Below are 90,865 nucleotides of genomic sequence, written 5' to 3'. Positions count from 1 at the left end.
ACCCGACGATCTTCCGATCTGCTTGAACGCCTCGAAGATCACCAGCATCTTGCTGGCCGCGATGCCGATCCCGGTGTCGGTCACCGGGAGCTGTGCGAGCTCCCGGGGCACGGTCACGCCCGGCCGCGGCCGGCGCCGGCCCGCCGGTCCCGGTGGGCCGGTGGGCCGGTGGGCCGGTGGCTGACGCTCAGAACGCTCCGGCTAGCGGAAGACGCCGGTGTGGCCCAGCGAGTAGCGGCCGGGCTGCGGGTAGACGGCGAGACCGTGGGGACCGCCTCCCACCGGGATCCGGGCGAGCTGCTTGCCGCTGGCGGTGTCGATCGCGTAGACCTCGGAGTCGTAGCGCCCCGACAGCCACAGCACCCGGCCGTCGGCGGAGACGCCGCCCATGTCGGGGCTGCCACCGTCGGGCAGCACCCACTTCTTCGTGAGCCTGTTCTCCTTGAAGTCGAAGACGGAGATGGTCCCCTCGCCCCGGTTGGGGACGTACATCTCCTTGGAGTCACGGCTGATGTACAAGCCGTGGCAGCCCTTTCCGGTGAGCAGCAGCTTCGGCGTGTCGAACTTGTCGCCGCTGAGCACCCACATGCCGTGCGCCATCATGTCCGCGACGTAGAAGGTCTTTCCGTCCGGCGAGACCTTGACGTCCTGCGGCATGGCCCCCTCGAACGGCAGTTTCTGCTGACCGACGACCTCCATCCGCTCCGTGTCGACCTTGAGGAGTTCGCCGGAGAACTCGCAGCTGACGATGAAGTAGCGGCCGTCGGCGGAGAAGTCGGCGTGATTGACGCCGTAACAGGTCACGGGGACGGTTTTCACGCGTTCCATCGTGTGCGGATCGCGGAAGACCAGCTCCCTGTCCATCGACGCCATGACGATCGCGTACTTGCCGTTGGGCGTGAAGTACAGGTTGTACGGGTCGTGCACCTCGACGGGCTTTCCGGCCTCGCCGGTGGCCGGATTGATCGGGGTGAGGGTGTGGCCGCGGTTGTTGTTGACCCACAGGGTCTTCAGGTCCCAGGAGGGCACGACGTGCTGGGGCTGGACGCCGACCGGGATGGTGTCGATGACCTGGTACGTCGCCGGATCGATGACCGACACCGTGTTGGAGTTGGTGTTCGGCACGTAGATGCGCGGCGGGAAGTCCTTGACCACCGGGGAGAGGTTGCCGGGCCGGTTGGCCGCGTAGATGTCGTTGGGGTCGAGGACCGGCGGCATGCCGGGCAGGCCCGGCGGGACGGCGGGGATCGCCTTGGCGGGCTCGGCCGGGCCCTTGGAGCCGCGTGCCTCGGCGGATCCCTCGTCGGCTGATCCGCAGCCGGCCAGGGCGGCGAGGACCAGACCGGCCAGCAGCACGGCGGCCTTCCGGGGAAGGCGGGTGGTCGTCATGGGGTCAGCAGCTCCGTGGTGGTCACCGCGCTCAGCTTGCGGCGCGCGAGTTCTTCGAGGAGGGGCGGCATCGCGGCGACCGTGTCCGCGTAGCCGAAGTGCAGGCTCACCACCGATCCGCTGCGGATCGTCCCGGTGACGGTGCGGATGACGGCCGCGGCGCCGGGCGAGGTGAAGTCGAGGGAGTCCACGTCGTACGAGAGGACGTGCGGGTAGCCGGCCCGGCCGGCCAGTCTCTGGACGAGCGGGGTGGCGTACTGGGTCTGGGAGGGCCGGAACCAGGTGCCGATGGAACCGGTGAGGCGCTTGATCCGCTGCGCGCAGCCGGTGATCTCGGCGTAGGCCTCCTCGGCGGGCAGGGAGTTGATCGCCAGGTGGCGCTGGGTGTGGTTGCCCAGCTCGTGGCCGCCGTCCAGGATCCGGCGGGCCATGGCCGGGTACGCGTCGAGCCAGCCGCCGATCGCCAGTACGGTGACCCGCGCGCCCGCTCTTTCGGCCTCGGCCAGCACCGCCCGGGCGATGGCCGGGTCCCCGTTGCCGTGGAAGGTCAGGGCGACCCGGGGACGGTCGCGCGGACCGTGGCCGATCTCCACGGGCTGTCCGGGGAACCGGCGCGGCGCGGCCGGGGCGGCCTGCGCCCGCCGGGCCGCTCCGGTCGGGCCCGGGGGCGCGGCGGAGGGAGGGGCCGCGGGACGCCCCTCCCCACAGGCGGCGGTGAGGCCGACCACGGCGGCGGCGCCGGCGAGCAGGGCGGCGCGGCGACCTGGAAGTGAGAGCACCTGCCCATTTAAGGGGTGTATGGCCTGGAAGATGATGATTGACCCAATTAGGGATATTCGCCGAGGCGGCCTCCGGGGCGGTCCGTCCGCTATGTGATCAACGATTCACGCAGAGCGGTCGATGGTTATTCATTGATTGCTAGGTGGGTGCGCCATCTCACCTAGGATTTAGGGAGAAACTCTTAGTATTTGCACACTTATGTCCGAGTATGGACTTTTGGCGTTCGAGCCCTCGTCTGCCATAGTCGGAATCACGGCTTCCCATTGACCCGAGCGAAGTCGCCACGCCGAGGATCACACCCCCATCGATCCTCGGCGCACCCATGAAGCCCCCGCCCCGCCCACCACGGCGAACAGGGGGCTTCAGGCGTTCTGGCGGTCGGCGACCCGCATCTCGAACCAGGTGATCTTCCCGCGCGGCAGCAGATCGGCGCCCCAGCGGTCGGAGAGCTTGTCGACGAGGAACAGGCCCCGGCCGGTGGTGTCCAGCTCGTGAACCGGCATCAGGCAGGGCAGCCCGCGCGAGGGGTCGCGCACCTCCACCCGGATCCAGCCGCGCCGTCGCAGTATCCGTAAACCGAAGGAGCGGGCTCCGGTGTGCCGCACCGCGTTGCCGACGAGCTCCGAGACCAGCAGCACCGCGTGTTCGGCGATCTGCGGCGACAGGCCCCAGAGGCGGACCACCACGCACTGGGTGAGCCGGCGAGCGGTGCTCGCCGACTCGGGCGTGGACGGCAGCGTCACTTCCGCGTCGGCCGGGCTCCCGTACAACTCCACGGCCTTGACACCCTGTTCGTCCTCAAGCGCCGCCGTGAGCCGTACGGCCGAAGCACTCCCGCGCTGCCGCGGCTGTTCCACACCCTCCAGGCCCGCCATGGACCCATCATGGACGGCCGACCCGCCCCTCCGGGCCGTTCCGCGGGAAAACACCCGCCGGGGCGGGCGGTCCGATGCGACGCCAAGCCCTCCGCCGAGGACGACGGGTTCTCACCCGGGCCGACTTGACCTGCGGTCACATACGGCAGGGAGTCGATCACGGTGAGTGCGTCACCCGCTGCGCTTAAGGCTCTCTTAAGGCCTGGCTAATCCACTCCTAAGGGCTGTCCCGTCATCCCCGGTGGACAGCGCGCGGCGTCAGGTGCGGTGCATCGCAAGGCGGAGGAGCGTCCTCATACTGGGCGCATTCGGGCGCTGGCGACAACGCGGCGAAGTGCCGTAGCTGTCGTCGTGCGCCCGCCGGGGATGACGGGACAGCCCTTGGGAAGGACCTCCCGGCGGTCAGACGAACTTCGCCTTGCCGGGGCCCTCTTCGACGAAGCTGCGCATGCCGCGCTCGCGGTCCTCGGTCGCGAACAGCCCCACGAACCAGTTGCGTTCGATGGTCAGTCCCGTGTCGATGTCGGCCTCCAGGCCGGCGTCCACGCACTCCTTGGCGGCGCGCAGCGCGATCGCGGGGCCCTGGGCCAGCCGGGCGGCCCAGGCGTGCGCCTGCTCGTACACCTCGGCGGCGGGCACGACCCGGTCGACCAGCCCCAGGGCCAGCGCCTCGTCGGCCTTCACCATGCGGCCGGTGAAGATGAGGTCCTTGGCCCTGGACGGACCGATCAGCCGGGACAGCCGCTGCGTTCCGCCCGCGCCCGGGATCAGGCCGAGCAGGATCTCGGGCTGGCCGAGCTTGGCGTTGTCGGCGGCGATCCGGTAGTCGGCGCACAGCGTGAGCTCGCAGCCGCCGCCCAGGGCGTAGCCGGTGACGGCGGCGACGACGGGCTTGGGGATCCGGGCCACGGCGGTGAAGGCGTCCTGGAGCGCGCGGGACCGGGCGATCATCGCCGCGTGGTCCATCGCCTGCATCTCCTTGATGTCCGCGCCGGCCGCGAACACCTTCTCACCGCCGTAGAGGATGACCGCGCGGACGTCGGCGCGGTCGGTGGCCTCCACCGCCAGCTCGCGCAGCCGGTCCTGGGTGGCGATGTCCAGGGCGTTCATGGGCGGCCGGTCCAGGCGGATGGTGCCGACGCCTTCGGAGACTTCGAGAGAGATGGTCATACAGCGGAGGTTAGTGGCCGGGGGGGACCGGGGTCTGCCCCGCACGGGCACGGAACGCGCGGTGGCCCGGTGCTGTGGGTCACAGCACCGGGCCACCGGGTCCCCGTACGGACGGGGCTACTTGATCCACTCCGCCCACGGCATGTTCCAGCCGTTGAGGCCGTTGTCCGGGGCGATCTGCTTGTCCTTCGAGTTCTTCACGATGACCACGTCGCCGATCAGGGATTCGTTGAAGAACCAGGCCGCGGGCTGGTTCCCGTCACCCGCGCCGCGCACGTCGCGCAGGCCGATGCAGCCGTGGCTGACGTTCTCCGAGCCGAAGGTGCCGGCGGAGGCCCAGTAGTTGCCGTGGACGAAGGTGCCCGAGTTCGACAGCCGCATGGCGTGCGGGACGTCGGAGATGTCGTACTCGCCGCCGAAGCCGACGGTCGCGCCGTTCATCCGCGTCACCTTGTACTTCTCGCTGATGACCATCTGACCGTTGTAGGTGGTCGTCGCCGGGGCGCCCGCGGTGATCGGGATGTTCTTCAGGAGCTGCCCGTCGCGGACGACCTCCATCTGCTTGGTGCTCGCGTCGACCGTGGAGATCTGGGAGCGGCCGATGGTGAAGGTGACCGTCCGGGTCTGCTTGCCGTACACGCCGGGGCGGCCTTCGACTCCGTCGAGGGCGAGCTTCACGGTGACCTTGGTGCCCGCGGCCCAGTAGTTCTCGGGGCGGAAGTCGAGGCGGTCGTTGCCGAACCAGTGGCCCTCGATCGGCACGGACGGCTCGGCCGTCACGGTGATGGCCTTCTCGACGGCCTCGGGGTTGGTGATCCCGCGGGTGAAGTTGATGGAGACCGGCATGCCCACGCCGACGGTGGAGCCGTCCTCGGGGGTGTAGTGGCCGATGAAGGTGTTCGTCGGGGTCAGCGTGGTGAAGCTGGTGTCCTTGGCCGACTCCCGGCCCGCTTCGTCCTTGGCGACCGCGTGCACCTTGTACTCGGTGGCGGAGGCGAGGTGCCGGGCGGGCTCCCAGCTCGTGCCGTCGTCGGCGAGCTTGCCCTCGACCGCGTTGCCCTTGGTGTCGGCGACGGTCACCGTGGTGAGCTTGCCGCCGGTGCTCGTTATCTTCAGGACGCCGCTGGTGGCGACCTCCTTGGCGCCGTCGTCCGGCTTGACGCTCACCACGGCCTTGGACGCCTCGGTACCGGTCTTGCCGCTGCCGCCGCCCTCCCCCTTGTCGCCGCCGCCCCCGGCGGCTGCGCCGCCGCCGCAAGCGGTGGTGAACAGCAGGGCCGCCCCCAGCAGGAGGGCCGGCAGGCCGGTGCGGGCGCGGCCGCGTATCGGCTGCAGGTTCACTCGTGTTCTCCCCATGTCCCCCGCGCGCGGACAGTCGCGCGCTTGCCGACAGGTAATCACACGGCGGGATCACGAAGAGCCACGGTCTTGTCACCGTTCCGTCCCAAGTGCCGGGGCCGGCGCCGGGGCCGGCCCGGTCACGGGGGGGCCGACACCCTCACACGAGGGCGGAGCCGGCGACCCAGTCGGCCCAGGACATGTTCCAGCCGCCGAGCCCGTTGTCCGGGGCCACCGTCTTGTCCTGCGAGTTCACCACCTCCACCACGTCTCCGATGAGCGTCCGGTCGAAGAACCAGCCGGCCGGGGTGTCGGAGCCACCGCCCTTGTCGTCGCGCAGGCCCACGCACCCGTGGCTCATGTTGCTGTTGCCGAAGGTGTCGGGACTGAGCCAGTAGTTGCCGTGCAGGAAGGTGCCGGAGCTGGTGAGCCGCATGGCGTGCGGGACGTCGGGGATGTCGTACTCGCCGCCGAATCCGACGGTCTGGCCGTTCATCCGGGTGACGTCGAAGAGCTCCATCACCACCATCTTCCCGTTGTACGTCTTCGTCTTGGGGGCGCCGGCGCTGATCGGCACGGTCGAGAGCAGCTGCCCGTCCCGGCGGACCTCCATGGTGTGCGCGGCCGCGTCCACGGTGGAGATCTGGGAGCGGCCGATCGTGAAGCCGATGGTCTTGTCCTGGATACCGTACGAACCGTTGGCGCCCTGGACGTCGCGCAGCTTCATCTTCACGGTGACCCGGGTGCCCGGCTTCCAGTACTCCTTGGGCCGGAAGTCGAGCCGGTCGTCGCCAAACCAGTGGCCGACGACCTCGACGGCCGGGTCGGAGGTGACGGTGATGGCCCGCTCGACCTCCGCCCGGTGCTCGATCGACCGGTTGAAGTTGAAGGAGATGATCATGCCGGTGCCGACGGTGGAGCGGTTCTCGGGCTTGAAGTAGCCGATGAACCGTTCCTCGGGCACGTAGGTGGTGAAGCTGGTGTGCCGGGCCTGGCGGCGGTTGTGCCCGTCGCGGGCGACCGCGTCCACGGTGTACTTGGCTGCCAGCGCGAGCCGGCCGGCCTCCGGATCGGGGCTCCAGCTGAGCCCGTCCGCCGCGATGGAGCCGGGGACCCGCTCCTCCTGGGCGTCCTCCACCTTGGTGACCACGACCCGCTCCAGGCGGCCCTCGGGCACGGTGACCATGAGCCGGCCGTCGGCCGCGACCCCCTTGGCGTTGTCCTCGGGGGTGATCCGGATGGCCTCGTCCGGCGACCGGGGTTTGCCGGGGAGCTGGATCTCGATCGGGGATCCGCCGTCCTCGGTGCATCCGGCCAGGCCGCCCAGGAGGCCCACCCATGCCGCCACGGCCGCCAAGCCCGCCCCTGCCCGCCTCGTCAGAAATGTCACGCCCCCTCAACGATCGCGCCCCTCCGGGGGAAACGTGAGTGCGGCGCACGTTCCGGGGAGAACCATGGGGGCAGAACAGTGTGAAGGACCAGACGGGGGCGGGCCCGGGCCGGGACGCCGGGGCGCACTCCCCAGGTCCTGTCCGGGCGGTCCTCGCGGACCGGCCCCCGTGCGGGGGCCCGCGAGGACCGCCCGGACAGGACCTGACCCCCGACGGTACCCAGAGCCGTGGAGGCGGGCAGTGTCGAGCGCAGCCGAGCAAGAGGCGGTGGAAGCCGTCGGGAACGCCGGGGACGCCACGAGCGCGGTGCGGAGCAGCGGCGAGGCCGCGCCCGTACCGCGTACCGATGGCCGGACGGACGGTCAGGAGGACGCAGAAGGGCCCGGCGGGCCAAGCGGGCCGGACCGGCCGGACGGCCGCAGGAACGGCCAGTCGAACGGCTCGCCGAACGGCCTGACGAACGGCCAGGTCAAGGGGCAGGTCAACGGGCAGGCGCCCAAGGCCTCCGCCCGCCCGGGACCACCGGTGTGGCCGGGATCCGCCCATCCCCTGGGCGCCCGTTTCCACATCGGTCCGGGCGGCACGGCGGGCACCAACTTCGCCGTGTGGGCGCAGGGCGCGGAGGCGGTGGAGCTCTGCCTCTTCGACCCGCCGGGGCCCGGTGGCACCGAGGCCGCGGAGACCCGGTGCGCGCTGACCGAGCTGACGCACGAGATCTGGCACGGCTTCGTGCCGGGCGTGCGCCCCGGGCAGCGGTACGGATTCCGTGTGCACGGCCGCTGGGACCCCTGGACGGGCATGCGGCACAATCCGGCGAAGCTGCTGCTGGATCCGTACGCCCGGGCCGTGGACGGGGACTTCACGCTGCCGCCGGAGGTGTACGGGCACGTCCGCGACTGGCCGCAGCAGTACATCGCCGACACGGTGCGCGACGACCGGGACTCGGCGCCGTACGTCCCCAAGGGGGTCGTGGTCCACGATGACGACGACTGGGCGGACGACATCCGGCCGAAGACCCCCTGGGCCGATTCGGTGATCTACGAGCTGCACGTGCGCGGCTTCACGATGCGCCATCCGGGTATTCCCGAGCAGCTGCGGGGCACGTACGCGGGCCTCGCCCACCCGGCGGCGATCGAGCACCTGGTCCAGCTCGGCGTGACGGCGGTCGAGCTGCTGCCGGTGCACCAGTTCGCGCACGAGGACCACCTGCTGCGCCGCGGGATGCGCAACTACTGGGGCTACAACTCGGTCGGCTACTTCGCCCCGCACGCCGGATACTCCGCCTCCGGTACGGCCGGGCAGCAGGTCGGGGAGTTCAAGCGGATGGTCCGGGCCCTGCACGCGGCCGGCATCGAGGTCATCCTCGACGTGGTCTACAACCACACGGCGGAGGCGGGCGAGCTCGGTCCGACGCTGTCGCTGCGCGGCATCGACAACCGGGGCTACTACCGGCTCCAGAACGACCAGCGCCGGTACGCGGACTACACGGGCTGCGGGAACACCCTCCACGCAGGGCGCCCGCACGTACTGCGCCTCATCACCGACTCCCTGCGGTACTGGGTGACGGAGATGGGGGTGGACGGATTCCGCTTCGACCTGGCGGCGGCGCTGGCCCGCTCGATGCACGACGTGGACATGCTCTCGCCGTTCCTGGCGGTCATCGCCCAGGACCCCGTGCTGCGGCGGGTCAAGCTGATCGCCGAGCCGTGGGACGTGGGCTCCGGGGGCTACCAGGTGGGGGCGTTCCCGCCCCTGTGGACGGAGTGGAACGACCGCTACCGGGACGCCGTACGGGACTTCTGGCGGGGCGCGCTGCCCGACGTGCGGGACCTGGGCTACCGGCTGTCCGGGTCGAGCGACCTGTACGCCTGGGGCGGGCGGCGCCCGTACGCCTCGGTGAACTTCGTGACCGCGCACGACGGTTTCACCTTGCGCGACCTCGTGAGCTACGAGCGCAAGCACAACGAGGCCAACGGGGAGGAGAACCGGGACGGGACCAACGACAACCGGTCGTGGAACTGCGGCGCCGAGGGCGAGACGGACGACGCGGGGATCGCGGCACTGCGGCGGCGGCAGCTGCGCAACCTGCTGACGACGCTGCTGCTGTCGACGGGCGTGCCGATGCTGGTGGCGGGGGATGAGTTCGGGCGCACGCAGGACGGCAACAACAACGGCTACTGCCAGGACAACGAGCTGGGGTGGGTGGACTGGTCGCTGCTGGAGGATCCGGCCTGGCAGGAGCTGTTCGCCCTGACCCGGCGGCTGATCTCGCTGCGCTTCACGCATCCGGTGCTGCGGCGGCGGGCGTTCTTCTCCGGTCGGCCGCAGGCGGCGGACGGGCTGCGGGACCTGGCCTGGTTCACCTCGCAGGGCGCGGAGATGACCGAGCGGGACTGGTACGCGCCCGCCGCCTCGCTCGGGATGTACCTGTCCGGGCGGGACATTCCGGGCCGCGACGAACGGGGCCGCCAGGTGACGGACGACAGCTTCCTGGCGCTGCTGCACGCCGGGGACGGGCCGGTGGACTGGGTGCTGCCGGGAGCGCCGTGGGCGACGGCCTACGAACTGGTGCTGGACACCTCCCGCGAGGACCAGGCGGCCCCGCCGGACAGCCGCCACCGGGCGGGGCAGCCGCTGACGGTCCCGGCCAGGTCGGTGATGCTGCTGAGGGTGGTGAGCTGACCCCGGGATCCCCGGGACCTCGGCTGCGCCGCTGGTGGCGGCGGCGCTCGTGGCCGTCGCGCGTCCGTCCGGACCGCTGCTTCCGGACGTACGGGTACATCCCGAGCGGCCACCGCCGTCCGCCCTGCGATGATGTGCCCGTCGTACACGCGTGCGCCTGGACGCGCGTGCCGTCGAGGGGGTCAGGGGTGCGCATGGGGAGAGTCGGAACCGCGCTGCGGGAGCTGCGCGGGGCGCAGAAGCCGGCGAAGGGCGTATCGCTCTATTCGCGGTACGCCAATCGGCCCGCCGGGCGGTACCTGGCCGCCGGCTCCTACGCGCTGGGGCTCAGCCCGAATCAGGTGACGCTGGTCAGCGCCGCCTTCAGCTTCGCCGCCGCGGCGGCGCTCGCCCTGGCCGCGCCCTCGTGGGGGCTGGGGATCGCGGTGTGGGCGTTGCTCGCGGCCGGCTTCGCCTTCGACTCGGCGGACGGCCAACTGGCCCGGCTGCGCGGGGGCGGCAGCGCCGCGGGCGAATGGCTGGACCACGTCGTCGACTGCGCCAAGCTGACGGCGCTGCACACCTGCGTGCTGATCGCCTTCTACCGCTTCCCCGAGGCGTACGGGACCGGCGCCGACGGGTGGCTGCTGGTGCCGCTGGGCTTCCAGTTCGCCGCGGTCGTCACCTTCTTCGGCGGGCTGCTGACCGAGAAGCTCAAGCCCCGGCCGGCGCCGGGAAGTCCCGCCGCCGCCCCCTCGACCCTGCGCGCGGTGGCGTTGCTGCCGGTGGACTACGGGGTGTTCTGCCTGGTCTTCCTGCTGCTCGGCGGCGGGGAGCTGTTCCGCTGGGCGTACGCGGGCTTCGGCGCGGTGGCCGGGCTCTTCCTGCTCGCCTTCCTCGCGAAGTGGTTCCGGGAGCTCAGCGCAGTTCGGCGGTGAGCGGTCCTTGCTGCTGGTGCGGTCCGGCGAGCGCGTCCAGTGCCCGGCGCAGCTGGGTGCTGGAGGTGTGCACGGTGTAGGGGAAGTAGACGACCTCGACGCCGTGCGCGGCGAAGTCCCGCTCCAGCCGGTCGCCCTTGGGGGTGCCGCGCCAGTCGTCGCCCTTGAAGATGACGTCGAAGCGGACCTGCTTCCAGGTCTCCACCTTGTCCGGGACGGTCTCGACGAAGGCGGCGTCCACGTACTTCACACTGCGGACGATCTCCAGCCGCTCGACGAGCGGGATCATCGGGCGGCGCCCCTTGGCCAGTTCGGCCATTTCGTCGGACACCACTCCGGCCACCAGGTAGTCGCACTGACTGCGCGCGTGGCGGAGGATGTTGAGATGTCCGATATGGAACAGGTCGTAGGCACCCGGGGCATAGCCGACCCGGTACGCCCCGGGGAGGCTCCGCCGCGCGGGCACGCCAAGGTCCGACATGTCCTGCTCCATCATTCGTTACCCCCCAGAAGCCACACCCCCCGGTGTGGCGGATTAGCAGACAATAGCGTGCACGTTCCCCACCATGCGGGTGAACGAATAGGGTGACGTGCGCACCATCCAGGGGAGAAGGGGACGCTCAGTGTCCATATCCGGTCACCGGCGCCTGCTGCTGGTCTCCACCAATTACGCTCCGGAACACGCGGGGATCGGGCCCTACGCCACCCAGATAGCGGAGCACTGGGCGGATCTCGGCCACGAGACGCATGTCCTCGCCGGAATGCCGCACTATCCGGCCTGGTCGCTGGAGCCGCAGTACAAGGGGGCGCTGCGGCGCACGGAACAGCGCGCGGGGGTCACCGTACACCGGCGCGCGCACACCGTACCGCCGCGCCAGACCGCCGTGAAGCGGGCCCTGTTCGAAGGATCGATCCTGCTGCACGGCTCCGTGGCCCCGCCCCGGATGCCGAGGCCGGACGCGGTCCTGGCGCAGATGCCGAGCCTGGCCGGCGGGGTCCTCGCCGCCCGGCTGGCGGCGAGGTGGAAGGTCCCGTACGTCCCGGTCGTCCAGGACCTCATGGGCGCCGCCGCCGCGCAGAGCGGGATCAGCGGCGGCGACAAGGCCGCCGCGATCGCCGGCCGCGCCGAGGCGTACGCCCTCAAGCGGGCCACGCTCGTCGGCGTCATCCACGAGACCTTCGTGGACCGGGTCGTCGGCATGGGCGTGGACCCGCGGAAGATCCGCCTCGTCCCCAACTGGTCGCACGTCGCCGTGCCCACCAAGCCGCGCGGCGAGACCCGGCGCCACCTCGGCTGGGCGCCCGGCCAGACGGTCGTCCTGCACTCCGGCAACATGGGCCTCAAACAAGGCCTCGAAGTCCTCGTCGGCGCCGCCCGGCTGGACCCGAGCGTCCGTTTCGTCCTCATGGGAGACGGCAGCCGGCGCGCGGCGCTGGCGGAACTCGCGGCAGACGTACCGAATCTGGACATCATGCCCCCTGCCGCTGACGGCGAGTTCCCGGATATCCTCGCGGCGGCGGACGTCCTCGCGGTCACGCAGCGCGCGGCCGTACTGGACATGAGCGTGCCGTCGAAGCTCACCTCCTACTTCCAGACGGGCCGGCCCGTCGTCGCGTCCGTCGCGGCGCAGGGCGGCACCGCCCAGGAGGTGGAACGTTCGGGCGCGGGGGTGCTCGTGGCGCCGGAAGACCCCCAGGCCCTGCTGAAGGCCGTACGGTCCCTGGCCGAGGACCCGGCGGCGGCGGACGCGCTGGGAGCGGCCGGGCCCCGCCACGTGGCGGCCCACCTGAGCCGTGAGGCGGGCCTGGCCCGCATCGACGCACTGATGGACGAAGCACTTGGGGGTCGCCAGCCGTGATCGAGACCAACCGGTCGGCAGCGGCCCCCGCCGAAGACGAGCCCGACCTCCTGCGGGACCAGTTCCGCCAGCTCCTGCGCTACCGGCGGCTCATCGGCGCGGGCATCGGCATCGGGCTGCTGGGCGGCGTCTACCTGGGCATCTCCACCGCCGACACCTACGTCGCGACCGCGGACATCGTCCTGCGCGCGCCCACCGACGACCCGTTCAACCCGAGCCTCGCCCCCGACAAGGCGATCAACATCGGCTCGGAGCGCCAGGTCGCGCTCAGCTCGTCCATAGCCAACGAGGCCGCCAAGAAACTCGGCGTGTCTGCGGCCGATTTCGCCGCCCTGCGCAGCGGCCTGCAGGTGACCAACCCGCCGCAGAGCATGGTGCTCCGCTTCACCTACACCGCGGCCTCCCCCAAGGAGGCCGCCAAGCGCGCCAACGCGATGACCGACGCCTACCTGCTCAAGCGGCAGGAAGCCCTCGACCTCACCCGCGACCAGATGGTCAAGGGCTACAAGGCCCAGCGCGACCCCGTCGCCAAGCAGCTCGACGAGCTGTCCAAGGAGATCGCCCGGATGCCGGCCGGCGCCGCGCGCGACGCCGCCACCTCCACCCGGACCGACCTGCAGAGCGAGGTCGGCCGCTACAACGGCAGCATCACCAAGCTCGAAGCCCTCGACATGACCCCGGGCCGGGTCACCAGCCAGGCCGTCCCGCCCTCGGCGCCCGACGGTCCGGGCATCCCCATGTCGCTCGCGCTCGGCGCGGCCGTGGGGCTCGCGCTGGGTCTGCTCGCCGCCTGGGTGCGGCTCGTCTTCGACCCCGCGCCGCGCTCCGAGGGCGATGTGGCGCGGGCCCTGCGAGCGCCCGTACTGGGCTCCCTGCCGCGGGACAAGACCGGTGGGGGCCCGCTGCTCGCCGCCGGTGAGGCCGATCCGCGGCTCGCCGAGGAGTACCGCTCGGTGGCCTTCCGCCTCGCCTACGACTCCCGCTTCGCCGACCGGCGCCGGCTGCTCGTCGTCGCCCCGCGCGGCAGCAGCGAGACCGCCGCCGCGGTGGCGGTGAACCTCGCCGCCTCCTTCGCGGAGACCGGCAAGAACGTCCTGCTCATCGAGGCCGACCTGCGCACCCCGGTTCTGGCCAGCCAGCTGCCGACCGAAGCGGACGGCCGGCCGCGCCGGAACCAGCCACCCGGCGGGCCGGCCGCCGAGGGGCGCCCCGGCCAGGCCGCGGACTCCGAATGGCCGGCCGGACGCCAGCTCGTCGTGGACGCCGGTGAGTCGGGGGCCTTCGACCTGATCCCGGGCGAGCGGGCCCGCAACGTGGCCCGCGCCCTGACCTCCCCGCGCGCCACCCGGCTGATCTCCGAGGCCGACTCCCCCAACTCCACCGTCGTCGTACTGGCGCCGCCCGTGCTCTCGTACGCCGACGCCCTCGCCCTCGTCGACCGCGTCGACGGCGTCCTGGTGGTCTGCGACCCGCGCGCCGTCCACCGCACCGACCTGTCCCGGATCCGCGAACTGATCAGCGGCGCCGGCGGTACCGTGCTCGGCGCGGTGCTGCACGCGCCGCTGCCCGGCGAGAAGCGCGGCCGCGGCAAGGGCTCTGACGGCGCGCCCGGCCCGGCCGGCGCCGCCCCGTGGCCTTCCGAGCCGCAGCCGATCCCGTACGAGGTGGCCCGGGCCGAGCAGCACATCCCGGGCGACGGCACCGACACGGTGGCGCTGCGCACGGTCCGCACGGGCCGGCGGTGAGCCGGCGCGGCCTCGCGGCGGTCGCGTCGGTTCTGGACCAGGCCGCCTCCAGCGCCACGAACATCCTGGTGCTGGTGCTGGCCGCCCGGCTGTCCTCGGCGTCCGGCTTCGCGGACTTCTCGATGGTGTACGTGACCTTCAGCGTGCTCCTCGGACTGAACATGGCCTACGTCGGCCAGAGCCTCGTACTGGAGAAGGGCCCGGGCCTCGGGGCGGCCTGCCGCTCCTCCGTCGCCTTCACCGCGGCGGCGTCGGCCGCGGCCGGGGCGGCGCTGGCCCTCGTCGGCCTGCTGGTGCCCGGAGCTGCGGGCCGGGCCTTCCTCGCCCTGGGCTTCGTCCTGCCGCTGGTCCTGCTCCAGGACGGCCTGCGGTACTGCTTCTCCGCGCTGCGGACGCCCGAGCGGGCGCTCGCCGCCGACGCGCTGCGGCTGGTGTGCGTGGTCGCGGCGCTCGCCCTTCAGCCCGAAGGGGCCTCGGCGGGACGGCTGGTGCTGGTGTGGGGCCTGTCCGCGCTGCCTGCGCTGACGCTCGGACTGTGGCTGCTGCGGCCGTACGTGCGCGGTGCGCGTGTCTCCTTGCGCCCGTACCTGCTCCGGGGCCACCTCGGGCGGCGGTTCGCGGTCGAGTTCGCGGTGGGCAACGGCTCCAGCCAGCTCGCGGTGCTGGGCCTCGGCGTCTTCGCCACACCGCTGGCGGTCGGCGCGCTGCGGGGGGCGACCACCGTCTTCGGGCCGCTGAACGTGCTGTTCAACTCCGCGAACGCCTTCGCCCCTCCGGTGCTGGGGGGCCTCAACGGCAAGCGAGCCACGGTCCGGGCGACGGCTCTGCTGGGCCTCGTGCTGGCGGCGGTCGGCGCGGGCTGGGCGACCGTCCTGTGCCTGCTGCCCGACCGGCCGGGCCGCGAACTCCTGGGCGACACCTGGGGGGCGGCGGCCGCACTGCTGCCCGCGACGGGTGTCCAGTACGCCGTGATGGGGCTGGGGACCTGCGGGCTGCTCACGCTGCGGGTGCTCGCGCCGAAGGCCACGCTCTCCTTGCAGGTGGTCTTCTCGCTGCTGTCGGTGGTGTTCCTGGTGGGCGGCTACGCGCTGGGCGGGGCGGTCGGCGCCGCGTGGGGGCTGGCGGCGGGCTCGGCCCTGAAGGCGGCGGCCGCGTGGTGGCGGGTCGCCCGCTTGCGGGTGGCCGCGCCGGCGGTCGGGGCGCTGGCGGCGTAGGCGCGGTGGGCGAGGCGCGGTGGGCGAGGCGCGGTGGGCGAGGCGCGGTGGGCGAGGCGCGGTGGGCGAGGCGCGGTGGGCGAGGCGCGGTGGGCGAGGCGCCGCGGGCGGTAGGCCGTGGGCGGTAGGCGGTGGGCGGTAGGCGCTGGGCAGGACCTCGGCCTCAGCGCAGGGTGGTGGACCGGTCCTGGCGGTACGTCGCCACCAGAGCCAGGCACAGCGCGGCGATCGCTACGCGCCCCGAGGCCTGGAGCAGCGGCCCGCGCAGCAGGATGAAGGAGTAGCCGGCGACAAGGGGGACCACCACCGAGATCAGGCTCCCCGGCGGAGCCCGGCGGGTGGCCCGCTTCGCGTACCGCCGGTCGACGCGGGCGGACGCGTACCCCATGGCCAGCAGTCCCCCGCCCATGCCCAGCGGCCCGAAGTCGATCCACAGCTCCGCCCAGATGGGGGAGGACAGGTTCGTGTTGACGGTGCCCATCCACTGGCCCACCATCACGCCCGTGTCGCGCGGCTTGCCGGGCCAGACGGCGCGGGGCACCGCGAAGAAGACCGATCCGGCGAGCTGGCGCCCGTAGAAATGACCGGGGCCGGAGTGCGAGTAGGTGATGGTGTTCGCGAACATGCCGATCTGGTCGTAGTCCTTGAGCGCCATCGGCTCCAGGAAAGAGGTCGTCTCGACCGGCTTGTAGTTCTTCTCGTCGTAGCGGAAGCGGTCCGCGAAGGGGAAGACGAGCAGCGCCACGACCACAGCCATCGACAGGGCCACCCGGTACATCGCGGCGCTCACCGGGAAGACGGTGAAGAGCAGGGCGAACATGACGGTCAGGAACCAGTAGCGCGGGTTCGAGATCGGATTGTTGACCACCAGGTTCAGTGCGGCGAGCGCCGCCCAGGTGACGATGACGGAGACCTTGCGGCGGGCGAACTCCGAGGTGACCAGCCAGCGCGTGTAGAGCAGCAGCGCGAGCAGCGCCGGCACCGTGCCGAAGCCGCGCAGGAGGGCCTGGCCGGCCTGTCCGTCGCCGTTGGAGACGCCCGCTTCCTCGATCCCCGCGATGATCTCCTGGCGGCTGGAGAAGAAGACGGCCGGACCGCCGAGCTTCATGACGAAGGCCGCGCTGCATCCGAAGGCCAGGACCGTGAGCAGCTGGAGCCGCCGCTTGTGGGCCATGACCGGGCGCTGTTCCTTCTGGGAGCCGCCGGCGCGGCCGGCCGGCCGGTGCCGGGCGAGCAGGACGCCGACGTCGAAGGCGGTGCAGCCCAGCAGGACCAGGCCGATGGCGAGGGTGAGGTCGGAACGGGGGCCGACGACGGGTGTCGGGACCTGGCCGAGGACGGCCTGCGCGAGCGGGGCCACGCCCATGGCCATGTAGACGAAGAGCCAGAAGGAGCCCTGGAGCAGCTTGCGCCGGCTGGTGAGCACCATCGCGGAGAGGCGGGCGCCCGCGTACATGGTGAGGAGCAGCTGGAGCCAGAAGGCCGCGTCCCGGGCGCCGGCGCCGGACTGGACGGCGACGAACAGCGGCAGGAAGACGGTGAATCCCAGCGCGAGCGGTACGGACAGCGCCCGGGAGAGCAAGGTCCGCGGCGTGGTGCCCCTCCCCCACCGCGTCTCGTCCTCGTACGCCGCCTCCACGGCCGGCAGGGAGGCCTTGCGCATGTCCGTTGCCACTGCCGCCCCCACCCCATGTGCCTGGTCCGCGCGCAGTCTAGTCTGAGCGGTCGGTGCCCGGGGAGGCGCCGGTGGGGGTGGAGCTGGGCATGACCGAGGGGGGCTTCCGTTGCGTGATCTACCTGCCTTCACGCTGGCCGGATACGACAAGGGGCGCGGGCTGCTGACGCAGGCGCTCTGGTTCGCCGTGATGAACACGCTGTTCATGGCGTGGTTCTGCCCGGCGCGGCTGCGGGTCGCGCTGCTGCGGGCGTTCGGGGCGAAGATCGGCGAAGGGGTGCTGATCCGGCACAAGGTGCGCGTGCTGTGGCCCTGGAAGCTGACGGTCGGGGACCACACCTGGATCGGCGAGGGTGCCTGGCTGCTGAACCTGGAGCCGGTGACGATCGGTTCGCACGTGTGCGTCTCGCAGGAGGCGATGCTGTGCACCGGCTCGCACGACCACCGCGCCGCCGGCTTCGGTTACCGCAACGCGCCGATCGTGGTGGAGGACGGCGCGTGGGTGGCGGTACGGGCCACCGTGCTGGCCGGGGTCACCGTGGGCCGCTGCGCGGTCGCGGGCGCCGGGGCCGTCGTACACCGGGACCTGCCCGAGCTGACCCTGCAGACGATGGACGGGCGGCGCCGCCCGGTCGAGGAGCCCAAGTGAGAGTCCTGCACGCCGTTACGCTGCACTCGCCCTCCCATGCCTTCGGCGGCCCGGTACGGGTGGCGCTGAATCTCGCCAAGGGGCTGCGGGCCCGGGGCCACGAGGCGCGGCTGCTGGCGCTCGGCGAGGGCTTCGACCCCTGGCCGTCCCGCGTGGAGGGCGTCCCCGCCAAGCTCTTCCCGGCGCGGCGCCTGCTGCCCCTGGGCTTCAGCGGGATGACCTCGCCGGCGCTGCTGGCCTCGGCGGGGCGCCTGGTGCGGGAGGCGGATCTCGTGCACGTACACCTCGCGCGGGACCTGGTGACCCTGCCCGTGGCGCTGGCGGCGCTGCGGGCCGGCAAGCCGCTGGTGCTGCAGACCCACGGGATGGTGGACCCGAGCGAGAAGCTGCTGGCCAAGGTCCTGGACGCGGTGGCGGTACGGCGGCTGCTGCGCGGCGCGGACGCGGTGCTGTATCTGACCGCGCACGAGCGCGACGCCCTGGACGCGGTGGCCGGCGCGCCGCTGGCCGGGGCGCTCCGCCTGGTCAACGGCACCCCGGCGCAGGAGGAGCGCCCCGCCCCGGCCGGGCCGCCCCGCATCCTGTACTCGGCGCGCCTGCAGGCCCGTAAGCGGCCGGTCGACTTCGTGGACGCGGCTCCGGCGGTGCTCGCCGCGCACCCGGACGCGCGGTTCGTGGTGGCCGGCCCGGACGAGGGCGAGCTCGGGGCCGTACGGGCCCGCGTCGCCGCCCTGGGCCTGTCGGACCGTTTCGCGGTCCCGGGGGCCCTTTCCAGTGCGGAGGTCCTGGCGGAACTGCGCCGGGCGCACGTCTACGTACTGCCCTCCGTGGAGGAGCCGTTCCCGATGTCGGTCCTGGAGGCGCTCTCCGTGGGCGTCCCCTCGGTGGTGACCCACTCCAACGGCCTGGCCCGCGACATCGCGGCGGCGGGGGCCGGCCTGGCGGTCGACCCCGGCCCCGCCGGAGTCGCCGCGGCCGTCCTGGCGCTGCTGGACCCGGCCGCCAATGCCACCGCCTCCCGGTCGGCGCGCGAACTGGCCGCCGGCTCCTTCTCGATGGACGCCGTCCTGGACACCCTGATCCCGGTGTACGAATCGGCGTACGGATCGGCGCGGCACGCCGGGCCCCACAGAACCTAGATCACGTCGCGGCGGTGTTCCTCGACCACCGGGATCGCGCCCGCGGTGCGGCGGCGTTTGAGGACGCTCGTGTAGACGGCGAGGCCGATGGCTCCCACCGCCATCATGATCAGGCCGACCAGATCGAGGTCGACGCTGCGCATCTCCCAGTCGGTGGCGAAGGTGAGGATGGCCCCCACCACGATCAGGCCGATGCAGCCACCCAGGCCTCCCATAGGACTCGCCTCTCCAGTTGACGACGTGGTCACGCTCTGGATACGCGGTTACCCGCAGGCGGGATGCGAAAACGCCCCCGAGGACCGGCAGTTCGGTCTCGGGGGCGCTGACGTACGCGGGCGGACGGGGCAATACGCCCAGGGTGCCGCCTTCGGATCTCGCGGGCCGGGCCCGCGCGGCCCGGTGCCGGGCCCTTACGCCGGCACCCACGCGTAGCAGCCCGCGGAGGTGAACTCCGCGGTGCCCGCCGGGATGGTCGCGGTGATCTTGTCGCCCGCCTTGAGGGGGGCTTCGGGGCCCGAGGCCAGGACCGAACCGTCCTTGCCCTTCGCCTCCCAGGTGCAGTTGACGGCCTGCGTCAGCGCCCGGTAGGTGCCCGCCGCCGGCGACGGGCGCGGACCCTCGGCGAAGCCCTTCTCGGCCGCCGCCAGGATCGGCTTCTGCTCCGGGCACAGGTGCGTGATCGAGTCCTTGGCATCCGGGATCTCGCCGGTGATGACCGCTCCGGTCGCGGCGTCCTTGTCCCGCTTCGCGGTGCGCTCCACCCGCTGGCAGGCCTCGTGGCCGGTCTGGAGGACGGCCGCCGGGTCGGTCTTCTCCGGTACGCGCCCGCTCAGGTACTTCCGCTCCTGCTCCGTGAAGCTGCCCGTCTTCGGCTTGAGTGCGGAGTCCGGCAGGACGGGTCCCGTGGGCTTCGCGTCGGGCGCCGGGGCCGACGGTGGCGGGGCGTCGGCCGGATCCGGCACGGGGGCCGTGGCCGGCGGCTTGGCCTTCACCGGCCCGTCGGAGTCGGCCTTGTCCCCGCCCGAACCGCAGGCGGTCAGCGTCAGGGCGGCGGTCAGCAGAACGGCGGCCGCCGCGGAGCGTCGGTACATCAGTGGGCTCCCGTACTTACTGGGTGGGACAGGTGTGCGGGGCCCGGCCGGCTAGCCGGGCCCCGCACACCGTCAGGCGGTTTCTACTTTCCGAAGGTGAGGACCAACTGCGGAGTCCCCTGCGCTGCCGTCGCCTCCGCGGACCAGATCCACAGCGGGTCGGTGCCGGTGCTCTTCAGCCCCAGGCTGTACCCGCTGCCCAGCACCGCGGACAGGGCGGTGGTGTCCAGCGGGACGGAGTGGACCGCCGAACCGTCCGGCACGCCCGCGAGGGTGCCCAGCACGGTGGTGCCGAGGGTGGGCTTGGTGTTGAAGGTGGTGCTCGCGCCGCTCCAGGTGCCGGTGACCGGGACCACGGACACGGTGTCGGCGGTGCCGGCGCCCGTCTGCGTCGTGGTCTTGATCTGCAGCGTGGCGGACTTCAGGACCTGACCGGCCGGGGCGGCCGGGAGGTTGAAGCGCAGGTACGTCTCGTACGCCGAGGTGCCGCGCACCGCGAGCGAGGTGGACGTGCCGTAGGCGGTGCCCGGTGCGCCCTGGTTGATGTAGGTGTCCTCGGTCGCGCTGATCTGGGAGACCGTGTCGGAGGGGGCCTTGGCCAGGTCGAAGTGGTTCTTGACCTGGGCCTGGGTGAGCACCTTGGGGTAGACGGCCGTCTCGTCGATCTGGCCGGCGAAGAAGTTGCTCACGGGGCGGTTCGGCCAGCCGGCGAGGTTGTCGCCGCCGACGTGCCAGAAGCCCGCGTACTGGGCGGAGTCCTTGACGTCCAGCGTGCCCTTGCTCTGGCCGTCGACGTAGAGGGCCATGCCGCCGGGGCCCTGGGTCGCGACCACGTGGTGCCACTTGTTGTCGTTGTAGGTGTCGAACAGACCGGTGGAGATGGTCCGGGCGGAGCCGTTGTGGACGCCGAAGACCAGTCGGCCGGCGCTGGTCATGTAGATGTGCTTGTCGTACGTGCCGCTGTTGCGGGTGGTGTTGTTGCCGAAGCCGACCAGCTTGCCGCCGCGCGTGGTGCCGGTCTTGAACCAGGTCTCGATGGTGTAGGCGCTGCCGACCGTCTGGCGGTGGTCGCTGTGCACCTGCTGGCTGGTGCCGTTGAAGCCCATCGCTGTGCTGGGACCGGTGACGGCGCCGGGGGTCTGGCGCAGGGCCGGGGCGTTGACCTGGATGCCGCTGGTGTTGCCGCCGTTCGAGGAGTCGGCGACGTAGGGGCTGGAGGTGTCGTCGTAGCGCCAGTACAGCTGGGCGCCGTCCGCGCGGACCTGGTTCGGGTACGCCTGCACCGAGGCCGGGACCGTGACGGAGGAGGTGGCCGACAGGGCGCTGGTGTTGCCCGCCCCGTCGGTCGCGGTCACGCGGTAGGTGTAGGACTGGCCGGCCTTGACGGTGGTGTCGGTCCAGGAGGCCTGCGGCCGTTCCCACTCCAGGGAGCTCGCGGTGACGGAGGCGATCGGGGTGGCCGAACCGTCGCGGTAGATCCGGTAGGTCAGCTTGCTGTCGTCGGCGTCGTAGCTGGTGCGCCAGCGCACCTGGGCCTCGCCGGGCTTGACGCTGGCGGCGCTGGCGACCGGCGTGGTGGGGGCGCCGACGTCGCCGGTGGAGGCGAAGCGGGTGAGGGCCTGCTGCGGCTTGCCGTTGATGAGGGTGAACTCGCCGCCCACCCACATGTACTCGACGTCGTTCTTCTGCGCGACGGCCATGACGCGCGGGCCGATGCCCTCGCCGAGGCCGTCGTTGGCGGTGGGGTGCCAGCCCAGCTTGCCCGGCCCGCGCACGAATCCGTTCACGGGCGCGGGGGCGGCGCCTTCGTGGTCGGTCGGCTGGGCGAGCAGGAAGTGCCGCTTGCCGTCGGGGAACTCGTTCTCGGTGGAGCAGTCGTGCGCGTGGGAGGAGCTGTAGAGCACTCCGTCGTACGGCAGGACGAACTGCGTCGCGCCCAGGCAGCGGTCGCGCCACTTCTCGCCGAAGTCGCTGAGCCGCAGGCCGATGCGGCCGTCGAAGACGCCGCCGCCCGATCCCTCGTTGCCCGTGTAGAAGCCGGTGGCGTCGGTGGAGATGTCCTTGACGACCGAGTTCGACGGGATGTTCGTGTAGGTCTTGGTCACCGCACCGGTGGTGGCGTTGACCACGGCGAGGGCGTGCGTGTTGGCGCCGTTGACGCTGAAGAAATCGCCCCCGAGCAGCACGTTCTTGCCGTCCGGGGTGACCTCGATCGCACGGCCCGGCTCGTCGGCGTTGGCGGTGAAGGGCTTGAGCGCACCGGAGGTGGCGTCGACCGCGGCGAACCGCTCGCGGGTCTGGCCCTCGACGGTGCCGAAGTCGCCTGCCGCGTAGAGCGTGTTGTCGTCGGAGACCGCGAGCGACCGCACGGTGGCGGGGAAGCTCGGGTGGAAGGACGGCTTGGGCGTGCAGGTCGCGATGTCGATCGCGGCGACGCTGGAGACGGGGGTGCCGTTGACGGCGCCGAAGGAGCCGCCCGCGTACAGGGTCTTGCCGTCCTTGGAGACGACCAGCGTACGCACGGTGGCACTGCCTTCGCTGATGGTGAAGGCGAGCTTGCAGGAGGTGGGGACGCCCGTCGCGGCGTCGAGCGCGACGAAGTTCACGGCCTCCCGCTCCGTGCCGCTGCCGGCCCCGTCCGGCGGGCGGACCGCCGAGAAGGTGCCGCCGGCGAAGACGGTGCCGTTCGCCTGGGCCATGGCCCAGACGATGCCGTTCGGCTGCCAGGTGGGCAGCGCGTCGGCGGTGAATGCCACCGGCGGCGTGATGGCGGACGCCTGAGGCATCAGCACCAGGCCTATACCGGTGCCGGCGCCGGCCAGTGACAGGACGAGGGCAGCAGTCAGCCCTCTGGATCTACGCATGAGCCCCCCAGGGCAATGGCCCGGTTTGATGGCTGGAACTATCCGAACAGCCATATGTACTGGCGCAGACTAAGGCTCATGCTGGGCCCGGTCACCCCACTTGCCCCCATTGCGTACCAACTTGGAATGAACGGGTTCAGCTGGAGGGCGCACTTCGGACATACGGCGGGCGTGCCCCGGTCCGGGTCACGCCCGCACACACCGCACGAACGTGACGCAGACACGGCAAACCTAGGGGCAATATAAGGCCTCAGCGGTCGACGCGAACGCTCGCGCCCGCCAGTTGGTCCTCGACCTGGCGGATGTCTGCGTCCACCATGATCTTCGCCAGTTCCGCGACCAGGACCGTCGGCTTCCAGCCGAGCAGGTCATGAGCCTTGGAGGCGTCGCCGATGAGCGCGTCCACCTCGCTGGGGCGCTCGTACTTGGGGTCGTAGCGCACGTGCTCGTTCCAGTCGAGACCCGCGTGGGCGAAGGAGGCCTCGACGAACTCGCGGACGGTCGCGGCCACGCCGGTGGCGACGACGTAGTCCGTCGCCTCGTCCTGCTGGAGCATGCGCCACATGGCGTCCACGTACTCCGGGGCGTAACCCCAGTCGCGGACGGCGTCGAGGTTGCCGAGGTAGAGCTTCTCCTGCAGACCGGCCTTGATACGGGCGACCGCGCGGGTGATCTTGCGGGTCACGAAGGTCTCGCCACGGCGCGGGGACTCGTGGTTGAAGAGGATCCCGTTGACGGCGAACATGCCGTACGCCTCGCGGTAGTTCACCGTGGTCCAGTACGCGAAGACCTTCGCGGCGCCGTACGGGCTGCGCGGGTGGAAGGGGGTCCCCTCGTTCTGCGGCGGCGGAGTCGCGCCGAACATCTCCGAGGACGAGGCCTGGTAGATGCGGGTGTCGATGCCGCTGGCGCGGATCGCCTCCAGCAGGCGCAGCGCGCCGAGGCCGGTCACGTCACCGGTGTACAGGGGCGCGTCGAAGGAGACCCGCACATGCGACTGGGCGCCGAGGTTGTAGACCTCGTCGGGGCATATCTCGCGCAGCAGGTTCACCAGGGCGACGCCGTCGGAGAGGTCGGCGTGGTGCAGGACGAAGGACCGGTTGGGGGCCTGCGGATCCTGGTAGATGTGATCGATCCGCTCCGTGTTGAAGCTGGAGGACCGCCGCACCAGACCGTGCACCGTGTAGCCCTTGGAGAGCAGGAGCTCGGCGAGGTACGAGCCGTCCTGGCCGGTGACGCCGGTGATCAGTGCGGTCTTGGCCATGTGTGGTCCCCCTGGGTGTCGTTGCGGTTCGCCGGATGCGGTACGGATGAGCGTGTGCGGGTGGTCGGCCGAGGGCCTCGGCAGGACGCCCCCGCTGCGGGCCGGGCGCCCGGCGCCGGATGCGTACCGTACACGCCGGCCCGGGCCGCCTCGGCGCCGGTCGGCCGTCCGGCCACAGCCCGCGGATGCGGTGCGCGGAGCGGGGCGCCGCCCGGCCCAGGAGGGCCGGCGGCCGAAGCCCGGGCGCGGGCCGGGAGCGCGGGACGGCCCGGAGCCCGGGACGGGCCGAACGGGCGGCCTGCCCGCGACGGCGGCGGGCCGAGATCGGCGCCGAGCCGCGGATACCGCGCGCCGGAGCCCCGGACCGGCCGCATGCGCGCAGCGCCGAATCCGTGGGCGCACCCGCCCCGTCCGCCCCGGCGGCACGCCGAAGCCCGCGGCCGGACCGGACCGGCCGTGCCGGCGCGGCACGCCGGGCGCCGCACGCCGGGCGCGGCCGTGCCGGGCCGGCGGTAGCCGGACCACTGCCACCCCCGCGGGAGCGGACTGGCATCATCGGCGGTATGACAAGTTCGCTGCCGCTCCTGCCCCCGCACGCCCGCGTCTTCGTCGCGGGCCACCGCGGCCTCGTGGGGTCCGCGGTCGTCCGGCGGCTCACCGCCGACGGTCACGAGGTGCTCAGCCGGGGACGCGCGGAGCTCGACCTGCGCGACGCCGCCGCGACGGAGGCGTACCTCAAGGACGTCCGCCCGGACGCCGTCGTGCTGGCCGCCGCCAAGGTCGGCGGGATCATGGCCAACAGCACGTACCCGGTGCAGTTCTTGGAGGACAACCTCAAGATCCAGCTGAGCGTCATCGCCGGGTCGCACGCGGCCGGGGTCGGGCGCCTGCTCTTCCTCGGCTCCTCCTGCATCTACCCGAAGCTGGCTCCGCAGCCGATCCGCGAGGAGGCCCTGCTGACCGGCCCGCTGGAGCCGACCAACGAGGCCTACGCCCTCGCGAAGATCGCCGGCATCGTCCAGGTCCAGTCGTACCGCAAGCAGTACGGGGCCTCGTACATCTCGGCCATGCCGACCAATCTCTACGGCCCGGGCGACAACTTCGACCTGGAGTCCTCGCACGTGCTGCCCGCCCTCATCCGGCGTTTCCACGAGGCCGCCGCCGAGGGCCGCGAGGAGGTGACCCTGTGGGGTTCGGGCACTCCGCGCCGGGAGTTCCTGCACGTCGACGACCTGGCGGCGGCCTGTGCGGTGCTGCTCGGCGGCTACGACGGTGACGAGCCCGTCAACATCGGCTGCGGCGAGGACCTGACCATCCGGGAGCTGGCCGAGACGGTCGCCGAGGTGACGGGCTTCCGGGGCCGCCTGGCCTGGGACACCTCCAAGCCGGACGGGACCCCGCGCAAGCTCCTCGACGTCAGCCGTCTGACGGCGCTCGGCTGGAAGCCGGCCGTCCCGCTGCGGGACGGCATCGCGGCCACGTACCGGTGGTGGCGCGAGCAGGGCTGACCTCATCCGGCGCCCTCAGTACGCTCCGCGACCGTCGACGACGGCGCGGAGCGTGCGGCCCATGACGTCGACGTCGCTGGTGAAGGACCAGTTGTCGACGTACTGCAGGTCCAGCTGAATCGTTTCGTCCCAGGACAGGTCCGACCGCCCGCTGATCTGCCACAGGCCTGTCATCCCGGGGCGCACGGTGAGCCGGCGCAGCTCGACCTCGTCGTACTTCGCCACCTCATCCGGCAGCGGCGGGCGCGGGCCGACCAGCGACATGTCGCCGGCCAGCACATTGAGCAGCTGCGGCAGTTCGTCCAGCGAGGTGCGGCGCAGGAGCCGGCCGACGCGGGTCACCCGGGGGTCGCGGCGCATCTTGAACATCAGGCCGTCGTGTTCGTTGGCCCCGGACAGCTCGGCCTTGCGGGCATCGGCGTCGGCGACCATCGTGCGGAACTTCCACATGACGAACGGGGCGCCGTCGCGGCCGATGCGCCGCTGCCGGTAGAAGGCCGGGCCGCGTGAGCCGAGGCGTATCGCCAGCACGATCGCGAGGAACAGCGGCGACAGGAGCAGCAGCCCGAGCGCGGCTCCGGCGCGGTCCAGGGCCGACTTGAGCAGGGTCTGGACCCCGGCGCTCACCGGCGGCGCGACCCGCAGCACCGCGAGCCCCCCGGCGGACAGGGTCTCCAGCCGCTTGACGGACACCTCCACGAGCCCGGGGAAGACGGCGAGTTCGAGCCCGGCGTCGTGCAGCGCCCAGGCGACCCGGCGCAGCCGCTCCCCCGAGATCCGCGCCCCGGGGGCGACCAGCACCAGGTCGGCGTCGAGGCGGCCGACGGCGTCGAGCACGGCCGCGGAGTCGCCGCTCAGCGGCTGCGGCATGTCGGCGTCGAGCCGGGCCGCGACGGGCACGCCGCTGACGAGGGAGCCGACGCCGACCGGGACGACGCCGACGACGACGTACGGATGGTCGGTGCGGGCGGCGAGGCGTGCGATGAGGTCCTCGGCGGCATCGGGCTCGCCGACGACCAGGACCCGGCTGACGGCCTGGGCCTCGCGGCGGGCCGCCGAGAGGTGGCGGTACGTCAGCTTGTGGCAGGCGACGGTGATGAGGAGGGCCGGCAGCAGGGCTCCGAGCGCGGCCAGCCGGGGCGTGCTCTCGCCGGTGACGACGCGGGCCACCGCGAGGACGCCGATCAGAATCAGCCAGTCGTGCAGTACGGGCAGCACCCCGCGGGATTCCCCGAGCAGCCGGGCGGTGTACCGGCGCCGCAGCGCCTGCACGCCGGTCCACGCGAGGGCGGCGACGAGGGCGCAGTACGCCGGCCTGACCTGCTGCGCGGCGTCGAAGACGAGCCCTACGGGCAGGGCTGCGCCGACGAAGTCCGTGGCGACCGCGGCCGGCAGGTACCAGCGGGCCTTGTCACCGAGCCGACGCGCGGGCGCCGATGGCTTCCGGGCCGATCCGGCCACTCTTTGCGCAGGAAAATGGACATGCCTCATGGGCCCCCCTGGCACGTGGTCTATGACAGCGGCGCCGGCCCTTGGCTTCCCCAGGCCTCGGACATCCGGCGCACCGGGAAACAGTACGACAAACGCCAGTACGGCAGATGCCGTTCGACTGAACGCGGCCTGTTGTTGCCCAAGCGTTAGCAACCGGTACCAATCGTTCCGAATTCCGGCCGCTCCTTTCGCACACACAGGTGGATGTTCCGGATACCGGACGCGTCACTACGGACAACGGACTGTTTCCGGCCAACCTTTTGACGCGGTCCTGACATCCCGCCCCGCAACTGCCAGTCTTCGACCGTTCATCGCACTGCCCCCTGATCTGCCCGGAGACCTCACCCAGTCGTCCGGAACCCCCTTGCAGAAGGAGTCTGCGTTGAGTCCCACCCCCCACAGACGTGCCACTGCGGCCGGCGCGCTCATAGCCGCGGCAGCCATGCTGGCCGTCGGCATACAGACCGGCACCGCGACCGCCGACGCCACCGCGTCGCAGGCCCGCACGGCCGCCCAGCCCAACCCGGGCGCGGCCAACGTGAACCTCAGCGCATCGGAGCGTGCGACGCTCCTCGCCGAGGCCGACTCGACCACCGCACAGGCGGCCAAGGCGCTCGGTCTCGGCAGCGGTGAGAAGCTCGTCGTCCGCGATGTGGTCAAGGACGCGGACGGCACCACGCACACCTCGTACGAGCGGACCTACGACGGTCTGCCCGTCCTCGGCGGCGACCTCACGGTCCACGCCAAGGACGGTGTGACCAAGAGCGTCACCAAGGCGACGCACCACGAGATCAAGGTGGCGGACACCACCCCCTCGGTCGCCCCGTCGGCCGCCGAGAGCCAGGCCGTCTCCGCCGCCAACGCCGAGGGATCCAAGGAGGCCAAGGCCTCCAAGTCCGCCCGCAAGGTGATCTGGGCGGCGGAAGGCGCTCCCGTCCTCGCGTACGAGACCGTCGTCGGCGGCCTCCAGCACGACGGGACGCCCAACGAGCTGCACGTGGTGACCGACGCCAAGACCGGCGCCAAGATCACCGAGTGGCAGGCCGTCGAGACCGGCACCGGCAACACCCAGTACAGCGGCCAGGTGACCCTCGGCACCACCCAGTCGGGCAGCACCTGGAACCTGACCGACGCCGCCCGCGGCGCGCACAAGACCTACAACCTCAACCGGGGTACCTCCGGTACCGGCACGCTGTTCTCCGGCCCGGACGACACCTGGGGCAACGGCCTGCCGGCCAACCTGGAGACGGCCGGCGCCGACGCCCACTACGGCGCGGCCCTCACCTGGGACTACTACAAGAACGTGCACGGCCGCAACGGCCTGCGCAACGACGGCGTGGCCCCGTACACCCGGGTCCACTACGGCAACAACTACGTGAACGCCTTCTGGCAGGACTCCTGCTTCTGCATGACCTACGGCGACGGTGACGGCAACGCGAAGCCGCTGACCTCCATCGACGTGGCCGCGCACGAGATGACCCACGGCCTGACCTCGGTCACCGGCAACATGACCTACTCCGGCGAGCCCGGCGGCCTGAACGAGGCGACCTCCGACATCTTCGCGGCGGCCGTGGAGTTCCACGCCAACAACGCGCAGGACGTCGGCGACTACCTGGTCGGCGAGAAGATCGACATCCGGGGCAACGGCACCCCGCTGCGCTACATGGACAAGCCGAGCAGGGACGGCTCCTCCAAGGACGCGTGGTACTCCGGCATCGGCTCCATCGACGTCCACTACTCCTCGGGCCCGGCCAACCACTGGTACTACCTGGCCTCCGAGGGCTCGGGCGCCAAGGTCGTCAACGGGGTGAGCTACGACTCGCCGACCTCGGACGGCCAGCCGGTCACCGCGATCGGCCGCGACGCCGCCTCGAAGATCTGGTTCCGCGCGCTGACGGCGGGCTACTTCAAGTCGAACACCAACTACGCGGCCGCCCGTACGGCCACCCTGCAGGCCGCCGCCGACCTGTACGGCGCGGGCTCGACCACCTACAACAACACGGCGAACGCCTGGGCCGCCGTCAACGTCGGCCCCCGTGTCGTGAGCGGTGTCACGGTCACCAACCCCGGTAACCAGACCACCGTCACGGGCAGCGCGGTCAGCCTGCAGATCCAGGCCAGCAGCACCAACGCCGGTGCGCTGAGCTACGCGGCGACCGGCCTGCCGGCCGGGCTGTCGATCAACGCCTCCACCGGCCTGATCTCCGGCACCGCCACCACCGCCGGCACGTCCAACGTGACCGTCACGGTGACGGACTCCGCGAGCAAGACCGCCACGGCGTCGTTCACCTGGACCGTCGGCACCTCGCAGCCGAGCGTCTTCGAGAACACCACGGACTACCAGATCGCGGACAACTCCACCGTGGAGTCCCCGATCTCCGTATCGCGCACCGGCAACGCGTCGAGCGCCCTGAAGGTGGACGTGAACATCGTCCACACCTACGTCGGTGACCTCAAGGTCGACCTGGTCGCCCCCGACGGCAGCGTCTACAACCTGCGCAACCGCACCGGCGGAAGCGCGGACAACATCGTCCAGTCCTTCACCGTGAACGCTTCGTCCGAGGTGGCCCAGGGCGTCTGGAAGCTCCGGGTCGCCGACCTCGCCAGTGCCGACACGGGCTACATCAACAGCTGGAAGCTCACCTTCTGACCGCGGGTGAGTGACCACTGACCAACCACGGGGCCGCCCGGGAGGAGATCTCCCCGGGCGGCCCTGTTCCATGGGCGCCCTCCCGGACCGGGCCGGCCGGTCGGGTCGGTCGGGTCGCGGCGGTCGGGTCGCGGCGGTTCAGCCGGCGGGGACGAAGACCACGGAGTAGGTGCGGACGACCGTGGCCCGACCGGGTGCCACCGCGTCCATCGGGTGCCCGACGCAGCCCTCCGTCGCGTACAGCAGGGCGACGCCGCTGGTCTCGTTGACGAGCTCGGTGGCCGGAGTGCCGTCGAGACCGGGAAGGTCGATGCAGACGTGGTCGTTCGGGCCTTCGCCCGAGGGCTCCGCCGCGCCGGTGCGGGCCCGGCCGCGGAGCACGGTCACGGGGCGGCCGCGGGGGCGCGGGCACGGGATCAGCGCACGGCCGGCCCCAGCGTCGAGGCGAACCGGGCGAGCTCGGCCACGGCCTGGTCGATCCGGGCGGTGAGCACTTCCCGCGCGGCGGGGTCGGCGAAGTCGCCGCGCTGCGCCACCAGGTGGGTGGGCACGGCCCAACCGCCGAGCGCGCGGACCACCGTCCGCAGGTGGTCGCAGGCGCCCGAGGCGTTGTGCAGGCTGGTCGCGGTGGCCGCGACCAGGACCGGACGATCGGCGAACGCGGTGTCCGGCAGGTGGTCCAGGAGGTTCTTGAGCACCCCGGAGAGGCTGCCGTGCTGGACCGGAGTGGCCAGCACCACCGCGTCGGCGGCGGCCACCTCCTTGCGCAGCCGGGCCACCGCCGGGTCCCGCAGCAGTTCGCCGGTGCGGTAGCGGTCCGGGTCGAGGGCGGGCAGGGCCAGCAGCGAGCCGTCGAGTTCGCCGGCCGTCAGCGTCCCGGTCAGTGCGGACCGTTCGGCGATCAGGCCGGTGAGCGTGTGGCAGCTGGACGTGCCGGCGATGCTGCCGGTGACCAGCAGGAGGTTCACGAATCCGCCCCGCGGGCCGCCCAGGCCTCCTTGAGGAGGTTCAGGTGCTCCAGGGCGGCCAGTACCTGGTCGGGGTCGACTCCGAAGTCGATCAGACAGGCCACCTCGTCGATGCCGAGCGCGTCGAGGCGCTCCAGCGTGCGCAGGCCGTCCTCGACCGTGCCGAACAGGCCGCCGGTGTCGAAGTAGCGGTCAAAGGAGCGCTCCACCAGGAAGGCGAGGTCGTCCTCGTCGAGTTCCTCCGGGTTGACCCCGGGCAGGATGTCCCCGGCGGCCTTCATGATCAGGCCGATCGAGCTGCGGATGTAGTCGCTGAACGGCCGGCGGACGGTCTCACGGACGGCGTCCCGGTCGGTGCCGAGGAAGGTGTGCAGCATCAGTGCCACCTGTCCGGCGGCTCCCCCCGCCTCCGGGGGCAGGGCGGCCCGGTAGGCGGCGATCTTCTTGCCGAGGTCTTCCACGTCCTGGCCGAGCAAGTGGGTGAGCAGGCCGAGGCCCAGCTCGCCGGCCTGCCGGAAGGTGTCGGGGCTGCCCGCGCTGGTGAGCCAGACCGGCAGTTCAGACTGGACGGGCGCGGGGTAGCTGCGGACGGCCACCGGGGTGCCGTCGCCGTTCGGCAGGGTGACCTCCTCCTGGCGCCACAGACGCCGCACCGTGTCGATGGTCTCGGTCAGCACCTCCTTGCGCCCGGCGTAGTTCTCCGGGCGCAGCACGAAGTCATCGGCGTGCCAGCCGGAGGCGAAGGAGAGGCCCACCCGGCCCTCGGACAGGTTGTCGACCACCGACCACTCCTCGGCGACCCGAACGGGGTGGTGCAGCGGGCCGACCACGCTGCCGGCCCGGATGCCGACTCGCTCGGTGACGGCGGCGAGCGCCGCACCGGTGACCGCCGGGTTGGGGTACTGGCCGCCGAACTCGTGGAAGTGCCGCTCGGGCGTCCAGACGGCGCTGAAGCCGTGGGTGTCGGCGAACCGCGCGCCCTCAAGCAGCAGCCGGTACTGCTCGCGCCCCCGGCCCTGGCCGTCCGCGAAGTAGAAAAGACTGAAGTGCACTGCCTTGCCCCCCTGTGGCGAAGGTGGATCCGGACCGGGCGAGAGCCGGCGGCCCGACGGAGCCCAGGCTCCGGTGAGACGGGATTAGATGTGACGCTCGGTCAGGCCTTGCCGCTGGCGGCCGGCTCCGGCGCCGCGTCGTCGGTACTGTCGGCTCCCTCGCCGGCCGTGGGCCGCGAGCGCCGCACCAGCAGGGTGGCCACCGCCGCGGCCACCAGGACGGCGGCCGGCAGCAGGAAGGTGGTGCGAATGGCACTGGTGGTGTCGTCTTGGACGAGCCGGACCTGCAGGAGTGCACCGACCATGGCGCTGCCGAGCAGGCTGCCGCACAGGCGGGTGGTGTTGAACAGGCCGGACGCGGCCCCGGACATGGCCGGCTCGATCTTCTCGAAGGCGACCACGCCCGCCGGGGCGAAGGCCACACCCATGCCGAGGCCGACGAAGACCAGGCCGGGCAGCAGCGCCGTCCAGCTGGAGTCGGCGCGGGTCAGCGCCGCCAGCAGCCCGAGCCCGGCGGCGAACAGGGACAGCCCCACGACCATCACGTACTTGCCCCCGAATCGGTCGCAGAGCGAGCCGGAGTACGGTGCGATGAAGATCGATACGAGCGGAGCGACGGCGATGAGCAGGCCGGCCTGGAAGGCGCTGAAGTCCTGCACCTCTTGGAGGTAGAGAGGGGTGAGCAGGAGCATGCCGCCGAGGCCGCACGGGAGCGCGCCGACGACCACGGCCATCACGGTGAAGTTGCGGTCGCGCAGGATGGCGAACGGCACCAGCGGGTCGCGGTCCTGCCGGCCCCGCTCGACCAGCAGGAACACCGCGAGTACGGCCACGCCGATGAGCATCAGCAGCGGCACGCTCAGCGGGCCCCACAGGCTGCCCCAATGGTGGGACTCGCCCTCCATCAAGCCGTACACCACGCAGAACATGGCGAGGGTGAGCAGGACGGAGCCGAGGACGTCGATCCGGGGCTTGCTGTTCGGCGCCAGGGCCGGGATGAAGGCCAGCACCAGGATCACGCTGATCACCCCGACCGGGATGTTGATGTAGAAGATGCCCCGCCAGCCGATCCAGGAGACGAGGAAGCCGCCGAGGGTGGGACCGGCGGCGGCGATGATGCCCGCGAAGGAACCCCAGACGCCCATCGCGGCGCCACGCTGGCCGGCCGGGAAGATCATGGTGATGATGGCCATCGCCTGCGGGGTCTGCAGCGCGGCGCCGACGCCCTGCAGGACGCGTGCGGCGATCAGCTGGCCGGGCGTCTGGGCCATGCCGCAGGCCGCCGACGCGACGACGAACACGGCCAGGCCGATGAGGAACAACTTGCGCGTGCCGTACAGGTCGCCCAGCCGACCGCCGGTGACCAGCAGCACCGCGTAGGAGAGCAGGTAGGCGTTGATCACCCAGAGCACCTGGTCGACCCCGGCGCCCAGCCCCTCGCCCAGCGCGGGCACCGCGACGTTCACCGCAGTGGTGTCCAGCAGGACGACCGACTGGGTGAAGCAGATGGCGAACATCGCCAGCCACGGGTTCCGCTGGCGGTCCGGTACGCCGGGACGGCCCGTGTCCGCGTCGGTGGTGCTCATCGGCCCGCCTGGCTTCGCTCGCTCATGGTTTTCTCCGAAGGGTGTAAGACGGCCCGGGAGGGCCGGGTGTGGCTGATGGACTCTTGCCGTGCGCGGCTTCCGAGGAGTGGCCGCCCGGCTCTCCCGGGTGGTCCTTGGGCCGACGGCGGGTCGGGCCGAACGGGGAGGGGAACGTGGCACGGCGACAACGCTCGATCGTGCCCGGCGCGGGGCCGTTCCCGCGTGCGGAGTTCGTCTTGGCCGCCGGCGGCCTGCGGGCGCGCGCCGGCGGCGGCCCTCTCGCCTCCGCCCAACTGGTCGCGCGGACGGTATGGCTTCGTCATGGGACCTCCTCGGTGCCCTGGCCCTTCGGTGGCCGTGCCGTTCAGCCGGCGGGCGGGCCCGTCCGGTGGCGCACCCTGCCCGTCGTGCGCTGGTCAGGCGTGGTCGGCCAGGCTGCGCGGGCGCAGGTCCGTCCAGTTGGCTTCGATGTGGTCGAGGGCGGCCTGGCGGCTGTCGGGGCCGAACGCGGTGTCCCAGCCGGCCGGGACCGCCACGGTGGTCGGCCAGAGGGAGTGCTGGCCCTCTTCGTTGACCAGGACCAGGTAGCTGCCATCGGGGTTCTCGAACGGATTGATGCTCATGGAGCGTTCCTTTCGGTGGAGCGGGGCGGAGCCGGGCCGGCCCCGGTCGGCCGGCCCGGCGGTTTGCGGGGTCAGTCGGTCGCGGGGCGGCGGAGCTCGGCGGCGAGCACCGAGCCGATCTGACCGATCGGCTGCGGACGGGTCATCGCGCCGTGCTCGCAGTCCACCGGGTGGTCACGGACCGTCCCGGTAACGTGCGCCGCCCAGTCACCGGCGGTCGGGTCGTCAGGCGTCTTGTCCGCCGTCGCGGTGAAGAACAGCAGGTCGCCGTCGAATCGGCGGGGCGTGAACTCCCCGACCAGTCGGACGTTCCGCTCGAACCCGCGGGCCAGGTCCGTCAGCTGTTCCGAGGTCGCCCCGGCGAGCGGGCTCTGCTGCTTCCTGAGCAGGTCCAGCGCAAGCTCTGACGTGAGCGCCTCAACTTCGCCAGTCTGCACCGGGTGGCCGAGCGAGTCAAGAAGATCCGCGAGCGCCTGCTGATCACCTGTCAGGCGGTCTTCGGACCGCTCGGCGGGGTAGCTGTCGAGCAGTGCGAGCAGCGCGACCTCCTCACCCCGCTCGCGCAGCCGGACCGCGATCTCGTGCGCCACCATGCCGCCGAACGACCAGCCGAGCAGGTGGTACGGGCCCTCGGGCTGCACCTCGCGGATCAACGTGAGGTAGTCCTCAGCCATCTCCGCGAGCGTCGCGGGCGAGGCCTCGGGTTCGGTCAGCGTGCGGGCCTGGAGGCCGTACAGCGGGCGCTGAGGCTCCAGTTCACGCAGCAGACCGGAATACACCCAGGCGATGCCGGCCGCCGGGTGGACGGCGAACAGTGGCGGCAGGGTCCCCTCGGCGCGCAGCGGCAGCAGGGTGGCGAAGTCGTCCGACCAGACCGGCGCCGCCCCCTCGGCGCCGGCCAGCCGCTCCGCCAGCCGGGCCACCGTCGGCGCCTCGAACAGGGCACGGATACCCAGCTCGACCCCGGTGGTTTCGCGCAGCCGAGCGGTCAGGCGGGCGGCGAGCAGCGAGTGGCCGCCGAGGTCGAAGAAGCCGTCGTCGATCCCGACCTCGGGGAGGCCGAGCACGTCCGAGAAGGCGGCGCACAGCTCCTTCTCCAGCGCGGTGCGCGGGGCCCGGCCGGCCACGGCGGTGGCGAAGTCGGGCTCGGGCAGCGCCTTGCGGTCCGTCTTGCCGCTGGGCGTCAGCGGCAGCGCGTCGAGGACCACGACGACGGTCGGCACCATGTAGTCGGGCAGCGCGCCGGCCAGGAAGGCGCGCACCTCGGCCGGGTCGAGCCCGGCGTCAGCGGCCGGGACGGCGTAACCGACCAGCCGCTTCACTCCGCCGGCGCCCTCGCTGACCACCACGGCGCCCGCGGCCACGCCGGGGTGGCGGGCCAGCACGGTCTCGATCTCGCCCAGTTCGATCCGGAAGCCGCGCACCTTGACCTGGTGGTCGACCCGGCCGAGGAACTCCAGGTTGCCGTCCGGCCGGCGGCGCACCAGGTCGCCCGTGCGGTACATCCGGCTGCCGGGCGGGCCGTACGGGTCGGCGACGAAGCATTCGGCGGTCATGGCGGGCCGCTGCCAGTACCCGCGTGCCAGGCCGGAGCCGGCTATGTAGAGCTCGCCGGGCACGCCGGCCGGGACGGGCCGAAGGCCGGCGTCCAGGACGTGGGTGCGGGCGTTCCAGACGGGCCGGCCGATCGGCGGGGCCTGCGGGGCGGGGCTGAGCGGGTCGCTCATGGTCGCGACCACGGTGGTCTCGGTGGGGCCGTACACCTGCATCACGGTGCGGCCCGGAGACCAACGCTCGACCATGTCGGCGGGCAGGGCCTCGCCACCGACCACGAAGCCGCGCAGGGTGGGCAGATCGCCGTCCGGGAGCGACGCGAGCATCGGGGCGACCAGGTCCGTGTGGGTGACGCCGTACCGGATGATCAGGTCGTACAGCTCCTGGCCGACGGCCTGCTGGTCCGGTCCCGGCACCACCAGGGCGGCGCCGGAGGAGAGGGTCATCACGATGTCGGCCATCGACACGTCGAAGCTGATCGATACGACCAGCAGGAAGCGGCTGCCGGGGCCGAGGCCGAGCCGGTCGACGTGGGTGCCGGCCACCGAGGCGATACCCCGGTGGGAGACCACCACACCCTTGGGGCGGCCGGTGGAGCCGGAGGTGTAGATGACGTAGGCGGGCCGGTCGAGGGTGAGCGCCGCGGTGCGGTCCGCGTCGGTCGGGTCGGTGGCCGGGTACGTCCCGTCCTCGTCCCGGTCGAGCACGATCACCGGACGGTCGCCGGCGGGCAGCCGGCCGGCGACGGCTTGCGTGGTGAGCACCAGGGCGGGGTCGCCGTCGGCCAGCATGTACTCGATGCGGTCGGCCGGGTAGCCGGGGTCTATCGGCAGGTATGCGGCGCCGGCCTTGGACACGCCGAGCAGCGCCACGACCATCTCGACCGACCGGGGCACGGCGAGCGCGACGAACTGCTCGGGCCCGATGCCGAGGGCGACCAGGCGGTGCGCGAGCCGGTTGGCCCGCTCGTTGAGCTCGCGGTAGGAGACCGTGGCGTCGCCGAACACCACCGCGTCCCCGTCGGGTGTGCGGGCCGCCTGGGCCTCGAACAGCTCCGGCAGGGTCGCCGCCGGGACCTCGCGGGCGGTGTCGTTCCAGCCGTGCAGCAGCTCGCGCTCCTCCGCGCCGAGGATCTCCAGCTCGCCGATGCGGCGGCCGGGGTCGGCCACCACGCTTTCGAGCAGCCGCAGCAGGTGACCGGCGAAGCGTTCGACGGTGCTGTGGTCGAACAGGTCGGCGCTGTACTCGACGACGCCCTCGATGCCGGCGGGCAGACCGTCCGCGCCCCGCCGCTCGACCAGGTCGAGCGCCAGGTCGAACTTGGCCAACCCGAGCGGGACGATCTCGGCGCGGCCGGTCAGCCCCGGCAGGTCGAGCTCGGCGTTCAGGCTCTCCTGGAAGGCCAGCATCACCTGGAACAACGGGTGGCGCGCCAGCGACCGGGCCGGGTTGACCAGCTCGACCAGCCGCTCGAACGGCAGGTCCGGGTGGGCGTACGCGGCGAGGTCGTGGGTGCGGACCCGGTCCAGCAGCTCGGTGAAGGCCGGGTTGCCGGAGGTGTCGGTGCGCAGCACCAAGGTGTTGACGAAGAAGCCGACCAGCTCGTCCAGCGCATCGTCGGTGCGGGCGGCGATCGGGCTGCCGATCGGGATGTCCTCGCCTGCGCCGAGCCGGGTGAGCAAGGTGGCCAGCGCGGTCTGCAGCAGCATGAACACGGTGGAGCCGTTCGCCCGCGCCACCTCCTGGACCCGGCGGTGGAGTTCGGCGTCGATGCGCAGCGGGACGGTCCCGCCACGGTAGTTGGCGACGGCCGGGCGCGGCCGGTCGGTGGGCAGGTCCAGCTGGTCGGGCAGTCCGGCCAGCGCGGTGCGCCAGAAACCGAGCTGCTGGGAGAGCTGGCTCCGCTCGTCCGCCTCCTCGCCGAGCACCTCGCGCTGCCACAGCGTGTAGTCGCCGTACTGGACCGGCAGTTCCTCCCACTGCGGGGACGAGCCCGCGGTGCGGGCGGTGTAGGCGCGGGACAGGTCGCGGGTGAGCGGGGTGGTGGACGGGCCGTCGGCGGCGATGTGGTGCAGCACCAGCAGCAGCACGTGCTGCTGCTCACCCAGTTCGAACAGGTGGGCGCGGAGCGGGATCTCGGTGGTCAGGTCGAAGCCGCCGCAGGCCGCGGTGTGCAGCTCCTCGGCCAGGGTCTCGCGGTTCGCCGCCTGCTCGTGCAGCCGCAGGCGGGCCTGTTCCGGGGTGAGGAGCAGTTGGTACGGCTCGCCGTCGAAGTCCGGGAACAGGGTGCGCAGTGCCTGGTGGCGCTCGGTCACATCGTTCAGCGCCTCGGTGAGCGCGGTGCGGTCGAGCGGGCCGTCGAGGTGCAGCGCCAGGGGGATGTTGTACAGCGGCGAGCCGCCCTCGAAGCGGTTGAGGAACCAGAGCCGGCCCTGCTGGTAGGAGAGCGGCAGCCCCTCCGGACGCTCGTGGCGGCGCAGCGGGGGGCGGGCCCCGGAGGCGCCCGCCAGCCGCTCGGTGAGGCCGGCCACGGTGGGCGACTCGAACAGGTGGCGGATCTTCAGTTCGGCGTCGAACAGCGCACGGATGCGGCTGATCAGCCGGATGGCGAGCAGGGAGTGGCCGCCCAGGGCGAAGAAGCTCTCCTCCAGCGGCACCGACGGCAGGCCGAGCACCTCGGCGAACAGGCCGGCGACCAGCTCCTCCTGGGCGGTGCGCGCGGCGCGCCCGGTCTGTGCGCCCGGCTGCTCCTCGTGGGCGGGGACGGGCAGTGCCTTGCGGTCGAGCTTGCCGTTGGGCGTGAGCGGCAGCCGGTCGAGCACCACCACCGCGCCGGGGACCATGTAGTCGGGCAGTTCGGTGGCGGCGTACCGGCGCAGCTCGGCCGGGTCGGGGCCGGCTGCGTCCGGGGAGCCGTCCGTGACGGGCACCACGTACCCGACGAGCCGCTTGTCGCCCGGCCGGTCCTCACGGACGAGTACGGCTGCCTGCGCCACCCCCGGGTGGGCGGCGAGCACTGACTCGATCTCGCCGAGCTCGATCCGGAAGCCGCGCAGCTTGACCTGGTGGTCGACTCGGCCGAGGTATTCGAGGTTGCCGTCGGCGGCCCAGCGGGCCAGATCGCCGGTGCGGTACATCCGGCTGCCGGGCGGCCCGTACGGGTCGGCGGTGAACCGCTCGGCGGTCAGGCCGGGGCGGCCGAGGTAGCCGCGGGCCAGGCCCTCGCCGGCGATGTACAGCTCGCCGGGGACGCCGGGGGCGGTGAGGGCGAGGTTGCGGTCCAGGATGCGGATCTGGGTGTTGTCGATGGGCCGGCCGATGACGGGCGCGCCGGGGCGGTCGTCCAGCAGCGCCGAGGTGGACCAGATGGTCGTCTCGGTGGGACCGTACATGTTGCGGACACCGGCGGACAGTTCGCGCAGCCGGGCGGCCAGGGCGGGCGGCAGGGCCTCACCGCCGACCAGGACCCGCACCCCGGCGAGCGCCTGCGGGTGGGAGGCGGTCAGCGCCTGCCAGAGCGAGGGGGTGGCCTGGACGACGCGGACGTGCTCGGCCTCGATGAGGGCGGCGAGGGCGGCCGGGTCCTGGACGGTCTCCTTGGCGGCGACCACCAGGGCGGCTCCGGAGAGCAGCGGCAGGTACATCTCCAGCGCGGCGATGTCGAAGGCGATGGTGGTGACGCCGAGCAGCCGGTCGTCGGCGGTCATCGGGACCTGCTCGCCCATGGCGGCGAGGAAGTTGACGAGCGCGGAGCGAGGCACCACGACGCCCTTGGGGCGGCCGGTGGAACCGGAGGTGTAGATGACGTACGCCGGGGTGGCCGCGTCCACGGTGATGCCGGGGCTGGTCGCGGGCTGGCCGGCGAGCCGGTCCTCCTGGTCGAGCAGCAGCCGGGGTACGGCGCCGTCGGTGGGGGTGTCGGCGGTGGTGACCAGCAGGGCGGGGGCCGCGTCCTGGAGCATGTAGGCGATCCGCTCGGCCGGGTAGTCCGGGTCCAGAGGCAGGTAGCCGGCGCCGGTCTTGAGGACCGCCAGCAGAGCGGTCACCAGGTCGGCGGTGCGCGGCAGGGCGAGGGCGACGTACTGCTCGGGCCGCACGCCCTCGGCGATCAGCAGGTGGGCGAGCCGGTTGGCGCGCTCGTCGAGTTCACGGTAGCTGAGCCGCTCGGTGCCGGCGACGACCGCGAGGGCGTCCGGAGTGGCCCGGACGACGGCCTCGAACCGCTCCACCAGGCCCTGCGCCGGCAGGGCGCGGGCGGTGTCGTTCCAGCCGTACAGCAGCTGCTGCCGCTCGTCGTCGGCGAGGACGTCGAGCCCGCCGAGCCGCCGGCCGGGGTCGGCGACGACGGCCCGCAGCAGCCGGCGCAGCCGGCTGAGCAGCAGTTCGACGCTCGGCCGGTCGTAAAGGTCACGGCTGTACTCGGCGACGCCGGTGATACCGCCGCCGGGCCGCTCCTGGCAGTACAGCGAGAGGTCGAACTTGGCCGCGTCCAGCGCGACCTCGACCGGCTCGGCGGTGAGGCCTGCCAGTTCGTGGTCGGCCGCGGGCGTGTTCTGCAGGGCCAGGAACACCTGGAACAGCGGGTGGCGGGCCAGCGAACGGGCCGGGTTCAGCGCCTCGACCAGCCGCTCGAACGGCACGTCCTGGTTGCCGTAGGCGGCGAGGTCGGTGTCGCGGACCCGCCGGATCAGCTCGGTGAAGGCCGGGTCGCCGGAGGTGTCGGTGCGGAGCACCAGGTTGTTGATGAAGAGGCCGACCAGGTCGTCCAGGGCCTCGTCGGTGCGGCCGGCGACGGGGCTGCCGATGGGGAGGTCGGTGCCGGCGCCGAGCCGGGTGAGCAGGGTGGCCAGGGCGGCCTGCAGCACCATGAAGAGGGTGGCCTGCTGGGAGCGGGCGAGCGCCAGCAGCTCGCGGTGCAGCTCCGCGTCCAGCTCGAACGGGACGCTCTCGCCGCGGTAGCTCGCCCGGGCCGGCCGGGGCCGGTCGGTGGGCAGTTCGAGCTGGTCCGGCAGCCCGTCCAAGGCCTGGCGCCAGTAGTCGAGCTGGCGGGCGTACGGGCTGTCCTCGTGGTCCTCGGAGCCGAGCGCATCGCGCTGCCAGAGCGCGAAGTCGGCGTACTGGACCGGCAGTTCGTCCCACAGCGGGGCACTGCCGCCAGCCCGGGCGGCGTACGCGCGGGCCAGGTCGCGGCGCAGCGGCGCGATCGACCAGCCGTCGGAGGCGATGTGGTGCAGCACCAGCAGCAGCACGTGCTCCTGCTCACCCAGTTCGAACAGGTGGGCGCGGAGGGGAGTTTCGTCGGCGAGGTCGAACGGGCGGGCTGACTCGCCGGCCAGCGCGGCGGCGAGGCCGGCCGCGGCTACAGGGGTGACCGGCAGTTGGGGCGCGGCATGGGCCAGCACCAACTGGTACGGCTCACCGGCTTCGGCCGGGAAGAGGGTGCGCAGCGCCTCGTGCCGCGCGGTGAGGTCGGCCAGCGCCGCGGTGAGCGCCGCCCGGTCCAGCGGGCCGCGCAGGCGCAGCGCGAGCGGGATGTGGCTCGCCGCCGGGTTCTCGTCCATCCGGCTGAGGAACCAGAGCCGCTGCTGCCCGTACGACAGCGGCGGGCGCTCCGGCCGCGGGCGCGGGGTGAGCGCGGCGCGGGCCGTGGCGGCGCCGTCGAGCCGCGGCGCCAGGGCCTCGGGAGTGGGCGCGTCGAACAGCGCGCGGACGCCGAGCTCCACGCCGAAGGTGGTGCGGATCCGGCTGACCAGCCGGGTGGCGAGCAGCGAGTGGCCGCCGAGCGCGAAGAAGTCGTCCTCGACGCCGACCCGGTCGACGCCGAGCACCTCGGCGAACAGGTCGCAGAGCAGTTCCTCGGGCAGGCCGCGGGCGGCGCGGCCGGTACCGGCGCCGGCCTCGGCGGCGGGCACGGGCAGCGCCTTGCGGTCGAGCTTGCCGTTCGGGTTGAGCGGGAATGCCTCCAGCGCCACGACGGCGGACGGCACCATGTGCGCGGGCAGCCGCTCCGCCAGGGCGTGCCGGACCTCGGAGGGTTCGGCGTCGCCGATCACGTAGCCGACCAGGCGGCGGTCGCCGGGGCGGTCCTCGCGGACCACCGCGACGGCCTGGTCGACCCCGTCGACTCCCGTCAACGCGGCTTCGACCTCGCCGAGTTCGATCCGGAAGCCGCGGATCTTCACCTGGTGGTCGAGCCGGCCGAGGTACTCGATCCGGCCGTCGGCCGACCAGCGGGTGAGGTCGCCGGTGCGGTACATGCGGGTGCCGGGCGGCCCGTACGGGTCGGCGACGAAGCGCTCGGCGGTCAGCCCGGGGCGGCCGAGGTAGCCGCGGGCAACGCCGTCACCGGCGATGTACAGCTCGCCGGCGACCCCGGCCGGTACCGGTCGCAGCGCGGCGTCCAGCACGTACACCCGGGTACGGCGCAGCGGCCGGCCGATGGGCGGGGCACTGTCCATCCGGCCGCTGGTGTACCAGGCGGTGGCGTAGACGGTGGCCTCGGTGGGGCCGTAGATGTTGGCCAGCCGGTCGGCGCCGAGGGCTGCCTTGATGTCGTTGCCGGCCTGGGCGGGCAGGCCCTCACCGGCGAGGACGACGGTGCCGGCGGTGGCGTCCAGGTCGCCCTGGGCCACCAGCTGGGCGAGCGCCGAGGGCACGCCGCTGACCAGGGTGGCGGAGCGGCCCCCGCGGTCGGCGAGCGCCAGCAGGTCGTCCAGCACCTCGACCGTGCCGCCGCAGAGCAGCGGCCCGAACAGCTCGAACACCGAGACGTCGAAGTTGAGCGACGTGGTGAGCAGCACGTGCGCCAGAGGCTCCTGGCCGAACTCCTCGTGGGCCCAGGCGGCCAGGTTGGCCACCGAGGCGTGCTGGACCACCACGCCCTTGGGACGGCCGGTGGAACCGGAGGTGTAGATGGCGTACGCCGGGTGCTCGGGCCGCAGCTCCACCACCGGGTCGTGGGCGGGACGGTCGGCGGCGAGGGCGGAGTCGTCGAGCAGCAGGCGGGGCACGCCGGAGTCGGGCAGGTCGATCCCGTCCGTGGTGAGCACGAGGGCGGGCCCGGCGTCACGGAGCAGGTAGTCGATGCGGTCGGCCGGGTACTTGGGGTCGACGGGCAGGTAGCCGGCGCCGGCCTTGAGGACGGCCAGCAGCGCCACCACGGCCCGCTCGTCGCGCGGCAGGGCGAGTGCCACGAACTGCTCGGGTCCGACGCCGCGGCCGATCAGCTCGTGGGCGAGCCGGTTGGCCCGCGCGTTGAGCTCGGCGTAGGTCAGCTCCCGGCCTGCGGCCAGCACGGCGACGTGGTCGGGGGTGGCTGCCACCTGGGCCTGGAAGAGCGCGGGCAGTGTCTGGTGGACCACTGGCGCGTCGGTGTCGTTCCAGGTCTCCAGCATCTGGTGGCGCTCGGCCGCGGAGAGCACCGAGACCTCGCCGGCCGACTGCTCGGGGTCCTCGGCCAGGGCGGTCAGCAGGCGCACCAGACGCTCGCCGAGCCGGACCGTCTCCATCTGGCTGAAGGCATGGGTCTGGTGGCTCAGCCGCAGCCGCAGCCGCTCGCCGGGATGGATGAGCAGCGCCAGCGGGTAGTGGACGGCGTAGCGGCTGTCCACCGCGGCGCCGGTGCGGTCGCCGGGGAAGCTCTCGAAGACCGTCAGGGTGTCGAACAGCTCACCGAGCCCGGCCGACTGCTGGATCTCGCCCAGCCCGGTGTACTGGTGCGCGGCCATTGCGGCCTGCTGCTCCTGGATGCCGGCCAGCAGGCTGGACAGCGTCCGGTCGGGTGCGATGCGGACCCGGACCGGCACGGTGTTGATGAACAGTCCCACCATGCTTTCGATGCCCGGCAGTTCGGGTGCCCGGCCCGAGACCGTGGCGCCGAACACCACGTCGTCGCGGCCGGTGAGCCTGGCCAGCAGCAGCGCCCAGGCGCCCTGCACGGCGGTGTTGAGGGTCAGTGCGCGTGCGCGCAGCACACCGTCGAGCCGGGCGGTGAGCTCGGCGGACAGCTCAACCCAGTGGTCGCGGGGCAGTTCGTCGGCGACGCGCGCGCCACCGCCGGCCGCCGCCGGGGCGAGCAGGGTGGGCTCTTCCAGCCCGTCGAGCAGGCCGCGCCAGGCCTCCCGCGAGGCCGCATGGTCCTGACCGGAAAGCAGGGCGAGGTAGTCACGGTACGGAGTGACCGGGCTCGGCTCGACTCCGGCCAGCAGCGCGGACAGCTCGTCCATCAGCAGCGGCAGCGACCAGCCGTCGACCAGGATGTGGTGGAAGGTCAGGGCGGCCCGCCGGCCGCGCGGGCCGAGGTCGGCCACGGCGAGGCGCACCAGCGGCGGCGCGGAGAGGTCGAAGCCGCGCTTGCGCTCGGCGTCGAACAGCTCGGCGGCCTTCTGCGACGCGTTCGTGCCGACGTACTGGACGACGGTGAACTCCGGTTCGCCTCCGGCCGGGACGAACTGGACGGGCTGCGCCTGGTCGTCGTGGGCGAATCCGGCCCGGAGGTTCGGGTGGCGGTCGAGCAGCCGGCCGACCGCGGTCCGCAGCTCTTCGGGCTCGGCGTCCAGCTCGAACACCAGCTGTACCGAGTAGACGTCCAGCCCGCCTTCGGAGTACTCGGCGTGGAACAGCAGGCCCTGCTGGAGCGGGGCGAGCGGCCAGAACTCCTCGGCGTCGGGGTGGACGGCTCGCAGTCGGGCGAGCCGGGTGGCGGTCGGCTCGGGCAGGGCGGGCAGCGCGAGGGCGGCCTCCTCGGCCGGCTCCCCGGCGATCTCGGCGAGGGCGGCGACGGTGCGGTGGGTGAAGACGTCGTGCTGGGTGAGCGTCAGCCCCGCCCGGCGGGCCCGGCTGACCAGCTGGATGGAGCGGATGGAGTCGCCGCCGAGGTCGAAGAAGCTGTCCTCGACGGAGATCTCCGGCAGGTCGAGCAGCTCGGCGACCAGGTCGTGCAGCACCCCCTCGGTGGGCGTCCGCGGGGCGGTCCGCTCGCCGGCCGGAGCGGGGCCGGGCGCCGGCAGCGCCTTGCGGTCGAGCTTGCCGTTGGGGGTCAGCGGGAAGGCGTCGAGCAGCACGAACGCGGTCGGGACCATGTACTCGGGCAGCTCCGCGGCCGCGGCCTCGCGCACCGCCGGCACGTCGATCCCGCCGCCCGGCGCCGGCACCAGGTAGGCCACCAGTCGCTTGCTGCCGGGCCGGTCCTCCCTGGCCAGGACGGCGCAGGCGCCGACGCCGGGCTGGGCGTCCAGCACGGCCTCGATCTCACCCAGTTCGATCCGCAGGCCGCGGATCTTCACCTGGTGGTCGGCGCGGCCCGCGTAGACCACCACGCCGTCCTCACGCCACCGGGCGAGGTCGCCCGTGCGGTACATGCGCGCGCCGGGCGGCCCGTACGGGTCGGCGACGAACCGCTCGGCGGTCAAGCCGGGGCGTCCCAGGTATCCGCGGGCCAACTGGACGCCCGACAGGTACAGCTCGGCCGTCTCGCCGACCGCGGCCGGCCGCAGCTCGGCATCGAGCACGCGCACCTGGGTGTTCCAGACCGGACGGCCGATCGGAACGGACGGCTCGCCCGGCTCGGGAACGCACTCCCAGGAGGTGACGTCGACGGACGCCTCGGTCGGCCCGTACAGGTTGTGGAGCGGCACGCCGGGCAGCACCGCCCGGAAGCGGGCGGCGAGTTCGACCGGCAGGGCCTCGCCGCTGGCGATCACCCGGCGCAGGCCGGCGCAGCCGGCGGCGGCCGGCTCGTCGACGAACGCCTGGAGCATCGACGGCACGAAGTGCACGGTGGTGATGCGCTGGTCACGGATCAGCTCCGCCAGGTACGCGGGGTCGCGGTGCCCCTCGGGGCGGGCGACCACCAGCACGGCGCCGGTGATCAGCGGCCAGAAGAACTCCCAGACCGAGACGTCGAAGCCGGACGGGGTCTTCTGCAGCACGCGGTCGCCGTCGGTCAGGCCGTACTGCGCCTGCATCCAGTGCAGGCGGTTGACGATGCCCTCGTGCGGGACGACGACGCCCTTGGGGCGGCCCGTCGAGCCGGATGTGTAGATGACGTATGCGGCGTCGGCCGGCCGCGGGGCGAGCACGGCGGCCGGCTCGTGGCCCGCGGCGTCGGCATCGGCATCGGCATCGGCATCGGGGAGGCGGTCGAGGACCAGGGTGGGGACGGCCTCCCCCGCCGGGTGGCCGACCGTGCTGTGGCTGAGCAGCAGCACGGGCGCGGCGTCTTCGAGCAGGTAGGCGATCCGGTCGGCGGGGTAGTCCGGGTCGACGGGCAGGTACGCGGCGCCGGTCCGGAGCACCGCCAGCAGGCCGACCACCAGCTCGACCGAGCGCGGCACGGTGAGCGCGACGAGCCGGTCCGGGCCGGCCCCGTACCGCCGCAGCCGCTGCGCCAGCTGCTCCGCTCTGGCGTCCAGTTCCGCGTAGCTGAGCTCGACGTCCTCGAAGACCAGCGCGGTCCGGTCCGGGGTGCGGGCCGCCTGAGCGGCTAGCAGTCCGGTCAGGGTCTGCGACGTGCCCGGCAGCTCGTGCGCGGTGTCGTTCCAGTCTGCCGGGACGTTCCGGCGCCCGTCCGTGTGCTGCCCAGTCATGTCTTCCCCTCGAAAGTGGCATCGTGCTCGGTGACGCGTCGTGCTCGGTGACGCGTCGGCGTGTGCGACGCGTCGGTGCTCGGTGGCGTGCTTCGGGTGCGGGGCGCGCGCCGGCCCGGCGGTCAGGTCAGCGGCGGCTGGAAGCTGCGCTCGGTGTGGGCGCGGAGTCGGTGTGGCGTGGTGGCGTCGATGTACGTGCGGGCCGGCACGTGTGGCGAACCGAAGCGCGCTCGCGCCCAGTCGGGCGTCTGCGACGGGTCCATCGGGACCGGCGGGTGTCCGGGCAGTTCGACGCAGTCCGCGCCGAGGTTCGCCCGGGTGGTCATCGCCCACAGCAGTTCCTCGGCACCGCGGACCTGGACGTCGTCGTCGGTGAACAGCACCGTCTTGACGAACGGATGCCGGCGGACGACCTCGTCGGCGATCGCGAGCAGGGCCCGGTCCGCCGCGTCGGAGTCTTTGCGCACGGCGACGGCCAGCAGCAGCATGCCGCCGCCGGCGGGCGAGAAGTGCAGGTCGTGCACGTGCAGCCCGGGAGCGGACGGCAGCGACAGGGCCACCGAGAGGGCTCCGGCGACACCCAGGATGTGCGATTGCTCGCGGCCGGGCCCGATGACGGCCTGGTAGAGCGGGTCGCGCCGGGTGGTGACGGCGGTGACGGTGAGCACCGGCAGTCCGCGCTTGGCCCGACCGTCGTACCCCAGGAACTCCGGCAGCGACCCGTCGGGTGCGGTGCCCGGCAGGGCCTCGTCGGCCAGCGTGCCGTCCAGGTACCCCTCCAGGACGATCTCGCTCTCGGCGATGGCGGCCGCGCCGGGCTGGGTGAGCGCCGCGACCAGCGAGAGCGGCGCCCCGGCGAGACCACCGGCCACCGCCGGCTTGTCCGACCCGTGCGGCAGGAAACGGGAGTTGACCGCCGAGGCGATCATCGCGGCAGGCGGCACTCCGAGGTTGACGGTGACCGGCAGGCGCTCACCGCGCGCCACCGCCCGCTCGTACAGCTGTCCGAGCCGACGGCCGGGGACCATCCAGATGGTCAGCCGGTCGCGGCCGATCACCAGCATCCGGTGCGCGGAGAGCGCGCTCTGACCGGTGAAGGCGTCCCCGGCGTGCACCAGGGCGGCCGTCAGGTAGGGCCCGGCGTCCCTGGGAGTGGTGGTGAGCACGGGCAGCTCGCGCAGGTCGACCTCGCCGACGACCACCTGCTGGCAGGGCGCCGTGGCCACCTTGACCGGCGCGATCCCCGCGGCCACCAAGGCGGCGGCACTCTGCGGCGTGGTGTGCCGGGGCAGGCCGGGCAGCCAGCCGCGCAGCCGGTCCTCGTCTCCGTACATCCCGAGCAGCACCGGCGGGGCGAGCCGGCCGGCGGCGCCGGAGCGCACCCCGGTGTACAGCACGGCCGGTTCGGGCCGGGAGACGCCGACCGCGGGCACACCGGCGTACCGCTCGGCGAAGTCGGCGGCCACCGCCTCCCGGGCGACCGGCTCGTCCCGGGTGAGCACCGGCATCCCGGCCAGCGCGGTACGCAGGGACAGGCCGGCAGCGGCGGTGCGCTCCGTGGTGCCCGATTCGGTGGTCACCATGCCGCCGCCACGCCCTCGCCGAGTTCGCCGAACCAGCCGTTCAGGTCCGGGTGGCGCAGCAGGCCCGTGCCGATGAGCAGGCCCCGGTACCCGGCGGCGAGCAGCCCGGTGGCGTCCTGCGGCATCTCGATGCCGCTCGCACTGACCGGCACCCGGGTGCCGGTGGCGAGGACGTCGGGCAGCAGGCGCAGGCTTCGTCCCAGGTCGGGCGCGTCCTGCTCCTTCTGCCGGATGTCCTTGTTGTTGACGGCCACCACGCAGGACTCGCCGTGCACCAAGGACGCCAGCTCCTGTTCATTGGTGACCTCGACGAACGGGGTCAGCCCGTGCTCCAGGGCGGACTCGATCAGCCCGGGCAGCACGCCGCGCGGCAGTACCGTGGCGGTGAGCAGCACCGCGGAGGCGCCGGCCGCGCGCGCCTCGGCGAGCTGCCGCTCCTTGGTGAAGAAATCCTTCACCAGGACGGGCAGGTCGGTGGCCGACGCCACCTCGTCCAGCAGTGCGGCAGTGCCGCCGAACCACGAGCCGGTGACCACCGAGAGGGCGGGCGCGCCCAGCCGGGTGTACTCGTCCACGATGGACCGCACCGGCCGGCCTCGGAACAGGTCCTCGCCGTGCGCGCTGCGGGCCTTGAGCTCCATGATCACCGGCAGCCGGGCGGCCAGCAACGCCGCAGGGAAGTCGTCGGCGGTGGAGCGCCAGGCCGCCCGGATGGCCTCGATCCGGGGCGTCTGGAAGCCGCCGCCCGCGCCGCGCGCGGCGCTGTCCACGTCGATGCCGGCGAAGCCGGAGTGGCTCCGGGCCGCCCGGTGCGCGCCGGCGTTGACGGCGCTGATCCCGCCCGCGAGCATGAACGGCCTGGTCAGCCGAGCGAGTACCGACTCGACGGCCCCGGCCGCCAGCGGCACGCCGGTGCTGCCGATCTTGCCGTCGGCGCCCACCGAGTCGAAGAGGAAGACGTCCACGCCCGCCCGCTCGTACGCCCCGATCAGCGGCGCCTCCAGCACCCGCCCGTCCAGGACGTGCAGCACCTTCAGCAGTTCGACGGCGGGCAGCTCCGCGCGGATCGCCGCCACCTGGGCCGGCGTGGCGTAGCCGTGCAGCTGCACCCGGGACACTCCGGAGGCGGTGACCGCCTCGCGCAGCGCCGCCGGGTCGGCGAGCAGGGTCACCAGGACCGGGGCCGGCCCGCCGGCCGCCCGAGCGAGGCCGGCCAGTCGGATCAGCTCCGCCAGGGCGAGGTCGGCGGGCCCGTCCGGCACGCCGTACCAGAGTCCGATCAGATCGACCGGGGCCCCGGCGAGCAGCCGCAGCTGGTCCTCGCCGGTCACCCCGCACACCTTCAGCCGCACCGTCCGCTCAGCTCCCCACGACCGGAGACCCGGCGGACCGCGACCCGAACTGCTCCGGCAGCCTGGCCAGCGACCGGGCCACCAGCTCCTGGTCGAAGCCCTCGTCCACGAGCTCGCCGCCCAGGTACTTCTCGTACGCCGTCAGGTCGAAGTGGCCGTGGCCGGAGAGGCCGAACAGGATCGCTTCCGAGCGGCCCTCCTCCTTGAGCCGCAGCGCCTCGTCGATGGCCACCCTGATGGCGTGCGTGGACTCCGGGGCGGGCACGATGCCCTCGGTACGGGCGAAGCTCACGCCGGCCTCGAAGCAGCGGGTCTGCGGTACGGCGCGCGCCTCCATCAGCCCGTCCTCCAGGGCCTGGCTGACCAGCGGCGCGATGCCGTGGTAGCGCAGGCCGCCGGCGTGGATCGCGGGCGGCACGAAGGAGTGGCCGAGGGTGTGCATCTTCAGCAGCGGGGTCAGGCCGGTGGTGTCGCCGAAGTCGTAGGCGACACGGCCTTGAGTGAGGCTGGGGCACGCGGCCGGCTCGGCGGCGATCACCCGCACCCTGCGGCCGCCGCGCAGCTGCTCGCCGAGGAAGGGGAAGGCCAGGCCGGCCAGGTTGCTGCCGCCACCGGCCGCGCCGATGATGATGTCCGGGTAGTCGTCGGCCATCTCCAGCTGGAGCAGCGCCTCCTTGCCGATCACCGTCTGGTGCAGCGCGACGTGGTTGAGCACGCTGCCGCCCGCGTAGTTGGTGAACGGGTCGTTCATCGCCACTTCGATCGCCTCGGAGGTGGCGATGCCGAGGCTGCCGGGGCAGTCCGGGTCCTCGGCGAGGATGCCGCGCCCGGCGGCGGTCTCGGTGGACGGGCTGGGCACGCAGGTGGCGCCGTAGGAGTGCATGAGGGCGCGGCGGTAGGGCTTCTGGTGGTAGCTGACCTTCACCATGAAGACTTTGACCTCAAGGCCGAAGAAGGCCCCGGCGAGGGAGAGCGAGGAGCCCCACTGGCCGGCCCCGGTCTCGGTGGCGAGCCGGTGGATGCCGGCCTCCTTGTTGTAGAAGGCCTGCGCGATGCCGGTGTTGGGCTTGTGGCTGCCGGCCGGGCTGCCGCCCTCGTACTTGTAGTAGATCCGCGCGGGGGTGTCGAGCAGCTTCTCCAGCCGGCGGGCCCGGAACAGCGGCGCCGGCCGCCACTGGGCGTAGATCTGCCGGACCACGGAGGGGATCTCGATGTCCCGCTCCAGGGAAAGCTCCTGCTCCGCCAGCTCCTTCGGCATGATCGGGAGCAGGTCTGCGACGGCAGCGGGCTGACCGGTACCCGGGTGGAGCGGGGGCGACAGCACGGGCAGGTCGGCGGCGAAGTTATACCAGGTCGTCGGGATCTGTGCATCGGCGAGTTGGTACTTGATGGTGTCCACGGTGGCGGCCTCCGGGCCTGGTTGTGGGGAGTGGGATGGGAGTCAGGTGGTGCTGGCGACGGCCGCGTCGGCCACCAGCGAACCGGCGGTGAACCGGCGGCTGTCCGGTCCGGCGAACAGCCCGGGGTGCTCACGGGTCATCCCGGTCAGCACCATGTCGTACGGAAGGTCGTCGAACTCGCCGTGTTCGTGCAGGAACTCCATCTGCCGGGCGCCGTGCTCGTCGAAGGGGTGGTGCACGCTGTCGGCCGTCCCGTCGAACGCCAGCGGCTTCATCCCGTACAGACGGCAGAGCAGCTTGTTGAACACCGGCGTGGCCCGCACCCAGCGCCCGTTCAGGTGGACGGAGGTGAGCGCGTGGTAGTGGAAGACGTCGCCACCGACGTACTCCTTGATCCGCTCGGACGCCAGGTGGTTGCGCACGTCGGTGAGCACCAGGCGGCCGGGGATGCCGACCGAGCGCAGCGCGGCCAGGTACACCAGTGACTTGTGGATGCACATGCCGCGCTTCGCCTTGATGGTCTGGCTGGCCGTCAGCATCCGGCGCGAGAAGTCCGCTCCGTAGATTTCGTAGCCGATCTGGTCCCGCACGGCGTAGTAGAGCCGCACCGCACGGTCCCGGTCATCCTCTCCACCGTCCGGCAGCGCCTGCGCGACGAAGGCGCTCACCTCCGGCGAGGCGTGGTCGATGAATTCGGTGGCCGCCAGCGTGCTGGCGAACGCGTCGCTCGACATGGGAAAGGTCTCCGTACTCTCGGAAGGGGCCGGTCACAGGCCGAGCATGGTGGCGATGCGGACCCGCTGGACCTCGGAGGTGCCGGAGTAGATCGTCCCGGCGACGGCGTTGCGCAGCTCCTGCTCGACGCCGTACTCCGCCATGTAGCCGTTGCCGCCGAAGATCTGCACGGCGTGGAGGGCAGAGGCCAGGTTCGCCTCGCTGACCACCAGTTTGGTGGAGGCCAGGTCGACGGTGATGTCCGAGCCGGCGGCGAGGGCCACGGCGGTGTCGTAGAGCCAGCGCCGGGAGGTCTCCACGCCGATCCGCATGTCCACGATCCGACTCGCCACCAGCTGGAACGACCCGATCGGCTGCCCGAACGCGGTGCGCTCCCCCGCGTAGGCGATGCACTCCTCAAGCCGGCGCTGCATTTCACCGAGGGTGACGGCGAAGGAGCACAGGATCTCCCACTTCATCACGTGGTCGAGCACCATGAATCCGGTGCCGACCCGGCCGATCACATGGGACTTCGGCACCCGGCAGTCGTCGAAGAAGAGCTCTGACATCGGGGAGGACTTGAGGCCCATCTTCTCGATCGGATTGCCGACTGTCAGCCCGGGGGCGTCCCGGTCCACCAGGAACGCGGTCACCCCGAGCGGGCCGGCCGTCGGATCGGTCTTGGCATAGACCGCGATCACGTCGGCTATCGGTCCGTTGCTGACGAAGGTCTTGCTCCCGTTCAGCACGAACACGTCGCCGTCCGGCACCGCGGAGGTGCGCATCGCCAACGCGTCCGAGCCACCGCCGGGTTCGCTGATCGCGTGGGCGCCGATCAGACTGCCCGTGGCGATCCCGGTCAGGTACCGCTCCTTCTGGGCGGCCGTACCGAAAGCCTGCAGCGGGACTCCGACACTCACCATGCTGGTGGTGACGGAGAAGTTCAAACCGCCGTTGCGGCAGCCGTGGCCGAGGCCTTCCAGGACGTACATGGTGGTCAGCAGGTCCTGGCCGAGCCCGCCCAGCTCGGATGCGAAGGGCAGCCCGAGCAGGCCCGAGTCCACGACCGCTTGCCACGGCCCGCGCGGGAACCGGGCGGCCTTGTCGTGAGCCAGGTGGTCGTCACCGAACTTCTCGAACCACGGTGTCAGGCCGTCGCGCAGAGTGCGCTGGTCGGCGGACCATTGGATCATCGCAGCTTCATCCCCCGTCGGTGGTCGGTGGCGCGGGTGCGCTCAGTAGTGGGAGGACGAGGCGCCGCTGAGGTCGTGCACCTCGTCGCCGCGCAGCGCCGGGGTGAAGACGCACACCAGGCGCAGGTCCTCCTCCGGCCAGGCGATCAGCCAGTGCGCGTCGTGCTGGTCGAGCGCGTAGAGCGTGCCGGGCTCGATGACGTGGCTGTTGCCGGCCATGTCGACGACCTCGCCCCGGCCCGAGATGCAGTAGCAGGCCTCCAGGTGCCGCTTGTACTCCAGCAGCGACTTGGTGCCGGCGGAGACGACCGTGTCGGTGACCGAGTAGCCCATCTGGTCGGCCTCCACCAGGAAGCGGCGGCTGAGGCCGTTGCCCCACTCGACCGTCTTCGCGTTCTCAAGCTTGCGAATCAGCATGGTGATCTCCGTTCTTGATGGAATGGGTGTTCTTCACGTGCGGACTCGTGGCGCAGCCCGCCGACGAAAGAGCCGAGTTCGGCGAGCAGGTCGCCGCCGGTCCCCAGGACCCGTTCGACCTCCGCCACCAGGGCGCTTCCGACGATCGCGGCGTCCGCGCCCAACTCGCCCATGGCCGCCGCATCCTCGGCGGTCCGGACCCCGAAGCCCACGGCCACCGGGGCGGAGGTGAGCTTCTTGAGGGTGGCGATCACCGGCGCCAGGGCAGCGCGGTCGGGAGCCGGAGCTGTGCCCGACCGGCCGAAGTGGGCCACCAGGTAGAGGTACGCCGAGGCGAACTCGGCACTTTCGGCCAGGACCTCCCGGGGCGAATTCGGGTAGCAGGTGGTCACCACCGGCTGCCCGATCCGCTGCGCTGCCTCCAGGTACCGTCGGCGGGCCAGCGGCGGAAGGCCGTGCAGCAGCGTCGCATCGGCCCCCGCGCTCCTGGCCCGGCGCAGGAACTCCTCAAGGCCCACCGGCTTCACCGAATGGCCCCAGTCGGCCAGCAGCGCGATCCGGGTGTGCCGCAGGTCCGGCCGCACCCGCTCGACGAAGCCGAGCACGGCGTCCAGGTCCACACCCCCGTGCAGCGCGCGCCGGGCGGAGCGCCGGATGACCGGGCCGTCGGTCACCGAGTCCGGAAACGGCACGGCCAGTTCCAGGCAGTCCACTCGCTCGGCGTCCAGCAGCCGCACCAGCTCGTCCAGCCGGTCCAGCCCCGGGTCGCCGGCGTTGAGGAACAGCGCCAGGCCCGGGGCGGCGGGACCGCGGCCGGGGAAGAACCCGGCCCCGGCGTCCGTGTGCCCGACCGGGTCCGTACGGTCCGTACGGTCAGACACCGGCCCGCACCTCCCGGCGCAGCCGCTCCACCAGCTCGACCGCGGCCCCGTCGGACACCGCCGCCCGGGCCGTCGCGTACGCCTGCGCCCAGTCGGTGGTCCGGCCGGACGCGATGGACGCGGCGGCCGCGTTGAGGCAGATGCTCTCCACCGCCGCCGCCGGGCCGTGGCCCCGGAGCAGTCCGAGCAGGTGCCCGGCCGCGTCGGCGCCTTCCCCGGCCGGGCGGAGGTCGCCCAGGGTGCCGTCCACCGCCGTGCCGACCGTCTCGGGCCCCACGCCCGTCTCCTTGCCGTTGGCCAGCACGGTGTTCCCGGTAAAGCTGATCAGCTCGTCCACGCCGAGGCGGTTGCGCACCAGCCAGATCCGCCGGCTGGCTGCCAACTCGACGAAGCTGTCCCATAGTTCCGGCGAAGAGACGCCGGTCAGCTGCGCCTCGACGGGCACTGCCGCCAGGAACGGACCGAGCACGTTGACGAACCGGCCGATCTGGTGCATGCCGTACGGCAGTACGGCACGGGCCAGCTCGGTCAGCTCCGCCGGGTAGACGAACCCCCCGGCGAAAGCCACGTTGAACCGGCCGAGCAGGTCCTCGCACTGCGCGTAGGAGCGCGCGGTGGGAATGCCGAGCCGGTCCAGGATGTCGATCGAGCCGTACCGGCTGCTGTAGCCGCGCGACCCGGTCTTGACGATCGGAACCCCGGTGGCCGCGGCCACCAGGACCGCGGCGGTGGTCAGGTTGAAGGTGGCGGGGCCGCCTCCGGTACCGACCATGTTGACGACGCCGGGCCAGCGGGCCGGCAGCGGTTGCGAGCGGTCGGCCAGCGAGCCGAGGAACGACTCCAGGGTCGGCGTGGCCGGCGTGCGGGTGGAGAGCGAGGCAAGCACCGCGAGGGCCTCACCGTCCTTCAGCCGGCGGGCGTGCAGCCGCTCCCAGAAGTCGGCCCACAGGGGGCGCTCCACCGGTTCGGTCCGCCGGACGAGGCTGTGCAGCAGATCGGGCACGGTTACTTCGCCCCGGAGGCCACCGCGTCGGCCTGTGCGAGGAAGGCGTCGATGGCGGCGACCGACCGGAAGTTCTCCGGCAGGATGTCGAGCGAGTCGATGTCCAGCTTGTAGGTGTTCTCCAGCCAGCCCACCAGGGTCAGCAGGCCGAGGCTGTCGACCACGCCGTTGGCCAGCAGGTCGAAGTCGTCGTCGATCTCCTCGACGGTGACCTCCAGCAGGAACTGCTCGATCAGATAGTGCTTGATGTCGTCCATGCGCGTCATGTCAGCCTCCGGAGGCAGTGAGCGGTCGGTCGGTTTGCGCCTGCCGGGAACGGCTTCGTACGGCCTTGCGGTCGAGCTTCCCGGTACTGGTGCGGGGCAGCGGGGTGTCGACCAGCCCGACGGTGGTCGGAATGGCGACCCTGGGAAGCAGCCCGGCGACGTGTTGGCGGATGATCAAGGAATTGAGCTCGGCGCCCTCGGCGCGTTGCACGACGGCGTGCAGCCGCATGCCCGCGAGCTCGTCGGGCTCGGCGAGCACCACCGCCTCGGCGACCGCCGGGTGGCTGCGCAGGGCGGCCTCGACCTCGGTGGTGTTGATGCGCACGCCGCGGACCTTCACCATGTGGTCCCGCCGGCCCTCAAGGGTCAGCACACCGTCGGCGTGGCGGCGGACCAGGTCGCCCGTGCGGTAGTAGCGCCCGTCAGGGTGCTGCGAGAAGACGCCCCGGTCGAGCTCGGGATCCAGGTAGCCGGCGGTCTGGAACGGTGTGGAGACCACGAGTTCACCGCGGCCGGGCCCGTCCAGCTCGGTGCCGTCCTCGTCCAGGACCAGCGCGCTGACCCCGTCGATCGGCCGGCCGATCGGCACCGTACCGTACGGCATCGGGTCCATCGGGTCCATCGTGTGGATGAAGCTGTCGTTGGTCTCGGTGCAGCCGTAGACGTTGTGGAACGTCGCCTTGGGCAGCAGCGCCGGCAGCGGTTCGAAGCCCCGGGCGCTGACGGCGTCACCGGTGAGCAGCGCGTGCTCGATGCCGTCCAGCAGCAGTCCGTGCTCCGCCTCGGCGGCCTGGGTGAGCAGTTGGTACAGCATCGGGACGCCCTGGACCACCTGAACCGGGCGGGCCTGGAACTGGGCCCGCAGGTGGGCCGGATTGGCGGCGAGATCCTGGTCGATCACGGTGACGCAGCCGCCACGGCTCAGCGTGGTCCAGATGTCGAGCAGGCAGAGGTCGAAGTTGAGCGGCGCGTAGTTGAGCACTCCGCTCTCCGGACCGATGCCGAAGTAGCCGGCCGCCCAGTCGGTGAACCGCTGCACCGCACCGCCGGTCAGCGGCACGACCTTGGGCAGCCCGGTGGAGCCCGAGGTGGTCAGGAGCAGCACGACGTCGTCCGGGCCGGATTCCGCGTGTGTAGTGAACTCTCCTTCAGTGGACATCAGTTGGTCTGGCTCGGGCAGTCGACGGGCACCACAGCGGTCCAGCAGGGCGGACAGCGTCTCGGCACCGAGCTCCGCCGAGGGCAGCAGGACCGGCTGGCGGAGCATCAGACAGGCCAGCACCACGGCGATGGCCTGCGGCGACTTCTTCGCCACCATGGCCACCGGCTCGGCGGAAGGCAGGCCCAGCCCGGCCAGCCCCACGGCGGCCGCACCGGCCATCCGATGCAGTTCCGCGTAGCTCACCTCCTCCGCGTGCCACAGCAGCGCCGGCGCCTGCGGACGGACCTTTGCCTGTTCGGCGATCCGGCCGGGGAGGGATCTCCATGGCATCGAGCAGTCCTCCGTCTCACGTAGAAATGTCTGCGCGAACAGCCGAAGATCAGCACGGCTGTGGCAGGAATGCGCGCACCGCGGAAAAGCCCACGGCGAAGAGCGGTCGCGACGATGAGCACGCCGGAGCCGTCAAGGATTGAATAGCTGAATACACGCCCAGAAGTTGATTACTAAACTTCCCGATGCGCATGGAGAAAGCTCCTGATACCGGTCATCCGATGCCAGAAAACTCCCTCATGCGATCTTGCACCGCCAGATCAGTCCGCTTGCCGCCCCGAGGGCTGCGCGAAGGCGGCGAAGACGCCGAGCAAAAGGTAGGTGCAGCCGGTGATGTACTTCTGTGCGCGGGCGAACCGCACATTGCGGGCGAGCCAGGCGCCCACCCCGACCGAAGCCATCGCGTACAACAGGTCCATGGCCAGCGCGATCGCGAAGAACACCAGGCCGAGAGCCAGCGTCTGGCTCGCCACGGAGCCCCGGTCGGGGTCGACGTACTGCGGCAGCAGCGCCAGGAAGAAGAGCGCGACCTTGGGATTGAGCACGTTCACCAGGACGCCCTGCCGCAACAGCGCACCAACGGGCTGGTGGCCGTCCGTACCCGATGGCCGCTCACCCACCGTGTCGCTTTTGGACAACAGGGTGCGAACGCCCAGGTAGACGAGGTAGGCGGCGCCGGCGTACTTCACCACGTTGAACGCCAGGGTGGAGGTGGCGACCAGCGCCGACACCCCGACCACCGTGCCCAGGACGTGTACCAGCGTGCCGAGTTCCACCCCGACCGCCGAGGCGAAGGCCGCCCGCCCGCCCTGGCCGATGCCGCGACTGAGGATCAGCAGCATGTTGGGCCCGGGCACGGCGACCACCGCGACCACCGTCGGCAGGAACAGCATCAGCGCCGCCGTCGACGGAAGCGTCAGCTCCACGGGACCGATCCCCCTCCGCGGTCCGCGGCCTGACCGTGGCTCAACCCCACTCCAGATCCTTGTCCTGGCAGCCTGCGATGTCGGCGGCGGAAACGGAATCCACCCAACCTGGCTGAAATGCTGTTCGATTGTGCGCCATACTGCCCATCCCCCGTTATTTCACCGTGCTTTGATCTGCTCCGCCCATAAGCTGGGCCTCGATTCCCCATACGCTAGGTGTCGAGCGGAGATACCTCGATCTTGCTCGCCGAACCGCGGTAAGTCCAGGGACGAGCGGTGTCCGAAAGGTGCCGTGACTGGTGGCGGCCAGGTTGTTCGCAGCGGACTGCCGCAGCACCACCAAGCAGTACCACCATCACGGAGTGGCAATGGATCTCGAAAAGGACCGGAAAGCCCTGACCTCCCTGTACCGGCAGTTGAGAAATGAGCCGAATCTGGGTACGCCGGAGATCTGTGCTCGGGCGGGCCTGGATCCCTCCTCGCTGCACGAGGCCGTGGCACTGCTCACCGAGCTCGGACTGCTGACCGAATCCGGCCACAGCGGCGGACGGCCCGCCGTCACCGCCACCGAGACCGCTCTCAACCGCCTCGCGCAGCAGGCGGAACAGACTGCCGCGCGCTCACTGGAGGAGACCATCCGGATGCGCAAGGCGATCCGGCTGCTCACCACCGAACTCGCCGATCAGTACCAGCAGCAGGAGAGCATGGCGCCCGCCGAGCTCATCGTCGGCCTCGATCGCATCTCGGAGGTCTTGGAGGACTGCACCGAACTCGCCCAGGACGAGGTCCTGAGCATGCACCCGGGCCCGGTCGTGGAAAGCCGCTCCAAGGCCCGTCTGCAGCGCAATCAGAAGGTGCTCGACCGCGGCGTCGGGATGCGCACCATCCACCTCACCTCCACCGCGCGGCTGCCGCAGGGCCTGGCCCTGCTGGAGGAGATGCAGCGCGCCGGGGTCAGCATCCGACTGGTCCCCACCATCCCGTTCCGGCTGATCATCATCGACGAGGTGATGGCCTTCACGCCGGCCTTCGGCACGGAGGCGCAGCCCACCGCCATGGTCACCCGCGGGCCGGTGATCACCCGTCTCCTCAAGCGGGTGTTCGAGCACTGCTGGCAGTCCGCGGTCGAACTCGGGACCGACACGCGTCCGCCTCAGGACCTTGAAGACACCCCGATAACCGGCCAGCAGGCAGGCATCCTGCGGCTGATGAACGCCGGCTTCAAGGACGAGGCGATCGCCCGCGAGCTCGGAGTGTCCACGCGTACGCTGCGCCGTCTGATGAGCGACCTGATGGAGAAGCTCGGCGCGGACAACCGCTTCCGGGCCGGCGTCCGGGCCGAGCAGCTGGGCTGGCTCAAGTAGGCCGGGGGCGCCTGTCCGGGTTGCGAAGCCCGGACAGGCGCCCTGTCTCAGCCGATGACGGCGAAGCCGAGTCGAGCGGGCCGAGCTGCCCGTGGCGGACGACCGGCCGGGCGGCCGGACCGCCTGCCGACCCGCGCCGGCGCCCGCCGCCCCGGCCGCGCCCTCAGCGCAGGGGTACGCCGTCCGCCGCGGCCGCCTCGGTGTCCACCGGACCCGCGACCAGTCCCAGTTCGGCCGGGGTCGCCAGCAGCGGGTGCGAGGGCAGCAGGCGTACGGTGTAGCCGAAGGGCCCCGTACGGTCGAGGGCGAGCGGGCCCTCGTACACCCAGCGTCCCTCCAGGTCGGGCCCCGCGGCCGGCTTCAGCGGGAAGGCCCGCCCGTCCCGGATCACGTCCTGGGCGTCCACCCGGCCGGCCACGGCCTGTACTTCCACGTCCTCGGGGGTCAGCGCGTCCAGGGACACCCGCACCCGCAGCGTGAGGGTGGCGCCGAGCTCGGCCGTCCCGTTCACGGGAGCCGCGGCCAGCGCCTCCACGTGCTCGACGCCGACCCGCGGCCAGGCCGCCCGGACCCGCCCCTTCCACCAGGCCAGGTCCCGCGCCGCCTCGGCGGTCAGGGCGCGGTGGGCGTGCGCGGCCGGCGCGTAGAGCCGCTCCACGTACTCCCGCACCATCCGCCCCGCCAGCACCTTGGGACCCAGGGAGACCAGGGTGCGCCGGACCATCTCGATCCACCGCACCGGAAGCCCGCCGCGGCCGGCCCGGTCGTAGAACCGGGGTGCGACCCGGCCCTCGATCAGCTCGTAGAGGGCGTTGGCCTCCAGGTGGTCGCGCCGGTCCTCGTCCGCTCCCAGCCCGTCGGCGGTCGGAATGGCCCAGCCGAAATCGGGCTCGAACCACTCGTCCCACCAGCCGTCCAGTACGGACAGGTTGAGGCAGCCGTTCAGCGCGGCCTTCATCCCGCTCGTCCCGCACGCCTCCAGCGGCCGCAGGGGGTTGTTCAGCCAGACGTCGCAGCCGGGGTAGAGCTTCTGGGCCATCGCCATGCCGTAATCGGGCAGGAAGACGATCCGGTGCCGCACCCGCGGGTCGTCCGCGAACTGCACCAGCTCTTGAACGAGCCGCTTCCCGCCGTCGTCGGCCGGGTGCGCCTTGCCCGCGACCACGATCTGCACCGGCCGTTCCGGATCCAGCAGCAGCCGGCGCAGCCGCTCCGGGTCACGCAGCATCAGGGTCAGCCGCTTGTACGAGGGCACGCGCCGGGCGAAGCCGATGGTGAGCACGTCCGGGTCCAGTACGGAATCCACCCAACCCAGCTCGGCGTCCGCGGCCCCGCGCTGACGCCATGAGGCCCGCAGCCGGTCGCGTACCTCCTGCACCAGCTGCTCGCGCAGCCCCCGCCGCAGATCCCAGACGTCCTGGTCGGCGATGTCCGCGACCGCGTCCCAGCGCCCGGAGCCGCCGACCGAGAGGGCGTCCTCGGTGCGGCCGGCGCCGATCTGCCGGATGCCGAGCCGGACGACCTCGGGGGCCACCCAGGTGGGGGCGTGCACCCCGTTGGTCACGGAGGTGATGGGCACGTCCGCCGGGTCGAAGCCCGGCCACAGCCCGGCGAACATCTCCCGGCTGACCGCACCGTGCAGGGTGGACACCCCGTTGGCGCGCTGGGCCAGGCGCAGCCCCATGACGGCCATGTTGAACACTCCGGGGTCGCCGCCGGGATAGGACTCGGCGCCCAGTTCCAGGATCCGGTCGACGGGTACGCCGGCCAGTTCGCCGCCGTCACCGAAGTGCCGGGCGACCAGGGCCCGCTCGAAGCGGTCGATGCCCGCCGGGACGGGGGTGTGGGTGGTGAAGACGGTCCCGGCCCGTACCGCCTCGACCGCGGCGTCGAAGCCGAGGCCGCGCTCCCGCTCCAGTTCCCTTATGCGCTCCAGCCCGAGGAAGCCGGCGTGGCCCTCGTTGGTGTGGAAGACCTCGGGGTCGGGGTGGCCGGTCAGCGCGCAGTACAGCCTCACGGCCCGGACGCCGCCGATGCCGAGGAGCATCTCCTGCAGCAGCCGGTGGTCGCTGCCGCCGCCGTAGAGCCGGTCGGTCACCTCGCGGGCCGCCGCGTCGTTGTCCTCCACGTCGGAGTCCAGGAGCAGCAGCGGCACCCGCCCGACGCGGGCCTGCCAGATGTGGGCGTGCAGGGCCCGGCCGCCGGGCAGGGTCAGCGAGACCCGGGCGGGGGTCCCGTCGGCCTGGCGCACCAGGCTGACGGGCAGTTCGTTGGGATCGAGTACGGGATAGTGCTCCTGCTGCCAGCCGTCCCGGGAGAGCGACTGCCTGAAGTACCCGTGCCGGTACAGCAGTCCCACACCGATGAGCGGAACGCCGAGGTCGCTGGCGGCCTTGAGGTGGTCCCCGGCGAGGATCCCGAGCCCGCCGGAGTACTGCGGCAGGGCGGCGGTGATACCGAACTCGGGGGAGAAGTAGGCGATGGCGGCGGGCAGAGCGCCTTCGGGCTGCTGCCCCTGGTACCACCTCCCGCCGTTCACATAGTCGTCTAGGTCGGCGGAGACGGCGGCGAGCCGCCGCAGGAACCGGCGGTCGCCGGCGAGTTCCGAGAGCCGGGCGGCGGAGACGGTGCCGAGCAGGCGGACGGGGTCGCGGCCGGCGGCCTGCCAGCCCTCTGGGTCGACGGATTGGAAGAGTTCGCGGGTTTCGGCATGCCACGACCAGCGCAGATTGCGCGCGAGGTCGGCGAGCGGCAGCAGGGAGTCTGGTAGGACGGGGCGCACGGTGAACCGACGGATAGCCTTCACGTGTTCCACCTTCGCAGGGGATTACGGATGGGAGCGGTCACACCACGCTGTGCACCCGCGCTTCACCCCCGGAAGGCTAGCGATGCCCGCGGCGCCGTGCCCGGGCTTTGCCAAGAGCGCGGACAAAAGGGGGCCGGCTCCCGTACCGCCCGCACCAGGTCACGCCCCCGCTGGACGGGTCAGCCGGTGCCATCGGGCCCACCCCCTTCCAACAGGTCGTCAAGGTAGGGCCGCAGTGGCCGCGGCAGCGCCCCGGCGTCCAGCGTGCGCAGCACCGCCAGCGCGGGTTCCTCCAGGAAGCGGCGCAGCTCCAGCAGCGCGTGCAGCCCGGCTTCCAGCGCGGCCGGGTCTCGCTCCCGTACGACGGCCCGGGCCAGCGCGGCGCACAGGTACCGGCCCACCTCCGGCTCCCGGGCGTCCGGCCGGTCCGAGGCCTCGTCGGCGGCGAGCTCCCGGACCCGGGGGTCGGCCGCCCGCAGCCGGCGTACGAGCTCCCGTGGCCGGGGGTCGGCGTCCAGCCGGTCCCACTCGCCGAGGGCCCGCGCCCCCGCTCCGGAGAGCAGTACCCGGGCGGTGGAGGCGGGGTCGAGCCGGTTCACGGCCCGCCCGTGGAACTCCATGCGCTCCAGTACCACCCACTGCCCGTGCGGGGTGCGCAGGGTGAGCCCGGGGTGCGGGACGCCCCGCAGGCAGCGCACCACCATCAGGGTTCCGGCGCCGGCGGGCTCCACCGGCCCGGAGACCTGGAGCCGCGCCGCCCGCGCGAGCAGTCGGCTCAGCAGCGGCGACTCGGAGCGGAGCCCGGCGAGCCGCAGCAGCGCCACGTCGTCCAGGGAGGCTTCCACGGTCACCAGCGCGTCGAGCTGTGCCTCCAGGGCGGCCCGGTCGTACTCCCGTACGACGGCCTCGGCCAGCGCCGACGCCACGCGTGTCTCCTCCTCCGGGGACCGCACGGCGGCCGCCGCCTCCCGCGCCGCGCTCTCCCGCGCCTGGGGGTCGGGCGCGCGCAGGCGGCGTATGCGGTCCGGAACGGTGAGGTCGCCGTCGCCGTCGCCGAGATGTCCCTGCCATGTCCCCATGCCCATGGGACATTGTCGCCCGTTCGGCGGATGCCTTCCTCCTGCCGTCCGCCGCACCAGCCGCCGTACCGTCGCCCGCTCGGTAGCACCGCACCGGATCCGCCACGGGGGCACACGAATCGGCCAGATTCGCGACCCGCGCGTCCGGAACGCCTGGGTGCATACGGCCGTGACGGGGCCCGCGTCAGGGTGCGAGCCTCCTCGTTCGGGTGGTCCGAGGGACCCGAACAACCGCACGGGAGGGGCGAGTGAGACGGGTGGGACAGGAGGCGTGTGCCCGCGCCTCGTGAACTCCCCGCCGCCGCCGCGGAGCCCCGCCGAGCCCTCCGTCCTGCCCGTGCCACTACGTACGAGTAGTTGACCGGAGCCCCGGATTGGGCCGAGCGAGAGTGGGAAGGGCTCCCCGGGTACGCGTGCCAAGCGACGGCGCACCCGTCCCCAACCCTCCCCCGCCACCCGAGTGAACGCGGACAGGAGCGGCCATGCCCGCAGCCCAGCCGTCCACTGAGCGGCTAGAAACAGAGCGAACAGAGCGTGCACGACCAGCCGGGCATCCGGCTGAACTGTTGTCACCGAGCCCTGCGAACTGCCCCCAGGTGAGCCCATCATGATCGGTCGCATTCCCGTGCTGGACGTCCGCCCCGCCGTCGACTGCGGCGCCAGACCCGCCAAGGCGGTCGTGGACGAGGTATTCGAGATCTCCGCCACCGTGTTCCGCGAAGGGCACGACGCCGTCGCCGCCCATGTCGTGCTCCGTGACCCGAGCGGGCGGCTGCGGCCCCCCGTGCCCCTGCGCGAGCTCGCCCCCGGTACCGACCGGTGGGGAGCGCGGGTGTCGGCCGAGACCGAGGGGAGGTGGACCTACACCGTCGAGGCGTGGAGCGATCCGGTCGCCACCTGGCGGGCGCACGCGGCGATCAAGATCCCGGCGGGTATGGACACCGACCTCATGCTCGTCGAGGGCGCGGAGCTCTACGAGCGGGCCGGCGCCAGGATCCCCAAGCGGGACGGTCGCGAGGCCGTGCTGAGCGCCGCCGACGTGATGCGGGACGAGGAGCGGCCCGTCGCCGAACGGTACGCGGCCGCCCTCGCCCCCGAGGTGGACGCCGCGCTCACCCGGCGTCCGTACCGCGAGCTGGTCACCGCTTCCAAGGCCCTGCCCCTGCTGGTCGAGCGCAAGCGGGCGCTCTTCGGCTCCTGGTACGAGATGTTCCCCCGCTCCGAAGGCGCCGTGCTGGAGCCCGGCGAGGCGCCCGTCAGCGGGACCTTCCGGACCGCCGCCGAGCGGTTGCCCGCGATCGCCGCCATGGGCTTCGACGTGGTCTACCTGCCGCCCATTCACCCGATCGGGAGCACCTACCGCAAAGGTCCGAACAACACCCTTTCGGCTGGGAGTTGGGACCCCGGTGTGCCGTGGGCCATCGGTTCGCCGGAGGGCGGCCACGACGCCGTCCACCCCGACCTCGGCACCATCGAGGACTTCGACGCTTTCGTCGCGCGGGCCCGGGACCTGGGGATGGAGGTCGCGCTCGATTTCGCACTCCAGTGCTCCCCCGACCACCCCTGGGTGGAGAAGCACCCCGAGTGGTTCCGGCACCGGGCCGACGGGACGATCGCGTACGCCGAGAACCCGCCGAAGAAGTACCAGGACATCTACCCGGTCCACTTCGACACCGACATGCCCGGCATCATCGAGGAGACCGTGCGCATCCTGCGGCACTGGATGGACCACGGCGTCCGGATCTTCCGGGTCGACAATCCGCACACCAAGCCTGTCGTCTTCTGGCAGAAGGTGATCGCGAACATCAACAAGACCGACCCGGACGTGATCTTCCTCGCCGAGGCCTTCACCCGCCCGGCGATGATGCGGGCGCTCGCGGCCGTCGGCTTCCAGCAGTCGTACACGTACTTCACCTGGCGCAACACCAAGAGCGAGCTGACCGAGTACCTGACCGAGCTGTCGAGCACCCGGTCCGCCTGCGTCATGCGGCCGAATTTCTTCGTCAACACGCCCGACATCCTGCACGCGTACCTCCAGCACGGCGGCCGCACCGCTTTCGAGGTCCGCGCGGTCCTCGCCGCCACCCTCTCCCCCACCTGGGGCGTCTACGCCGGATACGAGCTCTGCGAGAACACCCCGGTCAGAGAGGGCAGCGAGGAGTACCTGAACTCCGAGAAGTACGAATTCCGGCCACGGGACTGGGCCGCCGCCGAGCGCGAGGGCCGCACCATCGCCCCCCTCATCACCGCCCTGAACGAGATCCGCCGCCGCAATCCCGCTCTGCAGCAGCTGCGCGACATCCACTTCCACACGACCGACAACGAACAGGTGATCGCCTATTCGAAGCACGCCGGAGCCAACTCCGTACTGGTGGTCGTCAACCTCGATCCGCACCACACCCAGGAGGCGACGGTCTCGTTGGACATGCCGGTACTCGGCCTCGACTGGCACGGGTCCCTCCCGGTGCGCGACGAGCTCACCGGCGAGACCTATCACTGGGGCAGGGCGAATTACGTGCGTCTAGAGCCGGGGCGTACGCCCGCGCACGTACTGGCAGCTCTGCGACCGTCCCCGCCCACCGGAGGGTCACCCACCTCATGATGATCAATGATCCCGTCCACGACACCTTCGAGGACACCCCCGCCAAGGACCGCGATCCCGACTGGTTCAAGCGGGCGGTCTTCTACGAAGTGCTCGTCCGCTCCTTCCACGACAGCAACGGCGACGGCGTGGGGGACCTCCAGGGGCTCACCGCCAAGCTGGACTACCTCCAGTGGCTCGGCGTCGACTGCCTGTGGCTGCCCCCCTTCTTCGCCTCCCCCCTCCGCGACGGGGGCTACGACGTCTCCGACTACACCTCCGTGCTGCCGGAATTCGGGGACCTCGCCGACTTCGTCGAATTCGTGGACGCCGCGCACCAGCGCGGCATGCGGGTGATCATCGACTTCGTCATGAACCACACGAGCGATCAGCACGAGTGGTTCCAGCAGTCCCGCAAGGACCCCGACGGTCCGTACGGCGACTACTACATGTGGGCCGACAACGATAAGCAGTACCAGGACGCCCGCATCATCTTCGTCGACACCGAGACCTCGAACTGGACGTACGACCCGCTACGCAAGCAGTACTACTGGCACCGCTTCTTCTCGCACCAGCCGGACCTGAACTTCGAGAACCCGGCCGTGCAGGAGGAGATCATCTCCGCCCTCCGCTTCTGGCTCGACCTCGGCATCGACGGGTTCCGGCTCGACGCCGTCCCCTACCTGTACGCCGAGGAGGGCACCAACTGCGAGAACCTGCCGCGCACGCACGCGCTGCTCAAGCGGGTGCGGGCCGAGATCGACGCGCACTACCCGGACACCGTCCTGCTCGCCGAGGCCAACCAGTGGCCGGAGGACGTCGTCGACTACTTCGGGGACTACGCGAAGGGCGGGGACGAATGCCACATGGCGTTCCACTTCCCCGTCATGCCGCGCATCTTCATGGCCGTACGAAGAGAGTCCCGCTACCCCGTGTCGGAGATCCTGGCCAAGACCCCGGCGATCCCGGAGCGCTGCCAGTGGGGCATCTTCCTGCGCAACCACGACGAGCTGACCCTCGAAATGGTCACCGACGAAGAGCGCGACTACATGTACGCGGAATACGCCAAGGACCCCCGGATGCGGGCCAACATCGGCATCCGCCGCCGGCTCGCCCCGCTGCTGGACAACGACCGCAACCAGACCGAGCTGTTCACCGCCCTGCTGCTGTCCCTGCCCGGTTCGCCGATCCTCTACTACGGCGACGAGATCGGCATGGGCGACAACATCTGGCTGGGCGACCGGGACGGGGTGCGCACCCCCATGCAGTGGACGCCGGACCGCAACGCCGGTTTCTCCTCCTGCGATCCGGGCAGGCTGAACCTGCCGGTCATCATGGACCCGGTCTACGGGTACCAGGTCACCAACGTCGAGGCGTCGATGGCATCGCCCTCGTCGCTGCTGCACTGGACCCGGCGGCTGATCGAGATCCGCAAGGCGAACCCGGCCTTCGGACTCGGCTCGTACACCGAACTGCCGTCGTCGAACCCGGCGGTGCTCGCGTTCCTGCGCGAGTACGGGGACGACCTGGTGCTGTGCGTGCACAACTTCTCGCGCTTCGCGCAGCCCACCGAGCTGGATCTGCGGTCGTTCAACGGGCGGGTCCCGGTGGAGCTCACGGGTGATGTGCGCTTCCCCCCGATCGGCGAGTGGCCGTACCTGCTGACCCTGGCGGGACACGGCTTCCTCTGGTTCCGGCTGCGGACCGAACAACGGACCGAGCCTCGGCCGGAGTAGCGAGCCGAGTACGGGGCGGGCCGCGCGAATGGGTCAACCGCCCGCCCCTGTACGGATCATCCTGACCCGACACTCGCACATACCGGAGAAGCAACTGCCGCACATCCGGGACACTCTGCGCATTCTGTGACGGCCCGGGGAAAGGACGCGACGCCATGTCGGAGGGATCCGCCCGGAGCCGGCTGACGGCCGACCGGGCCGCAGGAATCGGCCCGCTGGAGCCGATGCTGCGGGCCTGGCTGCCCGCACAACGCTGGTTCGCGGGCAAGGGCCGCACCATCAGCAGGCTGAGAACGGTCTCGGCGGCGGAACTGCTGCCACCGGGCTCCACACCCGGGCTGCTCCACCTGCTCCTCGATGTGGACGGGGACTGCTACCAACTCCTGCTGGGCATCCGCCCGTCCCTGCCGCCCGGACTCGCGCCCGCGCTGATCGGGTACGCGCAGGAGGGCCCGTACGCGGGCAAGGCGGTCTACGAAGGACTCGGCGATCCCAAGCTGGCGGCCATGCTGCTGGAGCGCCTGCGCTCCCCGGGCACGCTCGGCCCGCTGCGCTTCGACCGGGATTCCGAGGCGCCCGTGCCGGCAGGGCTCGCGCCCCGGCCGCTGTCCGGGGAGCAGACGAACACCTCGCTGATCTATGGAGATTCGTTCATCCTGAAGGTGTTCCGCCGGGTCGGTCCCGGCGTCAACCCGGACCTGGAGCTGCCCAGGGCGCTGGCCGCGGCGGGCTGCGCCCGCGTCCCGGCGCCCGTCGCCTGGTACGAGGCCGAACTGCCCGGCACCGAGCCGCTGACCCTGGGCGTGCTCCAGCCGTACCTGCGCGGCTCCGACGACGGCTGGCAGCTGGCCCTGCGCAAGCTCGGCTCCGGAAGCGATTTCACCGCCGAGGCGCACGCGCTCGGCCGGGCCACCGCCGAGGTGCACAGCGCCCTGGCCCGCGTCCTGCCCACCCTCGCGCTCGGGCCGGAGCAGACCGCCCGGCTCGCGGCCGGGATGACCGCGCGCCTGGCCGCCACCGCCCGGGAGGTGCCCGCGCTGCGGCCCTACGAGGCGGGGCTGCGGGGCGCCTTCGACGCGCTGGCCGCCTCGCGCGGCGCCGGGGTGGCGGCCCAGCGGATCCACGGGGACCTGCATCTGGGCCAGACCCTGCGCACCCTCGACGGAAGCTGGTCGCTGATCGACTTCGAGGGTGAGCCGGCCCGGCCGCTGGCCGACCGCCGCCGGCCCGAACCGGCGGTGCGCGACATCGCCGGGATACTGCGCTCCTTCGACTACGCCGCCCGCTCGCACCGGCCCTTCGCCCCGGCCTGGGCCGATGCCTGCCGGGCGGCCTTCTGCGAGGGCTACGCGCGCACCACGGGCCGTGATCCGCGGGAGGAACCGGTCCTGCTGCGCGCGTACGAGACCGACAAGGCGGTGTACGAGGCGCGGTACGAGTTCCGCCACCGTCCCGACTGGCTGCACGTGCCGATGGCCGCGATCCGGCGGCTCGCCTCGGGCCCGGAGAGCCCCCTGTGGCGAGCCTCAGCGCAACGCGCCGACGGCGACCTGTCCCCGGCGCCGCACAGCCACGGCCACGGCCAACCCCACACCCCCCACCACTCCCAGCCGACCCACGCACAGCCGAAGCCCCAGACGAAACCGCAGACCAAGCCCCCGAGGAGGCCGCTCGCGTGAGCGCCGCACGACAGCCGTCACCGACCGTCCGCGACGAAGCCGCCACCGCCCCGGAGGCCGCGCCCAAGACCCGTCCGCCCCGGGCCCGCCGGGCCGACTCCGACTCCGGGGTCCGGCCCGCACCGCCCATCGAGGCGTGGGAGCGGGCCCGGCTGCTGGAGGGCCGCCACCACGATCCGCACGGCCTGCTGGGCGCCCACCCAGAGCGGGGCGGCGTGGTTTTCCGCGTCCTGCGCCCGTTCGCCCAGGCGGTCACCGTCGTCGCCAAGGGGCTGCGGGCCGAGCTCGCCGACGAGGGTGACGGGCTGTTCTCCGGCCTGCTGCCGCTCACCGGGGTGCCGGACTACCGGCTGCTGGTGACGTACGACGGCGACGAGGTGGAGATCGAGGACCCGTACCGCTTCCTGCCCGCGCTCGGCGAGCTGGACCTGTACCTGATCGGCGAAGGCCGCCACGAGCAGTTGTGGAAGGCGCTCGGTGCCGAGCCGATGGAGCACCAGGCAGTGGCCGGCACCCGTTTCACGGTGTGGGCGCCGAACGCTCAGGGCGTCCGGCTGGCCGGGGACTTCTCGTACTGGGACTCCACCGCCTATCCGATGCGCTCGCTCGGCGCGACGGGCGTGTGGGAGCTGTTCCTGCCGGGGATCGGGCCGGGGACGCTGTACAAGTACGACATCACGCGCCCGGACGGCAGCCACACCCTGCGCGCCGACCCGATGGCCCGCTCCGCGGAGGTCCCCCCGGCCACCGCCTCCGTGGTCACGTCCTCCGGATACGCGTGGCAGGACGAGGCGTGGATGGCGAACCGCGGCGCCCGGCCCGCACACGAGGCCCCCTTCTCGGTATACGAGCTGCACCTGGCGTCCTGGCGGCCGGGGCTCTCCTACCGGGAGCTCGCCGAGCAGCTCCCCGCGTACGTGAAGGAGCTCGGCTTCACGCACGTGGAGATGATGCCGGTCGCCGAACACCCCTTCGGCGGTTCGTGGGGCTACCAGGTCACGGGCTTCTACGCCCCGACCTCGCGGTTGGGCTCGCCGGACGACTTCCGCTTCCTCGTGGACGCGCTGCACCGGGCGGGCATCGGCGTGATCGTCGACTGGGTGCCCGCGCACTTCCCGCGCGACGACTGGGCACTCGCCGAGTTCGACGGGCGCCCGCTGTACGAGCACGAGGACCCGCGGCGGGCCGCGCACCCGGACTGGGGAACGCTGGAGTTCGACTACGGCCGCAAGGAGGTCCGCAACTTCCTCGTCGCCAACGCCGTGTACTGGTGCGAGGAGTTCCACGTGGACGGACTGCGCGTGGACGCCGTGGCCTCGATGCTGTATCTGGACTACTCGCGCGAGGAGGGCCAGTGGTCGCCCAACGAGCACGGCGGGCGGGAGAACTGGGACGCGGTCGCCATGCTCCAGGAGATGAACGCCACCGTGTACCGGCGCTGCCCGGGCGTGGTGACCATCGCGGAGGAGTCCACCGCCTGGAACGGGGTCACCCGGCCGACGGACGCCGGCGGGCTCGGCTTCGGCATGAAGTGGAACATGGGCTGGATGCACGACACCTTGCGGTACATGTCGAAGGACTCGGTCCACCGCAAGTACCACCACCACGACATGACCTTCGGGATGATCTACGCCTTCAGCGAGAACTACGTCCTGCCCATCTCGCACGACGAGGTGGTGCACGGCAAGGGCGCGCTGGTGTCTAAGATGCCCGGGGACTGGTGGCAGCAGCGGGCCGCGCACCGGGCCTACCTCGGTTTCATGTGGGCCCATCCCGGTAAGCAACTGCTCTTCATGGGCCAGGAGTTCGCTCAGGGCGGGGAGTGGAAGGAGGCGCACGGGCCGGACTGGTGGCTGCTGGACACCTCCTACTCCGCGGCCGGGGACCACCGCGGCGTACGGGACCTCGTACGCGATCTGAACCGCACCTACGCGGCGGCGCCCGCCCTGTGGGAGCGGGACAGCGTGCCGGAGGGCTTCGCCTGGGTGGAAGCCGACGCGGCGGAGGACAACGTCTTCGCCTTCCTGCGGTTCGCGCAGGACGGCTCGCCGCTGCTCGCGGTGTCGAACTTCTCGCCGGTGGTCCGGCACGGCTACCGGATCGGGGTCCCGCAGGAGGTCCCGCTGTGGCGGGAGGTCCTCAACACCGACCTGGAGGTCTACGGCGGCAGCGGCGTCCACCACGCCCAGCCGCTGCGCGCCGAGCCGGTGCCCGCGCAGGGCCGCCCGGTAAGCCTGCGCATGACCCTCCCGCCGCTGTCGACGATCTGGCTCAGGCCGTAGGCCCCGTCCCGGGCCGTCCCGTCCCCCTCCAACTTCCGGCGGAGGACGGGGCCCGGCCCGGGCGCGTCGGCGTCAAGGCAAGGGCGAGCGGATTCGGGGGCCCTCGCCACCCCCGTATGCGAGGGCCCCGTATGGATCACGTACGGGAAGGACGACCGGTTCACGGCCTGTGGGGGGAAGCCGCGGGCTTGCGTTGAGAGGCGATGGCTGAAACCGTGTGGGTGGCAATGGATCTTGCGGACCGCCGGTTACCCGACAGTCGCAGGGAAACCCGGCCAAAACGCTTAACTTCCTAGGACGTTCCTACGAGTTATGAGCTTGTTCGTTTGGTCTGTAGTCGTAAGAGCTCGGCCACTCCTACGGTGTGCCTGTGCACTCCAGCTCTCCTTTCAATGCCCCCGCCGCCCGTCGTCTGCGCGCGGCCCTGGGCATGGCCCCCGGCCACGTTGCCTACGGCCTGCGCGCGCAGTACGGACTGCTCGTCGCTCCCGAGACCGTGACGGCCTGGGAACGCGGCGAGATCTCACCCACGTCCGCCGAGGTCACGGCCCTCGCCGGCGTCCTGTGGTGTTCGCCCTCGGAGCTGCTCGCCGAGCCGGTCACCCTGCGGGAACACCGGATCGCCAGGGGCCTGGCCCCGGAGGAACTGGCCCGGCGGGTCGGGCTGGAGACGCAGTCCTACCAGAAGATGGAGGACTCCGGGCGCTGGAAGGGCAACGAGCGGCAGTCCGTCGCCCTCGCCACGGTGCTAGGACTGACGCTGGCCCAGTTCGTGACGGCGACCGGCAAGGAGGAGGAGCTGGCCGAGCTCCTGCGCGGTGCGGTGACCACGCGCTGGCAGGGGTACGTGAAGCCCCTGGCCAAGCTGCTGCCGGTGCCCAAGCCGCATCTGGAGCGGGCGCTGGAGCAGCTGTACCGGGACTACCAGTCGCGGATGGTCGCCACCTTGAGCTGGGGCGGCGGCGGGGGCCAGGCCGGGGACGGGGACGCGGGGCGGGAGTTCCTCGCGCAGATCGTGGAGCGGTTCTGGTACCTCGCGGGCGGTGCCGCGTAGGGCGCGCCCTCGCCCGGAGGCGTGGCCGGACCGGGTCAGAAGACCGACTCGGCCTCGTACACGCGGGCCTCGGGCACGGTCTTCAGCTCGGTGACCGCCTGAGCCAGCGGGGCCATCACGATGTCGGTACCGCGCAGGGCGGTCATGTTGCCGAAGTCGCCGCGGTGAACGGCCTCGACGGCGTGCCAGCCGAAGCGGGTCGCCAGTACGCGGTCGTAGGCGGTGGGCGTGCCGCCGCGCTGGACGTGGCCGAGGATGACCGGACGGGCCTCCTTGCCGAGGCGCCGCTCCAGCTCGACCGCCAGGCGGTTGCCGATGCCGGCGAAGCGCTCGTGACCGTACTGGTCGATCGCGCCCTTCTCGTACGGCATGGAGCCCTCGGCGGGGTGCGCGCCTTCGGCGACGCAGACGACGGCGAACTTCTTACCGCGCGCGAAGCGTTCTTCCACCATCTTCACCAGGGCGTCCACCTCGAAGGGCCGTTCCGGCAGGCAGATGCCGTGGGCGCCGCCGGCCATCCCGGACTCCAGGGCGATCCAGCCCGCGTGCCGGCCCATGACCTCGACGACCATCACGCGCTGGTGCGATTCGGCGGTGGTCTTGAGGCGGTCGATGGCCTCGGTGGCGACCATGACGGCGGTGTCGAAGCCGAAGGTACGGTCGGTGGAGGAGATGTCGTTGTCGATCGTCTTCGGCACGCCGACGACGGGCATTCCGGCGTCCGACAGCATCCGGGCGGCGGTCAGGGTGCCCTCGCCGCCGATCGGGATGAGGGCGTCGATGCCGTAGCGCGTCGCCAGTTCCTGCGCGTTCTCGGCGGCTTCGTGCAGGCGCGCGCGCTCCATGCGCGCCGATCCGAGAATGGTGCCGCCACGGGCGAGGATGCCGCTGACGGCATTGATGTCCAGGGGGCGGAAGTTGCCGTCGAGGAGACCCTTGAAGCCGTCCTCAAAACCGATGACCTCGTCCCGGTGGCCGACCAGGGCACGGTGGACGACCGACCGGATGACAGCGTTCAGTCCCGGGCAGTCGCCGCCTGCGGTGAGAACTCCGATACGCATCGTGCTGTGTCTCCTGCTCCTGGTCGTACCTGGCCGGACGCGTGCGGGCGGACGGCCGTACAGATGAACGGCGTACGGGTGATGCCTGTCCGATTCTTCCACCCTACGGGGGTGCGGCGCGCTTCGTGCCGCTCCCCCGGCAGGCCTTCCGACCCCCCTCGGCAGGCCGCTTTCCCGGCGGGCGCCCTATCCACCGGCAGAGGTATTGTCAAGAGGGCAAGCCCACCCTAACTGGGTCATCGACTCGTGGATCACCCGCCGCGACGGCGGGGGACACCGACCTACGGACCATGGACGGAGAGCACGCGTGACGCGCAGCGTGTACGTGACCGGTATCGAGCGGGGAGACGGCCGGCAGGTCGTCGAGCTGGGCATCATGGAGCTCCTGACCCGCCAGACGGCCCGGGTCGGCGTCTACCGTCCGTTGCTCCACGACGGACCCGACCGCCTCTTCGACCTGCTCAAGGCCCGCTACCGGATCGACCAGGACGCGGCGACGGCCTACGGCATGGAGTACCGGGAGGCCTCCGCCATCCTGGCGGAGAAGGGTACCGACGAACTGGTGTCCCAGCTCGTCGAGCGCTACCACCGGGTGGCCCGGGACTACGAGGTCATGCTGGTGCTCGGCACCGATTACGCCGACACCAACCTGCCGGACGAGCTCGCGCTCAACGCACGCCTGGCCAACGAGCTGGGCGCGGTCGTCGTTCCCGTCGTGGGCGGCACCAAGCACCCCGCCGAGGCCGTGCGCGCCGAGGCGCGCAACGCCCACCGCGCCTACGAGAGCCTGGGCTGCCAGGTCGTCGCGATGGTCGTCAACCGGGTGGCCGCCGAGGACCGCGACGTCATAGCCGACCGGCTGGCCGCCCGGCTCCCCGTGCCCTGCTACGTACTGCCCGACGACAAGTCGCTCTCCGCCCCGACGGTCGCCCAGATCACCCGGGCGCTCGGCGGCGAGGTGCTCCTCGGCGACGAGGCCGGCCTCGCCCGGGACGCGCTGGACTTCGTCTTCGGCGGCGCCATGCTGCCCAACTTCCTGAACGCCCTGACGCCCGGCTGCCTGGTCGTGACCCCGGGGGACCGTTCCGACCTGGTCATCGGCGCCCTGGCCGCGCACACCTCCGGTACGCCGCCGATCGCCGGTGTGCTGCTGACGCTGAACGAGCGCCCGGGCCCCGACATCCTGACGCTCGCCTCGAAGCTGGCGCCGGGCACGCCCGTGGTGTCGGTGGCCGGCAACAGCTTTCCGACCGCCGCCGAACTCTTCTCGCTGCAGAGCCGGTTGAATGCCGCGACCCCGCGCAAGCTGGAGACCGCGCTCGGCCTGTTCGAGCGGCACGTGGACACCGGCGAGCTGCGCGACCTGCTGTCGGTGGCCCGCTCCGAGCGCGTCACCCCGATGATGTTCGAGCACGAGCTGCTGGAGCGGGCCCGCTCCGAGCGCCGCCGCGTCGTACTGCCCGAGGGCACGGAGGAGCGGGTGCTGCGCGCCGCGGACGTGGTGCTGCGCCGGGGGGTCTGCGAGCTGACCCTGCTGGGCGAGGAGCAGGCGATCCTCAAGAAGGCCGCCGACCTCGGCATCGACATCTCGGCCGCCCAGATCATCGACCCGGCGGCCTCTCCCCTGCGGGAACGTTTCGCCGAGTACTACGCCGAGGCCCGCGCCCACAAGGGCATGACCGTCGAGCTGGCCGGCGACGTGGTCACCGACGTCAACTACTTCGGCACCCTGATGGTGCAGCAGGGCCTCGCCGACGGCATGGTCTCCGGCTCGGTGCACTCCACGGCCGCCACCATCCGCCCGGCCTTCGAGATCATCAAGACGAAGCCGGAGGCGTCGATCGTCTCCTCCGTCTTCTTCATGTGCCTGGCCGACAAGGTCCTCGTCTACGGGGACTGCGCCGTCAACCCGGATCCCGACGCGGAGCAGCTCGCCGACATCGCCGTCCAGTCGGCCGCCACCGCCGCCGCCTTCGGCGTCGAGCCGCGGATCGCGATGCTCTCGTACTCGACCGGCACCTCGGGCACGGGGGCGGACGTGGACAAGGTCCGCAAGGCCACCGAGCTGGTGCGCGCCCAGCGCCCCGACCTGCTGGTCGAGGGGCCGATCCAGTACGACGCCGCCGTGGAGCCCTCGGTCGCCGCGACCAAGCTGCCCGACTCCGAGGTGGCCGGCAGCGCGACGGTGCTGATCTTCCCCGACCTGAACACGGGCAACAACACGTACAAGGCCGTGCAGCGCTCGGCCGGCGCCGTCGCGGTCGGCCCGGTGCTCCAGGGTCTGCGCAAGCCCGTCAACGACCTCTCGCGCGGCGCGCTCGTCCAGGACATCGTCACCACCGTGGCCATCACCGCGATCCAGGCGCAGACGCCGCGCGCCGCGGCGGCCCCGGCCCCCGCCTCCGCATGACCCGTACCCGTACGGGTACCGGTACCGGTTCCACCCCCGTCCCCTCCCTACGAGAAGGCTCCGCATCCGTGACCGCATCGCGCGTACTCGTCATCAACTCCGGCTCCTCGTCGGTCAAGTACCAGCTGCTCGACATGGCGGACCGGTCCCGGCTCGCCGTCGGGCTGGTGGAGCGCATCGGTGAGGAGACCTCGCGGCTGGTGCACGAAACGCCGGCGGCCGCCGGAGCCGGGGGCGGCAGGCGGGAGCTGCTCGGCCCGATCGGGGACCACGGGGCGGCGCTCAAGGCCGTCGCGGCGGAGCTCGCCGCCGACGGCCTCGGCCTGGACTCCCCGGAGCTGGCCGCCGTGGGCCACCGGGTCGTGCACGGCGGGACGAGGTTCACCCGGCCGACCGTGATCGACGACGAGGTGCTGGCGGAGATCCGCAACCTGGTGCCGCTGGCCCCGCTGCACAACCCGGCGAACGTGACGGGCATCGAGGTGGCGCGCGAGCTGCGCGGGGACATCCCGCAGATCGCCGTCTTCGACACGGCCTTCCACTCCACGATGCCGGAGTACGCGGCCCGGTACGCGATCGACGCCGAGACGGCCGACAAGTACGCCATCCGGCGGTACGGCTTCCACGGGACCTCCCACGCCTACGTCTCGCGGGCGACGGCGGAACTGCTCGGCAAGCCGGTGGCGGACGTGAACGTGATCGTGCTGCACCTGGGCAACGGCGCCTCCGCCTCGGCCGTCCGGGGCGGTGTCTGCGTGGAGACCTCCATGGGCATGACCCCGCTGGAGGGGCTGGTCATGGGGACCCGTTCCGGCGATCTTGATCCGGCGGTCGTCTTCCACCTGGCGCGGGTGGGCGGCCTCTCGGTGGCTGAGATCGATTCGCTCCTGAACAAGAAGAGCGGTCTATTGGGCCTGTGCGGCGACAACGACATGCGCGAGGTGCAGCGGCGGGCGGACGAGGGCGACGCCTCGGCGCGCCTCGCCCTCGCCTCCTACGTCCACCGGCTGAAGAAGTACATCGGCGCCTACTCGGCGGTGCTCGGGCGGGTGGACGCGGTCACCTTCACCGCGGGAGTCGGCGAGAACGCGGCGGCCGTCCGGGAAGCTGCCGTGGACGGGCTCGCCGAGCTCGGCCTGGCGCTGGACCACGAGGCCAACGCGGTGCGCTCCGGCGAGCCGCGGATCATCTCGCCGCAGTACGCCAGGGTGGCCGTGGCCGTGGTCCCGACGGACGAGGAAATGGAGATCGCCGCCCAGGCGTACGCACTCGTTACCGTGACCCAGTAGCCCACGCCTTGGACTTTCCGCCAGACGGAATATTCCGCTACGAAACAAACCGATAGGATCCGCTCCATGCGCCGTTCCAAAATCGTCTGCACGCTGGGCCCCGCCGTCGACTCGTATGAGCAGCTGAAAGCGCTCATCGAGGCAGGCATGAACGTGGCCCGATTCAACTTCAGCCACGGATCCCAGGCAGAACACCAGGAGCGGTACGACCGCGTCCGGCAGGTCTCCGAGGACACCGGGCGCGCGGTCGGCGTCCTCGCCGACCTCCAGGGCCCGAAGATCCGTCTGGAGACCTTCGCCGAGGGTCCCGTCGAGCTGGTGCGCGGTGACGAGTTCACCATCACCACCGAGGACGTCCCGGGTGACAAGTCCATCTGCGGCACCACCTACAAGGGCCTGCCGGGTGACGTCTCCAAGGGCGACCAGATCCTGATCAACGACGGCAACGTCGAACTCCGGGTGACCGAGGTCGACGGCGCCCGGGTCAAGACCATCGTCATCGAGGGCGGTGTCATCTCGGACCACAAGGGCATCAACCTGCCGGGTGCCGCCGTCAACGTCCCCGCCCTGTCGGAGAAGGACGTCGACGACCTGCGCTTCGCCCTGCGGATGGGCTGCGACATGGTCGCCCTGTCCTTCGTCCGCGACGCCGACGACGTCAAGGACGTCCACAAGGTCATGGACGAGGAGGGCCGCCGGGTTCCCGTCATCGCCAAGGTCGAGAAGCCGCAGGCCGTCGCCAACATGGCGGCCGTGGTCGACGCCTTCGACGCGGTGATGGTGGCCCGTGGTGACCTGGCCGTCGAGTACCCGCTCGAAAAGGTCCCGATGGTCCAGAAGCGGCTCATCGAGATGTGCCGCCGCAACGCCAAGCCGGTGATCGTCGCGACCCAGATGATGGAGTCGATGATCACCAACTCCCGCCCGACGCGCGCGGAGGCGTCCGACGTCGCCAACGCGATCCTCGACGGCGCGGACGCGGTCATGCTGTCGGCCGAGTCCTCGGTGGGCGCGTACCCGATCGAGACCGTCAAGACGATGTCGAAGATCGTCGCGGCGGCCGAGGAGGAGCTCCTCTCCAAGGGCCTGCAGCCGCTGGTCCCGGGCAAGAAGCCCCGTACCCAGGGCGGCTCCGTCGCCCGCGCCGCCTGCGAGATCGCGGACTTCCTGGACGCGAAGTCGCTGGTCGCCTTCACCCAGTCCGGCGACACCGCCCGCCGGCTCTCGCGCTACCGCGCCACGCAGCCGATCCTGGCCTTCACCACCGACACGGGGACCCGCAACCAGCTCACGCTGAGCTGGGGCGTCGAGTCGTACGTCGTCCCGCACGTGGACAACACCGACGCGATGGTCGACCTGGTGGACGCGGAGATGCTCAAGCTCAAGCGCTACAACCAGGGCGACACCATGATCATCACCGCCGGCTCGCCCCCCGGCGTCCCCGGCACGACGAACATGGTCCGCGTCCACCACCTGGTCGGCGGCTCGCGCGACTGACCCGCGCCGCACGTCTGACGCCTTACCTCTGCCGCACAGAGACCGAGGGCGGCACCCCGGATGACCGGGGTGCCGCCCTCGGGCGTTGTTGCTACTCGTAGGTAATTGAGGCTGGATCGAGCTTGTTGTGGCTGAAGATCCACTACCGTCCGTAACGCAATCATGAAACTCTCGAAATGCCCTGGGGAGGGCACAACGGGGCCGTGCACCTGACTCGTGCACGAGGGGGACATACACCACACCTGCACCGCCGCACCGCTCGACTGCGGCGCGGTGGCGACTGCGCGCGCCTTCCTTCGGGCTGACCATGACGCTCTGAAGACGGGGAAGCACGTGCAACGAACCATCCTCTCGCGAGGCAGACGGCGCGGAGCCCGCGACGTCTGGCGGCGCGGACTGGCGGGTACCGCCCTGGCCACGGCGACCGCCGTCCTCGTGGGCCTCATCCAGGCCGCCCCCGCCGGCGCGGTTGAGGTGCCGCCGGACACCGAGCCTCCGTACCGCCCCATCAGTCTGGGCGAGCAGGCCCGTCTCGACCGCTGTGCCGGTGGTGTCGCCCTGCACGTCGGCGGCCCCGAGATGAAGAAGACGGCGGCCAAGGCCCTCACGGGCCCGGCGGCCGACCTGGCCACCGTCACCGACCTGGGCACAGGCATGCATCCGCTGCGCCAGGCAATGTTTACCGACCTGGACTCGTACGAGGGGTCGCCGATCGCATCGATCGATCGCCGGCAGCGCTGGGAGGCCTCCAACAAGGTCTACTGGCAATCCGGTTACAGTGCCGGCCTCTCCCAGTACGCCCCGCAGTTCGACAAGGACGTTGTCGCCTTCACCCTGGGCCCCCAGCGCGACCTCTATGACCAGTTGGGCTCCGACGGACACGCGGTGCCGTCCACGGCCACACTCGACAAGGCCAAGGCGCTCGCCGCCGACCTCAAGGGCCAGGACCTCAATCACGACTACGTCACCGACTCGATGCTGAAGTACGCGTCGAGCAGCAACTACCGCTCGCCCACCGCCAGCGACATTGCCCGCTACCTGCGGCTCGGCGGCTTCATGAAACAGACGCCGGCCGAGGGCTCGGTCGAGTTCCGCCTTGAGGTCGAGGCGCTGAAGGTCGCCTGGGGCTCCTGTGACAGCCGCAACCCGGACGACTTCTACCGGGTCATGTCTCCGATCGTCGCGACCGCGCACCTTGAGTGGGAGCAGGAGTACGCCGCCCAGGCCACAGCCCGTGCCGCTATCGTCAACGCCGAGGTCGCCGCCGCCGCGGAGACCCACAAGGCGACCGAGGCCATGATCGAGGCCCTCGGCCAGGCCTGGCTCGCCGACCAGATCCTGACCTGGCAGAAGTACTGGGCCGGCCAGCCCGCCAACGCGTCGGGCCGGCCTGCGGCCGCCGTGTTCACCAAGGCGAACCAGGACCTCGTCACCGCCCGCAGCCGGGCCGCCGACCAGGCGACGATCGCCGGCACCGCCTCGGCGGCGGCCAAGACGGCAGCCGGCAAGGCCGGGACCGCGCAGACCAGCGCGTGGACCATCGCCGACGCGTCGAAAGCCCCGCGCGGCCGCGGCCTGCTGTTCGCCCAGCAGTCCGTGCAGGTCGCCAAGGCGTCCGCCGCCGCGACCGAGGCGGCGGCGAAGGCCGCGCTGACCGCGTCGAACGCCGCCAAGGCGACCGTCGCCGACAGCAAGACCCTGTACGCGCTGGCGCAGACCCAGTCGCACGCGCTCAACACCGAATTCCGCCGGGTCGCCGCACAGGAGGCCGCTGCCCAGGCCAAGGCCGCCGCCACCTCCGCCGCCGCCCAGGCGAAGGAGGCCGCGGACAACGCCACCAAGGCGAAGGCCGCACAGGTCACCGCCGAGAAGGCGCAGGAGACCGCGCGCCTCGCGGCGCAGACCGCGAAGGACCAGCGGGCGAAGGCCGAGAAGGAGAAGGCCACCGCGGCGAAGGAGCGCCAGAACGCCGCCGCCGAGCGCGCCAAGGCCCAGGCGGCCGAGCAGCGCGCCGCTAACGAGCGAGAGGACGCACGGCTCTCGCGCACGGCGGCTCAGGGATCGGCGGGGACGGCCTGGGACGAGCTGCAGAAGGCGGAGGACGCCGAGCGCCGGGCCAACGCGGCCCGCGACAAGGCAGCCGAGGCCGAGCGCAACAAGCAGGCTTCGGCCGCCCGGGCAGCCTCGCTCGAAGCAGCCGCCGCGGCCCACTCGGGCGACGAGGCTGCCGCCGCGACCCGGAAGGCGGCCACCGAGGCCCGGACCGCCGCGAACCAGGCGGCGACCGCGGCGACTGCCGCCCGTACGGCGGCCAATGAAGCGGGCACGGCCGCGGTCAACGCCCGCGCCGCCGCGACCCGTGCGAATGCCGCGGCGGAACGCGCCAACAGTGCGGCGGACAAGGCATGGTCCGCGTACCAGACCAGCACCGCTGCCGCCGCAACCTCGCACGCCGCCGCGGCAGAGGCCATCGACGCCGCCGATGCCGCCTCGGTGAACGCCACCACGGCCGAGGCGGACGCGAAGAAAGCCCAGACGGCCTCGCTCCAGGCGAGCAAGGACGCCGCAGCCGCCCGTACCGAGTCGATCAAGACGGCGGCCTGGGCGGCCGTCACGGCCGGACACGCCTACGCCGCGGGCCAGGCAGCCTCGGCCGCACGTGACTCGGCGGCCCAGGCCGTCCAGCCGGCCAACACCGCCATCGCCATGGGCACTCCCTACCGGGAGACCGACTCGGCAGCGGCCTTCGCCGTCCTGATCGGGCAGGCGTCCAAGTCACACGCCGAGCAGCAGGCTGCGGCGGCCACAGCCAAGGCGAACGAGGCGGACAAGGCCGCGGCCACGGCCAAGGCACTGGCCGACAAGGCCGCCGGTGACGCCAAACTCGCCGCTCAGGCGGCGGCTGCGGCCGCTGCCGACACTGCGGCGGCGCTGAAGTCCGTGGCCGCAGCACGTGCCTCGGCGGCGGAGGCCGCCAGGGCCGCGGACGCTGCCAAGCAGGCGGACGAGAAGACCAAGGAGTACAGCACTCAGGCGGGTACGGACGCCTTCTACGCGAAGAGCGCCGCCAAGGACGCCGTGAGCGAGGCTCTCGGGGCGAACAACGAGGCCACCGAGGCAGAGAAGAGCGCGGCGAACGCCAAGGCGTCCGCCGCGGCCGCAACCCGCGACGCGAACGCGGCGAACACCGCCGCGACCAGCTCCGAAGGCTGGGCGACCAAGGCCGAAACAGCTGCCGCCAACGCCAACCAGGCCGCCAAGGACGCGGACGCTGCGGCCGACCGGGCTGAGGAAGAGGAGCGCCGGGAGCAGGAGGAGGACCGCAAGAAGGCGATGGCCACCGGCGACACGGGTGTTGCCGGGGTCACGCCCGGTGCTCCGCTGGGTGCCGACGACGAAGCCATTCTGATGGCCGAGTGCGGCCAGACCTGTGTGGACGAGTACCGCACGGCTCAGGCGGCGGTCGGAGCGAGCATCGTCGACTGGCTCATCGCCAACGGCGGCGACATCCTCATCTCGATGCTCGGCCTCGACAACATCAAAGCCTGCTTCGCGACCCGCGAACTCGAAAGCTGCCTGTGGGCCTTGTTCGACGTGGCGAGCTCGCTGATCCCGGTCAAGAAGGTCGGCGACGTCATCGAGGCCATCTACAAGGTGGTCACCCGGGTAGCGAAGTTCTTCGACGCGGCCGAGGCGGGCGCGCGCGCCCTCAAGCGCAGTAACGCCATCATCGAGAAGGTCCGTAAGAACGGCCACCAGCCGCCGCTCTGCCTGGTCAAGCCCAAGGCCAGGGCCCCGCAGGCCGCGTCTCTCATGCGCACGGCAGGGCTGGCGGCGCAGAGCGCCACCCCCGAGGTTCCGTGCATCAAGGCCATCACGCGTGGCCCTAACCTGAAGAACCACTTCCGTGACCACAAGGGTCTCCTTGAGAACTTCCTCGGAAAGAAGTACGGGAAGTGGAAGACGGATGAGGGGCAGGAGTTCCTCGACGACCTCACCAAGCTGGTCTTGACGGACAAGCGCCTCAAGTTCGAGGGAATGGGGACGCTTCCCAGGCCGGATGCCGACGGAGCTTACTCAACCAAGCTCATCTTCCGCGGCGAGGGGCTCACCGTGGTCCTCAAGCCGACTGGCGAGTTCCAAACCCTGCTGGAATCCGGTCTGGGCATGGACAAGGCCATCAACATGCTGTGAGGAAAGGCAACGCACACCATGACAGGCATCGCACCCTTGGTCTCCCTGCTGGCACGGACGCCGGTCCTCGACATCGAAGTTCCGGGATACGTGGACAGGGAGGGCCCGTACCCCCGGTTCGTCTCCCTTCCCAGGGCCTTCTACCTGGCCCGGGAGAAAGACTTCGTACGGTTCGAAGTGCCCTCCTCCGAGGACTACCTGATCTTCCGGCCGGTGGATCGGCCGGAGCGTCCCGAGACCCTCGAAGAGGACGAAGAGTTCGCCACAAGCTCCTACGGCGAGCTGTTCCTCGACGACGACCGGTCGTCCTTCGAGATCACGCGGATCCGCTGTGCCGTCAGAGACGGGGCGCTGCCGTCCGAGAGCGTTCTCAGGTGCATCGAGTTCGAGTTCGACCATTCCTTGTACCTGTTCGCCGACCCTGGGTACTTCTCCGGAATCCGGCTCCAGGGACGCGGTGCCTACGATCGGTGGCTGGAGTTCGCCCAAGGCCTGAGCCTGCCGTTCGGTCCGGTCCGTGAAGTGGTCTGGACGGCGTAGTAGCCGATGAGCGACGAAGCTCCCGGCAGCAAATGCTGCCGGGAGCTTCGTGCGTGTACGGACTACTCCGGCGGGCCGATGTAGTTCTTGAGGCCCGGGACCGTGAGGGTGCCGCCGAACTGGCCGGCCTGAACGACCTTCACGTCCGTGAAGAACGCGAAGGGGACGTTCAGCGGCGGCGGGGTGTCCGGGCTGAACTCGATCGGGATCAGGCCGAAGAGCTTGCCCTTGAGGCTCTCGGTGTACATCGTCACCGTGCCCCCGCGGATCTCGGAGGTGGAGCCGGGCCTGGACTTCAGGTGGGCGACGTGCCCCTCCTTGCCGACCGTCTGGTACAGGTCCTTGATGTCCAGCTTGTCCGCCGTGAACTTCAGGACCTTCTTGATCTTGCCGCTTCCCGTCTTGACCTCGACGATGCCGTGGTAGTCCAGGCCGTAGAGGGTCAGGCGGGAGCTGTCGAGGTACCAGGGCTGGTCGGGCAGGAGCGGGATGCCCTGTTCCAGTTTGGCGTCGGCCAGGGCCTGCGGGTCGTGGGTGGGGCAGGGGAAGGGTTCCTTCCCGTCCGCGTCCTTGGTTCCCTCCGGCTTGTCCTTGTCGGACGTGCCGGTTTCGTCCTTGGGGGTCTTCGCGGTGTCCTTGACCTCGTCGGACAGCTCCTCGACATCGGCGCCCACCTCCTTGGCCGCGTCACGGATCGCGTCAGCGGCGGGGTCCGGCGTCTTCGCGCCGCTCGGGGTGGGAGCGGGCGCGGGAGCGGCGGGCGGGGTGGCCGGCGGCGGCGTGGTGGCCGGCGGCTGCTCGCCCGGCTTGAGCCCGTCGATCAGATCCTTGAGCGCGTCGCCGACGCCCAGCGGGTCCAGGGGGTTCGTGGTCTTGGCCGGCGACGGAGACGTGCTCGCCGACGGGGTGGCGGCCGGGGCCGCCTGCTTCGCCGTGGGCTCGCCGGGCTTGTCGGCGGACTTGTCGGCGGACTTGGTCGGCGCCGGGCTCACGCCGGGCTTCGGCTTCACGGCCGCGGACCCGGACGGCGAGGGAGTCGCACCGGGCGAGGTACTCGGCGAAGGCGTCTTCGAGGGCGTCGGCGACGCCGACTCCTTCGGTTCGTCGGACCGCGTCACGCACGGACCGGGCGCGAAGGGGATCTCGGCGTCGTCGGCCACGGCCAGCCGGGGCGCCATGCCCATCCCGACGAACACCGCCGTCGGCATCGCCGCCAGGGCCATGGTCTTGCCGACGGGTATCTGGATCTTGTTCAGCAGCGACTTCCTGGGCGCCGCGTGCCGCGGTCCCTTGCTCTCACGGGACTCTGCGCCTGGGGCCGCGCCCCGCTGCGTCTCGTCACCCCGCACTGTTCCTCCCGCCATCGGCGTGGGCAGTCGTCTCGCTCGCGTATGCCGTTTCCGGGTCGCGCTGCCCCGGGATGTGCTGGGTGTCCATCGCCGCCGCCTTGTCCGTGCTGACCGGCCGCCGGGCATCCTCCGCCTCGTCCTGCGGCTGCCCGGGGACCCATGCGAGGGAGAGAGCTCCACCGATCAGCGCGAAGACGAAGCCCACGAAGAACCCGCCCAGGTTGGATACCGGCAGGGAGACCAGCGCCAGCAGGATCGCGGCGACACCGGCGAAGATGCGGATTCCCTGCTGGAACCAGAGCGCCAGGCCGAGCGTGATGAGCAGAACGCCGATGATCAGTGATCCGGAGCCGGCCGTCGTCGCCATGGCGAGGGTGACATTGCCCAACCTCAGATCCGCGTACGGGAAGTACGCGATCGGAACGCCACCGAGGAGCGTGAACAGCCCGGCCCAGAAGGGACGGTGGCCGCTCCAGGCATGGAAGCGGTAATACACCACGGTGAGCCAAGCGTCGTCTGCGGCGCGAACCGGGGCCTGGGGGTTCATGGACAACAGCTCCCTGGAAACGGTGGTACGGAGAACTCTGTGAAGCACGGACGGGCGGGCAGCGACGACCGCCGCCGTCCGCCTGTCCGGTCACCTACCGGGACGATCTACTTCTCGTCCTGGTAGCACGGCTGATCGCCGGCCATCAGGCGCAGCTTCAGGTCGGGCAGCTTGAAGGTGCCCGCCGTCGTCGCCCACGCCTTCTGCCGTACGTTCGTCAAGATCGCCTTGTCGGCGCGCTGCGAGAATGCGTACGGGCTGGAGACCGTCTTCGGCTGCGGCTTGGTCTTGTGGCTCTGGTCGCCGACGGCGACACCGATGTCCAGGTTCCTGAACTCGGCATCGGCATCGAGTTCGGCAACATCCAGGTAGATGTTGTCCGCGACCGCCGGACGGCCCTTGTGACCCGTCCGCAGCTGAAGGGTGACGTTGCCGACGCCGGGCACCGGAGTGACCAGCGACTGGCACATGTTGGTGATCTCGGCGTGACTGAACCCGGAGATGGTGACCGGGTGGTCGACTTCCTTGCCCGTCTTGAGGTCGTGCCCCTTGGCGATCCCGCCGTACTGGATCAGGTTGTCACCGTCGAGCTTGTCGGCCGAGACCTTGAAGTCCTGGCCCGAGACGCTGAAGGACGCCGCAAGGGCGCCCTGCGCCAGGCCGACGCCGATCGCGGCCGTGGCCGCGACGCTCGGCACCATGACCAGCGCGAAGCGCTTCCATCTGGTCCCACCACGAACCTGAGAACTCATACTTGTTCCTCCTTCTCGGACGTACATCTCCGGTCCGGGCCGTGCCCGTCCCGGGATGGGAGAAGTGCTACGTCCTCGGGAAGGAGCGCAGGCGGCCGAGGCGCGGCTGGGCCGCGTCGCGTACACCGGCGATCACCCCCGAGCGACAACCACTGGGCCACGCGTTCGCGCAACCAGGAGGACAGGCTCTGCCGGTGCGGCAAAGACCCCCCTGTCCCACGGACGGTGCCACTGGCACCGGCCGGCTCGGTGGGGACCCTCCACCGCGGCTCCGGATGAGCGGTTCTGCGGGAAGGACCGAGCGTCGCCGATCGTGGTGCATTCCCGGCCGGGGCACAAGGGGTCTCGTTACTGGCGGGTAACGGCCAGATAACCGGGGTACGACGCCCTGCCGTCGGGCCGCCACACACGGTGTTACCGGGGGGTACGACAGAAGCGGAGGAGAGTGAACACACCGGACAGTTCACGGGGTTCGTCTTACTGGGAGTAACAGCGGCCGCGATTGCCAAGTTTTGGCAAAGCGCGGCCGCTGTTTATCTCCGTGTCAATAAGTCGCCGGTGCTGCCACCGGCATCGGGCGCCCGGGCCCCCGGATCCGGCCTAGAACAGCACCCGTGCGAGGGCCGTACGCGCCGCCGTCACCCGGGGGTCGTCCGCCCCGATGACCTCGAACAGCTCCAGCAGGCGCAGCCGTACGACGTCCCGGTCCTCACCGAACGTCACGCGCACGGTGTCCACGAGGCGCGCGAAGGCGTCCTCCACGTGGCCGCCGACCAGGTCGAGATCGGCGGCGGCGATCTGCGCCGCCGGGTCGCGCGGATTGCCGGCCGCCGCGGCGCGCACCGCCTGCGGGTCCATGTCCCGTACCCGGGCGAGCAGTTCGGCCTGGGCGAGGCCCATCTTGGCCTCCGTGTTGCCCGGGTCGTCGGCGAGTACGTTCTTGTACGCCTGCACCGCGCCGCCCAGGTCACCGGCGTCCAGCGCGACGACGGCTGCTTCGAGCAGCGCGTCGTACGGACCGGCGGCCGGCTCGGGCACGGCGCCCGGGGCGGCCTGCCCCTCGGCGGCGGCGTCGACCTCGATGCCGATGAGCCCGAAGCGCTCCTCGGCGACCTGGACCAGCTGGGCGAGGGTCTCGCGGATCTGCTGCTCGGGGGCCACGCCCTGGAACAGCGGAAGCACCTGGCCCGCGACCACGGCGAAGACGGCCGGGATGCCCTGGATGCCGAACTGCTGCATGAGGAGCTGGTTGGCGTCGACGTCGATCTTCGCCAGCACGAGGCGGCCGTTGGCCTCGACGGTCAGGCGCTCCAGGAGCGGGCTGAGCTGCTTGCACGGCTCGCACCACTCGGCCCAGAAGTCGAGGACGACCGGAACCTCGGCGGAGAGCTGGAGCACGTCCCGCTCGAATCCGGCCTCGTCTACGTCGAGGACGAGAGCGGACGGCGGCACGGCACGGGACGCGCCCGCGCCTCCGCCACCCTGGCCGGCCTGCCGTGCCGCTTCGGCACGGGCCTGCTCGGCCTTGGCCTTGGCCTCGCCGGCCGCCTTCACCGCGGCGAGGTCGACGACGCCGCTCATGGACATGTTTCTGGGCTGCATGCGTACATCCTCCCCCGAGTGCGCGCGTCGGCGAAAAAGATCGCCTGAATTGGTCCTAGGCGCCGGGTCCCCACCTGACGCCCGTAGCCTTCGCGTGGTTGTCGCTCTTACGCTACGAGCCGTAGCGTAACTCCTCGGGCCCTCCGGCGCCCAGTGATCTGGACCACAGCGATTCGGGCCCCGGCGGTTCCGCTACCGGCGGGTATGGTCTCGGCCATGCGCAACCCGAGCCCAGGCACCCCCTCCGCGCCCGGCCGCACCGGCCGCCCGCGCAGCGCCGCCGCGGACGCCGCCATCCTCGCCGCGACGCGGGACGCTCTGGTCGACCTGGGCTGGTCGAAGCTGACGATGGGGGACGTGTCGGCGCGGGCGGGCGTCGCGAAGACCACCCTGTACCGGCGCTGGGCGGGCAAGAACGAGCTGGTCGTGGACGCGGTCGCGGAGCTCTTCGATTCCCTGGAACTGCCCGACCGGGGCTCCCTCGAAGCCGACATGGAGTATGTGATCCTGCGCTTCGCCGAGCTGCTGCGGCGCCCGGAGGCCCGTACGGCCCTGATGGCGGTGGTAGCGGAGTCCACCCGCGACGAGGCCCTGCGCGACCGGATCAGGTCGGCGATCGTGGACCGGCAGAAACGTCTCGTCGTCCTGGGCCGCGAACGGGCCCAGGCCCGCGGGGAGCTCCCCTACGAGGAGGACGCCGCCCTCGCCGACCGCACCACGGACCTGATCTTCGACGTGATCGCGGGCACGGTCGTGCACCGCGCCCTGGTGAGCTCGGAGCCGGTGGACGAGGCGTGGGTGGCCACCTTCACGGCCCTCCTGATGCGGGGACTGCGCGGCCCGGCCGGGGGCTGAGGCCGGGGCTGCGCAGTCCTGGGGCCGGGCGGCCGCGCCGCTACGGATGCCGCCGTATACGGGCGCCGTAGTCGCGCGCCGTACCCGGGCGCTCCGGCGACGCGGCGACGTGCGGTGCCAGGAGCCCCGGGCGGGGGGCGGGTGGACCTAGAAGCCGGGCGGCTCGGTGTAGGTGCCCCATTCTTCGCGCAGCACGCCGCAGATCTCGCCCAGCGTGGCCTCGACCCGTACCGCGTCCAGCATCGCCGGGATCATGTTCGACCCGTCCCGGGCGGCGTCCAGCATCGCGGCCAGCGCCTCCGTCACCTTGGCGTCGTCGCGCCGGCCCTTGCGTTCGGCCAGCTCCCGCACCTGTACGGTCTCCACCTCGTGGCTGACCCGGAGGATCTCCAGGTCCCCGGTGACCGACCCGTGGTGGACGTTGACGCCGACGACCCGCTTGTCGCCCTTCTCCAGGGACCGCTGGTACTGGAAGGCCGACTCGGCGATCTCCCCCGTGAACCAGCCGTCCTCGATGCCGCGCAGAATGCCGGAGGTGATCGGCCCGATGGGGTGCTGACCGTTCGGGTGGGCGCGCAGCCCGCGCTCCTTGATCTGGTCGAAGATCTTCTCGGCGTCCGCCTCGATGCGGTCGGTGAGCTGCTCGACGTACCAGGAACCGCCCAGCGGGTCGGCCACATTGGCGACGCCGGTCTCCTCCATCAGCACCTGCTGGGTGCGCAGGGCGATCTCGGCCGCCTGCTCGCTCGGCAGCGCGAGGGTCTCGTCGAGGGCGTTGGTGTGCAGCGAGTTCGTGCCGCCGAGGACGGCCGCGAGGGCCTCGACGGCGGTGCGTACGACGTTGTTGTACGGCTGCTGCGCCGTCAGCGAGACACCGGCGGTCTGGGTGTGGAAGCGCAGCCACATCGTCTTGTCGGCCTTGGCCCCGTACACCTCCTTCATCCAGCGCGCCCAGATCCGGCGGGCGGCGCGGAACTTGGCGATCTCCTCGAAGAAGTCGAGGTGCGCGTCGAAGAAGAAGGAGAGACCGGGGGCGAAGACGTCGACGTCCATCCCGCGCGAGAGGCCGAGTTCCACGTACCCGAAACCGTCGGCGAGGGTGTAGGCGAGCTCCTGCGCGGCCGTCGCCCCGGCCTCGCGGATGTGGTAGCCGGAGACCGACAGCGGCTTGTACGCCGGGATGCCGTTGGCGCAGTACTCCATGAGGTCGCCGATGAGGCGCAGGTGCGGCTCCGGCTCGAAGAGCCACTCCTTCTGGGCGATGTACTCCTTGAAGATGTCCGTCTGCAGCGTGCCGTTGAGCACGGCGGGGTCCACGCCCTGACGCTCGGCGGCCACGAGGTACATGCAGAAGACCGGCACGGCGGGGCCCGAGATCGTCATCGAGGTCGTGACGTCGCCGAGGGGGATGTCCTGGAAGAGGATCTCCATGTCGGCGGCGGAGTCGATGGCGACCCCGCAGTGCCCGACCTCGCCGAGGGAGCGGGGGTCGTCGGAGTCGCGCCCCATGAGGGTCGGCATGTCGAAGGCGACCGAGAGCCCGCCGCCGCCGGCGGCCAGGATCATCTTGTAGCGCTCATTGGTCTGCTCGGCGTTGCCGAAACCGGCGAACTGCCGGATCGTCCAGGTCCGCCCCCGGTAGCCGGTGGCGTGCAGGCCGCGGGTGTACGGGTACTCCCCCGGCCAGCCGATGCGCTCGAATCCCTCGTACGTGTCGCCGGGCCGCGGCCCGTACACGGGATCGACGGGATCGCCGGAGAGCGTGGTGAAATCGGCGTCGCGCTTGCGGGCCTTGTCGTAACGGGCCTGCCAGCGCTGGCGGCCCTCCTCGATCGCGTCAGCGTCCATACCCATGAATTTACTAGGACGTCCTAGTAAATGTCCATGGCTGACCGCCACGGGCGCGCCGTGGCGGTCGGGGTTCACACGTTGGCGGCCGCCGGGCGGGGTTCCGCGATCAGTGCCCGCGCCTCGCGGGTGACCTTCGGCTCCACGAAGAAGGAGGCGAAGGGGATGCAGCCGGCGGCCAGCACCCACAGCAGCTTGCCGAAGGGCCACTTCGCCTTGGAACCGAGGTCGAAGGCGAAGAGGACGTAGACGATGAACAGCACGCCGTGGATCTGCGAGATCACCATGGTGTCGCCGATGCCGAAACCGCGGCTCGCGATGATCGCGGCGGTGAACACGAGCAGCCATACGGCGGTGATGTACGCCATCACCCGGTACCGGGTCAGCACATTGGACTTCATGGCACCGAGCGTAACCGGACGCAAGGGGCGATCTTCGGGCGGGTTACCGCTCCTCGAAGTCCCCGGCGGCCACCCGCAGCGGGCGCAGCATCGCGAAGATCTCGGCGCACTCCTCCGGGTCGTACACGCCCAGCCCGAAGTCCATCTCCATCAGGTCCCGGGTCGCCGATTCGACCACCTCGCGGCCCTTGTCGGTGATCGAGGCGAGCGTGCCGCGGCCGTCGTTCGGGTTGGGGCGCTTGGCCACGAGCCCCGAGGTCACCAGCCGGTCCACGGTGTTCGTCACCGACGTCGGGTGGACCATCAGCCGCTCGCCGATCTTCGACATCGGCAGCTCGCCCGCCTTGGAGAAGGTGAGCAGCACCAGCGCCTCGTACCGCGCGAAGGTGAGCCCGTACGGCTTCACCACGGCGTCGACCTCGCCGAGCAGGATCTGGTGCGCCCGCATGATCGAGGTGATGGCGGCCATCGAGGGCACGGGGCCCCAGCGCTGCCGCCAGAGCTCGTCGGCGCGGGCGATGGGGTCGAAGGGGAGGCTGAGCGGCTTGGGCACGCCCCGACCCTACCGGGCGGTCATTTCACCGCGGGCCCCGTCTCACACTTCGGCCCCTTTCCCCCGGCGCCGCCTTCCTCGCGCCCCTCCCGGGGATCC

The 90,865-nt window shown here is 71.7% G+C and carries 60 protein-coding genes and 1 pseudogene; 21 read left to right on the top strand and 40 right to left on the bottom strand.

From position 1 onward, the window contains the following. Nucleotides 1-201 precede the first annotated feature (201 nt). From ACWDX7_RS12155 to ACWDX7_RS12130, 6 genes are all read right to left on the bottom strand, one after another. Nucleotides 202-1,389 (bottom strand): YncE family protein, encoded by a 1,188-nt coding sequence (locus ACWDX7_RS12155; protein WP_451490028.1) that lies wholly within the window; start codon nt 1,387-1,389, stop codon nt 202-204. Next, nucleotides 1,386-2,168, bottom strand: coding sequence for a polysaccharide deacetylase family protein (locus ACWDX7_RS12150; RefSeq protein ID WP_451490029.1), 783 nt, complete (start codon nt 2,166-2,168; stop codon nt 1,386-1,388). Before ACWDX7_RS12150 ends, ACWDX7_RS12155 begins: the two co-directional genes overlap by 4 nt. 363 nt (nt 2,169-2,531) lie before the next feature. After that, nucleotides 2,532-3,044, bottom strand: a complete 513-nt coding sequence (locus ACWDX7_RS12145; RefSeq protein ID WP_451490030.1) for an ATP-binding protein — start codon at nt 3,042-3,044, stop codon at nt 2,532-2,534. A gap of 402 nt (nt 3,045-3,446) precedes the next feature. Next, entirely contained in the window at nt 3,447-4,214 is a 768-nt protein-coding gene (locus tag ACWDX7_RS12140; RefSeq protein WP_451490031.1) for an enoyl-CoA hydratase/isomerase family protein, read from the bottom strand. Nucleotides 4,215-4,331: 117 nt separating this feature from the next. Further along, nucleotides 4,332-5,570 (bottom strand): L,D-transpeptidase, encoded by a 1,239-nt coding sequence (locus ACWDX7_RS12135; RefSeq protein ID WP_451490032.1) that lies wholly within the window; start codon nt 5,568-5,570, stop codon nt 4,332-4,334. 142 nt (nt 5,571-5,712) lie between these two features. Beyond that, a complete protein-coding gene (locus tag ACWDX7_RS12130) occupies nt 5,713-6,933 on the bottom strand; it encodes a L,D-transpeptidase (protein WP_451490050.1) in 1,221 nt (406 codons plus the stop codon). A 463-nt stretch (nt 6,934-7,396) separates the two neighbouring features. On the opposite strand from ACWDX7_RS12130, the gene glgX reads away from it, so the two are divergent. Next, entirely contained in the window at nt 7,397-9,625 is a 2,229-nt protein-coding gene (gene glgX, locus ACWDX7_RS12125) for a glycogen debranching protein GlgX (protein WP_451490051.1), read from the top strand. 194 nt (nt 9,626-9,819) lie between these two features. Continuing rightward, the gene (locus tag ACWDX7_RS12120; protein ID WP_451490033.1) at nt 9,820-10,542 is read left to right on the top strand and encodes a CDP-alcohol phosphatidyltransferase family protein; all 723 of its coding nucleotides are present in this window, start codon (nt 9,820-9,822) and stop codon (nt 10,540-10,542) included. Here ACWDX7_RS12120 and ACWDX7_RS12115 read toward each other — a convergent pair. Further along, on the bottom strand, nt 10,523-11,023 hold the full coding sequence (locus tag ACWDX7_RS12115) for an adenylyltransferase/cytidyltransferase family protein (RefSeq protein ID WP_451750331.1): 501 nt from the start codon (nt 11,021-11,023) through the stop codon (nt 10,523-10,525). The genes ACWDX7_RS12120 and ACWDX7_RS12115 overlap by 20 nt on opposite strands. A 172-nt stretch (nt 11,024-11,195) precedes the next feature. Between ACWDX7_RS12115 and ACWDX7_RS12110 the strand changes: the two genes are divergently transcribed. The 3 genes from ACWDX7_RS12110 to ACWDX7_RS12100 are packed head-to-tail and all read left to right on the top strand — an operon-like array spanning nt 11,196 to nt 15,360. Beyond that, entirely contained in the window at nt 11,196-12,401 is a 1,206-nt protein-coding gene (locus tag ACWDX7_RS12110; RefSeq protein WP_451488395.1) for a glycosyltransferase, read from the top strand. Beyond that, on the top strand, nt 12,398-14,146 hold the full coding sequence (locus ACWDX7_RS12105) for a lipopolysaccharide biosynthesis protein (protein ID WP_451488138.1): 1,749 nt from the start codon (nt 12,398-12,400) through the stop codon (nt 14,144-14,146). Before ACWDX7_RS12110 ends, ACWDX7_RS12105 begins: the two co-directional genes overlap by 4 nt. Further along, nucleotides 14,143-15,360 (top strand): hypothetical protein, encoded by a 1,218-nt coding sequence (locus ACWDX7_RS12100; protein ID WP_451488137.1) that lies wholly within the window; start codon nt 14,143-14,145, stop codon nt 15,358-15,360. The genes ACWDX7_RS12105 and ACWDX7_RS12100 overlap by 4 nt, the downstream gene beginning before the upstream one ends. Nucleotides 15,361-15,523: 163 nt before the next feature. Here the strand turns inward: ACWDX7_RS12100 and ACWDX7_RS12095 are convergent, their stop codons facing one another. Beyond that, nucleotides 15,524-17,023, bottom strand: a complete 1,500-nt coding sequence (locus ACWDX7_RS12095; protein WP_451491322.1) for a hypothetical protein — start codon at nt 17,021-17,023, stop codon at nt 15,524-15,526. A gap of 121 nt (nt 17,024-17,144) precedes the next feature. On the opposite strand from ACWDX7_RS12095, the gene ACWDX7_RS12090 reads away from it, so the two are divergent. After that, the gene (locus ACWDX7_RS12090) at nt 17,145-17,684 is read left to right on the top strand and encodes a WcaF family extracellular polysaccharide biosynthesis acetyltransferase (protein ID WP_451491206.1); all 540 of its coding nucleotides are present in this window, start codon (nt 17,145-17,147) and stop codon (nt 17,682-17,684) included. Next, entirely contained in the window at nt 17,681-18,823 is a 1,143-nt protein-coding gene (locus tag ACWDX7_RS12085) for a glycosyltransferase (protein WP_451491207.1), read from the top strand. Before ACWDX7_RS12090 ends, ACWDX7_RS12085 begins: the two co-directional genes overlap by 4 nt. Here the strand turns inward: ACWDX7_RS12085 and ACWDX7_RS12080 are convergent. From ACWDX7_RS12080 to gmd, 4 genes are all read right to left on the bottom strand, one after another. Further along, the gene (locus ACWDX7_RS12080; protein ID WP_451491208.1) at nt 18,820-19,038 is read right to left on the bottom strand and encodes a DUF6458 family protein; all 219 of its coding nucleotides are present in this window, start codon (nt 19,036-19,038) and stop codon (nt 18,820-18,822) included. The genes ACWDX7_RS12085 and ACWDX7_RS12080 overlap by 4 nt on opposite strands. A 195-nt stretch (nt 19,039-19,233) precedes the next feature. Further along, nucleotides 19,234-19,914: a hypothetical protein gene (locus ACWDX7_RS12075; protein ID WP_451491209.1), complete on the bottom strand. Its 681-nt coding sequence runs from the start codon at nt 19,912-19,914 to the stop codon at nt 19,234-19,236. An 83-nt stretch (nt 19,915-19,997) separates the two neighbouring features. Then, nucleotides 19,998-22,778, bottom strand: a complete 2,781-nt coding sequence (locus ACWDX7_RS12070) for a CBM96 family carbohydrate-binding protein (protein WP_451491210.1) — start codon at nt 22,776-22,778, stop codon at nt 19,998-20,000. 250 nt (nt 22,779-23,028) lie between these two features. Beyond that, on the bottom strand, nt 23,029-24,042 hold the full coding sequence (gene gmd, locus ACWDX7_RS12065) for a GDP-mannose 4,6-dehydratase (RefSeq protein WP_451491211.1): 1,014 nt from the start codon (nt 24,040-24,042) through the stop codon (nt 23,029-23,031). Nucleotides 24,043-24,605: 563 nt separating this feature from the next. Between gmd and ACWDX7_RS12060 the strand changes: the two genes are divergently transcribed. Beyond that, a complete protein-coding gene (locus ACWDX7_RS12060; RefSeq protein ID WP_451491212.1) occupies nt 24,606-25,550 on the top strand; it encodes a GDP-L-fucose synthase family protein in 945 nt (314 codons plus the stop codon). Between the two features lie 15 nt (nt 25,551-25,565). Here ACWDX7_RS12060 and ACWDX7_RS12055 read toward each other — a convergent pair whose 3' ends face one another. Continuing rightward, entirely contained in the window at nt 25,566-27,041 is a 1,476-nt protein-coding gene (locus ACWDX7_RS12055) for a sugar transferase (RefSeq protein ID WP_451491213.1), read from the bottom strand. Between the two features lie 382 nt (nt 27,042-27,423). On the opposite strand from ACWDX7_RS12055, the gene ACWDX7_RS12050 reads away from it, so the two are divergent. Further along, entirely contained in the window at nt 27,424-29,691 is a 2,268-nt protein-coding gene (locus tag ACWDX7_RS12050) for a M4 family metallopeptidase (RefSeq protein WP_451491214.1), read from the top strand. A gap of 138 nt (nt 29,692-29,829) precedes the next feature. On the opposite strand, the gene ACWDX7_RS12045 is transcribed toward ACWDX7_RS12050, so the two are convergent. The 17 genes and pseudogenes from ACWDX7_RS12045 to ACWDX7_RS11965 form a co-directional block, all read right to left on the bottom strand. Continuing rightward, on the bottom strand, nt 29,830-30,078 hold the full coding sequence (locus ACWDX7_RS12045; protein ID WP_451491215.1) for a hypothetical protein: 249 nt from the start codon (nt 30,076-30,078) through the stop codon (nt 29,830-29,832). Between the two features lie 29 nt (nt 30,079-30,107). Beyond that, entirely contained in the window at nt 30,108-30,659 is a 552-nt protein-coding gene (locus ACWDX7_RS12040; protein ID WP_451491216.1) for an NADPH-dependent FMN reductase, read from the bottom strand. Then, nucleotides 30,656-31,711, bottom strand: coding sequence for a MupA/Atu3671 family FMN-dependent luciferase-like monooxygenase (locus ACWDX7_RS12035; protein ID WP_451491217.1), 1,056 nt, complete (start codon nt 31,709-31,711; stop codon nt 30,656-30,658). Before ACWDX7_RS12035 ends, ACWDX7_RS12040 begins: the two co-directional genes overlap by 4 nt. 101 nt (nt 31,712-31,812) lie before the next feature. Beyond that, entirely contained in the window at nt 31,813-33,297 is a 1,485-nt protein-coding gene (locus ACWDX7_RS12030; protein ID WP_451491218.1) for a DHA2 family efflux MFS transporter permease subunit, read from the bottom strand. A gap of 416 nt (nt 33,298-33,713) precedes the next feature. Further along, nucleotides 33,714-33,920, bottom strand: coding sequence for an MbtH family protein (locus tag ACWDX7_RS12025; RefSeq protein ID WP_451491219.1), 207 nt, complete (start codon nt 33,918-33,920; stop codon nt 33,714-33,716). A gap of 71 nt (nt 33,921-33,991) precedes the next feature. Next, nucleotides 33,992-46,060: pseudogene (locus ACWDX7_RS12020) on the bottom strand (amino acid adenylation domain-containing protein); the annotation flags it as partial. Between the two features lie 122 nt (nt 46,061-46,182). Then, nucleotides 46,183-47,643, bottom strand: a complete 1,461-nt coding sequence (locus ACWDX7_RS12015; protein ID WP_451491221.1) for a UbiD family decarboxylase domain-containing protein — start codon at nt 47,641-47,643, stop codon at nt 46,183-46,185. Beyond that, a complete protein-coding gene (trpF, locus tag ACWDX7_RS12010; RefSeq protein WP_451491222.1) occupies nt 47,637-48,974 on the bottom strand; it encodes a phosphoribosylanthranilate isomerase in 1,338 nt (445 codons plus the stop codon). The genes ACWDX7_RS12015 and trpF overlap by 7 nt, the downstream gene beginning before the upstream one ends. Before the next feature lie 28 nt (nt 48,975-49,002). After that, entirely contained in the window at nt 49,003-50,394 is a 1,392-nt protein-coding gene (locus ACWDX7_RS12005) for a TrpB-like pyridoxal phosphate-dependent enzyme (RefSeq protein ID WP_451491223.1), read from the bottom strand. A 42-nt stretch (nt 50,395-50,436) separates the two neighbouring features. Continuing rightward, the gene (locus tag ACWDX7_RS12000; protein ID WP_451491224.1) at nt 50,437-51,129 is read right to left on the bottom strand and encodes a transglutaminase-like domain-containing protein; all 693 of its coding nucleotides are present in this window, start codon (nt 51,127-51,129) and stop codon (nt 50,437-50,439) included. 33 nt (nt 51,130-51,162) lie between these two features. Next, nucleotides 51,163-52,302, bottom strand: coding sequence for an acyl-CoA dehydrogenase family protein (locus tag ACWDX7_RS11995; RefSeq protein ID WP_451491225.1), 1,140 nt, complete (start codon nt 52,300-52,302; stop codon nt 51,163-51,165). A 42-nt stretch (nt 52,303-52,344) separates the two neighbouring features. Continuing rightward, nucleotides 52,345-52,719 (bottom strand): ectoine synthase, encoded by a 375-nt coding sequence (locus ACWDX7_RS11990; RefSeq protein WP_451491226.1) that lies wholly within the window; start codon nt 52,717-52,719, stop codon nt 52,345-52,347. Beyond that, on the bottom strand, nt 52,713-53,600 hold the full coding sequence (gene trpA, locus ACWDX7_RS11985; protein WP_451491227.1) for a tryptophan synthase subunit alpha: 888 nt from the start codon (nt 53,598-53,600) through the stop codon (nt 52,713-52,715). Before trpA ends, ACWDX7_RS11990 begins: the two co-directional genes overlap by 7 nt. Further along, a complete protein-coding gene (locus ACWDX7_RS11980) occupies nt 53,593-54,603 on the bottom strand; it encodes a hypothetical protein (RefSeq protein WP_451491228.1) in 1,011 nt (336 codons plus the stop codon). Before ACWDX7_RS11980 ends, trpA begins: the two co-directional genes overlap by 8 nt. Before the next feature lie 2 nt (nt 54,604-54,605). Continuing rightward, entirely contained in the window at nt 54,606-54,869 is a 264-nt protein-coding gene (locus ACWDX7_RS11975) for a phosphopantetheine-binding protein (RefSeq protein ID WP_451491229.1), read from the bottom strand. Nucleotide 54,870: 1 nt separating this feature from the next. Further along, complete coding sequence (locus ACWDX7_RS11970) at nt 54,871-56,361, bottom strand: AMP-binding protein (protein ID WP_451491230.1); 1,491 nt, start codon at nt 56,359-56,361, stop codon at nt 54,871-54,873. A gap of 260 nt (nt 56,362-56,621) precedes the next feature. Next, the gene (locus ACWDX7_RS11965) at nt 56,622-57,287 is read right to left on the bottom strand and encodes a LysE family translocator (protein ID WP_451491231.1); all 666 of its coding nucleotides are present in this window, start codon (nt 57,285-57,287) and stop codon (nt 56,622-56,624) included. 368 nt (nt 57,288-57,655) lie between these two features. Here ACWDX7_RS11965 and ACWDX7_RS11960 point away from each other — a divergent pair, with 368 nt between their 5' ends. After that, nucleotides 57,656-58,651: a LuxR C-terminal-related transcriptional regulator gene (locus tag ACWDX7_RS11960; RefSeq protein WP_451491232.1), complete on the top strand. Its 996-nt coding sequence runs from the start codon at nt 57,656-57,658 to the stop codon at nt 58,649-58,651. A gap of 163 nt (nt 58,652-58,814) precedes the next feature. Here the strand turns inward: ACWDX7_RS11960 and glgP are convergent, their stop codons facing one another. Together glgP and ACWDX7_RS11950 are read right to left on the bottom strand one after the other, a co-directional pair. Then, nucleotides 58,815-61,457, bottom strand: coding sequence for an alpha-glucan family phosphorylase (gene glgP / locus ACWDX7_RS11955; RefSeq protein ID WP_451491233.1), 2,643 nt, complete (start codon nt 61,455-61,457; stop codon nt 58,815-58,817). 179 nt (nt 61,458-61,636) lie between these two features. Then, nucleotides 61,637-62,542: a hypothetical protein gene (locus tag ACWDX7_RS11950; protein WP_451750312.1), complete on the bottom strand. Its 906-nt coding sequence runs from the start codon at nt 62,540-62,542 to the stop codon at nt 61,637-61,639. Nucleotides 62,543-63,143: 601 nt separating this feature from the next. On the opposite strand from ACWDX7_RS11950, the gene ACWDX7_RS11945 reads away from it, so the two are divergent. From ACWDX7_RS11945 to ACWDX7_RS11925, 5 genes are all read left to right on the top strand, one after another. Then, a complete protein-coding gene (locus ACWDX7_RS11945; protein WP_451491235.1) occupies nt 63,144-65,138 on the top strand; it encodes an alpha-1,4-glucan--maltose-1-phosphate maltosyltransferase in 1,995 nt (664 codons plus the stop codon). Next, nucleotides 65,135-66,853 (top strand): maltose alpha-D-glucosyltransferase, encoded by a 1,719-nt coding sequence (gene treS, locus ACWDX7_RS11940; protein ID WP_451491236.1) that lies wholly within the window; start codon nt 65,135-65,137, stop codon nt 66,851-66,853. The genes ACWDX7_RS11945 and treS overlap by 4 nt, the downstream gene beginning before the upstream one ends. A gap of 155 nt (nt 66,854-67,008) precedes the next feature. Next, nucleotides 67,009-68,532: a maltokinase N-terminal cap-like domain-containing protein gene (locus ACWDX7_RS11935; RefSeq protein WP_451491237.1), complete on the top strand. Its 1,524-nt coding sequence runs from the start codon at nt 67,009-67,011 to the stop codon at nt 68,530-68,532. Next, nucleotides 68,529-70,814, top strand: a complete 2,286-nt coding sequence (gene glgB, locus ACWDX7_RS11930; protein ID WP_451491238.1) for a 1,4-alpha-glucan branching enzyme — start codon at nt 68,529-68,531, stop codon at nt 70,812-70,814. The genes ACWDX7_RS11935 and glgB overlap by 4 nt, the downstream gene beginning before the upstream one ends. 364 nt (nt 70,815-71,178) lie before the next feature. Next, nucleotides 71,179-71,868: an XRE family transcriptional regulator gene (locus ACWDX7_RS11925; protein ID WP_451491239.1), complete on the top strand. Its 690-nt coding sequence runs from the start codon at nt 71,179-71,181 to the stop codon at nt 71,866-71,868. A gap of 35 nt (nt 71,869-71,903) precedes the next feature. Here ACWDX7_RS11925 and ACWDX7_RS11920 read toward each other — a convergent pair whose 3' ends face one another. After that, nucleotides 71,904-72,929 (bottom strand): ATP-dependent 6-phosphofructokinase, encoded by a 1,026-nt coding sequence (locus ACWDX7_RS11920; RefSeq protein ID WP_451491240.1) that lies wholly within the window; start codon nt 72,927-72,929, stop codon nt 71,904-71,906. A 307-nt stretch (nt 72,930-73,236) separates the two neighbouring features. Between ACWDX7_RS11920 and pta the strand changes: the two genes are divergently transcribed. From pta to ACWDX7_RS11895, 5 genes are all read left to right on the top strand, one after another. Further along, nucleotides 73,237-75,339 (top strand): phosphate acetyltransferase, encoded by a 2,103-nt coding sequence (pta, locus tag ACWDX7_RS11915; protein ID WP_451491241.1) that lies wholly within the window; start codon nt 73,237-73,239, stop codon nt 75,337-75,339. Nucleotides 75,340-75,407: 68 nt separating this feature from the next. After that, nucleotides 75,408-76,628 carry an acetate kinase gene (locus tag ACWDX7_RS11910; RefSeq protein WP_451491242.1) on the top strand — a complete coding sequence of 407 codons (1,221 nt, stop codon included), beginning with the start codon at nt 75,408-75,410 and terminating at the stop codon, nt 76,626-76,628. Between the two features lie 66 nt (nt 76,629-76,694). Next, entirely contained in the window at nt 76,695-78,125 is a 1,431-nt protein-coding gene (pyk, locus tag ACWDX7_RS11905; RefSeq protein WP_451491243.1) for a pyruvate kinase, read from the top strand. A gap of 333 nt (nt 78,126-78,458) precedes the next feature. Further along, nucleotides 78,459-82,319, top strand: coding sequence for a hypothetical protein (locus ACWDX7_RS11900; RefSeq protein ID WP_451491244.1), 3,861 nt, complete (start codon nt 78,459-78,461; stop codon nt 82,317-82,319). Between the two features lie 18 nt (nt 82,320-82,337). Beyond that, on the top strand, nt 82,338-82,859 hold the full coding sequence (locus ACWDX7_RS11895) for a hypothetical protein (protein ID WP_451491245.1): 522 nt from the start codon (nt 82,338-82,340) through the stop codon (nt 82,857-82,859). 62 nt (nt 82,860-82,921) lie between these two features. Here the strand turns inward: ACWDX7_RS11895 and ACWDX7_RS11890 are convergent, their stop codons facing one another. The 4 genes from ACWDX7_RS11890 to ACWDX7_RS11875 form a co-directional block, all read right to left on the bottom strand. Next, on the bottom strand, nt 82,922-84,208 hold the full coding sequence (locus tag ACWDX7_RS11890) for a hypothetical protein (RefSeq protein WP_451491246.1): 1,287 nt from the start codon (nt 84,206-84,208) through the stop codon (nt 82,922-82,924). Beyond that, nucleotides 84,198-84,755: a DUF6114 domain-containing protein gene (locus tag ACWDX7_RS11885; protein WP_451491247.1), complete on the bottom strand. Its 558-nt coding sequence runs from the start codon at nt 84,753-84,755 to the stop codon at nt 84,198-84,200. The genes ACWDX7_RS11890 and ACWDX7_RS11885 overlap by 11 nt, the downstream gene beginning before the upstream one ends. A gap of 107 nt (nt 84,756-84,862) precedes the next feature. Then, nucleotides 84,863-85,507 carry a DUF6230 family protein gene (locus tag ACWDX7_RS11880; RefSeq protein WP_451491248.1) on the bottom strand — a complete coding sequence of 215 codons (645 nt, stop codon included), beginning with the start codon at nt 85,505-85,507 and terminating at the stop codon, nt 84,863-84,865. Between the two features lie 600 nt (nt 85,508-86,107). Beyond that, on the bottom strand, nt 86,108-87,109 hold the full coding sequence (locus tag ACWDX7_RS11875) for a tetratricopeptide repeat protein (protein ID WP_451491249.1): 1,002 nt from the start codon (nt 87,107-87,109) through the stop codon (nt 86,108-86,110). A gap of 216 nt (nt 87,110-87,325) precedes the next feature. On the opposite strand from ACWDX7_RS11875, the gene ACWDX7_RS11870 reads away from it, so the two are divergent. Next, nucleotides 87,326-87,964, top strand: a complete 639-nt coding sequence (locus ACWDX7_RS11870) for a TetR/AcrR family transcriptional regulator (RefSeq protein WP_451491250.1) — start codon at nt 87,326-87,328, stop codon at nt 87,962-87,964. Nucleotides 87,965-88,111: 147 nt separating this feature from the next. Here ACWDX7_RS11870 and ACWDX7_RS11865 read toward each other — a convergent pair whose 3' ends face one another. The 3 genes from ACWDX7_RS11865 to ACWDX7_RS11855 form a co-directional block, all read right to left on the bottom strand. Beyond that, nucleotides 88,112-89,812: an acyl-CoA mutase large subunit family protein gene (locus ACWDX7_RS11865; protein ID WP_451491251.1), complete on the bottom strand. Its 1,701-nt coding sequence runs from the start codon at nt 89,810-89,812 to the stop codon at nt 88,112-88,114. 74 nt (nt 89,813-89,886) lie between these two features. Next, nucleotides 89,887-90,213 (bottom strand): DUF3817 domain-containing protein, encoded by a 327-nt coding sequence (locus ACWDX7_RS11860; RefSeq protein ID WP_451491252.1) that lies wholly within the window; start codon nt 90,211-90,213, stop codon nt 89,887-89,889. A 43-nt stretch (nt 90,214-90,256) separates the two neighbouring features. Beyond that, nucleotides 90,257-90,766: a MarR family winged helix-turn-helix transcriptional regulator gene (locus ACWDX7_RS11855; RefSeq protein WP_451491253.1), complete on the bottom strand. Its 510-nt coding sequence runs from the start codon at nt 90,764-90,766 to the stop codon at nt 90,257-90,259. Nucleotides 90,767-90,865 lie beyond the last annotated feature (99 nt).

It is taken from the genome of Streptomyces sp. NPDC003034, assembly GCF_053591375.1.
The sequence above is the reverse complement of the archived record's forward strand: the minus strand, read 5'-3'. Positions and strand labels throughout refer to the sequence as shown.

Coding starts and splice junctions, on each gene's coding strand:
- ACWDX7_RS12030 (WP_451491218.1), bottom strand. CDS start 33,297: ATGAGCACCACCGACGCGGACACGGGCCGTCCCGGCGTACCGGACCGC.
- ACWDX7_RS12145 (WP_451490030.1), bottom strand. CDS start 3,044: ATGGCGGGCCTGGAGGGTGTGGAACAGCCGCGGCAGCGCGGGAGTGCT.
- ACWDX7_RS12120 (WP_451490033.1), top strand. CDS start 9,820: ATGGGGAGAGTCGGAACCGCGCTGCGGGAGCTGCGCGGGGCGCAGAAG.
- ACWDX7_RS11950 (WP_451750312.1), bottom strand. CDS start 62,542: ATGGGCATGGGGACATGGCAGGGACATCTCGGCGACGGCGACGGCGAC.
- pyk (WP_451491243.1), top strand. CDS start 76,695: ATGCGCCGTTCCAAAATCGTCTGCACGCTGGGCCCCGCCGTCGACTCG.
- ACWDX7_RS12070 (WP_451491210.1), bottom strand. CDS start 22,778: ATGCGTAGATCCAGAGGGCTGACTGCTGCCCTCGTCCTGTCACTGGCC.
- ACWDX7_RS12025 (WP_451491219.1), bottom strand. CDS start 33,920: ATGAGCATCAATCCGTTCGAGAACCCCGATGGCAGCTACCTGGTCCTG.
- ACWDX7_RS11975 (WP_451491229.1), bottom strand. CDS start 54,869: ATGACGCGCATGGACGACATCAAGCACTATCTGATCGAGCAGTTCCTG.
- ACWDX7_RS12000 (WP_451491224.1), bottom strand. CDS start 51,129: ATGTCGAGCGACGCGTTCGCCAGCACGCTGGCGGCCACCGAATTCATC.
- ACWDX7_RS11990 (WP_451491226.1), bottom strand. CDS start 52,719: ATGCTGATTCGCAAGCTTGAGAACGCGAAGACGGTCGAGTGGGGCAAC.
- ACWDX7_RS11935 (WP_451491237.1), top strand. CDS start 67,009: ATGTCGGAGGGATCCGCCCGGAGCCGGCTGACGGCCGACCGGGCCGCA.
- ACWDX7_RS11885 (WP_451491247.1), bottom strand. CDS start 84,755: ATGAACCCCCAGGCCCCGGTTCGCGCCGCAGACGACGCTTGGCTCACC.
- ACWDX7_RS11945 (WP_451491235.1), top strand. CDS start 63,144: ATGATCGGTCGCATTCCCGTGCTGGACGTCCGCCCCGCCGTCGACTGC.
- gmd (WP_451491211.1), bottom strand. CDS start 24,042: ATGGCCAAGACCGCACTGATCACCGGCGTCACCGGCCAGGACGGCTCG.
- ACWDX7_RS11865 (WP_451491251.1), bottom strand. CDS start 89,812: ATGGACGCTGACGCGATCGAGGAGGGCCGCCAGCGCTGGCAGGCCCGT.
- ACWDX7_RS11970 (WP_451491230.1), bottom strand. CDS start 56,361: ATGCCATGGAGATCCCTCCCCGGCCGGATCGCCGAACAGGCAAAGGTC.
- ACWDX7_RS12155 (WP_451490028.1), bottom strand. CDS start 1,389: ATGACGACCACCCGCCTTCCCCGGAAGGCCGCCGTGCTGCTGGCCGGT.
- ACWDX7_RS11960 (WP_451491232.1), top strand. CDS start 57,656: ATGGATCTCGAAAAGGACCGGAAAGCCCTGACCTCCCTGTACCGGCAG.
- ACWDX7_RS12015 (WP_451491221.1), bottom strand. CDS start 47,643: ATGGTGACCACCGAATCGGGCACCACGGAGCGCACCGCCGCTGCCGGC.
- ACWDX7_RS12095 (WP_451491322.1), bottom strand. CDS start 17,023: ATGCGCAAGGCCTCCCTGCCGGCCGTGGAGGCGGCGTACGAGGACGAG.
- ACWDX7_RS11880 (WP_451491248.1), bottom strand. CDS start 85,507: ATGAGTTCTCAGGTTCGTGGTGGGACCAGATGGAAGCGCTTCGCGCTG.
- ACWDX7_RS12080 (WP_451491208.1), bottom strand. CDS start 19,038: ATGGGAGGCCTGGGTGGCTGCATCGGCCTGATCGTGGTGGGGGCCATC.
- ACWDX7_RS12060 (WP_451491212.1), top strand. CDS start 24,606: ATGACAAGTTCGCTGCCGCTCCTGCCCCCGCACGCCCGCGTCTTCGTC.
- ACWDX7_RS11995 (WP_451491225.1), bottom strand. CDS start 52,302: ATGATCCAATGGTCCGCCGACCAGCGCACTCTGCGCGACGGCCTGACA.
- ACWDX7_RS11920 (WP_451491240.1), bottom strand. CDS start 72,929: ATGCGTATCGGAGTTCTCACCGCAGGCGGCGACTGCCCGGGACTGAAC.
- ACWDX7_RS12140 (WP_451490031.1), bottom strand. CDS start 4,214: ATGACCATCTCTCTCGAAGTCTCCGAAGGCGTCGGCACCATCCGCCTG.
- treS (WP_451491236.1), top strand. CDS start 65,135: ATGATGATCAATGATCCCGTCCACGACACCTTCGAGGACACCCCCGCC.
- ACWDX7_RS12115 (WP_451750331.1), bottom strand. CDS start 11,023: ATGTCGGACCTTGGCGTGCCCGCGCGGCGGAGCCTCCCCGGGGCGTAC.
- ACWDX7_RS12075 (WP_451491209.1), bottom strand. CDS start 19,914: ATGTACCGACGCTCCGCGGCGGCCGCCGTTCTGCTGACCGCCGCCCTG.
- ACWDX7_RS11895 (WP_451491245.1), top strand. CDS start 82,338: ATGACAGGCATCGCACCCTTGGTCTCCCTGCTGGCACGGACGCCGGTC.
- ACWDX7_RS12135 (WP_451490032.1), bottom strand. CDS start 5,570: ATGGGGAGAACACGAGTGAACCTGCAGCCGATACGCGGCCGCGCCCGC.
- ACWDX7_RS11860 (WP_451491252.1), bottom strand. CDS start 90,213: ATGAAGTCCAATGTGCTGACCCGGTACCGGGTGATGGCGTACATCACC.
- ACWDX7_RS11875 (WP_451491249.1), bottom strand. CDS start 87,109: ATGCAGCCCAGAAACATGTCCATGAGCGGCGTCGTCGACCTCGCCGCG.
- ACWDX7_RS11870 (WP_451491250.1), top strand. CDS start 87,326: ATGCGCAACCCGAGCCCAGGCACCCCCTCCGCGCCCGGCCGCACCGGC.
- ACWDX7_RS12055 (WP_451491213.1), bottom strand. CDS start 27,041: ATGAGGCATGTCCATTTTCCTGCGCAAAGAGTGGCCGGATCGGCCCGG.